Consider the following 107,345-nt stretch of genomic DNA (forward strand, 5'->3'; position numbering starts at 1 on the left):
ATGTCAGCGGCAGTTGAAGCTGGTGTAGAAGGTTTGCAAGCTATTGGCTTTTCGTTACTAGATTTTTCTTGGGATGCCGATTTCACCCAAGCTAAAGAATATATCCAAGCGATCGTTAAAAAAGTTCTTGACAATCCACTTCCAAAAGGAGTTGTGCTAAATGTCAACATTCCTAAACTTGCAAAAGAAGAAATAAAAGGTGTAAAGGTTTGTAAACAAGCGCATGCAAAATGGGAAGAAAGTTTTGATGAGCGCGTTAACCCGCACGGCAAAAAATATTATTGGTTATCTGGCTATTTTAACAACATGGACAAATCTGAAGATGCTGACGAAACGGCTTTGGCAGAGGGTTATATCTCAATTGTTCCTGTTAAGTTTGATCTAACCGCACATGAGTATCTTAAAGAACTTGATACTATCATGAAGTTTTAAAATAAAAAGGCGATTCAAAAATTTGAATCGCCTTTTTCTATCTTGCTAAAGCCTTACTCAAAGCTTCAGATGCTCGTTTAACTTCAGTTGTCCAATCATCAACGGCATTGCCATCGGCGCCATCAGAAATATATTTTAAAGCCAAAAAAGGAATATTTTCCAAGTTTGCGACTTTAGCTAAAGCATAAGCTTCCATTTCTATAACATTGTATTCGTGGTTGTTATGTTCCATTTCGAATTGGTCTCCAGTACCACAAATGCCTATCGGAAAATTTGGAAGTTCGATCCCGTTATTCAAAATAATCGCTGAGTTTTCGAAAGGAGTTTCAAATTTTGCAAAACCTAAAGCCGACACTTCCATATCACGTTGGATAAACGCTGTACAACACACAACACTTCCACGATCAAAAACAGTACTTCCTGCTGTACCAAGATTAATGATGATATCTGGTTGATATTTCGCAATTGCTTTTGTCAAATGATAGGTTGCATTAACTTTCCCTACACCAACAAAAACTTTATTATCCTTATCAAAATGACTACCAGCCTCGCTTTCTAATGCAAAAACAAAAAGCGGGTTTTGATAGGTTTTAGTATTAATTGTAATCAAAACTTAATAGAATTTGGTCAAATATAGTTTTTTTTAGATAAAATATTTTTCAAATTAAATATTTATGGATTTAAAAATTATTGCAAATAACTTTTATGAATTAAATTGATATTACAAACGATTATTTTTCTATGATTATATCTTTTTAGTTATTAAATATAGTACAAATCCCTAATTTTATACTGGTTATTACATAACAAAAACCACTTTCTTAAATGATGAATTATAGAGACTATTTAACCTCATTCGGGATTGAAATGACAGACAAAGATTGGGAAATATATGAACCTAGAATTTTTGTCCAAGCCTACAAAAAAAATGATGTTATAATAGAAAAAGGCGAAGTTGAAAATCATCTTTCATTAATAACAACAGGTATTGGACGATGCTTTTTAGATAAAAAAGAAAAAGAAATCACTGTTAATTTTCTTTTCGAAAATGATTATTTAACATCATACGAATCTTTTCTCACGCGAGAACCTAGCCAGTACTCGATACAAGCAATGACCGACATGGTCTTGTGGCGCGCCACCCACGACAGTTTTTTACATTTTTTTGAACATTCATCAATCGGGAATTTTCTTGGTAGGATTTCGGCGGAAGCACTTTATCTTTCAAAAGCTGGACGAGAGCTTTCTCTATTAACCGAATCGGCCGAGGAGCGCTATCTAAAACTTTTGAAAACAGACAAAAACTTGTTGCAAAAAGTTCCGCTCAAATATATTGCGTCATATATCGGCGTTACGCCACAAGCTTTAAGTCGTATTCGGAAGCGAATTAATTAACCCAAGTTCATTTCATATTAAAACTAATAAAAGTACATTTGTGTTAGTATTTTAAATGATACTTCTAAAAACACAAATGATAAAAGGGTTTTGAGACTATTTTCAAAACCTTTTTTTTAAAACAAAACACGGGTATCTTTTCTCAATTCTTCAAGACGTTTTTGTTTGTCGTCACGGTAAAAAAGATTCATGGTCTCGAAAGGAATTAGCTTTAAATCTTTATTTACAATATGTACACAAGATTTTTTAACAGCTCGAACATCAAAATCGTGAGCATCCATAAAATTCATGATGATAATTCTGAACAAATTGTCATAACCCAAATCTGGCGCAACAACTTCTGGAAGACAACATAATAATTGATTGACTTTTGGCTGAACTTTATCCACAGAAATTCCAGTGCTGAAAATATCAATAAGCTGCATTTTCAAACCTTCGTCCTGTTCGTAAACAATGGTGTTTTTCGATTCATTATTCAGTAAATCAGCAGGATTGATGTATCGAGTTAAAGGAATAATTTCATCATTCAATTTTAAAATATATCCCATCGCTAAAGCATCTGGATTACACGGAACTGGAATTAAATCATCAGAATTTAAAGCAGGAAATTGATTCAATATTTCTTGACGAACTTCCGTTAAAGTAATTTTTTCTGAAGCAGAATCGTCGCGATTTCGTCCCGCAATTTCTACGGGTTGGAAAGTAATTCCTCGAACGCATTGTTGTTTTAAAGCAAAATCGATGATTTTTCCAATTTCATCAATATTTTTACCTTGTTGCAAAACCACAACAAGCGTTGTAGAAAGATTTAACTCATTCAATTTTGCTAAAGCTTTCATACGAACATCCGTCAAATCTTTTCCTCTGAAATCTTCCAAAACCTCAGGTTTAAAAGAATCAAATTGAAGATAAATCTCAAATTCTGGTGCGTAAGTCGCTAGTTTTTCTGCAAAACCTGGATCATTTGCAATCCGAATTCCGTTGGTATTGAGCATTAAATGTTTTATCGGCTTCGATTTCGCAATATCCATAATTTTAAAAAACTCTGGATGAATAGTCGGTTCACCACCGCTTATTTGGACAACATCGGGCTCACCTTCATTTCTTACAATCGTATCGAACATCGCTTCAATTTCTTCCAAACTTCGGTGACTTCCGTAATGCGGCGAAGACATTGCGTAACAAGTCGGACAAGTGAGATTGCAACGATCCGTAACTTCCACAATCGATAGACAGCTGTGTTGCTCATGATCTACGCACAATCCGCAATCATAAGGACAACCGTAAGCTACATCTGTCCCAAAATGCAAAGGCATTTCTGAAGCTTTGTTGTAATTTCTGATATTTTTATAATATTCTACATCGGTTGCTATTTTAGTTTTGAAAAAACCATGATCAGGACAACGTTTTGTCATGAAAACCAAGTCGTCTTCAATAATAATTTTTGCGCCAACACGCTGCAAACATTCTGGACAAAGGCTTAGTGTATAATCGTAATAAGTATAGTTTCTTACTGGCATAATTGTAAATTATAAATTAAAACCGCAAATAAATCCGCCTGCTGTAAAAATCAAAAGGCCAAAGAGAATGCCGTATAAAGCTGGTTTAAAATTATACTTTTTATCTCTGTTCGAGGCTGAAATCATTGCTAAAATAAGAGCGTACAACACCGAAGCACAAAATGCAACCAAGCCTACACCGAGAAACAACATCCCGACTACAGCAAGATCGCCACCAAAACTACCTACTTCAAGAAATTTCATAACTTAATTTTTTAATCGGTTTATGTTTTTTGATTAAATAAATATAGTAAATGATCACCAATAAACAGACAATCTGAATCGTGCTTATATTTAATAATACATCATATTTCGGTTTTAAAAAGTCTAGCAAAAAGCGAAAAGAAAAATAACTTAACATAAAAACTTGAAACAGAAATCCTGATTTATAAGAATAATTTCGCTCCAAATATTTAATGAAAATAAATAAAAGTAGCAGAAAAAACATTTCATACAAAGCAACTGGATGACGCAAATAGTCATCTCCTAAATGCATTCCGAAAATCGATTGTGTCGGAAGTCCATAAGTTTCTTCATAAACGCCTGTAAAAAAGCAACCAATCCTTCCGATAAACATCGCAACAATTAATGGGTAAACCATTCGATCGCCTGTACTTTCTTTTTTACCAATGATTTTTTTCATTAATTCAACACCGATTAATCCACCAGCTAAACCGCCAACAATAGTGTTATTTAACCAAATATAAGCTAAAGTATTTGGGGCTTTCATTAAGTTCAATGGTCTTTCTAAAGAGCCAATAACGTGCGAACCAACTAAGGCTCCAAAAGTTGCAGCAATGACAATTAAAAGCGAATTAACACTACTGAATTTTTCGGTGTCTTTACGTTTTAGCCAAGTATAATAGCGCATCGCAACAAAAATCCCTAGCGACTCTGTAATGGGATGCAGCAAAATATCTTTTCCGAAAAGATGAAGCGTAACGGGAAAATCTATCATAAAATGAAGATAAAAAAAGCAGCCCGAAAGCTGCTAAATATTGTAAAAAATCTTGACTAAGTCAACATTCCGCCATCAACGTTAATCACTTGTCCAGTGATATAACCTGACATATCACTTCCCAAGAATACGCAAGCATTTGCCACATCTTCTGGCTGTCCGCCACGCTTCAAAGGGATTGCTTCTCTCCAGCCCTTAACCGTATTTTCGTCAAGAACAGCAGTCATTTCAGTTTCAATGAAACCTGGCGCAATCACGTTGCAACGGATGTTACGAGAACCTAACTCCAAAGCCACAGATTTAGAAAAACCGATAACGCCAGCTTTAGAAGCTGCGTAGTTTGCTTGACCAGCATTTCCTTTAACACCAACCACCGAAGACATATTGATGATAGAACCCGACTTAGCTTTCATCATCGGTTTGATCACCGCTTTTGTAAGGTTAAATACAGAATCCAAATTCACTTTGATAATCGTATCCCAATCGTCTTTTGACATTCTCAACATCAAATTATCTTTGGTAATTCCTGCGTTATTAATCAAGATATCAATTTGTCCAAACTCTGCCATAACATCGTCTACCAACTTTTGTGCAGCATCAAAATCAGATGCATCAGATTGGTAAGATTTAACTGTTGTAATTTTAGAAAGCTCCTCTTCCAAAGCTTTTGCCTTGTCAACAGATCCTGCATAAGTGAAAGCCACCTTTGCGCCTTGCGCTGCAAAAACTTCGGCAATTCCTTTTCCGATTCCTCTTGTTGCACCTGTAATTAAGGCAACTTTTCCTTCTAATAGTTTCATATATAGTTTATTCTTTTTCTATTTTCAAATGTAGCGAATAATATTTTTATTGAATTTGAATCAATTTAAAAACACCAAATTTTAGACAACATTATTCACAATCAATACAATTTCTCCTTTTAAAGTTTTGCTTTTGGAGAATTCAATTAACTCGTTGATTGTACCACGTTTAGTTTCTTCAAACTTTTTGGAAATCTCGCGACTAAGACTTGCCTTAGTTTCTTCACCGAAAAATTCTTTTATCTGCTCCAAAGTTGTATTAATCTTATGCGGACTTTCATAAAGAATGATGGTTTTCTTCTCTTCAGCAAGTTGTTTTAATTTGGTTTGACGACCTTTTTTCTGTGGTAAAAATCCCGCAAAATAAAAATCATGATTCGGTAAACCAGAAACAACCAAAGCCGGAACAAAGGCTGTTGCACCTGGCAAACAAATCATTTCGATATCGTTATCTGCGCCCGCTTTTGCCAACAAATAACCAGGATCCGAAATTCCTGGCGTTCCCGCGTCGGTAATAATTGCAATATTTTGTCCATTTTGCAAATCCTGAATAACCTTTTCCGTAGCTTGATGCTCGTTGTGCAAATGATAAGATTTCAAAGGTTTAGCTATTTCATAATGCTTGAGTAAAACGCCAGAAGTTCTGGTATCTTCACACAAAATATAATCGACTTCTTTTAGAACTTTAATCGATCGAAAAGTTATGTCCTCCAAATTCCCAACAGGCGTCGGAACAAAGTATAAAATGCCTGACATTACAAAAATCTATTTTCTACCAAAGTCCAAAGACGTTGTGCGTAACTATCAGCTTTTTCCCAATTTCTGTGGTAATACAAATCGCTCAAAAATTCTTTAGCATCGTCAATATTATCAAATTCATTCAACTTATGAACAACTTGATTCAACTCAACTTGACTATTTTTAAACAAGTGTTGTGTAAAGGCAATTTTATCATTTAAATCCAAACGGAATTCTGGTTTTGGTTTTGGCGCCTCCATATAATCGGTCGGCATATTGCTCTTACCAAGACTTCCAATTTCCTTCGGCTCAGAAATAGGTTCGGAAGTTTGAACTCTTTCTAAAGGATCATCATCAAACAAAGTTTTGTGAATACCTTTAATGTTAGATAATTTAATTTTTTTAGAATTTTGGTTGTCATCAGCATTTGATTTTTCAGTATCAAACAATGATTCTTTTTCTTCTTCTACATCAGAAATTTCATCTTTCGACGCTTCAATTTCTGCTGAAGATTTACTTAATAATTTCTCTGGTTCAGAAGTAGTTTCACTCAAGTTTTCTTTAACTTCATTAGCATCTTCAGACACAGAGATTTCTGAAACCAAACTTGGTTCTTCAACAGTTTCAACCTTAGAATCTGCAACAGAATCCATAGCAAAAGAGAAGGAACTTTCGTTATTTAAAAACGCTTCTTTTTCTCCAACAAGATTTTCTTCGTCTTTAGCAAGTTCTTCAACATCTTGTTCTGCATCATCATCTTTCAACATTTCGTTGTCTGACAAATCTAGGTGATCATTTTCAACTTCGTCATCATGATCCTCAGTTTTGATTTCTTCAGTTTTGTCAAAATCTTCGACGTTTTCAACCTCCACAAGTTCTTCTTGATGCGCTTCCGCAAGAATTTGGTTATCAATTAAATCCAAATCATCATCTTGAATATCATCTTCAGTAGATTCATTTTCAACGTTTTCAACTTGCGACGGCTCGCTAACTTTATCTTCTTCGATTACTTCGACAATTTCCTGTTCTTCTACAACAGCAACAACGGGAAGAACTTGAGGTTTATTTAAAATTTGATTTAAGCCGAAAGCTTCACTTAATTTTAGAAAATTGGTCTTTTCTGACAATTCTCGGATCAATTTTTCTTTCTGTAGTAAGTCGTTGATAGAAGAAATATCGTTTAATTCTTCAATAATATTTTGAATATCAAGAAACAACTCGTCTTGGATTTCTTGCAGCCCATTCATAACAATCTAATTATCTTTTTCGTAATTTTGAAACTTAATTATAAGTCCACTTCAACCTGTCAAAACTTCAAAAAAGCGAAGCAAAAATTTGTTGAAAAAAAATGGCTTATATGAATTGCTAAATTAAAGAATGTTTTTAGAAAATACAATAAATCATTCTAAACAGAGTGGTTGGATGGAAGTCATCTGTGGATCGATGTTTTCTGGTAAAACGGAAGAATTGATTCGCCGATTACGACGTGCCGAAATGGCCGGACAAAAGGTTGAAATTTTTAAACCGAAAATCGATACAAGATATTCGGATGAAGATGTTGTGTCGCATAATCATAACAAAATACCAAGTACAGCGGTAGATTCTTCTAACGAAATCTTGTTACTTGGATCAAATTGTGATGTAGTTGGTATCGATGAAGCGCAGTTTTTCGATGATGGTATTGTCGAAGTTGCTAATCAGCTTGCGAATGGTGGCACACGAGTGGTGATCGCTGGTCTTGACATGGACTTTCTTGGACGTCCTTTTGGACCAATGCCTAATCTTATGGCAACTGCCGAATATGTAACAAAAGTACATGCTATCTGCAAAAGAACAGGAAATCTTGCGAATTATTCGATGAGAATTTCTCATGGCAAAGATATTGTAGAACTTGGCGAGACCGAAAGCTACGAGGCTGTTAGCCGAAGAGTTTTCATGGACGAAGTTCTGTCAAAAAATAATCCGGAGTCAAAATAATGATTCCACAAAACAATGAAATATACAACTCAAGAGCTTGCTTTTTTTACCAATTCTGAATTGATTGGTAACCCAAAACTGATTGTCAAAAATTTGGCTTTTGACAGTCGCAGTATCTATTCTTCCAAAAACACTGCTTTTATCGCCATTAATTCTTCTAAAAATTCTGGAGAAAAGTACATCGAATCTACAATCGAAAAAGGTATCGAAGTTATTATTGCAGAGAAAAAAACATCGGACAACCCGCAGATTACTTGGATTATTGTAAAAAATAGTTTGCAATTCTTGAGGCAACTCGCCAAATATCATTTCGAAAATTCGTACATAAAAAGTATTGGAATTACAGGCAGTAATGGTAAAACGATTCTTAAAGAATGGCTTTACCAAAGTCTTTGGAACGAATATCAAACGGTGAAAAGTCCTAAAAGTTTTAATTCTCAAATTGGTCTTCCGCTCTCTTTGTTACAAATAAATGCAAAACATGAGCTTGGAATTTTTGAAGTAGGAATTTCTAAACCCAACGAAATGGAATTGCAGGAAGAAATCTTCCATCCCAACATTGGTGTTTTAACTTATATTGGTTCTGCACATTCATCGAATTTTGAAAATGAAGCGGAACTGATTGATGAAAAAATTAAACTCTTCAAGCATTCAAAAACTATAATTTATAACGGAGATAAAGAATTGGTTGTTAATAAAATAACTAACTTACATTCAAGTAAAAAATTAATTAGTTTTGGTTTTAAATCAAATAATGACATCCATATTACTAATGATTATAAAAACCGTCAAGAACTTGTAAAAGTTAAAATTTTCGATGATGAAATCGAATTTGAAGCAAGTACGCGGGATGAAGCAACATTGTCAAATGCTTTAGCTTTAATTTCTGTTTTAAAAGAGCTTGGTTTCTCCAATTCAAAAATTGTTGAAAAAATAAATGCTTTACGCGCCATCGAAATGCGTCTAGAAGCGGTAGAAGGCGTTCGTAATAATTTGATTATCAACGATTCGTATAACTTAGATCTAGATTCACTTAAAATCGCTTTTCAGTTTATACAAGAATATAACAAGCCAAAAAAAGCTTTGGTATTGACAGATTTTGTAGATTCAGATTCTCACAATCCTAGTTTCTACAAAGAAGTTATTGATCTTGTAAACGAACAAAATTTTAAACAAGTTTTCTTAATCGGAACTGAAATTTCAAATTTTGCAAAAGATATCAAAACAAATGTTTTTAGTTTTGATTCAACATCAAGTTTTATAGAAAGTAAATCATTTGAAGAGATTGATAATCAATTAATTCTATTAAAAGGCGCTCGCAAATTTGAAGTCGAACGCATCAAAGATATTCTAGAACTTCGTAAACACGAAACCCGACTAGAAGTTAATCTGAACGCGCTTTTACATAACATTAATGTTCATAAATCGCTTCTAAAACCAGAAACCAAAATGATGGCAATGGTTAAAGCCAATGCTTACGGATTAGGAAGTTTTGAAATTTCAGAATTTCTACAACATCATCATATTGATTATCTTGGTGTTGCAGTTGCTGATGAAGGTGCCGATTTAAGAAAAAAAGGAATCACCACTCCAATTATTGTGATGAATCCTGAGCAACATAGCTACAGAACGGTTATTGAATACAATCTAGAGCCAGAAATATACAGTTTCCGAGTTTTAGAATTGTTTTGTAACGAACTAAAAAAACTTGGTGTCACCGAAAAATATCCTATACATATCAAATTAGAAACAGGTATGCATCGTCTTGGTTTTAAAGATGATGAAATATCACAACTAGCTGATTTTGTAGCAAATAACAATATTAAAGTACAGAGTATTTTTAGTCATTTGGCAACAGCTGATATGCCCGATGAGAAATCTTATGTTGAATTTCAATTAGAAAATTTTGAAAAGACTTCAAATAAATTAATAAATTTACTTGGTTATCAACCTATTCGACATATTTTGAATTCGTCAGGTATATTAAATTACACTGATAATCAATACGATATGGTTAGAATAGGGATTGGTATGATGGGTATTGCGTATAATGATGAGATTCAGAAAAAGCTTCAAAATACTGTTAGTTTCAAAACTGTTATTTCTCAAATTTCTAATATAAATACCGGAGAAACAGTGGGTTACGGTAGACGTTTTAAAGCTGAAAAAGAATCCAAAATAGCTACAATCCCAGTCGGTTACGCTGATGGAATTCCGAGATTAATCGGTAATAAAATTGGGAAAGTTAATGTACAAAATCAATTAATATCAATTGTTGGTACTGTTTGTATGGATATGTTGATGGTCGATGTTTCGGATGTAACGGCTAAAGAAGGTGATGATGTCATTATTTTTTCTGAAAAACCAAGCTTAATAGATTTTGCTAATTACTGTAATACAATACCTTACGAAGTTTTAACCTCAATATCACCTCGAGTAAAAAGAGTTTATATAAAAGATTAAACATGAAGAATTTTTGGATATTAATAGTGTTTTTGTGTTTTAATTTGTTTCAATCACAAGTTAAAGAGCCACTAGTCATACCCAAAAATGCAAAAATTGGTCTTTCGTTAAGTGGTGGAGGCGCAAAAGGCTTCTCACATGTAGGCGTTTTGAAAGTTATCGATTCGTTAGGAATTAAAATTGATTACATCTCAGGAACTAGTATGGGCGCCATAATTGGAGGAATGTATGCGGCTGGTTATACAGGAAAGGACATCGAAAAAATTGTAATGGATACCGATTTTTATTCATTAATTACGGATCCTACTTCACGAAAAGATGCTACTTTTTTTAATAAATCTGTTGACAAATATCTTCTAAATATTCCATTGCAAAACGGTAAAGCCAGCTTTCCATCGTCTATTTCGACTGGTCAACGTAATGTTTATATGTTGAAAGAGCTCTTGAAAAACGTATCAACAGTAACAGATTTTTCGAAGCTTCCGATTCCGTTTTTATGCGTTGCAACCAACCTAGAAAGCGGAAATATGCAAATTTTTGAAAAGGGTGATTTGGTACAATCTATTATGGCAAGTTCCGCATTTCCATCCTTGTTAGAGCCTGTTAAGATTAATGATAGTTTGTATGTTGATGGCGCGATGACTGTCAATTATCCTTCAAAACCTTTAAAAGAAAAAGGAATGGATATTGTCATTGGTGTTGACCTTAATCAAGGTCTAGCAAAGCGTGATGATCTTAAAAGTATGATTTCGATTTTAAATCAAATTATAGATTTTGGAATTCAACGCGATACCAAAAGACAATATAAATACACAGATATCAACATAAAACCTGATTTAACAGGAATGACGGCTACAAGTTATGATAACAAAAAATCTATTCTTGATAGTGGCTATGTTGCTGCTCACCGTTACGAAACAGTCCTTGATCAGCTTCCTAAGCGCGAATACGAGCGGCTTAGAGTGCCAATTAATCCAATATATAGCAATGTCTATAAGATTGATAGTCTCGTGCTAGAAAATGGCAAAATCTACGGGAAAAACTATGTTTTAGGAAAAATGGGATTGCGTACGCCGTCCATGCAAACTTATGGAAGCGTTAACAAAATGATCGATAAGCTTTATGCAACCAACAATTATCGAATTATCAACTACGATATCGTTCAGAATGCTGAAACGAATTATTTAAAAATACAAGTAACAGAAGACGATACAAGACATTTTATCAAGTTTGGATTGCATTATGATGAGATTTTTAAAACTGGATTATTATTAAATTATTCTGCAAAACGACTGTTATTTAAAAACACAGATTTGTCTTTAGATTTAGTTGTTGGTGATAAACCGCGATATTATTTCAATTATTTTATTGACAATGGCTATATTCCTGGCTTTGGACTTTATGCTTCTGGGATGAGTTTTGAACTATTAAATAAGAGCAAAAACGTTATCGAAGACTGGAAATGGTTTCGAAATGAAGCCTATCTACAATCTATCTGGAAAGACAGGTATGCTTTGGGCGGTGGGATAAGTTTTGATTATTTCGACACTGAAGATGCGGCTGGACAAAATTACAATTCGGACAGATATCTCAACCTTTACGCATTTGTAAAAAGTGATACGCAAGATGACAAGGACTTCCCTACTCGAGGATTTTATCTAAATGGCGAAGTAAAGGTTCTTGACGTATTTTCTAACGAACTTGAGAAAAAACCTGTCCAAGCAAAGGCAGATATTAGAATGAGTTTTAGACTGTCAAAAAAGTTTACTTACAGACTTAATCTTTTTGGAGGATTTAGCTTTGGAGAAGTGATCCCACACTTCTATCAATACAGATTGGGGGGAATTTTCGAACAAAATTTTAATAATATAAAAGCCATGTCAGGTTATCAGTTTGGGCAAATTAATGATAATAACTTGATTTATGCTTCCAACGATCTACAGTTTAGGTTTAACAAAAACTATTACATCATCGGTAATTTTAGCATTGCAAATATGTTCAATGATTTTGGATTGGAAGATACAGCAAAAATTAGTTTTAGTTCTGTTGGTATAACTGTAGGATACAAATCGCCATTTGGTCAGATTAAACTCAATTTTAGTCAATCTATTAATAAACAAAAAGGAATTTTCAGTGTGATATTAGGACACTGGTTTTAAAATTATGATACAATTTTTCTTTGAAGATGTAGAGAATACAATTCAGCCGAACTATACAAATTGGCTTGAAAATTTAATATTAACTGAAGGTAAAAAACTTGGTGACATCAATTATATCCTTTGTGATGACGAATATCTTTTAAAAATAAATCAAGACTTTCTTCAACATGATTATTATACCGACATCATCACTTTTGACAAAGTAAAGGGCAAAACAATAAACGCTGACATTTTTGTATCTTTGCAGCGCGTAATAGATAATGCGGGACAAATAGGAAAATCTAACGACGAAGAATTGAGACGCGTCCTTGCACATGGCCTACTCCACCTCGTTGGATACAAAGATAAATCCGAAGCAGAACAAACCGAAATGCGTTCTAAAGAAGATTTTTATCTCGCATTATTTAACGAAAAGTATCTTTAAATTAAAAATGTTTCACGTGAAACATTTTGTTTTTTTATTATTAAACTGAATATAAAATGATATCAGAAATATATGACGTTATCGTCGTTGGTGCAGGTCATGCAGGTTGCGAAGCTGCTGCTGCTGCCGCCAATCTCGGTTCAAAAACATTAATGGTTACCATGAATATGCAAACCATTGGTCAAATGAGCTGTAATCCTGCAATGGGAGGTATTGCAAAAGGACAAATTGTTAGAGAAATTGACGCTATGGGCGGTTATTCAGGGGTAATTTCTGATAAATCTGCGATACAATTCAAGATGTTGAATCTCTCTAAAGGTCCAGCAATGTGGTCGCCAAGAACACAAAATGACCGAATGTTATTCGCACAAGAATGGCGTATAGCATTAGAAAACACACCTAACCTTGACTTCTTCCAAGATATGGTTAAAAACCTTATTATCGAAGATAATAAAGTCGTTGGTGTTATAACATCATTAGGTATAGAAATTCGTGGAAAATCGGTTGTATTAACTAATGGAACATTCTTAAATGGTTTAATCCACGTTGGTGACAAACAACTTGGTGGCGGTAGAATGGGCGAACCTAGAGCTTATGGAATAACAGAACAATTGGTTTCTTTAGGTTTTGAATCTGGTAGAATGAAAACTGGTACACCTCCACGTGTTGACGGTCGTAGCCTAGATTATTCGAAAATGGAAGAGCAATCTGGTGATGAAAATCCGCAAAAATTCTCTTATTTAGAAACACCAAAACTAAAAGAACAGAGAAGTTGTTATATTGTCTATACCAACGAAGAAGTACATGAAGTTTTACGTTCAGGATTCGATAGAAGTCCAATGTTTAACGGCACTATTCAAAGTTTAGGACCACGTTATTGTCCAAGTATTGAAGATAAAATCAATCGTTTTGCAGAACGTACAAGACATCAACTTTTTGTTGAACCAGAAGGTTGGAACACTGTAGAAATCTATGTTAACGGATTCAGTTCTTCACTTCCAGAAGATGTACAAATCAAAGCTATGAAGCTTATTCCTGGTTTTGAAAATGTAAAAGTTTTCCGTCCGGGTTACGCTATTGAATATGATTACTTCCCTCCTACTCAACTTTATCATACTTTAGAAACAAAATTAATTCAGAATCTATATTTTGCTGGTCAAATTAATGGTACAACAGGATACGAAGAAGCAGCTGGACAAGGTTTAATAGCGGGTATTAATGCTGCTCTTAAAGTTCAAGACATGCCTGAATTTACACTTAGTAGAGATGAAGCTTATATCGGCGTTCTTATCGATGATCTCATCACAAAAGGTACTGAAGAACCTTACAGAATGTTCACGTCAAGAGCTGAATATCGTCTACTTTTAAGACAAGATAATGCTGATATTAGATTAACTGAAAAGTCTTATAACCTAGGTTTAGCGACACAAGAAAGACTTGATCGTGTTACGGAAAAAATAGCTAAGAGTCAGCAACTTGAAGACTTCTTACGAGAAACTTCTTTAAAACCAGGTATTATAAATCCTATTCTTGAAAGTATAGAGTCAAGTCCTGTAGATCAAGCTTATAGAGCTGCTCAGATTCTTACTAGACCTAACATGACACTTGAAAAACTTGAAGAAATACCAGCCGTTAAAGAATTTGCTAGTCAATTCAATGATGAAGTTAGAGAACAAGCTGAGATTAATATTAAGTACAGAGGTTATATTGAAAAGGAAAAAGAGAATGTATCTAAACTTAATCGTTTAGAAAACATCAAAATTCCAGAAGATTTTGACTTTACTAAAATCTCTAGTTTATCATCTGAAGCTAAACAAAAACTTAGCAAAGTAATGCCAAAAACCATTGCTCAAGCTGGTAGAATTAGCGGTGTTTCTCCTGCAGATATTAATGTTTTATTGGTATTTCTTGGTAGATAAAATGTGGATAACTTGTTAAATGTTCCACGTGAAACATTTATATAAGCTTAAAACATAGCATAAGTATTAGATTGTGGAATTGTGGATAACTACAATTCCACTTTTAGAAAAGAATAAAAACTATTCATCAAATTTTAATGAAAATAAAAGATCATTTTCTTAGTCAAGAAATTTTTGAATTAAAAGAAACCGAAACTAAAGGCGTTTGGAAAACCTCCCCTATTCCATCGAATCTTTCTAAATATTACGAAAGCGAAGATTACATTTCGCACCATCAAGATAGCGGAAGTACAAAAGAAAAATTATATAAATTCTTACAAGGTTTCAATCTTTCTTACAAGAAAAGTATACTTTCAAAAAGCATAAATTCTGGTCAAAATAAAAAAGTTTTAGACTATGGTTGTGGCGCTGGAGAATTTGTAAAATACATAGAAAATGATTTTATAACTTTTGGTTTTGAACCAAATGATGATGCTAGAAATGCTGCAAAACAAAAAACTAGTAAGACCACTTTAGTATCAAATCTTGATGAAATTGAAGATCATTCTTTAGATGCGATTACGCTTTGGCATGTTTTCGAGCATGTGGAAAATCAGGAAGAAATGCTTTCAATCTTTTATAAAAAAATAAAAGCTGACGGAAAATTAATTATTGCTGTTCCGAATCCAACTTCGCATGATGCAATTTATTATAAAGAATTTTGGGCAGCCTACGACGTACCTCGACACGTTTATCATTTCTCAAGAAACGGAATGTTGAAACTTATGAACAACAATCCTTGGAAAGTTGAAAAAGTTAAACCTCTCCTACTCGACTCGTTTTATATTTCGATGTTGAGTGAAAAATATAAAAAATCAAGCCTTTTTTGGCTTAAAGCAAGTCTTCGCGGAGCGATTTCTAACATAAAAGCATCTTTTTCGGGCGAATTTTCGAGTTTGATATATATTATCGGAAAAAAGTAGAAAATCGATTTTTGACTATATTCTGAAAGCCAATTTTTGAACATTTTGTGACTTTTTTGTGGAAAACTTCAAAATTTTAGAAAAATAATTTGAATTTCAAAAATCTGACTACCAACTTGAGAATCGTTTAAAAAAAATAATCAAGACCTTGGTAAAATCTAAGCCATAAAAAAACCGACAAAAATTTGTCGGTTTTCTTTTTTTATAATTTAAAAAAAATTAATCTTTATTAATTGCAGCAACTCCTGGAAGTTCTAGACCTTCCAAACTTTCCAACATTGCCCCTCCTCCAGTTGAAACATAACTAACTTTGTCAGCATAACCGAATTGCTTAACGAAAGCAACACTATCGCCACCTCCAACTAACGAGAATGCTCCAAGTTTAGTTGCTTCTTCGATGCTATCACCTAAAGCAATTGTACCATCAGCAAATTTTGACATTTCGAAAACACCGATCGGTCCGTTCCAAAGAATTGTTTTAGAATTTAGGATCACATCATTAATTTTTGATCTCGATTGACGACCAGCATCCAATCCCATCCAACCTTCGGGAATTTCGTAAACGCTCACTTCTTCAGTATTCGCATCATTACTGAATTGATCAGCAATAATCACATCACTTGGCAAATACACTTCAACTTTATGTTGTTTCGCTTTTTCTAAAATTTCTAAAGCCAATTGCAACTTATCATCTTCTACTAAAGAATTTCCGATTTTTCCTCCTAAAGCTTTAATAAACGTAAATGCCATACCACCACCAATAATTAAATTATCAATTGCTGGTAAAATATTTTCAATAATAGTAATTTTAGTAGAAACTTTAGATCCACCAAGTATTGCAGTTACAGGTTTTTGACCAGATTTAAGAACTTTATCAATTGCTTCTAATTCTTTAGCCATCAACAAACCGAAAAATTTAGTTGAAGGGAAAAACTTAGCAATAACTGCTGTTGAAGCATGCGCTCTATGCGCTGTACCAAAGGCATCGTTAACGTAAGCATCACCTAACTTAGAAAGTTGCTCTGCAAATACTTCATCACCTTTCTCCTCTTCTGCATGGAATCTAAGATTCTCTAACAATAAAATTTCACCAGCTTGTAAAGCTGCAGCAGCTTCTTCTGCTTTTTCACCAATCGATTCTTCAACAAACTTAACTTCTTTTCCTAAAACTTTAGAAACTTCAGAAACAATGTTCTTAAGCGAATATTTATCATTAACTTCACCTTTTGGACGACCAAGATGCGTCATCAAGATTACCGAACCGCCATCAGCCAAAATCTTATCAACTGTAGGTTTAACAGCAACAATTCTTGTATTGTCACTTACGTTAAGATTGTCATCTTGCGGAACATTGAAGTCAACGCGTACCAAAGCTTTTTTGCCAGAAAAATTGAAATCCTTAATTGTTTTCATTCGTATTTATTAAATTTATTTCAGATTGGTTTGATATTTGAAATACTAGTTTCAACGATTACAAATGTAAGATTTCTCTTTATCAAAAGACGAACTTTTCACACAAAAGATTCCACACCGCTACAACAATCATTATCTAACAATTTTATTTATTTAAAAAAGAAAGAATATTGTTATTGTATATTGTAGTTGTGAGTTTTGTGGAAAAGTATTTTTGAAATTTTTGATAACATTTAATTTAAAGTCTATTCATATTCTATTAACATTTAAGACGTTTGATTTTCAATAATTTAACTGAGTTTTCCACAAATGCTGATAAATATTAATAAGTCTGTATTATGGATATTTTAAGTGGGGAAAATATTCGGATTGGCACACTAAAAGTTTTTCAAGTTTGGGAATTGTTTTTCCATTTAGAAAGTGCAATATGAATTTTAATTCAAACTAAAAAGAACAATCTCAACATAGTTTTCCACATTTGTTTTCGTAGTTTTCCACAGGTTTTGATAGGTAATATTAACAAAGTATTAATTATCGAGATTTTATTTAGTTATTCTTCTCTTCCAAAGATTATCAATCAACAGAATAATATTAAATTTGTAGAAAATCTATCTAATATTATATAAAAGTAAATTATGAAAAAAATAGCTATTGCCGCTGACCATGCAGGTTTTGAGTACAAAGAATATCTTAAAGAACAATTAAAAGATAAATACGAGATTCAGGATTTTGGGACACATTCTTTGGATTCTGTTGATTATCCAGATTTTGTACATCCTACGGCTTCTTCTGTGGAAAACGGTGATAACGAACTTGGGATTTTGATTTGTGGTAGTGGTCAAGGTGTACAGATTACAGCCAACAAACATCAACAGATCCGTTGTGCGCTAGCGTGGATGCCAGAGATTGCAACATTGTCTAGACAACATAATAATGCTAATATGGTCGCTCTTCCTGCAAGATTTATTGCAAAAGAGCTTGCCTTAGAAATCGTTGAGAAATTCCTCACTACAGATTTCGAAGGAGGCCGACATCAGAACAGAGTCAACAAGATTGCTTGTTCTTAATTGTAAAAACCTTAGTATTTCTTAAAATATTAAGGTTTATTAATTTTTAAACCTATGAAAAGAAATAGAAGTCTAAAAAACGATCAGAAACTCATCGAATTAGGGAGAATTATTCTGCGTTTTATGAACCAAAATACCAACAAAATCTATAATTATAAACAGATTGCGAATGGTATAGATTACAAAAATCCAAGACAACGAGAATTGGTTATACAAGCCTTACATCGTCTGCTTGCGAGTGAAAAAATTAAAGAAACTGAAAAAGGTAAATACATCATCAACTTAAAAATCGAAGGTACTTTAACAGGTATTATCGATTTTAACCAATCTGGTAACGCTTATGTAAGTGTCGAAGGTATGGAAGATGATATTTTTATCCATCAAAAAAATGTAAAAGATGCCTTGCAAGGTGATAAAGTCCTTATTGTGACTTATCATTTTAAAGGTAAAAAACTAGAAGGTTCTGTTGTTAACGTTCTCGAACGTGCAAAAGATACTTTTGTTGGGACTTTCCAAGATATACCACATAAGGATTTTGGATTCGTAGTTTTTGATAAAAAGAATATGCATTCGGATATGTTTATCCCGAAAGATAAAGTCCATGATGCGACAGATGGCGATAAAGTCATTGTTAAAATGATTAAATGGGATGCAGGAAGCAAAAATCCAGAAGGCGAAATTATTCAAGTTTTAGGAAAACCTGGCGAGCACGAAACCGAAATTCATGCAATTTTGGCTGAATATGGTTTGCCTTACAATTTCCCACCAGAAGTTGAAAAAGAAGCTGACGAAATCGATACTGAAATTCGTCCAGAGGAAGTTGCAAAACGTTGGGATATGCGAAATATTTGCACGTTTACCATCGATCCAAAAGATGCAAAAGACTTTGACGACGCACTTTCTATTCAAAAATTAGAAAACGGAAATTGGCAAATTGGTGTTCACATTGCGGACGTTTCACATTATGTTCGCCCTGGGACTTTGCTGGATGACGAAGCTTATGATCGCGCAACTTCAGTTTATTTGGTGGATCGCGTGGTGCCGATGTTACCTGAGGTTCTTAGTAACGGCGTTTGTTCGCTTCGTCCTAATGAAGATAAATACACGTTTTCAGCAGTTTTCGAAATGGATGAAGAAGCTAAAGTTAAAAAACAATGGTTTGGTCGCACAGTAACGCATTCTGACAGAAGATTTACTTACGAAGAAGCGCAAGAACGTATCGAAACTAAAGAAGGCGATTATCAAGAAGAAATTAATAAATTGGATGATCTTGCAAAGATTCTCCGCGATGAACGTATCAAAAACGGTGCGATTACTTTTGATAGAAGCGAAGTAAGATTTAATCTAGATGCAGACGGTAATCCGATTGGTGTTTATTTTAAAATTAGTAAAGATTCGAATCATTTGATTGAAGAATTTATGCTTTTGGCGAACAGAAAAGTGTCAGAATTTGTTTCATTAAATAAAAGAAATGAGCCTTCTCACAACACTTTTATTTATCGTGTTCACGAAGATCCAGATCCTACCAAATTAAATGCTCTACGCGATTTTGTTGGTAATTTTGGTTACAAAATGAATTTAGCCAATGCTAAAACCACAACCGAATCGATGAACAAACTTTTACAAGAAGTAAAAGGTAAAGCGGAAGAAAATATGATCGAAACGCTTGCTATGCGAAGCATGAGTAAAGCTAAATATACCACCGAAAGTCTTGGTCATTACGGCCTAGGATTCGAGTATTATTCGCACTTTACATCGCCTATTCGTCGTTATCCAGATGTTATTGCGCATCGATTATTACAACATTATTTAGATGGTGGCAAGTCGGTTGATGTGCACGAAGTTGAAGAAAAAGCTAAACATTGTAGCTCGATGGAGCGTCTTGCAGCCGATGCTGAAAGAGATTCTATCAAATACATGCAGGTCAAATTTATGGAGAAACATGTTGGCGAATATTTCAACGGTGTTATCTCTGGAGTTTCGGACTTTGGTTTCTGGGTAGAAATCCCTGAAAACGGCGCTGAAGGTATGATAAAACTTCGCGATTTAATAGACGATTCTTATAGTTTTGATGCTAAGAATTATGCGATCGTTGGTAGCAGAACTGGTAATACTTACCAATTGGGTGACCAAGTCAAGATAAAAGTTATGAAAGCTAATTTGTTGGCTAAACAATTGGATTTCAAGATTATCAATTAATTATAATCATTAAGAATTTTTAGTAAAGCTTAATTTAATCTAAGGTTTATTAAAAATTCTTTTTCTTTGCAAGATACTATAAGCTATGTTAGAACTTATTTTATATGCAATTGTACTAGGAATCATGCTGAGTTTGGTGTTCATCGGGCCCATCTTTTTCCTCCTTATAGAGACAAGTTTTTCGCGTGGTCCCAAGCATGCTTTAGCATTGGACTTTGGGGTGATAACTGCCGATATACTCTGTATTGTTGCATCGTATTACGCCAGTGCCGACCTCGTCGAACTTATTGACAAACATCCCTCCTTTTATCGGATTTCGGCGCTCCTCATTTTTATTTATGGCTGTATCATGATGGTTTCTAAAACCAAAATGCACATGAAGGGAGAAGAAAAACTTATCAGTCGTAATTATTTCAAAACCTTTGCTAACGGCTTTTTATTAAATTTATTAAATGTCGGGGTTATCTTATTTTGGTTGGTGACGGTGGTTTCCGTTCGTAATCAATATCCAGACACTAATGATTTTATACTTTACATTGGGATTGTAATTTGTACTTATTTAGTGATAGATTTAGCCAAGATTTTCCTTGCAAAACAATTCCATGATAAGTTAACTCAAAAGGTTGCAAATGCCATCAGAAATGGCGTTGGCATTATCTTGATTGTATTTAGTTTCTTTATATTTTTACAAAGTTTCAAAAAATTCAATCAGTTTGATAAAAAACTAGAAGAAGCCGAAAAAACTGAAGTTAAATACAAACGTTCGAAATAAAATGAAGTCTATTATTTTTCCTAAAAGTCTTAAAAAAGCTGATAAAATTGCGATTATTTCGCCAGCTGGTTCTGTTGAAGAAGCACAATTACAAAACACTTTAGATTTAATTATTTCTAAAGGTTACGAACCTATTTTGGGACAACATACTTTAGAGAAATTTCAAGATGGTTATAGTTACGCTGGTAACGAAGAACAACGTATTTCGGATATTAATTGGGCGCTCAACGATCCCGAAATTAAAGCAATTTGGGCAACTCGAGGCGGTTACGGATGTCAACATTTATTAGAGCATATAAAACTAACGGACTTTAATAAAAATCCAAAATGGTATATTGGTTATTCGGATAATACGGCTGTACAAAGTTTACTTTTAAAGAAAGGTTTTGCGAGTATCCATGGGCAAACTTTGAAGACTTCTTCTTTTGGCGTTAGCGAAGAAAGTTATGATTTGGTTTTTGATATTTTAAAAGGGAAAAAACTTAATTATACTTTTAAATCAAACGATTTTAATAAAAAAGGAAATACCGATGGACAAATTGTTGGCGGTAATTTAGCTTTGATTTATGCACTTTTAGGTACCAAATATTCTTTCGATTTTAAAGATAAAATTTTATTTATCGAAGATATAGGCGAGAATTTTTATGCCTTGGATAGAATGTTGATGAGCCTCGAATTGGCTGGTGTTTTCAGTAAAATTAATGGATTAATTGTTGGCGGAATGACCAATATGGGAAAAGAAGGCGAAAACAAAGCTTTTGAGGAGTCTTTTGATCCTTTCGCTTATCATTTGATAGAACATCGTCTAAAAGGCTATAATTTCCCTGTTTTGTACGAATTCCCGAACGGACATATTTTCGACAATCGACCAATTATTTTGGGTGCTGAAATTGAATTAAACATTGGTAAAAAATCGGAAGTTATTTTTAAATCTTAAAAATGTCAGAGCATTATGATTTCGGAAAACGCGCTGAAGATGCAGCTTGCGAATTTCTAGAGTCTAAAAAGTATCGGATTCTAGAACGCAATTTTCGATTTCTGAAAGCTGAAGTTGACATCATTGCAAAGCAAGATCAAAAACTAGTTATTATTGAAGTGAAAGCACGAAGCGATAATCACTTCATCAATCCCGAAGATGCTGTTAACAAAAAGAAAATGAAACTTCTCATAATGGCTGCTGATGCGTATTGTCAAGAATTAAATGAAGAATTGGAAGTAAGATTTGATATTATTTCTGTTCTGAAAACAAATACCAACGACTTAGAAATTCATCATATTGAAGACGCTTTCCAAAGTCATGAAATATAAAAAGCTCCGAAAATTTTCGGAGCTTTTTGTTATAATTGGCTAAATCTAGTAAGTTAAGAATTGTTTCAATTTAAAATGTTGTTATTAATTTTGGTGAAAACTTATATCGAGAAAAGAATGTTATCTTCAAAAACGCAAAATAAAAAAGGAAATTGGGTGGTAACAATTAATGTCAATGACCAGTCGAATACACCAACATTTATTTTAGAAGTTTTCAAAAACGGAAGCGCATTTTTATCCATCAACGCTAACGACAGACAACCAATTAGTTACGATGGATACATTTCGAATTTAAATGCAAAATAGAATTTAATTTGTTTTAAATCTTATTAAGACTTCAACAATTTATTAACAAACTCACGTGCTTCAGAACTTGGATTAGCCAACAATTCTGAAGCATTTTTTTTATGTTCATTAAAAGCGTCGTCCAACTGTTGATTCTTTTTTGTTTGTTCTAAAATATAAGCTTGCACCCAATATTGAAAACGTTTTTCCCCTTGTAATTGTCGAACTTCTTCAAAGCGTCCAGACTCTTTTTTTAAAGAAATAAAATCATCAATTTTTTCATAAACATTCTCTAAACCTTGATGATTAAGCGCTGAACCAAGCAAAACTGGGACTTTCCAATCCTTTTCTTTTGGAGGCATAAATTGAAGCGCACGCGTTAATTCCAGCTTTGTATTTTTGGCTTGTTGAAGATTATCTTCCGAAACTTTATTAATGAAAATAAGATCTACCATTTCCATAATGCCGCGTTTGATGCCTTGTAACTCATCACCACCACCGATAATTTTTAAAAACAAAAAAACATCAGAAATATCGGCAACCAAAACTTCGCTCTGCCCCACTCCAACGGTTTCTATCAAGATATAATCATATCCAGCAGCTTCACAAATTAACATGGTTTCAAAAGTTGCATTGGCAACGCCACCCAGAAATCCAGAACTCGGGCTTGGACGGATAAAAGCATTCGGATCTTTGGCAAGATCTTCCATTCTGGTTTTATCACCGAGAATACTCCCTTTGTTAATCGCCGAACTTGGGTCAATTGCAAGCACCGCAACTTTTTTTCCGTTCTTGATGGCGAGTTGTCCAAAACTCTCAATAAAGGTCGATTTTCCCGCTCCAGGAACGCCTGTAATCCCAACTCGAATTGATTTCCCAGTTAATGGCATAATCGCTTTAAGAAGTTGCTCGGCTTTTTCGCGATGCTCCAACTTCTTACTTTCAACCAAAGTTATCGCCTTAGCAATCAATCTTTTATCACCAGATTTTATACCTTCAACTAAAGTTTCTAAGGATATTTCAACGCTCATCTTGAGAATTTGGAATGTTTATAAATTGTTTTTAAATCTGAGTAGTTTCAGTTTTAATTTATAAATTTGAAATAACTCAAAGATCAAAAATAATGAAAAAATACCTATATACCGCTGTTTTTGCTTTGACTTTGGTTTATTCTTGTACCTCAAGAAATACTGCAAATAGCGAAGGAAGTTCTTATGGCATTACTAAAGGACAAATGGCAACGGCGAAAACTTTGTATGACGCAAGATGTGGAAAATGCCATGATTTGCCAGCAACAACAGATCATACTGCCAGCGAATGGAAACCGATTATCGAAAGAATGGCGCCTAAAGCAAAACTAAGCGCAGAAGAAGGAACTTGGTTATTGGCTTATGTAAGTGCCAACGCAAAAAACTAAACCCAATCACATTTTTATATTAAACAAGGCGCGCTTTTCGTTTCTGAAAAGCGCGTTTTTATCTTAAAACAATAAAGAAGTTTGTTTACGATGTTTATTTTTTAATAAATTTTGATATATAATCTTTACCAGATTTAGATTTTAAAATGAAATAATATATACCTGTACTAAGATTAATAGTGTCAAAATGTGATTCATTTGTTTTTTTAGTAACTAAGAGATTAGCGTTCATATCATAAATACTTAACTGAACAATATCTAAAGATGCAGCCCAATTAACAATAGAAGCACTAGGATTCGGAAATAATTCTAACTTAAATAATTTGTTTTGTACATTCTCAATGGTAGAAAGCTGAGAAGTATTAAAAAATATATGAACACTTGTTAAATAATCTTCATAAGTAGATACAATGTCTACCTTATTGTCATTATTAATATCTGCAATGTCTAATCTAAGAGGATATGTCTGTTTATATGCTTCATAAATTTCCTTTTTGTCATGAAATCCATTTCCGTTATTATTCAGATAGGTTAGTATTTTTTCTTTTTGATTTCTATTATCATCAACAATAACAACACTAGCAATAAGGTCTAAATAACCATCATTATTAATATCAGCAAGCTTTATCCTATCACAGGTGTAATAATCGATAATCTTTGGAGAATTGAAGCCTCCGTTAGTATTATTTAAAAAATAATAAAAAGGGTTATTTCCAACAGATCCGCTGTATTTATCTCCGACTATAATGTCGGGATATCCATCATTATTAATGTCTCCTATTACAAAAGGAAAATTATAGCTTCCTACTGGATTTGGAAATTTTCCTCCAGAGCTAAAATTGCCACTACCATCATTCTTCAACCAAACAAAATCTCCTCCAAATGTTCCAAAAAGATCATTACTGCCATCGTTGTCTATATCTGCCGTCAAAAAAACGCCAGAAAGACTTAAATTCGGCTTAGTCATCACAAAGCCCAAATTCTCAGTTTGCAAAAATAAATGAAAGGAAGGATTAGAATCTGTTAACTTTTTTGTCATAATCGCAAAATCTAATTTTCCATCATTATTAAAGTCGGCAATACTAGGTAGATCAAAAGGAGAATTTGACATTTTATTTAGATAAACAGAGGAAAAATTAAAATTTCCATCATTTTTTAATAACTCTATTTGATAAGCTGATATAATGAGTAAATCTAATAATCCATCATTATTAAAATCAAAAAGCCAAACACTACTATTAACAGTCACATTACTAATATCCTTAATGTAAATAGGAGCTGAATACTGATTGTTGCCCAAGTTTTTACTAATAGTAATCGCATAAGGGTATAGCACAATAATGTCATTTTTCCCGTCACTATCAAGATCGGCAGAGCGAACATCACTTATTGACAACGAACGATGGCTTAATGTTTTTTCTTGATAAAGCTTTGTAATATTATCATACTTATACGACGTTAATTTTCTCCCAAAGTCAGTATCAATTTTTACCGTTCCTATTACATCAAATTTGCCGTCTTTATCTAAGTCTTCTATTAAAATATTTTCGGGATACATTAAGCCATCCAAAACTGGTGCAAAATTAGAAAATGTTAGATTATTGTTATTCTTTATCCATCCAATAGTATTATTACCATTAACAGATTTTGACATTATAAAATCATTAATACCATCCTTATCAACATCATATAATGATAAACTTGTTATATCAATATCAGAAATAATCGCCTTTTGTATGAAAAAATCGAGCCCTTTATTATTTAATTTATAACTTAAACGCTTAGAAGAATTTTCACTATAAACGAGATCAAGGTAATTATCTCCATTAATATCAATAAACTCAAATTCGCCTCCACTACTTCCAGCAACTAATTTCGGTGTATCCCAATTATCTCCATTTTTATTATTTAAAAAATATATGTTTCCGTCTGCTTCACAGGTTACAATATCTAAATAACCATTATTATTTATGTCTACCAGTTTTATTTTTGTAATGTCACGAGCAGATAGTGCCAACACAACATCTTTTGCAAAATTCCCATTCCCGTTGTTTATAATCAATCTTAGAGAATTTGGATCATTAAATGTTCCTGAATTTGTTATTATATCTAAATTACCATCATTATTAATATCTCCAATAGCTATAGATGTAGGTTTTGTTAAGCTAGTTTCAATTACTTTACGTTCCGAAAACTTTAAACCACCAAGATTCTTATACCAATATATTTTACTTTCTTCTCGATTACATATAACAATATCTTTTAATCCATCATTATCAAGATCACCAGATTGCACAGCAAAAATAGCAGAATTAAAAGGAAAATTATCAATTACAATAGGTTGATGTGCTTGCAAATCACCTCCAATATTTGTATAGATAAGTAAAGATCGATTGTTGTCAGATGTTGTTAAAATCTCTTTAAAAGAATCGCCATCTAAATCAGCCGAAATAATAACATTTGGGTCATCGGAATAATATGTTTTATTGATAAATATACTGGGATTCGAAAATGAAACTTGTCCAAAATTTAAAATACAAGAAAACAATACTAAAAAACTGAATAAATTTCTCTTCATACACAAAAATATTATAATTAGTAAATCAAAAATATGTAATTAAATAAATAAACGTAATTATTTAACCAACATTTTTTCTAAAATTTCTACGGCACATTTTGGAAGATTAGTTCCGGGACCAAAAATATGGTCAGCGCCGTTGGCATACAAAAATTCGTAATCTTGCTGCGGAATAACACCGCCAACAACCACTGTAATATCTTCTGCGCCTAGCTTTTTTAATTCTTCAACAACTTGTGGCACAAGGGTTTTGTGCCCTGCTGCCAAAGATGAAACACCTAAAATATGAATATCATTTTCGATGGCTTGTTTTGCAACCTCTTCTGGCGTTTGGAACAATGGCGCAACATCCACGTCAAATCCCATATCAGCAAAGGCTGTCGCAACAACTTTGGCACCACGGTCGTGTCCGTCCTGCCCCATTTTTGCGACCATAATTCTTGGACGACGTCCTTCCTCTTCCTCGAATTTTTCGGTTAGTTTTACCGCTTTATCGAAGTATTCATTTTTACCAGCATTCATAGCATATACACCAGAAATAGTTTTGATATTGGCTTTATAACGACCAAAGCTTTCTTCCATCGCATCCGACATTTCACCCAAAGTAACACGACGCCGCGCCGCTTCGATACATAAAGCTAAAAGATTGCCTTCCGTGGTTTTTGCAGATTGACGAATTTGATTCAAGATATCTTCTACAGCAGCATTATCACGCGTTGCTTTGATGTTGTTAAGTCTTTCAATTTGCTTTTGACGAACCACAGAATTATCGATATCCAGAATCTCAATATCTTCTTGTTTTAACTGAGATTTAAACGAGTTAACACCAATGATAAATTCTTCTCCACTGTCGATTTTAGCTTGTTTAATGGCCGCAGCCTCCTCGATTCTCATCTTTGGAATACCTGCTTCAATCGCTTTTGTCATCCCACCTTCTTTCTCAACCTCATCGATGTACTTCATCGCTTCTTCAATCATCTGTTGCGTCAAAGCTTCCACCAAATCTGAGCCACCCATTGGGTCAACAACATTGCAAATGCCGCTTTCTTGCTGAAGAATAATCTGTGTATTTCTCGCAATTTTTGCCGAATAATCTGTAGGTAACGCAATTGCCTCATCCAAGGCGTTTGTGTGCAAAGATTGCGTTCCGCCCAAAGCCGATGACAAAGCTTCAATCGCAGTTCTTGTGATATTATTAAATGGCTCCTGCTCTGTCAAACTCCATCCAGAAGTCTGCGAGTGCGTTCTTAGCGCCAAAGATTTTTGATTTTGAGGATTGAACTGTGTTAAAAGATTTGCCCAAATATAACGAGCTGCACGCATTTTGGCGATTTCCATAAAGTGATTCATCCCGATTGCCCAGAAAAATGATAAACGTGGTGCAAAATCATCAACATTCATCCCAGCTTTTATCCCTGTTCTAACATATTCTAGACCATCAGCAAGTGTATAAGCCATCTCTAAAACTGGCGTTGCACCAGCTTCCTGCATGTGATAACCCGAAATTGAAATCGAATTAAACTTAGGGATATTTTTAGAAGTGTATTCAAAAATATCAGCGATAATCTTCATGGACGGCGTTGGTGGATAAATGTAAGTATTACGCACCATAAACTCCTTAAGAATATCATTTTGGATAGTCCCAGAAAGCAAATCTTGAGAAACGCCTTGCTCTTCCGCAGCAACAATATAGAATGATAAAATCGGCAAAACCGCACCATTCATTGTCATAGAAACCGAAATTTGATCCAAAGGAATTTCGTTAAACAAAATTTTCATGTCTTCCACAGAGTCAATTGCAACACCCGCTTTACCAACATCGCCAACCACTCTTGGATGGTCAGAATCATAACCTCTATGCGTCGCCAAATCAAATGCTACCGACAATCCTTTTTGTCCAGCTGCCAAGTTTCTTCTGTAGAACGCATTAGATTCTTCCGCTGTTGAGAAGCCTGCATATTGACGAATGGTCCAAGGTTTTTGAACATACATCGTGGAGTAAGGTCCACGCAAGTAAGGCGCAATCCCTGCAGAATATGATTTTTCGGTTAAATTTTGAGAATCAGCAGCTGTGTACGAAGACTTTAGTTGAAGTCCATCTTTCTCGAAATAGTAGATTTCTGGCTCGGTATATTGAATATTAAAATCAGGCTTTGTCGCCTTTATGGCTTGTCGCATAATGGGATTTTTATCTCTGTAAATTTACAACTTTTAGGGGACTTTATCTTAGAATAAAGCCTTAATATAGAATTTTGAACTAAAATTATTCGTTATTATCTTGCTTATAAAAACTTTCCAAAAGCTGTTTTGCAGTTTCTAGGTTTTCTTCTGCAACTTTCAGCTGAACACCGCCAGAAGTCAAATTGAAAACATTATAAGTATTTGCCAACACATTTCCGAACACAAAACATTCGACATCATTGGCTTCCAAAAAAGCCTTAATCATTTGGGCCTCAGGTTCTGTATTAAAAACTTTTAGCGTTACAAGTTCCATATTTTTTAAATTTAAATAAAAAACTCAATTAAGTTATCTTGGAAGACGACTTGCTCTTTTCAGAAGTTCAGCATTAATATCATTGATTAATTGTGGACCTTCGTAAATGAAACCAGTGTATAATTGTACCAAACTTGCTCCTGCATCCAATTTTTCCATCGCATCTTTTGCAGAATGAATCCCGCCTACACCAATAATTGGGAACGCTCGATTACTTTTATCCGCTAGATATTTAATCATTTTTGTACTACGCTCACGAATTGGTTTTCCACTTAAACCACCATTTCCGATTTCAGCTAAAATTTCGGGAGAAGTTTTTAAACCTTCGCGATTAACAGAGGTGTTAGAGACGATTACACCGTCAATTTTAGTTTCAGCAATCAAGTCGATAATTTCATCCAATTGATTGTTATTAAGATCTGGTGCTATCTTTAGTAAAATAGGTTTTGGGCTTGCTTTAGAAACATTGATTTTTTTCACTTCTGTGATCAACTCTCGAAGATATTCTACATCTTCCAATTTGGCGTGACTTCCCACATTGGGACAACTTACATTCAAAACAAAATAATCCACATGAGGATGAAGACCTTCGAAACAATCCAAATAATCTTGGGTATAATTTTCGGGCGTCGTGTTGGTGTTTTTTCCAATATTTCCGCCGATGATGATTTTCCCTTTGTTGCCTTTCAATTTTTCAATTGCAGCTTCTAAACCATCATTATTAAAGCCCATTCGGTTGATAATTCCACCGTCTTCAATCAATCGGAATAGGCGTTTTTTTGGATTTCCCGCTTGTGCTTTTGGCGTTACGGTTCCAATTTCAACAAAGCCAAAACCTAAATCCGCTAATTCATTAAAAAGAACTGCATTTTTATCAAATCCTGCTGCTAAGCCTACTGGATTTTTAAATTTCAAACCAAAAACTTCTCGTTCCAAACGCTTATCTACAATAGGTTTTGGAAGAAATAATTTGGTCAAAAAACCAAAATTCTTAAGCATTGAAAATGTAAAGTGATGGACTTCTTCAGGATCGAATTTGAAGAGAATTGGACGTATGATACTTTTGTACATCAAAGAAAAGTTTTACAAATTTAGTCAAATCTAAATTGATATTAACTTATTTGGTTAAAATTAACATATAATATCTTTCCTCAATTATGAAGTATTCATTTAAATAATCAACTATTGCATCCTTTCTAAAATCCCATATTTAAATAAAAAATCTTTGATTAAAAACAAATACAGGGTTAATTTTTAATCAAAAACATATTTTGCAATAATTTTTTTCTATATTGCGACCTCCAAAACAATAATTATTAATATGAAAAAAAGCCTACTAATTCTTGGAAGTATAACAATATTTGCAACAAATATGCTTTATGCTCAAGATTTTGTAAAGTCTAAGACAATTAATGAAAAGGGGAATATTAATCTTATTACCTTTTCTGAAGGGTCAAATTTATCGAAAAGTAATACTCAAAATATCCTAAAAGATGTTCTGAAGCTTTCCGATGAATCGAGTATGAAAAAAGTTAATGAAGTTAGATATAATTCTGATTTCGTGACTGAAAAATTTGCACATTATATTAACGGTATTCGTGTTGAAGGAAGCACATACAATGTTAATTATAAAGGTGATAAGCTTATAAGCATGAGTGGAGAGGTTTTTACAACAAATGATATTATATCGAAACCTCAAATTTCGGAAAGTAATGCTTTTGCAAGTGCATTAAAAAAAGTAAATGCTCAAAGATACATGTGGGAGAATGCTGCATATTCTGCAAAAACAGGCTACACAAAGCCAAAAGCAGAGCTAGTCTATCTTCCTGTCGAGACTCTAGGTCAAATGTCCAAGCTAATCTTAGCTTACAAATTTGACATCTATGCTGCTAAACCTATGAGTAGAGGTTACGTATACATTGACGCAACATCTGGCGACTTTGTATCATACAATGCGATCATGAAACATGCACACAGTAAAAGCGAGTCAAATGATCTAATTGCTACTAATAGAAATCAAGCAACAACGTCTAAAATTGAAATTCCAGAATCTTACAAAGCAACAAGCCTTGAACTAGGAAATGCTGCAACACGTTACAGTGGCGCTCGCCAAATTGAAACCAAACTAGTTAATGGGCAGTATATTTTAGCATCAGAAAGTCGTAAAGTTTATACAAAAAATTCTAATAAAACAGATGATATAGAATCTGCTACTGAGTTTGTTGATAACGATAACAACTGGACTGCGGCAGAATTTGACAATTCTAATTTTGATAATGCTGCGTTAGATGCACATTGGGGCGTTTCTAATACGTATGACTATTTCAAATCAACTTTTAATAGAGATAGTTTTGACAATGCAGGAGCAGAAATAAATAGTTATGTACATTTCTACGAAAAATTGGAAAATGCAGCTTGGTCAGGCGCAGAAATGGTATATGGCGATGGTGATGTTTATTTTAAACCTTTGACTGCTTTTGATGTTACAGCGCACGAACTAGGACACGCAGTATGTCAGTATACAGCAAATCTAGCTTACGAGAGAGAACATGGCGCTATTAATGAAGGACTTTCTGATATTTGGGCTGCTATTATTGAGCATAAGTATGCGCCAGAAAAACAGCCTTTTTTAATTGGTGAAGATATCACGAACGTGGCACCTGGATTCATCAGATCGATGAGTAACCCAAAATCTGCAACACTTTCTAAACAACCAGACACTTATAAAGGTCAATATTGGCAACCTGCAACTAAAGCTGAGGGTTGTACAATACCAAGCGAAGAAGCTAATGATTATTGTGGTGTACATACTAACAGTGGCGTTCTTAACCATTGGTTTTATATCCTAGTTTCAGGAAAAACAGGAACTAATGATGTCGGAAGTAGCTATAATGTTACAGGAATCGGATGGGAAAAAGCTGCCAATATTGTTTATAGATTAGAGTCTTCTTTCTTAACAGAGTTTTCGACTTATAAAAACACAAGAGACTTTGCAATACAAGCTGCTAAAGAGTTGTATGGTGACACTTCAGCAGAAGCAATAGCTGTACAAGATGCTTTTTATGCTGTTGGTGTTGGGACAAAACATTTAACAACTCCTGATACGCAAGCGCCTACAACACCTACTAATCTAGTAGCAAGTAATGTAAAAGCAACAACTGCGACGTTAACATGGGCAGGATCCACAGATAACGAAAAAGTCGAAGGTTATATCGTATACGGTAATAACGAAGAACTTGCGCGTACAACCGAATTAACAGTTGATCTTTTTGGGTTAACAGTTAATACCGATTATAATATGACGGTAAAAGCATACGACGATGCAAATAATCTGTCAGCAGCTAGTAATATTGTAAGTTTCAAAACAGCAGCTTCATTGCAATATTGTACTGCTAAATCACTTAATGCAACAGAAGAAAACATCGGTCGTGTCGTTCTTAATACCTTGGATAAATCGAGTACAGGGACTGCTGGATACGAAGATTTTTCAAACTTATCTACCGATCTAGTTGTTGGCGAGACCTATCAGCTAGAAATCCATCCTTTATTCCCACAAGGAGGAAGTTCTGCTGAGACTTATGGCGCTTATATCGACTGGAACAACGATGGTAGCTTCTCTGGAGCTAATGAAATGATTGGAGGTTCTGGCTTGCCAACATTTAACAAACCATTCAAAATACCATTTACTGTACCAAGCAGTGCTATTAAAAACCAAAAATTAAGAATGAGATTGGTTTTACAGTATGCTGGTTTCGGGACAGATCCTTGTAGAACTTTTGACTATGGACAAGTGGAAGATTACTCTGTGAAAGTTACTAGTAATTTAGGAACAATCGATACCACAGCTTCTACAACCACAATCTATCCAAACCCTACGAAAGATAGTATTAACATCCAAACAGGACAAAGTACAACTTACGATCAATTCGAAATCGTAAATGCTGCTGGTCAAATCATTAAAACTGGAAAACTTTCTGGTTCTATTATCGATGTTAAAGCTTTACCTGTCGGCCAATACATTTTGAAACTTACTGGTAAAGATGCATCTTCTGTACACAAGTTTATTAAAAACTAATAGGCAGTTACATAAATCGTAAAAGTGAAAGGAAATGCGGGCAATTTTGTCCGCATTTTTATTTTTTAAAACCTAATTTCAACACCAATGTTTGTAGTTTTTGGACTAAAATTATTGACTTGTTGATAAGTTAAACTTGGTTTAAGTTGAATACTTTTCCCTTTGTGATGGCTTGCAATAATGTAAAATGGCACCGATCCAATCATCGACATTCCTCCCAATGTCAAAAACAGATAACCAAAAGTTTCCCCAGTGGTAAAAAATGAATTTGCACTCCCAGAGCCATCATCTATCAATAACAAAATACCACCCAAAGCACTTGCAGTAGCTCCTGCAATCAACATTATTTTTGCTGTCTTTTTATTTGCTAAATAGCGTTCAAAATGGTAATTTGAAGCTATTGTACTGTCCACTTTTTTAACTTGAGTTTTTCCAAATCCACAAATTAAAACCGAAACAATAAAGAATAAATTTTTCATTTCTCTGTTTTTAAAATTGAATTAAAACCCCAGCTTGTGCAAAATTTTCTTGAACTAAAATCGGTTTCTGAAAAGAAATACTCGGACTAATTTTTAAAGATTTTCTTTTGTTAATGTACGAAATAATATAAAATGGGATAGAGGCGATAGCGGCTAAAGCTCCTCCCGTAATCATATTGATTCCAATTATTTGCGATTCCGAAAAAAATAATCCTGAAGGATGTCCCGAAACCAACAAAAATGTCCCTACAGTCGCCAATCCAGCTCCAGAAAGCGCAATAATATTGGCCATTTTCTTTTTTCTTATCGATTTTGTTAGATAAGTATTTGAGGCTTGCGAAAGAGAATCTTGTTTCCCCTCTTGCGCTTGAAAATTAGTGTTACATAAAAACAATAAAAGACATAAAATAAAAGTTTTCATAATCAATTTTTATTCGAAATAAGTCAATTATTCCGCCTAAAAAAATGATTGAAATCAAGAGTTTGATTTTTTCTTACATCGCGAAAAGGTCTCAGGTGTTATTTGTAAATAAGTTGCAATCACTTTATCTGTGAGTCTTTGTGATAATGCTGTTTGTTCTTTTAAAAAAATATCAACCTTTTCTTGTGGCGAATATGAGGTCAAAAATTCGATTCTTTTGATCTGAAAATTCTGAAATTTTTCCAATATCTGTAAATAGACTTTCTCAAATTTTGAATTTTCAGAAATCAACTTTCGAAAGTTTTCGTTAAAAATTCTCAATAAACTTCCGTGTTCCAAAGCTTGGATAAAAGCTGGCGAAGCCACTTTTTCCTGAAAACTGATCAAAATTGTACAAAACTCGCCTTCCGAAACGATTAATCGTGTAAACTCTGAAGCGTTGGCATTAAGGTGAAACGTCCGCAAAATACCTTTGTTAACGAAGTATAAATAGTGACAAACTTCATCGGAATTGAGCAAAAATTCATTCTTTTTAAAACTTTGAATTTCAAAATGAGCTTGTATTTCGTTAAGTTCTTCTTGCGAAAAATTAGAAATTTCTTGAAGTTTTGTCTTTAATAAATCAAATTCGGACATATAAATTCTTATAGAACTAATTTAAATTTTTTTCTAAAACTAAATAAACTTACTAACATCAAAACTCAAAATTTTTGCAATTTCTAAAAATTCTGGATTGACGTCTAGGCTTGCATTTATAGAAATATTTTCCTTCGTTATTGGATGCATAAAATTGAGCTGATGCGAATGCAGAGGCATCGCCGTAATATTGAAAGTTTGCAGCCACAACTTATTTTGCTTGTTGCAACCATGTTTTCGGCAACCCAAAATGGGATGCAAAATATGTTTAAAATGCTTCCTCAGTTGATGAAATCTTCCCGTTTCAGGAATCGCTTCAACTAATGAATATCGAGAAGTTTGATGTTTTCTAAAAGGTAAATCGATTTCTGAGGTTTGCAAACGACGATAATACGTAATTGCATTTTGGATCACTTCATTTTCGTTTGCCAAGTCATAATCGATGGTTTCCTCTTCTTTTGTCCATCCTCGTAAAATCGCAATATATTTTTTTTCAACATCTCGACTCATGAACTGGTCGCTGATGAGTTTTAAGGTTTCTTTATCTAATGCAAATAATAAAACGCCCGAAGTTTTTCTGTCTAATCGATGGACGAGATGCACTTTCTGACCAATTTGGTTTGTTAGTTTTTCTACCGCATATTCATCTGCGGGTCCTGCGTAATAGGATTTGTGCACCAACAATCCGCTTGGTTTATTGATGGCGATAAGATATTCGTCGCGATACAGAATTTCTAACATTTTGCAAAAATAGAGATTTCTTGTAGAAATTTTTAATGCGTGTTTAAACAAAAAATTTATAAAATGATGAAAAACAAAAGTCCAATTTTTACATACTTTTGTTATAAAATCAATTTGATGAGTTTATTCAACATTATAAACCTGTTTCGGCTTTCCAAGGAAGAAGAAGAAAAAGACACCTACAACGAGATTGAAGAAGGCATTCATTTTCGGGGTCACAATCTTTGGTTATTGGTTTGTGCGATGGCGATTGCATGCATTGGTTTGAATGTTAACAGTCAAGCTGCGGTGATTGGAGCGATGCTGATTTCACCTTTGATGGGACCTGTTGTTGGGCTTTCGTTTGGACTTTCGATTCATGATAAAAATTTGATTCGCCTTTCGGTTTGGAATTGGCTTATCATGATTGTTACTAGTCTTTTGGCGTCCACAATTTATTTTATGATTACGCCTTTTCATTCGGAAACGAGTCAGTTGGAGGCTTTTAAAGAAGCCACAGTTTTCGATTGTATGATTGCGCTTTTCGGAGGTTTGGCTTGGTTTATTGGGATTACTCGAAAAGAAGCAATTAAAACTATTGCGGGAGTTGCGGTTGCGACGGCGTGTATTCCACCGCTTTGTACGGCTGGTTTTGGTTTAGCGAACGGAAATTGGGACTATTTTTTCGGTGGTTTGTATTATTATTTGGTGAATTGTGTGTTTATCGGGATTGGAACGTGGATTTTGAGTATTGTTTTGGGTTATCAACGTTATTATTTATTAAATTCTCAAGGGAAAAGTAAGCAGACCACTTTGATTATTACTGTTCTTTCGATTTTGGTTTTAACGCCAAGTATTTTTTTAACCGTTAAAAAATGGAATAAGGAGAATTTTAAAATCGAAGCCGATCAATACATCAATAAAATTGAAGACAGGACACCCGAAATAGCAATTGTAAATTATAAAGCCTTCAAAAAAGGTGATAAAAAATATTTGGATATTACAGTTCTGAACGACTCCACTTTTTTATCGAAAAACGAATTGTACGAACACGATATGTTGAATAAAGACATTGAGTTGGTTTGGCATTATTCTAAGCAAACAACATCTACAAGCAGCGAAATAAAATTTCTACAATCACAAATCAACGATTTGAAGCAAAAATTAAAAGAAACGGAACAGAAATAAAAAAGAGAATCGGTTACAATTCTCTTTTGAAAGTGTACATGCTTGAAAGGGATGTTCCCATTGAGCTAATTACTTTTACAGCTACAAGCTCCCAACCGTCTTGACCTAACTGGTTTAGTACTTCGTCGATTTCTTTTGTGGGAACTTCTGTACTCCAAACACTTTTAGATTTAACTTCAACAGTTTTGTATTCGAAACGTTTTCTCATATCAAGTAAATTTTTCTAAAGATATTTAATTATTCTTTGTGTTGGGTTAATCGCAAGGAGAAACAAAGTTTTATGAAAGTGTAGCGCTTTATTTAAGGAAAACAAAGGCACTTCGTTTACTGAAGTAAAACAAAGAGTTCACTAAAAAAATCTCTTTTAAAAAATAGTATTGACAGAAGCCTTTCAGGGTTTCAAACCCTGAAAGGCTTTTTTATTCGATGAGACAAATCCAGATTTTTGAGGATTTGGGTGGTTCTTTATTGGACGACTTTCTCAACTGCGACCAATTGCGGCCGCGATAGAAGCGGCATCCTTTTGTCTGAGTGAGGCGGCGGAGCGCAGCGGAGCCGACCGACCGAAGACAAAAGATATAGCGGATAGCACGAATTGTCCGCCCAAATAATTTTGCAGTTCGACCGTTGACTAGGACAAAAGAAAAGCCTATTTTTGCATAATAACTCATTGGAACTATGGCAAAACAGGAAGACGTTTTTAAGAAAGTCGTGTCACACGCAAAAGAATATGGTTTTATTTTCCCTTCTAGCGAGGTGTACGACGGGCTTTCGGCAATATACGATTATGGACAAAATGGTGCTGAACTAAAGAATAACATCAAGCAATATTGGTGGAAAGCAATGGTGCAGTTGAACGAAAATATCGTGGGAATTGATTCGGCGATTTTTATGCATCCTACGATTTGGAAGGCTTCGGGACACGTTGATGCTTTCAATGATCCGTTAATTGATAATAAAGATTCTAAAAAACGTTTCCGCGCCGATGTTTTGGTTGAAGATTGGGCGGCGAAGCAGGAAGATAAAGCTGAAAAAGAAATAGAAAAAGCAGCGAAAAGATTCGGCGATGCTTTTAATAAAGCGGAATTTGAATCGACCAATCCAAGAGTTTTGGAATACCGTGCAAAGCAAGATGCAGCGCTGAAAAGATTGGCTCGTTCATTAGAAAATAATGATTTGGCTGATGTGAAAGCTCTAATCGAAGAGTTGGAAATTGCTGATCCTGACACCGGTTCTAAAAACTGGACGGAAGTAAGACAATTCAACTTGATGTTCGGGACGAAATTGGGAGCTTCGGCGGATTCTGCAATGGATTTGTATCTGCGTCCAGAAACGGCCCAAGGGATTTTCGTAAACTATCTAAACGTACAAAAAACGTCAAGACATAAATTGCCTTTCGGGATTGCACAAATCGGAAAAGCTTTTAGAAATGAGATTGTTGCGAGACAATTTATTTTCAGAATGCGTGAATTCGAGCAAATGGAAATGCAATTTTTCGTTCCACCAGGAACAGAATTGGAATTCTACGAGCAATGGAAAACAAAGCGTCTTAACTGGCATTTGGCTTTAGGTTTGGGACAAGAAAATTATAAATTCCACGACCACGAAAAGTTGGCGCATTACGCGAATGCTGCCGCTGATATTGAGTTTAAATTCCCTTTCGGATTTAAAGAATTGGAAGGTATCCACTCGAGAACGGATTTTGACCTTACAGCTCACGAAAAACATTCGGGTAAGAAATTACAATATTTCGATCCAGAAAGAAACGAAAGTTATGTTCCTTATGTTGTTGAAACATCTGTTGGTCTTGACAGATTGTTCTTAGCTATCTTCTCACATTGTCTAAAAGACGAAGTTTTGGAAGATGGATCTGAAAGAACAGTTCTATCTCTGCCACCAGCTTTGGCTCCAGTAAAAGCTGCGATTCTTCCGCTAATGAAGAAAGATGGTTTAGGCGAATACGCAGAAAAAATATTCAATGATTTGAAATATGATTTCAATTTGATTTATGAAGAAAAAGATAGCATCGGTAAGCGTTACAGAAGAAATGATGCTTTGGGTACGCCTTTCTGTATTACGGTTGACCACGATTCGTTAACAGACAACACGGTTACATTACGTGATCGTGACACGATGCAACAAGAGCGTGTTCCGGTTTCTGAACTGAGAAGAATTATCGACGAAAAAGTGAATTTCAGAACGCTTTTGAGTAAAATTTAAGAGATAAAAATATTTAAAAACAAAAACCTTTCTTCGGAGAGGTTTTTTGCTTTTTTAAAACTAAAAATGATTAGAATACGTTTTAAATAAAAACCTTATACTTTTTAAAATAATATATTTGTCAAAAATTTAAAAATGAAAAAAATAATTAGCGCTTTTATAATTTCTGGATTTATTTTATCATGTTCTAGCAGCAATGATGACAATCCGAATAATGAAAATGTAACTCCGATTTTACCAACCAAAATTGTTACAGATAATAACACAACTGAAAATTTTACTTATAAAAACACCACAGAAATTTCTGAAATTAATTTTCTAACTGGTAAAAAAATCTACACTTATGATGGTGAAAATATCTCGAAAGTCAGTATATACGATAAAGATAAATTAGTCCAAACTATCGATTACAAATATGCTGGTTCGCGAGTATCTACGATGACTACAACATTGGCTGACAATAGTAAAATTATCCTGCTTTTGGATTGGATAGACGATACGCATCTAAAATATACTAAAGTAGATGTTGCAAACCCAGTTCCGGTATCTGGCGAATGTTTTTATACAAATGGTAACCTGTCAAAAACCGTTAACATTATTAAAGATGGCGATGTGACGTCAACATTTGAAAATACCTACGAGTATGATAATAAACAAAATCCATATTATAACGTCAAAGGTTTTTACCAAATCAATGTTCTAACACCAGAATTTGGAAAAAATAATGTTACAAAATCTACGATGAAAACGACCTTTACAAGCAGTGCAGGTACGACATCTAGTACAGCAACCAGTACATCAACTTATACTTTTAGTTCAAAAAATGTGCCTGATCAACAGACAACAAAGGGATTAAGCGCTAACGGACAAGCGACGACAAGCATTAAAAACTATTTTTACAACAGATAATAGTCTCAAACAATATTTTAGACAAAAACCTTTCTTCGGAGAGGTTTTTTGTTATTTTAGCGAAAATTTTTAAGCATATTATGAAGAAAATATATCCATTACTATTTCTAGGTTTTTCGAGTTTTTATTTTGGGCAATCTCAAGATTTAGAGAACCTTGCAAATGGCGAAAATGTCCGCTTTAATGCAATTTACGATAAAGCAGGCGAACAAATTGAAGGTTACTTTACACTTTATGATCAAGGAAAAACCGATGACGATAAAAAGAAATTCGAATACTTTTTTTTGGATAAAAATCTAAATGTTGTCGCTAACAAGCAATTTGTTGCGGACAAAACTATTTCGTCTTATGTAGCCTACACCAACGTTAGAGGTAAGTTAACGCTGTCGCCCCGATTGGTTTACAATTATCTAGCGATGAGTGGCGGTGCAAAAGCCTTTGTCCCACCAAGTGATAAAGAAGTCGACCTTGCAACCAACGAAATGAAGGACCGCAACGAAAAATGTTTTGAACAAGGAAAACTTGTAGATTGCCCTTCTGATAAGACTTTGAAAGAATCTCGAAAGGAAGTAAAAGAAGAACGCAAAAAGAATGGTTTTGTAGAGCGCTCCGAGGTTTGGGAAACTAAATACGACAACTATCTTGTCATGAAGCTTGATGATTACGAATCTTATTCTAAAAATGATAAGCTTATCTTATACACGCCCGATGCTAAAGAAATCTGGAGCTTCGAGTACAATAAAGATGGTGCTAAAAAAGTAGACGAAGCGCTTAGAATATTGGCATTAGATGAAGACAAAATTATCTCGATCCTTTCTAGAACCGAAAATAAGAAGAGTGTATTCAGTTTGTTAGTCTTAGACATAAAAACGGGAAATGTTCTTAAAAAAGAAAGTTTGGAGCCTCTAATGGACAAGTTACCAAGCAATGTTAATAAAGAAACAACATTAAAATATTTGTCGGTTATGTACACCCAAACTGGCGATATTGCGAACAGTAAAAATTTTGATGATAAATTGATGCTAGTTGGTCGCGCGTACGAAGACGCTAGTATTACCTATTACAACCTCAATGGCAACGGTTATGTGCGTATGTTGTTGGACAAAAAAACACTGGATGTTTCTTTTGACATGTTCGATTATACCAACGATTTAATAAAATATATTCCAAGCGTTAAAGATGGCGGGAAACTACAAGGTAGCTACTATTTGGCACCGCGAGCAATCTACATGATGAAAGATGGTGGCGTTGGGATTTTAACGGAAATGTACAAAGATGAAGGCTATTATAGTGCTAGCAAAAACAAGGACTTTTACTACATCTATACCGATGAAAAATTCAAAGTTATTGGAGCAAAAATGATCCCGAAAGAAGTTTCAAAATTCTCGTCAACCGACTATCTTTTTGCACAAAACATCAAAGGTGGCGACGATGTAGTTTTCTTTTATAAAGATCTTGTAAAAAATGCGGACAATAAAAAAGTCGTTAATCTTTACATTAACACTTTGATCAAAAACCAGTTCAAACAAGAGATAATCCCGATTAGCACAGAAGAAAATACGATAGTGCCTTATGTTGCGAAAGAAGGTTATATTCTTCTAAATGAGTTTAACAAAAAGGCAAAATACAATCAGGTACGACTAGAAAAACTAAATTACTAAAAACGAAAAGCGAGAATTAATTCTCGCTTTTTTCATAATACTGTCCAATATTTTTTATTTCATCAACACCCAAATTCCACATAAAGGATAAGAATTGTTGATAACTTCGACTTTGTTTGGTCGGTTCGATTTTATCGAGATAACGGTTAAGCGTGTAGGTTTTTCGGGCATCATAAATTTTGTTAAACAACAAGCCTAGATAATATTTTGTAGCTTTATGATCCGGATTATCTTCAAGAATAGCCAAACAATTGTATATGCCTTGTCCGTATTTTTCCGATTCGATAAAGTTTGGAATCAAACGTTCTTTCGCGAGATTTGACAACAAACTAAACTGTGGCGAAGCTTGAGAATTAAGATTAGAAGTTGCCAATTCTGGATAATTTTTTTTCAATAAATTTATTCTAAACTCCAAGTCAGGATGGGTTTTTAAAGAATCCTGAGATACTTTTTCTTGATAATGTTTGTAATTGTATTTAGAAAAATCTTCCATCTTTAGCCAATCTTCTTTGAAGCTTTGCGTCGGAATATTAAAGACTTTTTTATAAATAGAAACATCGATGCTGTCTTCTTTTTTATCGTCAAAATCTTTTAAAAGTTGCAACGACTGCACATAATTAGCAATCGGCAAACCTGTCGTTTTATAATAACTAAAACCTAAAGAATCTGCAGAAATTTCGTTTTTTCGACGTTGTTTCATGTTAGAATATAACAAACTTTTATAAAGCTCAAAAGCTTTGTCATAACGGTTTCCAGAGCGTTTTAGGTTGCTGACTTCTAGTTTTTTGTCTTTATCATTATTAAGTTTAGCAATCAATTTTTTAATTGTGTGCTCCAAAGTCTGATGTGCCAACTCATGACTAATAATTGCATCGAATTCAAATTCATTATTTAAAAAAGCAAAAAGTCCCAGGTTGACAACCAAAGTTTTATCTCCAAAATTGTAAGCATTTGGCTCGTTATCTTTCGCAATTAAAATGCTAAAATCTGTCGGAATAGTCGGATTTTTGGAGGCAATATAATTAACACGATCTTTTGTATAACTCACAAAACGATCGTCAAAACTATACATTTTATCTTTGATGTCTTCGGTCACACTTTTCTGAAAATTAGTAAAAACATTAACCAATTCTCGCGCTTCTTGACCGCTATATTTCTTTTTTAAAGCTTTATTAAATTGCTCACCTCGTGTTTTATAAAGTTCCAAAAATGCTTTTCTTTTGGCATAATCGGCAGTATCAATTTTAAAATTTTGAGCGGAAAAAAGTTTTAATAAAAGTAAAAAAACAATGATGTAGAGTTTCTTCATTCGGTGTTTTAATTTTTACAAATATAATGTCAAATTATACAATTTAGAAAATATTATCTTCGTATTAATTTCAATCTAATGATGTCAAACGAAATCATCACTTTTTCTGCTAAAATTGTACAACACGAAGATATAAATGCCGCTTATGTTGCTTTTCCTTTTGATGTTCAAAAATTGTTTGGGACTAAAGGACAAGTCAAAATAAAAGTCATTTTTGATGATCGAGTAGAATACCGCGGAAGTCTTGCTAACATGGGTTTTGGACATTGTGTAGGCTTAACACAAGCCGTTAGAAAACAACTTGGAAAAAGCTTTGGAGATCAAGTTGATGTTAAACTTTGGAAAGATGAGGAAGAAAGAGTAGTGGTGGTTCCTGATGATATTAAAATTCTGCTGGATGAGAACCAAAAAGCCAAAGAACTTTACGAAAAAATGTCCTACACGCACCGTAAAGAATACATCCGTTGGATAGAGGAAGCCAAAAAAGAAGAGACACGCGAACGTCGAAAAATAAAAATGATCGAGATGATCTTGGACGGAAAAAAAGGGATTTGAAACTGCTTCAAATCCCTTTTTATTTAATCCTAGTTTTGGTAAGTTATTTAACTTTAACCAATGGTATTTCGGTGTCACCTTGCGAAATAATCAAAGAATCACCTTTGGTATTTGCAGAAACACCATTTCTTTCATAATGTTCGCCATCTGCAGTTTTGGATTTAAAATCCAACTGATATTTTTGACTATTTGCTGATTCGATGACAAGTGTTTTTCCACTTTTACCAGAAGAAAAAGTCGCCTTCGCACGTGTCCCATCTAATCCTTTGTAAGCAACCGAAGTCTCCATGGTTTGGTTATCATTGCTTGTTTGTTCGGTTGATGTTGTTAATGTATCAACTGTTCCGTTATTATCGACAACGGTCGTTTCTGATGATGAAGATTCAGAAATAACGCCTTTGTTTCCGCCTTCATTTTTTTTGCAAGAAACACTTATTAAACTTAGCAAAATTGTTGCTAAAAGAAGATTTGTTTTCATAGAATTTGGTTGATTTTTAAGTTGTTAAAAGCATGCAAATAACTTTCCAAAAGCAAAATTCCCCGACAAAAATTATCGAGGAATTTTATTTAATAATTTATTTTTTTAAAGATTTAATACCCATTTCAAAAAGTGCAAATGATAACAAATCACCATTTTCACCAATGACTTGGTCTGTAGAACGACCTGCGCCGTGACCTGCATTTTTTTCAATTCTTAATAAAATTGGATTTTTACAAGATTGTTTTTCCTGTAATTCTGCGCCAAATTTAAACGAATGTGCTGGCACAACTCTGTCGTCATGATCACTTGTAATGATCATCGTAGAAGGGTAGCACACGCCTTTTTTAACATTGTGAACCGGCGAATAAGATTTTAGATAATCGAACATTTCTTTAGAATCTTCAGCCGTTCCGTAATCGTAAGACCAACCGGCTCCCGCAGTGAATTTGTTATAACGCAACATATCCAAAACACCAACACCAGGGAAGGCTACTTTTGCAAGATCTGGACGCATTGTCATCGTTGCACCAACTAACAAACCACCGTTAGATCGCCCAGAAAGCGCCATATAATCCTTTGATGTATAAGCTTTGGATTGTAGATATTCTCCTGCTGCGATAAAATCTTCAAACACGTTTTTCTTTTGTTGTTTGGTTCCTGCATCATGCCATTTTTTACCATATTCGCCGCCGCCACGGATATTTGGTACTGCATAAATACCGCCGTTTTCCATCCAGATGGCATTAACCACAGAAAATGCTGGTTGCAAACTAATATTAAATCCACCATAAGAATAAAGGATTGTAGGATTTTTGCCATCCATTTTCAAACCTTTTTTATAGTTGATCATCATCGGGATTTTGGTTCCATCTTTTGATGTGAAGAAAACCTGCTCTGACACAAAATTCTCTGACTGAAAATCCACAATTGGACGTTGCGTTTGACGAGAAGTCCCCGCAGCGATGTTATAACGATACACGCTAGATGGCGTTACATAATTTGTAAACGTGAAATAAACATCTTGATCACTAGATTTTCCGCCAAAACCAGCAATATTTCCTTTACCTGGAAGTTCGATATTTCTAACTAATTTCCCAGTTTTATCATATTGTTTAACCTGATCAATCGCATCAATCATGTAGGTTGCAAAGAAGTAACCACCGCCAGAAGTTATTCCTAAAACATTTTCGGTTTCTGGGATAACATTAGTCCATTTATCAGGTGTTGGATTTGCCATATTTGCCTTTACCAAACGACCATTAGGCGCATCTTTATCTGTGTATATAAATAGATTTTCGCCATCGTTATCAATAACACTTGCATTGATGTCAAAACCTTTTACAAGTTGTACAAAATCACCAGTTTTCTGTAGATCTTTTACGTACAACTCATTGCCGTTGGTAGCATTAGCAGCTGTAATAACTAAGAATCTTTCATCTTCTGTTAGGCTAGCTCCTAGATATCTTCTTGGCATTTTTTCGCCACCAAAAATCAATTTGTCTTCAGATTGTTTTGTTCCTAATTTGTGGAAATAAACCTTGTGTTTATCAGTCATACCAGAAAGTACAGTGCCTTCTTTTGGCTTGTCATAACTAGAGTAGTAGAAGCCTTCATCACCTTGCCATGCAATACCGCTGAACTTAACATCGACCAAAGTATCATCGATTTGTTTTTTGGTTTCTGTGTCGATAATGATAATTTTGTTCCAGTCGCTACCACCTTCGGAGATAGAATATGCCGCTAAATTTCCTTTTTTATTAAAAGAAATATTTGACATTGACGTCGTTCCTTTCTCTGAAAATTTATTAGGGTCAAGAAAAACTTCTGCCGTTTTTAATCTTCTGCTATTGCGATAAAGAACAGACTGCGCTTGTAATCCATCATTCTTATAAAAATAAGTATAAGCTCCTTCTTTGAAGGGCGCAGAGATTTTTTCGTAGTTCCAAAGCTTCTTTAATTGATCTTTAATCTCTTGTCTATAAGGGATTTTCGAAAGATAATCTTGAGAATAAGCAACCTCTTCGTCAACCCATTTTTTAGTCGCTGGAGAATCATTTTCTAGATCGCGATAAGGATCAGCTACTTGCGTCCCAAAATAATTATCAACTTGGCTTCCTTTTTCTGCTTTTGGGTAAGAACCTGATTTCATTTTCTGAGCATAAGTATTGGTAAAAAACATCAAACTGATACTAAGTACAGTATATCTTAACTTCATATAATATTTATTTCTATCAAAAATACAGAAAGTTTCAAAATAAAAAAATCTTTCAGCTTAACCGAAAGATTTAGTTTTAGAAATATTTAATATTTTTTATTTAGCAGATTGACTTAAAAAATATTCAGCTTCCATTTTTCCCCAGTTAGGATCTAGAGGTGTTTTGATTTTGTAAGTCCCGAATTGTGAAATTGCTTGTTTGAAAAGTTCAATTCCTTTCGTTTTACTACCTCCAAATTGCTCAGGTGTGAAGTAAGTATCTTCTGCCTCTAGCACGGTAATTCTTGGGTTATTAGCATCCAACTCTTTAGCTTTTGCCAAATGTTGTTGCGCTTCTTGTCCATAAGTCATAAATCTTGACATAGGATCAACCATCATTTTTAAACTTGCAGACATTTTTTTAAGAACATAAATTTCAGAATTATTTGGGCTAAGTTCGTCCGCTTTCGCAATATATTTATCAGCTTCCGCAGCAACTGCATCCAACTCTGACAATTTGTTTGCGCGCATTAATAATCTACCTTTTTGGATGGTCGAAAATGCTGCGTAGTAATAAGGTAGCCATTGTTTTGATTCTTTAGTTCCGATTCTGTCAAAGTCGTTAGCCAAAGCTGTGAAATCGTCAGGATTCATTGTTGTTTCAACTTTAGATATTTTGTCTGTCATTATTTTATCATAAGCTGATTGCGCAAAAGATTTAACTCCGATAAAAATAAATGCTGCGATTAAGATTAAGTTTTTCATAATATAAATTGTTTGTTGTTTTAATTTCTTGGATCAAATTTAAGTTCAAAAAGTATTTGATTTAAAATAAATTCTACCGAAAGGTCAATTTCTGATGCCGAACCGTTATAGGTTATTGTTAATAGCATCATTGGTTTTGTCAACACCAAAACTTATAAATGCCCCAATAAAAACAAAAGTGTCATAAGCTGGCAAAACTGGACTACGACGCATTCCGTCTTGTGAATAATTATAACCAAACACATTTTTCGTTCCTAAAATATTATTAACACCCAATACAATAACGGTATTTGCTTTGTTGTCGGTACGCCCGATGCTTGGCACATAATTAACACTAAAATTAAGTGCATTGTAATCTTTAAGATAACCTTGATGTCTTATACTACTGTTAAAATCCTGCGTCAAATCATAATAAGGTCGACCAGAAGCGTATGTGTAAGAAAGGTTAAATCCTGTTTTCCAGTTTAAGACAAATTTTTTAGCGACTGCCGAAAGTGTATGTTTTGCAGCAAAAGTTGGTGTTAAACTCGTTGGAAAATTCATGAAATTACGTTCAGTATCTAGATAAGAATAAGTCAACCAATAGTCAATACCTTTGATGGATTTACGATCTCTCCAGAATATCTCCATTCCTTTTGCAAAGCCATTTCCTGAGTTGTCAATCGCTGTTTGGAAATTTGTACTTCCCGCAGTTTTTATCAAATAAGAATAATCTTTGTAGAAAGCTTCCAATCGAAGACTTCGCCCATCTGTATTATGTTGAAGTTGGAAAATGTAGTGATCGGCTTTTTGAAAACCTAATCGCGCATTTGAGTTTATAAATTTACTTTCTGGATTTTGATAATATATACCATAAGCCAACGACGATACCCAAGTATCAGAGATTTTATAAGCCATAGAAACTCTTGGTGCGAGGTTCCATCTATCAAGATAGCTAGAATGTTCAGCTCTTGCGCCAAGGCTCAACGAAAAATTTCGGTTAAAGGCTAAATTGGTTTCTGCAAAGCCAGAAGAAATAAGATCGGTAATATGTTTTTTGTAACTCCCAAACTGAGAATCTTCTATTGAATTATTAAATTCTATACCTGTTCTTAAAACACTTATTTTGCTAATTTTTCGTTCTACAACGGCTTTTGCGTTAACATAATTTCCTTTTGTATAGATTGCAAATGGATCCGAAGCAATGCCATTTTCAACATTTGTAAAATCTAAATTATTTTGATTAAAACTGTAAGAAGCGCTTAAATTAAGTTTATACTTTCCAAATTTTTCTTTGTAGGAAAGAGTTTGGAAGGTGTAATTAGATTTTAGATCAACTTCACTTTTATCAATATTTGGTTCTAAACTAAGATTATTAACGCCCATACTTCCTGTCTGAAAATTGCCATAATATTTGATAAAACCACCTTTTTTAGTTTTAATTCTAAAATTAGCATCCGATCCAAAACCATTAGGACTTTTACTAAAATCTGTGTTGGTATTAAACACGCCATTTATTAATGCAAGGTTGCTGTAATTGGCAGAAACACCCCAAGAAGCGGTTTTAGCTTCATTTAATTTTTGATAATTTGCGCCAGCAAACAAAGGCGACAACGAGAAATCATAAGAAGTTGTGCTCGGCAAATCCACACTTTCTAACAACAAAACCGAAGATAAAGCTTGTCCATATTGCGCAGAATAACCACCGCTAGAAAAAATATTCCCTTTGAATAATGACGTGTTAAAGCGGTCTCGCCCCGATAATCCTGGCGTCGATTGCGAGAAATAATTATTCACCAAAGTCCCATCTATAAAGATTTTAGTTTCGCCAGATGTACCACCGCGAACAAAAAGTCCTTCGGATTCACCGACTTTTTGCACACCTGGTAGATAGCCCAAAGCTGCAGTAACTTGTCCATCGGCTCCTGCAGTTGTATAGATGTCAAGCGGCGTCAGTAGAGCAGTAGCACGCTTTTTATCACTCGCTTCGATGCTTCCTGCAGTAATCACCACCGCATCTATTTCGCTAAGACTTTCTTTTAGATTTGTATTAATTGTAATATCATTTGATTCTACATTAATACTTTGTTCAGAATTTTCATATTTCGGATGTGTAAAAACCAAAATTTTAGCACCTTTTTCATCGGTCTGAAATTTGTAATTACCTTCGGAATCAGTTGTTGCGCCATCATAAGAATCTTTTAAGCTAACATTAACATCTTTAACGGGTTTGTTTTTGTAAAGCACTTTTCCAGATATGTTAACCTGAGCAAACGAAAACGCTGCAACGCTTGTACAAGCTAAAATCATTGTTCTTAATGCAAAATTGGAAGTCATAGTTTGTTGTTTATTTCTGGCTCAAAATTAAATACCAAAATCGTTTATTAAAATTAATTTTTTCTGAACGGTAAAATAACAAGAGTGAATGGTAAATTGTAGTAATTTTGTTGTTATCACAAGCCTTAATCGTAAACAAACTGATTGGCTTATATTTTGTAAAATCAAAAAATAATATAAATCTTAAGATTATGAAACCTATATTTTTACTCGGTGTTTTGGGCGCTGCTGTTGCAGTAACGTCTTGTTCTACGCAAAATAAACACTACACAATCTATCCAAAAAGTGGTACTAATACGCAAGGATATGTAGACTTTTCACAAAAAGGGAAGGAAGTCACCATGAAGCTTAATGTCTATAATTTAAAACCTGGAGAACACGCTATCCATCTTCACGAGAAGGCTGATTGCTCTGCGACTGATGGGACTTCGACTGGTGGACACTGGAATCCTGCTGGCGCACAACATGGAAAATGGGAAACTGAACACTTCCACATGGGTGATATCGGAAACCTAAAAGCTGATGCCAACGGAACGGCACAATTGGAGTTTAAAACTGATAAATGGTGTATAGGATGTAGCGATGAAAGTAAAAATATCATCGGTAAAGCGATCATTATTCATGCTGATAAAGATGATTTCCATACGCAACCAACAGGCAATGCAGGCGGAAGAGTGGCTTGTGTTGAGATAAAATAGATTTGGTCAAAGTAATAATGTTGATTGACCTTACTTATTCTATTAAAATTCTGTATCAAAAAATATTATTAAATAATTTTTGATACAGAATTTTATTTCTAGTTGATTTGATTAGAACTTATTTTGTATTTAAATTAGAAATGTATCCATCGTAACTAATTGGTTGTCTGTCGTTAGCGTTGATGGATAAAAATGCGCTTCCGTTTTTGAATACTTCTAAAATAAATGTTGGTGTATTCGATTGGTCGTTGACATTAATTGTTACCACCCAATTTCCTTTTTTATTTTGCGTTTTTGAAACTCGGAAATCTTTAGATTCGAATCTGAAAGAATTCTTATTAAGATCGCCATAACTTGCGTTGTATAATCTTCCAAAATAGGGAAGTGTCACTTCTAGTTTGTCCGATTTTAAATCAAATCCATAACCACTGTCCAAATTTGTAACTCTTGATGAAGTCGCGCCAGGAATAGAATTCATAACATTAATGACATCCAAATTGGTAGGCAAAGCTGATTTAGCATTAAATGTAAATTCTGCTTTTTCGACGGCTGAATTTACCGCTGTGGTTTCCATATAGTTTTGCGTAGAACACGAACTTAATGATAATAAAGCGAGACAAAATATAATTAAATTAAACTTTTTCATAATTAACTTTTGTTGAGAATACAGCAAAATTAATGCTAATTAGGATTTGATTTCAGATATTTGGAATAATAATTGTTAATTGGAAAATATTTATAAAATCCTAAACTATGAAAGTAACAAAAATATTAGGACTAGGCGCAATATCAATGTCATTGATGGCCTGTGTAACGAATCCCGTAACAGGACGTTCTTCGTTACAAATAGCAAACAATTCTGAGATCGCTACAATGGCCTCTCAAGAATACAAAACGACTTTGTCAAAAGCAAAAGTTATTACTGGTACAGCGGATGCTAACCGTGTAAAAAATGTAGGAAACCGTATAAAACAAGCAGCAGAAAAATACTATACAAGCATTGGTCGACAATCTGACTTGGCAAATTATAATTGGGAGTTTAACCTTTTGCAAGATTCTCAACTTAATGCTTGGTGTATGCCAGGTGGTAAAGTTGCAGTCTATACTGGGATTCTTCCTGTTACTAAGGATGATAATGGTTTAGCTGTTGTTATGGGACACGAAATCTCTCATGCTTTGGCTGGACATGGTAACGAACGTATTTCTCAAGCTATGCTAGCACAATATGGTGGTTCTATTTTGGGAAGTTCTATCAACAACGCACAGTGGGCGAGTATTTTCCAGCAAGTTTATCCAATTGGGGCACAAGTAGGATTATTAGCTTATGGTAGAAAACAAGAGCTAGAAGCTGATAAAATGGGATTATATCTTATGGGGATGGCTGGTTACGATCCAAGAACAGCACCAGCTTTCTGGGAAAGAATGGAAGCTTCTTCTAAAGGAAGTGCAGTACCTCAATTCTTGTCAACTCACCCAAATCCATCGAGTAGAATTGCGGATATTAATGAAGCAATGCCTCAAGCTTTAGAATATTACAAAGCTGCAGGCGGAAAATAAATTTTAAAATTTAAAATAAAAAACGGGCACTCAAATTTGAGTGCCCGTTTTCATTTGATATGAAATAATATTATTCAGCGCTTTCTTTTTTACGCTCCTTTTTTGGTGCTTCACTTTCCAATGCATCTTTAGCATCATTAAGTTTAAGCGTTACCAATTGTCCTTCTTTCATTTGTTTGTTAACTAACATTTCAGCTAAAAGATCTTCGATGTACTTTTGGATTGCACGTTTTAATGGACGTGCTCCAAAGTCTTTATCCCAACCTTTTTCGGCAATAAAGTCACGCGCTTCATCTGTTAATTGTACTTTGTAACCTAATTTTTCGATTCTAGAATACAATTTGTTAAGTTCAAGATCGATAATTTTCTTGATGTCATCTTTCTCAAGCGAGTTGAAGATAATAATGTCATCAATACGGTTCAAGAATTCTGGTGCAAAGGCTTTCTTCAAAGCATTTTCGATGGTTCCTCTTGCACGAGCATCGCTGGTTGTTTTCTTTGCAGAAGTACCAAATCCTACACCATCACCAAAGTCTTTAAGATCTCTAGTACCAATGTTAGATGTTAAAATGATAATCGTGTTTCGGAAATCAATTTTTCTGCCCAAACTATCGGTAACATGACCTTCATCCAAGATTTGTAATAAAATATTGAACACATCAGGATGCGCTTTTTCGATTTCATCTAAAAGAACGACTGCATAAGGCTTACGTCTAACAGCTTCCGTCAATTGTCCACCTTCTTCGTAACCAACATATCCTGGAGGCGCACCAACCAATCTAGAGACCGCGAATTTCTCCATATATTCACTCATATCGATGCGGATCAAAGCATCATCAGAGTCGAATAATTCGCGCGCCATAACTTTGGCCAATTCGGTTTTACCAACACCTGTTGTTCCTAAGAAAATAAAGGTTCCGATTGGTCTATTAGGATCTTTAAGTCCAGCTCTGTTACGTTGGATGGCTTTAACCACTTTTTTAACAGCTTCTTCTTGACCGATAACTTTACCATTAAGTTTGTCATCCATCGCAGAAAGTTTGTCCAGTTCGTTTTTGCCAACTTTGGTAACAGGAACGCCGCTCATCATCGATACAACTTCGGCAACATTTTCCTCAGTAACTTCTTCTTTTTTCTCTTTTACATCTTTGTCCCAGCTTTCTTGAGCAAGATTAAGTTCGATTTGTAAACGTTCTTCTTCATCTTTCAGTTTTCGAGCTTCAAGATAGTCTTGCTTTTTAACCGCTTGTTGCTTGTGCTCTTTAACTTCCTCAATTTTATTTTCGAAATCGATTATCTCAGTCGGAACTTTCATGTTTTTAATATAAACACGAGATCCTGCTTCGTCCATCGCGTCAATCGCTTTATCTGGTAAAAAACGGTCTGTAATATAACGCGCCGTCAAATTAACACAAGCATTAATCGCTTCGTCACTATAATGTACATTGTGATGCTCTTCGTATTTATCTTTAATTTGATGCAAAATTTGGATTGTTTCCTCGATAGAAGTTGGCTCTACCATAACTTTTTGGAAACGTCTTTCTAAAGCACCATCTTTCTCGATATATTGTCGATATTCGTCCAAAGTCGTCGCCCCAATTACTTGGATTTCGCCACGCGCCAATGCTGGTTTGAACATATTAGAAGCATCCAAACTTCCTGTAGAACTTCCCGCACCAACAATAGTATGCAATTCGTCGATGAATAAGATAACGTCGCGGTTTTTCTCCAGCTCTGTCATTATCGCTTTCATACGTTCTTCGAACTGTCCACGATATTTAGTCCCAGCAACCAAACTCGCCAAATCTAAAGTAATAACACGTTTTCCAAAAAGGACACGCGATACTTTTTTCTGATGAATTCTAAGTGCTAGACCTTCTGCAATTGCAGATTTACCAACACCAGGCTCACCGATAAGAAGTGGGTTGTTTTTCTTTCTACGAGAAAGAATTTGCGATACTCTTTCGATTTCTTTTTCTCTACCGATAACAGGATCAAGCTTATCATCTTTAGCCAAAGCCGTCAAATCTCTACCAAAATTGTCTAATGTTGGCGTTTTGCTTTTGCCAGTTCCTAGATTACCAGTTGGTTTTTTCATTTGAGAAAAATCTTCTCTCTCGTCATCGTCGTCGTAAGCACTATTTTGAGGTAACTGATCTGTGTTTTTCAACATTTTTTGATACTCAGATTGCACACGCTCATAGTCAATATCGTAAGCCTGCAAAATATGTGAAGTCGGATCTTCTTGTTTATAAAGAATACCCAATAACAAATGCACCGTATTAATTTCCGAAGACTGATATTGTCTACACTCAAGCTCAGAGCGCTTCACCGATTGATCAGCCATTTTGGTCAGCGAGATACTTCCCATATTGCTAACAAACGGATTGCTATTTGCTGTGCTCAGTGTTTCGATTTTTCTTCGGATTTGTGTTAGGTCTGCGTTAAGACCTTCAAGGATTTCTTTAGCAGAGTTTTCTGTTTTAATAATACCTAACAAAAAATGTTCGGTGTTTAGAAACTCGCTTTGGAGACGCCTTGCTTCGTTTTTACTCTGTTTGAACACGCGGTTCAAACCATCTGAAAATTTATAATCCATTTTTTATCTCCGTGTTAATAGTTATAATAAAATTACAACAAAAAATATTGAATTTTACACTTTTTGTTTTGCAAATTTGCTACCATTCTAAAAAAATGGACTTTCTGACATTATTTTTTCTAGAATTTTTAAATTTCAGTAAGTTTGTTGAAACTAAAAATCATGAACAATAATTGGGTAGAATACGTTGGCTATTTAGCTTCTGTATTTATCATTGGGAGCTTTTTGACGAGCAAAGTAAGAAGCATCAGGATCATTAATTTTTTCGGTTGCGTTTGTTTCGTTATTTATGGGATTTACAATGGACTTTTGTGGCCAGTTATCATTCCAAATGGGATTTTGGCTTTGGTCCAAGTCTATCATATTTTTATTAAAAAATCAAATTAATGCGAATTATAATAAGTGTTTTCAGTAATCTTTACACCGACCAACGTGTCGAAAAAACTTGTCAAACACTTATTGATCATGGTTACGATGTTGAGCTAATAGGCAACGATTGGGGAGGCGCGCCAGATATGCAACGTAGTTATCCTGTAATGCGCATTCCGTTGAAATCCAAGACTTTGAAGTTGGCTTATCCGGAATTTATGTTCAAACTTTATAAAGAGCTAAAGAAAAGAACTGACAAAAATTCCGTTTTATACTCCAATGATTTGGAAACGATTCTTCCAAATTTTAAACTTTCAAGAAAATTAAATATTCCTTTGATTTTTGATAGCCACGAAATGTTTAGTGAAATGCCTTCTGTACAAGGTAAAGCATCGCAGAAATTTTGGAAATGGATCGAAAAAAATTATTTTCACAAACTGGAAAATATGATAACAGCTAGCGATTCTTATGCAGATTGGTTTGTAAAAGAATATCGCATCAAACGACCAACAGTTGTTAGGAATCTTCCACGAAAACAAGATGTTCAGCAAGTTGATTCTGAGCTAAAAAAGATGATTCTTTATCAAGGTTGGCTTAATTATTCGAGGGGAATTGACAAAGCGATTATGGCCATGCAATATGTTGATAACGCCGTTTTAAAAATTGCTGGTGGCGGACCAATGGAAGCCGAATTTCGTGCTATTGCAGAAGAATATAAAGTCCTAGATAAAGTGGAATTTCTAGGGAAACTTTATCCTGCGGATTTGCGAAAAATAACACCAACTGCTGATGTAGGACTTAGTATCGAAGAAAATAAAGGACTCAGTTATTATTACTCTTTACCCAACAAAATTTCAGATTATGTCCAAGCAAAAGTGCCTGTTGTTGTTTCGGATTTCCCTGAATTAAAAAGGATTGCAACAGGATTTGGAGTCGGGGAGACCATTACTTCACATGATCCAAAACATCTTGCTGAAAAAATTAATATTGTCCTCAACAACGGAAAAGTTTTCTACAAAGACAATCTTGATAAAGCTGCCGAAGAACTTTGTTGGGAAAATGAAGAATTAAAAATAATTGACGTTGTAAAAAACGCCATCGAAAAACATAAAAAAGACCTCAATTGAGATCTTTTTGCTTTTTTATATTTCAAATTTTCGAGAAGAAAACTACTCTTTATTCAGGAAAGCATCCCAACCTTGCGCTGTAAGCGGAATCATTTGGTTAGAACCTCGTGCGATAAGGTGATTGCCATCATTTAATTCAGTAGCGTGACCGATAATGCTAAAATCTGGATGTCCAACAATTTTATCAAAATCTTCTGGTGCGATCGTGAATAACAATTCGTAATCTTCACCACCGTTAAGCGCTGCCATTGCAGGATTTAAATTCAATTCTTCGGCTGTGCTCATCGTTAAATTATCCAAAGGAATCTTCTCTTCATAAACGCGGAAACCAACTTTGGACTGGTCCGAAAGATGAAGAACTTCTGACGCCAAACCGTCCGAAATATCAATCATAGACGTAGGTTTGATGCCTAACTCCTTCAAAGTGTTTTTAACATCAGTTCTTGCTTCAGGTTTTAGTTGACGTTCGAGGATGTAGTCGTAACCTTCCATTTCTGGTTGCATATTTGGGTTTGACAAGAAAACCGAATGCTCTCTTTCCAAGATCTGAAGTCCCAAATAAGCGCCACCCAAATCACCAGAAACTACCAAAAGATCATTGGGTTTTGCACCGCTTCTTTTAACAATTTCGTCTTCATTTTCGAGTCCAATTGCCGTGATGCTCATCACCAAACCAGCGTTGGAACTCGTTGTGTCTCCGCCAATTAAGTCTACTTTGTAATGCTTGCAAGCCAACTGAATTCCGGCATACAATTCTTCCAAAGCTTCCACAGGAAAACGGTTAGAAACTGCCAACGAAACTAAAATCTGTGTTGGTACAGCATTCATCGCAGCAACGTCGCTAAGGTTAACCACAACCGCTTTATAACCCAAATGTTTTAGCGGAACATAGCCCAAGTTGAAATGCACACCTTCTGCCAAAACATCCGTTGTAACCACCACTTTTTTTCCATCAGGATTTATGATGGCAGCATCGTCGCCAACACCCAATTCCGACGTCGAATTCTCTAACGGAAAATGCTCCGTAAGATGCTTTATCAAACCAAATTCTCCAAGTTTGGAGATGGGTGTCAATTCTTGTGATTTATCTTCAAACATAATCTTAAATGCTAAAAATTTCGGGATCGATATTCGCTGGACGGAAAGGCAGATTCTTAATGTCTTCTCTCGTCATAATCTTTGTGTCAGGCGTTTTATATTTATCCAAAGCCAAAATAATATCATCTGGAGGCGTTGTCGTTTTTCTCAACATCATATCTATCCAAACGCCCGTTGCTTCGGCAATCGCGCAATGCGTACCATCTGGCAAATAGAAGTTATGTACAAATTGATAGATCGACGCATCCTCCGAGTTTCCAGCAATTTCAACACTAACATATACCACTTGATCGGCATAGATTTCTTTAAAAAACGAAAATCTTTCGTGCAAAATTACAGGACCAATTCCCCAACGATTAAGCTGCGCCAATCCCATTTTTTCCTTATTCATAAAAGCCATTCTCGCTTGCGCACAATACGCCATGTACGACGAGTTGGCAAGGTGACGGTTCGCATCGATGTCGCTCCATCTTACATCGAATTTATAAAAATATTTTTCCATGTTTTGTTTATTATTTTGGGCAATACCCTCGCCAAAGCTTTTGGCAGCCGCTCGGGTCGGGCTGTTCGCTATATCTTTTCCCTCCGCTCGGTTGGCTCCGCTACGCTCCGCCACCTCACTCCGGAAAAAGGATGCCGCTTCCATCCCTATTGCAAAAATTCAAAGATTCAAAATTAGTCAATAAAGATGGTTTATAAAAATCGTACTTTTGAAACTAAAATCTATAGCATAAGGTTGATGAAGCAAGTTGTAATCATCGGAGGCGGCGCTGCAGGCTTTTTCTGCGCTGCCAATCTGGACGAAAATAAATATCAAATCAAAATTTTAGAACAAAACAAAGACGTTCTCCAAAAAGTAAAAATTTCTGGAGGAGGACGTTGTAACGTGACGCACGCTTGTTTTGATCCGCAAGATTTGGTGAAGTTCTATCCACGCGGCGAAAAAGAATTGCGCAGTGTTTTTAGCAAATTTCAGCCAGGCGACACAATGGAGTGGTTTGAGAGCCGAGGCGTATCTTTAAAAATCGAAAATGACAATCGTATTTTTCCCGAGAGCAACCAATCGCAAAGCATCATCAATGCTTTACAAACCGAAACCAAAAACAAAAATGTTGAGGTCATTACCCAAGCAACAGTAAGCCAAATTTCTAAAACCGAAGACCAGTTTTTAATCGAAACAAAGTCTGGGAATTTCATGGCAGATTATGTTGTTTTCACAACCGGAAGTGCACCAAAATCTCTAAAGTTGGCCGAAAGTCTAGGTCACAAAATCGTGAGTTTGGTGCCATCCTTATTTACGTTTAATATTAAAAATCCTTTGCTGGCCGAACATCCAGGCACCAGCTTCGAATGGGCAGAAGTCAGCATCCCAAAATTAAAACTAGAAGAAAGCGGTCCTTTGTTAATAACACATTGGGGACTTAGTGGACCTGCGGTTCTCAAATTGTCAGCTTGGGGAGCAAGATTGTTGGCGGGCGAAAATTATAAATTTGAGATTTTGGTTAATTTTATTTCTAAATCGATACAAGAAGCGGAGGAGGATTTTATTAATTTTAAAGAAAATAATCCGAAAAAGACCATTGGACAAAGTAAAATCTATAATGTTACCAATCGATTTTGGAACAGCCTGTTAGCTTATTCAAAAATAGATTCTGAAAAGCAGATTTCGAATATCAGCAAAAAAGAAATGCAAATTTTAGCTGGAAATCTTTGCGAAATGAAATTGCAGGTGGACGGCAAAAGTACCTTCAAAGATGAGTTTGTAACCGCTGGTGGCGTTGACCTCAAAGAAATTAATTTCAAAACCATGGCAAGCAAAGTGGTCCCGAATTTATTTTTGGCTGGCGAAGTTCTGAATATCGATGCGATAACAGGCGGATTTAACTTCCAAGCTTGTTGGAGCGAAGCTTGGCTCATCGCGCAAGAACTTAATATGAGATAATATGTTAATCAAGCAAAACATTCAGCACAAGATTTTTAAGGCCGCAATTTTGCTCGGTTTTATCTATTTTTTTGTGTTGATGTTGCGGATAACATTATTGTACATTCCTTACAATTCGATGGCTAATTTTTTAGCAATTAAACAAACCGAAGTTGAGACGCGACCAGAATATTTAACGATTTTTCATACCCATGTCTACACTAGTATTTTTGTGTTGATTGCTGGATTTGTGGCTTTATTTTTTAATAAAAGTTTAAAAATACTGCATCGTTTTTCGGGCAGAATCTATGTGATTTTAACTTTGGTATTTTCATCAACATCAGGTATCTACATGGGCTTTTTTGCGAATGGTGGAATCTTCTCGAAAATTTCGTTTATCATCCTCGGAATTCTTTGGTTTTATACAACTTACAAAGCTTATCAAGAAATAAGAAATCGAAATATCCAAGCGCACCGACATTGGATGTGGCGAAGTTATGCCTTGTGTTTTTCGGCAGTAACTTTACGATTGTGGAAAGTAATTTTAGTATATTTATTCCATCCCAATCCAATGGACGTTTACCAAATCATTGCTTGGTTAGGATGGATTCCTAATGTCTTATTGGTAGAATATTTAATAAAAAGAAAGAAAAAAATAAAACTATGAAAACTAATTTAATTATCGGTTTAGCTGTGCTTTCCTTTGGATTAAGTTCTTGTAAAAAAGACACTGAAGTTAAAAAAGACGAAGCCAAAAAAGATTCTGTTGTTGCTGTTGTAGAACCGGAGTTTCATAAAGAGTTGTATGGGGTTTACACAGGAGATTTCGAGACTGTATATAATCCTAATGCTGATAATGTGGAGGACAATTACATGATCAAAAAACTATCGGTTAAGATTAACAGAATTACAAAAGATAGCGTATATGGTTACAGTGTTGTTAATGGCAACCAACGTCCTTTTCGTGGAATTTATAATGAAAATACGCAAAAATTTATCCTAGACGAACCTGGTGATGATAAAACAGATGGACGTTTTACAATAGGTCTCAGAAAAGATAGTTTGGTTGGCGATTGGAAAGTTTTTAATAGAGAAAAAGTTAAGTTCCCTGAAAAAATTGTTCGATTGTTGAAAAAGGATTTTGCTTATAATCCTAATTTTATGTTGGATCGTGACCACTCGGATATTGTGGATTGGACAACAACTAAAAAAGGAAAAGGCAGCTATGAAGACGAAAATGGAAAAACACAAACTTATGATGTTGAACAACAACGTTATGCGTCTGATGCGATTTTCAAAATAAATGCGTCTAAGCAAAAACTAGAAGAAAAAGATCTTAAAAACATGAAAAAACTTGACATGGAAATTATCAAAAATGCAGTGTTTGCACGTCATGGTTATTCATTTAAAAAAGAAACGTATAGACAATTTTTCGATTATCAAGATTGGTATATTCCTGTTTCTAATAACGTGGATAACGATCTATCGCCGATGGAGAAAGAAAATGTTGCGCTTCTTAGTCGCATGATAAAATATGCGGAAGATAATTATGACAGCTTTGGTCGATAAGTAAGACTATTTTATTATTTTTGAAAAAAATTTAAAATGAAGTTATTCTCAAAATATTTAGGAATCCTTGGGATTTTCTCTTTGCTATTGTTAGCATCGTGTCAAACGAGAGTTGTAGATGTGCAAAAACCATTGCATGACAACACTTTGGAATTGTATAAAAAATACACGATTAGAACTAACGATGCACAAACGATAAAAATGGAAGTTCTAAAAGTTGATGCCGATAAAATCTACGGAAAACTTAATAACGGCGAACAAAAAGAAGTCTTAAGAAGCGAAGTTAGAGAAATCAAAAAGACAGATTATTTGATGAGCGTGATTATCGCAGTTGCAGCGGTTGCAGCGGTAATTTTTATTCCGATTTAATAGTTGCTATATCTTTTTAAAAATATTAAAACTCCCGAAATTTTGGGAGTTTTTTGTTTTATATATCAAGTTCTTTTTTGTTGGTGATGAGTTTGTATTTTCGTTGGAGAAATAAGATTATTTTGTGTGAAGCTTTGTACATCAAAAATCCGATAAACCACCCAAATCCAATCCCACAAAGGATTCCTGCGACAATAGAGATGTCTTTTTGTCCCCATTTGTAAACCATATTAATGAACAAAAATGCAATTACTGAAACGATTGTACTGCCGAATATGGATGAAACTATGAAAAATGTTTTAAATCCTTTGCTGACAGATCGTTGCTGAAATCCCACCAAAACCGATGTCGAAATAATACCAGCGCTCACCAAACCAATGACAATGACGATAAACAAAAGTCCAATAACAACACCTAAAATTAACAATAGTAAAAACACAAATGCGCCGAATAAAATAAGTGTAATTATAAAATCTTCTTCATTGCGCCAAGAGTCGTTGACTAAAGGTTTTAAACCAAAAATAATGTCAGAAAAAGTATGTAAAATATCAATCGTCATTGGTAGTTAATTTTGAAGTTTCCATATTTTTAAATCGTTTTCTAAAAATAATAAAGCTTATAAAAGTCAAAACAAATTGCGTTGCAAGCATGATTAAATAAGGTTTTGTCGCTTTAATAAAGTCACTTATATTAGAAAAAGCATCACTAAGATTGTCACAAAAAAGATAGACTAAATAGCCTAAGGAAATTCCGCAAAAACTTACAAAAGATAATATCCAATTTTTTCGAACCGCAGGAATTAAATTTAGAAAAATACTTATACTCGAAAGACTCAAAAAGATACTTGCGTGCATTGATAAAACGGCAACAATAAACATTAAAAATTGCACGAATTTTCCTTCCGAATTGTCTGCGTCGTCCATGTATAAACGTATTAATACCTGTGAGATTAGCAAGCTAAGAATAACAAGCACAAAAAAATTGGACAATAGATAAAGATAAAGTCGTTTCAAAATTTTATTCTTTAAGTTTTATTTATATGCTTCTCCATTATATTTTAATACCACATTTTCTTTAGTGTCAACAATTTTTGTTTTGCAATCGCCTTTTATCAAAGTGCTGATTTCTTTTTTAATGCTAGTTTTCACTTTTAGATTATTCAAACCATTACTTTTATTTTTGTTGTCAATTTCGATACTCGTAACTTCTGTCGAAAATTCGCCGTTACATTTCGTATCCCAATCGCCAGAATTTCGATAGACTGTAATGTTGTCTGTTATTCTGTTAAGTTTTTTATTATCAACGAGATATAGTTTTAGTTCTTCTAACGCAAAAGGATTGGGTCCGCTCGTATTATGTGTACTAACACGAACACCAAAAGCTCTTTTTTGATCCGCAAGAATATACAATCCAGTGTCGATAACGAGGCCTTCCATAATCATCGCATCAGAAACCCAAGCTTCTGGTTCTATGTTTCGATAAAGAATTTTTCCAGAGGCGTTGTCAACAACCAGGACGATGGCATCCATCACTAAAAAATAATTTCCGTATTCGTCTTGCTCGTTGGTTTTATATTTTGGAATCAGAAGAACACTTTGCGCTTTATTGTTGGGCAAAACTTTTTCGGTGAAAAGATTCAGGTTAATTTGAGATTCTTTTAGATTAAGTTGCTGCAAAGCTTTTGTTAGCAAAACAGATTTTTTTTCTTGCCCAAAAACAGTTTGAGTTAAGGTAAATAAAACAAAAAGTAAGATTAATTTTTTCATCATTTTTAAATTTTAAAATAGCGTATCTCCGATTTTAATAATACTTGTACAAAAGCAATTTCGGCTTGTGATTTGACAAATGAGATACGCGATTGGTGTTGATAAAATCAAAAGAAAAACGGCATCAATTTTTACAATTTTATAGTTTTTGATTCGGATTTTTTTAATGATATCAACAAGAAAGACCAGAAACAAAACCAGCAAAAGTCCAGTCGCAAGAAATGCAATTCCGAGTCCAGCATCGGTACGATGTTCGCGACGGCTATTAGCTTCAAAATCCATCTGTGCATAGAAATATAAAGCAACCATCGGGAAGACAATTAGCAATAATCGTTTCAGGAAAGATTTTAATAATGGACTCATCGGTATTGTTTAGAAATTTTTTGTTCAGGTTTCGTTTCCAAAAGATATAAAGAAATTAGGAATATAAGTTCCAAAGGTTTCATCAAAATATAAGTAAGGTTAGAACCCAATTCGGAGTTGATTTTTTGGGATAAATTATAACCATATTTGTCATAATTTCCTCGGATAAATCGAAGAGTTTTTGGCGAGAAATCCTGCAACATTTCTTCGAAAGCATTAGCAATTTGCAACTGACGATTGACAATAATTGGTCGAGAATGACGCTTGCCGATGTATAAAGGTTTCACCAGATTTGGATTTCCTTTTGCCGCAACCGTGCACAGATAATGTCCTGTGTGATCCAAAATTGGAGGATGCGTTTGTTGCGAAAACGTCCAAGTTGTGGTGTCTGTAAAAACTTTAATTAGCGAGTTATAATCTTGTCCAAACAACATCAAAATTAATGTAAGTACGATAAATACTGGAAGCAGGAAAATCCAAGCCCAAATTGTAACGTCATATTTTTGAGATAAAAACCGATTGCAATTGTTGAGAAATTTGTTTTTGTAAGTTCGGTTTTGCGATATGTTTTTTTCTTCATTTAGAATTTTAATCCATAAATAAATCGCTATAAACAAGCTAAATAATGGCGTCCAAAGGAAAAAAAAGTTAGCATTATCTCCTTTATAAGAACCAAGGCTTTCCGTATTGTGTGATCCGATTTGTATTAAAACAGCAAAGCTAATCATCGCACCAATTATTAAAATTATTAAGCTTAAAACTAAAGTTAAAGGTGGAAGATTTCGTCCCTTTTTCCAAATAAGAAATGCGGAAATATTAAAAATGATAAAGTAAAAAAGCATACTAAAAATATGTTTTCCTCCGAACGGAATGTAGCAAGAATCAATAGGATCAATCGCAATATTATAATCTTCAGCATGCGTCATCAAACCAAAAGCGAAGACAACTAACGACAGAAAGTAGCCCGATAAAAATGTGATGCTGCCAACCGAAATTCTTTTCCCTTTTATTTCAATTGTTGAAAAAAAGAAAATAACAACGGCCAGAATAATTATTGCTAAAACTAAAATTCCTGCCATACTAACGGGATTTTGATTTTGCTAAAACTTCAATTAAATACAGAATTAACCCACCAGCCAAATAACACAGAATATCGATCCAACTAAAGGAGTTGCCGAGGACAATCATCGCTATTTTATTGTCTTTAAAACCGATAACTTCTGCAAAATGAAAGTATTGCAAAAACTCAATAACGCAAGAAAAAATTACCAACGCAATAATCAATTTGGTATTTTCAACTTCTACAAAAGCTTTCACAAAATAATACATCAACATCACGACAAGAACATCGCCTAGATAAGATCTTACGAAGACGATATCTTTAAAAGTGGTGGCAATTAAAAACTCGATAACGAAAATAATAGCCGCAATAATGAGGTTTTTAAAATTGAATGTTAATTTCATACTAGTTTTTCTTCATTTTTAATTTTCTCAGTTTCATGTTTTCATCATTTGGATCAACTTGCAAACTGTAAATAATTCCAATGATACATAGACTTGTTACTTAGCTGATAGAGCTTAATGTCTTTATTTTCAGAAATATATGAAGTTAATTTGTAGTTTAATGTGTCAACATTTTGTTTGAAGTTATCGTATTTTTTTATCTCGCCAGTTGTGATGGCTTTTTCCAAAATAGAAGTGAAAATTTGTAGCGCTTTTTTTTCTTCCTTATCGTTGTTACTATAATTTTTTTTACTGTGTTCATAATTTAAAAGGCTCGAAATCAAAGATGATTCTAAGTCTTTCTGACCAAAAATCGATATTGGAATTACACACAAGAAAAATAGAATCCGCATTTTTTTCATCATCAAAAATATTGGTGTTTTGTAGAAAAGGAAATTACAAATTTTAGAATTATGATTAATAATTATTCGAATTCAAGAAAATTCTTAACTTTATTAAACGCCGAAACAACAATCAAATGAAAAATTTATTATTTCTTAGCCTTTTCATCGTTATAATTAGTTGTACATCAACAGCACAAAATATGGAAATAAAATCTATTTCTGTTAGTACTTACGGTGGTGATATGGGCTATGTCGACTCGATTAAAGTTACTAAAGACTCTATTTTTTTTGCGACAAATGTAGCGACAGATTCTTTAAGAAATACATCTTCTAAAATCTTAAATTCAAAAATTAAAATTTCGGATTTAATGAATGATTCTGATTTTCAAAAAGTTATAAGCCTTAAAAACGGGAAAAGCAATTTGCCTGTTGATGGGACAGATACGGCGTTAAAAATTGAAACTGCGGACAAGGTGTATAAAATTGTAAATGCAGATAATTTGATTTGGAAGAACATTGTTAATAAAATGTATTCGATCCAAGAATAAACCCAAACTCACATTTGTAATATTATTCAAAATGAATTTCATCCGCAAAAGCTTTTACTTTTTTCTTTTATCATTGATTTTAAGTTCGTGTATAAAAAGATTAGGTCGACCCGAAATTACAGGTCGACTCCTAGATTACAACGGAAAACCTATTGAAAATTGCATCGTTGGAGAAACCAAAACTGATGCAAATGGCCAATTTCATTTATCCACAAAAACATATAATGCTTTCTTTTTAACCGAAATTTTTGCGATGGAAGCGCCACCAATGATGGTTAGCTTTGAAATCAAAAAAAGTGGCTACGATGAGGATTGTTTTGAGGCTTTTCATAAATATGGAGGTGGATTGCAAAAAGATACAAAATGGAATTTGGGCGATATTTTTCTAAGAAAAAAAGGAGAAACAGTGGATGTCAACCAGATTTTTAAAGACAATTGGAAACTGAGTTTCACCAAATCAAAAGACACGATGTATTTGGTTAGCCAAAAGCTTGAAAATAGAAATTTGACAGTGAGAAGTAGTGAATTATACAGTTTGTATGACCAATTCACAAGCGATTATGCTAAAACAGATTCTTTAAAAAAAGTGTTTCCAAAAGATGTTGGTTCTCGAGAAATAAAACTGCAAATTCAGGATAAAAATCTAAAAATCGATGTTCTTACCAAATATATGATTCGAGACAAGGAAGACGATTCGTTGCGCTATTTCGGAACTTGGAATTTAGCAAAAGATTCGGTGATGACTTTCAACACGTCTTACAAAGATCTTAACGGAAATTTTAAAGTTCTAAAATCCGATTTGTTTTTTTTACAATTGAAAAAACTTTGATAAGATAAAATTTATGATAAAAACATTTTAAACAATTAGATGAAAAAAAGAATTCACAAGTTTTTAAATTATTTTTTACCATTATTCATTTGCAGTTTTATCCAGTTTTATTGGTCGATGCCAAGTTTGATTGACCGAATGTCTAGTGCTTGTATGACGTGTTCTTTTTTTGAAGATACACTTTTAATGTCGTTGGTGATTAGTCTTTTTTGCACAGTCTTGTTTCTTTTGATTTTTAAGCTGAATAATATTTATCTTAAAAATTGTATTGCTGGACTGTTTTTAATGGCGCTCTGGTATTATTTCGACTACACGATGTTTGTGGAGCGAGAATCCTCGTGGAGCACTTATCTCTTCCTTGAAGAAATTAATATTACCACAAGTTTGGCCTTTGTTCCGATTGTGATAATGACCTTTGTTTGTCTTTTAAGTATTCATTTTAGAAATAAAAAATCGATTAAAAAAGTTGAATGATGAAAACTTTCGTAAAAGTTATTTTAGTCTTTATCATTTCTTTATTCTTTTATTCTTGTGAAAAAAAGAAAGGTTTTCCCAGTATCATCGAAGAACAAACTTTTGATAAAAAAAATTATTATGAATATGAGTTTCCTTATTATTTACGAGATAATCAGCTCGCAAAACAAGATTCATTTAGGCCAATAATTTATACCAATGTTCCTCCGATGAAGCGAGAAGATTCATTAGTTGCGCCAATACCAATTTTTGGGTTTCGGTTTAGACATTCCGAAAGCAGAGAGGACTTTTATAAAAAACTTAATCAAAAATCAATCGTTTATTTTGAAAAGAATAAAGAAATTATTTATAGAAACTACTTTCAGAGTTTTTATGGTCCAAACTATTCCAAAAAAGACCTTAATAAACCACGAAATCTTCAGGATTTAGAAACTTATTTTAAAAGCAAAAATATCATTTATAAATATTTGGGATCATTTAGTTATTTAAAATCAAAACTTTTAACACAAGACGAAAAAGAGCTTGACAAGCTTTCGCCAAGGACATCTAAAACCTATCACTTTCTGATCAATAAAAATTTTTATAGAATAACTGTTGATTCTGCTTTTGTTGAAAGTCAATTGTTTTATCACCAAAAAGATACACTTTCCGATTTTAGAACCAGTTCTACGATGTTATTTAAATAAATAAAAATGAAAAAAATTATAACGTTTCTGCCTATAGCAGCCGTACTTTTTCCGATGCTTATTTACCTAAATCCTTTTATTTGGGGAATGAAACGTATGCCTATATACAGACCTTCGGTAAAAACAAGTAATCTAATTTCTGATCTGAATGCAAAATATTCATTAGAAATGCAAACAGGAAATGTCGTGGATACGCTTTGGTATTTTCGTGACTTAAAATCAGGAAAAATCACTAAAAAACAAAATTTCGACCTCGAATTATTTGCCGAAGATCATTCAAAAGATAGTTTAGAACTGATAAAAAAATATGTAGTGGATTTCGATAAAAACTTTGAGCATCGCCAATATTTCGACTCTTTGAAAGTGAAAACGTCTAATCGCGATTCTGTAATCTATAAAACAAAGATCCAATGAATCTAGCGAAAATATTTAAAATACAACTTTCGGTGTACGCATTTATTATTCTTTTTGCGATTCAACATTCTTTTTTCAAAAACTATTTTTATCTGTGGATGTATTATGAAAACATCATTTTAGGTGTTTTTATTGTTTCAGTAATTGCCGTTTTAGGATCAATAATTTTACTTATTTCCGAAAGTATTGTTTCCATAAACCGAGAAAAGCAAATATCAGCGGAAATTGCTTGGCTATTGGTTTCTATTTTGGCATATTATGGTGTTATAGCGTCTAGCTTGTACCTTTCCACACAATGTCGACTTTAATTTTTTCATCAAAATGAGTGCTATTTTATCCAACTTGCAAGATTTTACAGACAGAGAATTGGCGTTTTTCTACAAGTACAGATTAGTTCAATATACACCACAAACTAAGGAAGAAATAACAAGTTTTATTTTTGAAAAAAGACAGATTCCTTTGGGTAAAATCGAAACACTTCTAAAAACACCAACCCCCCAAAATGCTTTCTGTAAAAGATGTGGGTCAGACAAAATTTTCGATTATGATGTTGTGTATTCGAAGCCAGCATTCAAAAAATTATCCTATTATCAATGGGAAGATTTGAAGGCAAATTTTAACAAAAAGAATCAAATTGAATGTTTCGTGTGCGGGAATATTATCGAAAACCCAAACGAAACTTATCTTGACAAAATTTTAAAATTCATAAAAGGGAATTAATTTAAATTTTAGCCTTTATTTTTTAATAAATTTACAATATCACGATCCTCAAGAAGCCTCGCATAATCCAAAGCTGAACTCCCAAATCTATCCTTAAGAAGCGGATTTGCTTTATATTTTAGAAAAATATTAATAATCTCGACAAGGTATTTTTTAGATTTTAGTTTGGCTTTTAATATGACGTAATTTTTATCGTCTGCGGGCGTTCCTTCGATTCTCGGCATTATAGCAAGATGCAAAGGTAAGAGCCCATCGAAACCGAAATTTGGATCAGTGCCTTTTTTTAGCAAGAATTCTAAAACTTCAATATTATATTCTTCACTTGCAAGATTAAGTTGTGCTAGGTCATTTTGACAAGAGGTATTTTGAATTAAACCTAAATATTGTTCAAAATAATAATTCTCGATTGCAAAATTTACCCAATAACACGGATCGCCTCCAGTTGCTGTATTCGAAAGCATTAGGCTTTTGCTTTGGGCGACTTTTTTATTATTAAATTTATGTAAAGCATTAATCAGGGAGCCTCGTTCTACCATTGTGAGGTTTTTTGCTGACGAAATTTGCGCTTGTCCAAGTGCATAAAAACAGCAAAAAATAATTAAAATGTTTATTTTTTTCATATTTGTGTGTTGTTGAAAAGCATTTTATTTAAAAATAAAAGCGTTTAGTTTTCTTAAAATTTAAGAAATGAGTTTTGTGTTTTAGTAAATATACTCGAAATTATTGAGATGAAAAATATCCTACTGAATCTTGTCGTACTGTTACTTTGCAACGCCAATATTTTTGCGCAGATCAAATCATTCACAGCAGTTATCAACGATTCCGATCATTATACCAATGTTCGCGCTTCTGAAAAGGGAAAAATAATTGATAAGCTTGTTGATGGACAAATGTTTTATGTTTTGAACGAAAATTCTGATCCAGATTGGTATCAGATTTCGTATGCCGATCCAAAAGAACAAAAAAAGGATTTCGAACGTTTTTACAACAAAGTTAAAGAAGGCTACCTACACAAGAGTAAAGTCAAATTCTTGGATCAGCTAAAAAATCTATCGGTTAAAGAAATCAAAAATGGCTATATTTTCTTCGACGAAAATTTTAGTTTAGAAATGACTATAAAAGAATTTAATATTAAAAAACATAAAATAACGAAAAGCGATGGTCATTTTATTTCAAAAATTGACGACGCAAGACCTTGGGGAATCGACGGTGATATTCTTCCTGAAATGAATGAGTTAGACAAAGTGATTGTAACGTATAACAAAGTTAAAATTCCGTTTCCCAAAGAAGCCATCAAAAATATGTTTCAGTTTGCTATAAACACGAATTACATCGGCGTTTCGAAGCTGGACGATCGCACTTATTTCTTTTATTCACAAAACAGTGATGGCGCAGGCGCTTACGAAAGTGTTTGGAAAATAGTTGACGGAAAAGCCGTTCAGCAGTTGATTTCCACGTTTTAGATTAACCACCAATCATTTTTTTGATGGAATTTAATTTCATCAAAGCTTCAATTGGCGTTAATGTATTAATGTCGATTTTTGTCAACTCTTCGCGAATATTTTCTAAAACGGGATCGTCCAATTGGAAGAAAGATAATTGCATGTTTTCTTCGGTCACACGTTTTATTTTTTCTCCAGAATTCTCTGACGATGTTCTGTTGGATTCTAAAGTTTTTAAAATTTCGCCAGCTCTATTTACCACTTTTGAAGGCATTCCCGCCAATTTCGCAACATGAATACCAAAGCTGTGTTCGCTGCCGCCAGACACTAATTTTCTAAGAAAAATAATGTTGCCTTTATTCTCTTGGATTGACACGTGGAAGTTTTTGATACGCTCAAAATTCAAGGTCATTTCGTTGAGCTCGTGGTAGTGTGTTGCAAACAAAGTTTTGGCTTGCGATGCGTGTTGATGAAGATATTCTGCAATTGCCCAAGCGATAGAAACACCATCATAAGTGGAGGTTCCACGACCGATTTCGTCTAGCAGAATAAGGCTTCGCTCCGAAATATTATTTAGGATATTCGCGGCTTCATTCATTTCCACCATAAAGGTAGATTCCCCCGCAGAGATGTTATCTGTGGCACCAACTCTCGTAAATATCTTGTCCAAAGTCCCAATTTCTGCATGTTTAGCAGGAACAAAACTTCCAATCTGTGCTAACAAAGCGATAATTGCAGTTTGTCTCAGAATCGCCGATTTACCCGCCATGTTGGGACCGGTTACCATAATAATCTGCTGCGAATCTTTATCTAAAAAAATATCATTCGGTATATATTTTTCACCGAGTGGAAGAGATTTTTCGATAATTGGATGGCGTCCCTCTTTGATGTCAATTGCAAAACTATCATTAAGAATAGGCTTTGTATAATTGTCCTCAATGGCAAGATTTGATAACCCAACAGCGCAATCCAATTCGGCAACGAGACGCGAGTTTTCTTGGATTTGGTCGATGTAGATTAATACTTCTTCGCAAGAATTTCTATAGAGTTGAAGTTCCAGTTGCGATATTTTTTCTTCGGCACCGAGAATTTGACTTTCGTATTCTTTAAGTTCTTCGGTGATGTAACGCTCAGCATTTACCAAAGTTTGTTTTCTAATCCAATCCTCAGGAACTTTGTCTTTATGTGTGTTTCGGACTTCAATATAATAGCCAAAAACATTATTAAAATCTATTTTTAAACTTGAAATTCCTGTGCGTTCAATTTCTCGTGCGCACATATCATCCAAAAAGCCACGACCTTTACTTTGCAAACCGCGCAAGTGATCCAGCTCTTCAGAAATCCCTGTTTTAATGACATTTCCTTTGTTGATGTTAACAGGCAAATCTTCGTTAAGGTGCATTTGCAAATAACGGATGAGGTCTTCCATATTATTGAAAGGATTAATCCATGCCAATACATCGGGGAAATTGTGGAGTTTGGCTTTTATCTCCTGAATATTGATAATCGATTGACGAAGATAACCTAATTCTTTCGGTGAAATCTTCTCTGCGGCTAGTTTACCAACCAATCTATCCAAATCCGAAATGCCTTTTAGAAGTTCTTCTATTTCGTATTTTAAATGATCTTCTTTGTTTAAAAACTCAATCAGGCTAAGTCTTCTATTGATGTCGCTGATGTTTTTTAATGGTAAAATCAAACGTCTTCTCAACAAACGTCCGCCCATTGGCGTTTTCGATTTATCAATGATGTCGAGTAAAGATTTACCTTGATAATTTGATGAGTAAACGATTTCTAAATTTCTTAAAGTGAAATTATCCATCATCAAATAATCATCTTGAGGAATATTTTGGATTTTGGTGATGTGTTGCAAAAGTGCATGATGCGTATCTTCTACCAAATAAGCGAAAATAGCGCCAGCAGCTGTTACGCCTAATTTTTGATCTTCAATTCCGAAACCTTTTAACGAGTTGGTTTTGAAATGTGATGTTAGCTTTTCGTAAGCATAATTATATTGATAAGCCCAATCTTCTAGTTTAAAAGAGTTTTTATTTTTTAATTGACTTGGTAATTCCGAAGTTCGTTGATAAATAATTTCGCTTGGATCAAATGTATGTACAATGTGTAAAAGCTTTTCCAATGGACCTTCGCTTACCAAAAATTCTCCAGTCGAAACGTCAACCAAAGCCATTCCGAATTTTTCTTTTTCCTTGTGAAGTGAAAGTAGGAAGTTGTTTTTCTTCGATGTTAAAACTTGATCGTTAAAGGTAACTCCCGGCGTTACCAATTCTGTCACACCACGTTTAACAATACCTTTCACCATTTTTGGATCTTCCAATTGATCGCAAATAGCAACACGCATCCCAGCGCGTACCAACTTAGGAAGATAAGAATCTACAGAGTGGTGCGGAAAGCCTGCCAACTCGATGTGACCATCGCCGTTAGCACGTTTGGTTAAAACAATTCCTAAAATCTGTGAGGTTTTGATGGCATCTTGGCCAAAAGTTTCGTAGAAGTCGCCAACACGAAATAGCAACAAAGCGTCTGGATATTTAGCTTTTATCGTATTATATTGACCCATCAACGGAGTTTCTTTCTTTGCCTTTGCCATAATCAAAAATTGGATTTCAAAAGTACGAAATTCGTTTAGGCTTCAAAAGTTTCGACCAGAATTAACAGAAATTATCTTTTTGGAGAAGACAAAAAAAGATAGAATTTTTATCTTTGTCGTTACGATGCGTATATATAACACCAAAGACTTTCTAAAAACCGTTCTGAGTTTACACAAAACAGATACGCTGAAGTTATTGTTTCCGACAATGTTGTTAGTAGGTTTGTATTCTTACGGCATCGCTTATTTAGAAATCGAATATCTAGATTTGACGAGCAAATCGACGGTTACTAATGTCGGTTTGGTGCACAGTATGTTGGGGTTTGTACTTTCTTTGCTGTTGGTTTTTAGGACAAATACCGCCTACGACCGTTGGTGGGAAGGACGAAAGCTTTGGGGCAAATTGGTAAATGACACTCGGAATTTTGCGATCAAAATCAATGCAATTATACCAAAAGAAGAACAACATCACAAAGATCAAATTGCAAAATATCTACGATATTTTCCTTTATTTCTGGCGAAACATCTTTCTAAAGAATCCACTAGATTGGCTTTGGATGAAGAGTTTTCGAAACTGGAAGAAGGATTAAAACACCATGCGCCGATTGAGTTGGCTTCTATTTTAATGCAAAAAATAAAGCAACTTAACAGAGAAGGCATTATTACAGATGTTGATTATTTGTTTTTAGAGAATCAGTTATCGGGTTTTCTAGAGCTTACTGGTGGTTGCGAACGAATTAAAAATACACCAATTCCATATTCTTATTCATCGTTTATCAAAAAGTTTATTTTGCTTTTTGTGTTGGCATTGCCAGTGGCTTATGTAATTAATATTGGATATTTTATGGTGCCTTTGACCATGTTTATTTACTATGTTTTGATGAGTTTGGAGATTATCGCGGAAGAAATCGAAGATCCATTTAATAATGATGTTAACGATGTCCCGATGGAGACTTTGGCTCAGAATATTGGTAAAAACGTGGATTTAATATTTAAAAAATAGATTGTGGCTAGAAAATTAAAACTAGAAGAACTAGGAAGAATCGATGTCGAAACTTTTAAGGAAACAGAGAAAATTCCTTTAGTTGTTGTGTTGGATAATGTAAGAAGTATGCACAATGTTGGCGCAGCATTTCGTACGGCTGATGCTTTTTTAATTGAAAAAATTATCTTGTGTGGCATAACACCACAACCGCCACATCGCGAAATTCACAAAGCCGCTCTAGGCGCCACCGAAAGTGTAACTTGGGAATATGAGGAAGATGTGAAGTCGACGATCAAGAAATTGCAAGTCGACGATTTCGTAGTTTGTGGTATCGAACAGACCACCGACAGCGTGCTTCTAACAGATTTTGAAATAAATAAGGATAAAAAATACGCCTTAGTTCTCGGAAATGAAGTAGATGGCATCAGTGATGAGATTGTTTCGGATTGTGATGTTTTACTAGAAATTCCACAACTTGGGACGAAGCATTCACTTAATGTAAGTGTGTGTGGAGGCATTGTTATGTGGGAATTTGCGAAAGCGCTAGGTCTATAAAAACAAAAAACTGCATTAGCAATTGCCAGTGCAGTTCGAAATAAATCTAATAAAAAGTAAAAATGAAAGGCGACAAAGGTAAGCTTTTTATTTTTTAAAAACCAAATGTTTTAATAAAAAGTTATTCGAAGAATACTAAATTGTGGAATGTTTGATATTTCCTTCCAGAATTGCGAAAGGATTTAATATAAAAATTTCATCAAAAATTATAAACAGACTCTAAGAATTCGAATGCTTTTTTTAACTTAGCAATATGTATATAAAAGACTATTTGTCCAAAGATTTTCCTGCGTTCAGCATTTCCGACTCTATTGAAGAAGCTTCGGAGTTGGCAAAGGAATTTGGATACTCACATATTTTCATAAAAAAGAAGGGCATCTACATGGGTGCGCTTAGTCAATCTTTTTTGGAAGATAGTCCAGAAGGACAGTTGGGAAGTCTTGCGATGCACTTTGAGAAATTTGCGATTTCGGAAGATAGTAACATTTGGGATTCTATTAAGTTGTTTCATACTTTTAATACCAATGTTGTCCCAGTTATTAATAGTGACGAAAAATTTCTCGGCTATATCTGTTGTGATGATATCTTTAGCGAGTTTTCAAAATATCCAATATTTTCGGAAGCAGGCGCTATATTGACAGTGCAAACCAACAGTTTACATTATTCGATGGTGGAAGTGGCTAAGATTATCGAAAGTAACAATTCTAAACTTTATGGCTGTTTTATAACGGCTGTTAAAGAAGATCACATCGAATTAACTTTAAAAATAAGTCAGGACAATCTTAGCTCTATTGATGAGACTTTTGAGCGTTTTGGATATACCGTGATTAATAAATTTTATAACGATCAAAAAGAAGATCTGTTAAAAGATCGCTTTGGATTTTTCCAAAAATACTTGGAGTTTTAGGCTATGGTTGCAGCAATATATTCTCAAAAGAAAGATTTTGATAGCTTTTTGTATCTCAATAAGTTTATCTCGGAGTTGGAGTTAAGACACATCCCAATTGTGTTGCATGCAGACATGGCAAAAAACATGAAATTCTCTAGTAGTTACGACACATTTCGAACTAAAGAAGATCTAAAGGCTAAAGGCGTGGACTATGTTTTCAGTTTTGGAGGTGATGGGACAATCCTTAGTGCGATGTCTTTTATCCAAGAATTGGAAATTCCGATTGTTGGGATTAACATGGGAAGATTAGGCTTTTTGGCTAATTTTAAAAAAGAGGAAATCTTTAAAGAGATTGATGTTATCTTAAAAGGCGACTACACCATCAGCAAACGAAGTACTATAAAAGTAACGACTTCGAAACCTAATTCTATTGATTTTCCGTACGCGTTGAATGATGTGACCTTGTCGCGACAAGAAACAACATCCATGATCACGATTGATTCTTTTATTAATGATGATTTCCTGAATGTCTTTTGGGGCGATGGTTTGATTATTTCGACGCCGACAGGTTCTACAGCTTATTCTTTGAGCTGTGGTGGTCCGATTATTTCGCCGACCAATGATAATTTTGTTATCACGCCGATTGCGCCACACAATCTTAACGTTCGTCCTTTGATTGTTAATGATGATGCAAGAATCACATTAAATGTCGAAAGCCGATCAACACAGTTTACTTTGTCGTTGGATTCGCGATTGTATTATATGGACATCGGTAACGAAATCTATCTTGAAAAAGGGGATTTTTGTCTAAATCTTATTATTCCGAATAATTTTAGTTTCTACGAAACCATTCGTCAAAAACTGCTTTGGGGTATTGATAAAAGAAACTAATATTTCGCAATAGGGATGGAAGCGGCATCCTTTGACCGGAGTGAGGCGGCGGAGCGCAGCGGAGCCGACCGAGCGGAGGGAAAAGATACAGCGGACAGCCCGACCTTGGCATTACTAGGTGCTGCAAAAACCTAGGAAAATGACAAGGGATTGCCCTAGAAAAAATCATGATTCGGATTTGTGAATTATTCGTAAATTAGCAAACTAAAATAAATCTATTAAAAAACATTAATTATGAGTAGAAAGTTTCCGGCTGGTGTAGCCACAGGATCTTTGGTAACAGAAATTTTTGATTACGCAAAAGAGAATCAATTTGCACTTCCTGCAGTTAACGTTATTGGATCTAGCAATGTTAACGCAACTATGGAAACCGCTGCTAAGCTAAACGCGCCGGTAATCATTCAGTTTTCTAACGGAGGAGCAGCTTTTAATGCAGGTAAAGGACTTTCTAACGATGGACAAAAATCTGCAATTCTTGGCGCTATTGCTGGTGCTAAGCATATCCACACTTTGGCAGAAGCTTATGGTGCAACGGTTATCCTACATACGGACCACTGTGCAAAGAAATTGTTGCCTTGGATCGATGGATTGATGGATGCTAACGAAGCTTTCTATAAAGAAACTGGTAAGTCTTTGTACTCGTCTCACATGTTGGATCTTTCTGAAGAGCCTCTAGATGAGAACTTGAGCATCTCTGCGGAATATTTCCAAAGAATGGCAAAACTAGGTATGACACTAGAAGTTGAAATCGGGGTAACAGGTGGAGAAGAAGATGGTGTTGATAACTCTAGTGTTGATAATTCTTTGCTATACACTCAGCCAGAAGATGTTGCTTTGACTTATGAAAAACTAAAAGCTATCTCTGATAACTTTACTATTGCTGCGGCATTTGGTAATGTACACGGTGTTTACAAGCCAGGTAACGTAGTTCTTACACCGAAAATCTTGGATAACTCTCAGAAGTATGTACAAGAGAAATTCGGAACTGGAGCTAAGCCTGTTAACTTTGTATTCCACGGTGGATCAGGATCTACACTAGAAGAAATCCGTGAAGCGATTAGCTACGGTGTTGTAAAAATGAATATCGATACAGATCTTCAGTTTGCTTATACTGAAGGTGTGAGAGATTATATGACAGGAAAAATCGACTACTTAAGAACTCAGATTGGTAACCCAGACGGTGCAGATTCTCCTAACAAGAAATTCTACGACCCAAGAGTATGGTTGAGAAAAGGTGAAGATACTTTCTCTGCGCGTTTGGTACAAGCTTTCGAAGATCTTAACAACGTCAACACACTTTAATAAATTTGTAAAATGTAGAATGTACAAAGTATAAAGTAACTAAAATGCTTTTGATTTGTACATTTTACATAATACATTCTACATAAATATAGATAAAATGGCATTTGATTGGTTTAAACGAAAAGCGCAAAATATTACAACCTCTACTGAGGACAAAAAAGATCTTCCTAAAGGTCTATGGCACAAGACTCCCACAGGGAAAATTATCGAAGCTGAAGAGCTAAAAGCGAACAATTATGTCTCGCCAGAAGATGGTTTCCATGTAAGAATCGGAAGTAGAGAATATTTTGATATTTTATTTGATGATCAAAAGTTTGAAGAACTTGATGCTAATGTAGAAAGTGTTGATATTCTTAAATTTAAAGATACAAAAGCCTACACAGATCGTCTTAAAGAAGTAAAAGCTAAAACCAAACTTAACGATTCTGTACGTAACGGAACAGGGAAGGTTAATGGCGTAGAAATGGTAGTGTCTTGTATGGATTTCGCGTTTATTGGAGGATCTTTGGGTTCTGTAATGGGCGAAAAAATCAAACGAGCTATCGATTATGCTATGAAGCACAAACTGCCTTTCATGATTATTTGTCAATCGGGTGGTGCGCGTATGCAAGAGGCTGCTTATTCTCTAATGCAAATGGCGAAAGTACAAGCTAAATTGGCGCAATTGTCAAATGCTGGTCTTCCGTATATCGCTTATCTTACCGATCCAACTTTTGGTGGTGTAACGGCGTCTTTTGCAATGACAGCAGATATTATTATTGCGGAACCTGGCGCTTTGATCGGTTTTGCGGGACCTCGTGTTATCCGCGAAACAATTGGACGCGATTTGCCAGAAGGTTTCCAAACGGCAGAATTCTTACAAGAGAAAGGTTTTGTAGATTTTATTGTTAAACGAACAGAGGTTAAAGAAGTGCTCGCAAAAACGATAAAGTTGTTGATGCACGCTTAAAATATAACTCTCACGAAAGTGGGAGTTTTTTGTATGAGGAAGTTTATTACAATATTTTTTAATGCGCTGAGGTCGTTGTCTTTCAAAAAGATAATTGTGGTTTTAGGGATTGGCATTGGTCATCCATTGTTTTCGATTTTATATTTTTATGCAAGTTTTAGAGCTTTTAATATTGCTAAAAAATTGTATCCTAAAACAAGCTCAACTAATGGCGCAGGTAATGCATTTCGACATTCGTTTTGGGTTTGTCTCATTATGATGTATTTCTGTAAAGTGTCTTCTCCCGAAAAATCTTTGAAGTGGTGTCGAAAATTAACCGATTTGCACGAAGATCTTTTCCCGAACGAACCTCTCGAAACCATGATGGACAAACATAATAACGAAATAGGTTTACAATATTTTATGAGCTTATTATCTGGTGTACATCGACAGTTTTTCGAAACAACTTTCTTTATCGATGAGCTTCAAAAGAAAACTAAAGAAGCCGTTATCCTCGAAAATCTAGATCAAAAACTGGACGAACGTTTGGTTTATTTAAGAGAATAACAAGCAATTATTCAGTTTTCGCATCTTAGATTTAATAAAATCTTTTATTTTTACTAAAATTAAAATTAAATGGTACTTAGCCGCATCTGGTCTGCGTTTATCATTATTGCGATAATCGTTGCTGGGATTAAATATACGTCGTCCGACAACTACAAAGAGATTTTTAACGACATGGTTGTTGGGAAAGGTGGCGACACGATAAAAATTTCGAAGCAACCGATAACTGCATTTTCTTCGGAAATCCAAACTAATCTTCAGAAATCACCTGATTTTGAGGTTTCACATATCCATTACAAAAAAGATTCTCTTAATAATGTCAATGTTTATCGTATACAATCGACAGATGGCGTTATTGGCACCAGCGAAACTGCCGTTAATATTTGTTTAAAACTTATTGGGATTATGGCGCTTTTCATGGGTTTTATGAGTATTGCCGAACGTGCTGGAGGTATCAATTTGTTGAGTCGTTTGATACAACCTTTCTTTTCAAAGCTCTTTCCTGAAGTTCCAAAAAATCATCCATCATTTGGACACATGATGCTGAATTTCAGCGCCAATCTTTTAGGTTTAGATAACGCTGCAACACCTTTCGGACTCAAAGCGATGGAAAGTTTACAATCTTTAAATCCTGACAAAGATCGAGCGAGTAATGCACAAATTATGTTCTTGTGTTTACATGCCAGCGGATTGACTTTGATACCAGTTTCCATCATCGCTATTCGATCGTCGATGGGCTCAGAGACACCAACGGATATTTTCTTGCCATGTATGATTGCAACATTTTTTGCAACGATGGCGGCGATGATTATTGTTTCTATTAAACAAAAAATTAACCTTTTCCAGCCTATAGTTTTGGCTTATGTTGGCGGGATTTCGGCAATTATTGCCTTGTTGGTTGTCTATCTTGTGCAACTTAGCAAAGACGAACTGGATGTCTTTTCTAAAGTCTTAAGTAATGGACTTATCTTGTTGATTTTCTTTGCGATAGTGCTTGGTGCGATGTATAAGAAGATTAACATTTTTGATGCATTTATTGACGGTGCGAAAGAAGGTTTTACAACCTGTGTTAAGATTATACCTTATTTGGTTGGAATGCTTATCGCGATTTCGTTGTTAAGAACGAGCGGCGTTTTTGAAGTGATTATCGATGGTATGAAATGGCTTGCACAATCGGCTCACATGGACACAAGATTTGTAGATGGTTTGCCAACAGCTTTGATAAAACCGCTTTCTGGCTCTGGTGCTCGCGGTATGATGGTGGACACCATGACGACTTTTGGAGCAGATAGTTTTGCTGGTCGTTTGTCAGCGATTTTGCAAGGAAGTTCGGACACGACCTTTTATGTAATTGCTGTTTATTTTGGTTCTGTTGCTGTAAAGAATACGCGATACACCGTTGGTGCGATGTTGTTGGCGGATTTGGTTGGCGTTATTACAGCGATTACGTTGGCTTATTTATTTTTTGGTTAAAATATGATTCAGGATAAAGATTTTACACTGCGTTTGATTCGACAATTGACGCAAGCTTTAGAAAAGATTTTGTTGGGAAAACCTGACGAAAGTTTAATGCAAAAGGATTTGGATTTCGACTCGTTGATGAAGGATATTTTTAAATTTGATTTTAAAACTTTATCCGTAATGTCCACTTCTGAGATTATCGATTTGGTGAATGAACGTCAAGATCGTGATCATGTGGATTATTATGAAATGTTGGGGAATGTTTTTCAGTTTCATTTTAATCAAACCGAAAAACTTGACTTTGCCGAAAAAGCAAAAACTTTCTACGAGCTCTATTTGCAGAAAAGCGGTATTTTCGCATTGCCTATTATCAATAGAATTTCTGTTTTAAAATCTAAAATAGAAAACTAAGCATTCCAAAATTCGCGGTCGAGACTTCTGTATTGTATCGCTTCAGAAATATGATGACTTTGGATATTTTCGGATGCTTCAAGGTCGGCAATCGTTCTCGAAACTTTTAAAATTCTGTCAAAAGCTCTTGCTGAAAGGTTGAGTTTTGCCATCGCAAGTTTGATGAGGTTTTGAGAAGTTTCGTCCAACTGACAATGTTTTTCAATTAATTTCGGCGGCATTTGTGCATTGTAATTAATGTTTTCAGTTTCAAATCTTTTGGATTGAATTTCCCTAGCATTCATAACTCGAACACGAATATTTTCACTAAGTTCACCTTTTCGTTTGTCAGACAGTTGTTCAAACTCAACTTTAGGAATTTCTACATGAATGTCGATTCGGTCCAATAAAGGTCCTGAAAGTTTGTTCATATAACGTTGCATCTCAGCAACCGATGAGGTGTTGTTGGGATCGTCTGGAAAATAGCCCGATGGACTCGGATTCATGCTGGCGACCAACATAAAGCTTGCAGGATAGTTAACAGTAAATCGCGCCCTCGAAATAGTGACTTCGCGGTCTTCCAAAGGTTGACGCATCACTTCGAGAACACTTCGTTTGAATTCTGGCATTTCGTCCAAGAACAAAACGCCATTGTGTGCTAAAGATATTTCTCCAGGTTGAGGATTGGTTCCGCCTCCAACTAAAGCGACGTCGGAAATGGTGTGATGCGGAGACCGAAAAGGCCGAATGGTCATTAATGAAGTTTCTGCACCCATTTTTCCCGCCACCGAATGGATTTTCGTAGTTTCTAAAGCTTCTCGTAAAGTTAAAGGCGGAAGAATACTTGGAACACGCTTTGCAAGCATGGTTTTGCCACTTCCGGGCGGACCAATTAGGATAATGTTGTGCCCACCAGCAGCAGCAACTTCAATGGCGCGTTTTGCCATTTCTTGTCCTTTAACTTCAGAAAAGTCAAAAGGAAAATTTGTTATTTTTTCATTAAACTGTTTTCGAGTATCGACAATTGTGGGTTCAATCATTTTTTCTCCATTAAAGAAATCGATGACATCTTTTATATTTTCGACACCAAGAACATCTAGATTATCGACAATTGCTGCTTCTTGTGTATTTTGCATAGGAAGAATAATGCCTTTGAAACCTTCTTCACGCGCTTTGATCGCAATTGGAAGAACGCCTCGTAAAGGTTGTAGACCACCATCCAAAGACAATTCGCCCATGATGATGTAGTTGCTGACATTTTCGCCATTTATCATTCCAGATGCAGCAAGAATCCCAATCGCGATACTCAAATCATAAGCTGAGCCTTCTTTTCTAAGATCTGCTGGCGCCATGTTAATGGTGATTTTCTTTCCTGGAAGTTTGTAGCCAACATTTTTTAACGCCGCCGAAATTCGGTAACTACTTTCTTTAATAGCATTGTCGGGAAGGCCAACAAGATGATAGCCGACGCCTTGGTCAACATTAACTTCGATGGTAATTGTGATGGCAGAAACACCATGAATGGTGCTTCCGTAGATTTTTGTCAGCATTGGTGTTTGTTTTTAATAAAGTTAATAAATTATTTACTCCATAATTAAAATTCATAAAAAAATGCTTTAGAAGTTCTAAAGCATTTAATAATATTTGAAAAGAGTTTTACATAAAGCGTTCTCCTTTTTTTAGATTTTTAAGATCAAGAACATAATCTTTTATTAATTGATCATGATCGCGAGGGCATATTAGCAAAGCTTTGTCGGTATCAACAACAATATAGTTTTTGAGGTTGTCGATAACCACCGCTTTGTTCTGATTTTTCACTCGGATAACATTGCCTTTGGAGTTGTAAGTCAACACGTTTTTAGAATTGATGGCATTGTTATCGTCATTCTTTTGAGCATTAGTATAGACCGAAGTCCACGTCCCAAGATCGCTCCAACCAAGATTAGATGGGATGACATAGACGTTACTAGCTTTCTCTAAAATCCCGTTGTCTATTGATATTTTATTAATTTTAGGATAGATTAAGGCGATACAATCTTTTTCGTTTTTAGCATTGTAATCGCAACTGTCAAAAAGATGATTCATCTCGGGAAGATACTTTTCAAATGAAGAAATAATCGTCTTTGCGCTCCAAATAAATATCCCAGCATTCCAAAGGAAATCGCCAGATTCTAAAAATGTTTTAGCGATTTCTAAATTTGGTTTTTCAGTAAAAGTTTTAACCTTTGCAATTTCCTCCTTATCCTTTTTAATAAACTGAATATAACCATAACCTGTATCAGGACGTGTAGGTGTGATACCCAATGTTACCAGATAATCTTTTTCTTCAATTACACTAAAGGCGTATTCAACTTTTTTGAGAAATGTGATTTCATTTAAAATCAAATGATCTGCGGGTAGAACAATTATCTTAGCTTTTTCATTGATTGCTAAAATCTTTTTTGCCATGTAGATGTTACACGCTGCGGTGTTTTTCATGACAGGTTCACCAACAATATTCTCCTTCGAAATTTTTGGAAGTTGTTGTTCTACAAGCTCGGTATATTCGGCATTGGTGATAACAAAAATGTTTTCGTCAGGAATAATCTGACTTATGCGGTCATAGGTCTGTTGGATCATAGTTCTGCCAACGCCTAAGATATCTTGAAATTGTTTCGGAAATTTTTTTGTGCTCATTGGCCAAAAACGACTTCCGATGCCGCCTGCCATAATAACACAATAATGGTTGTTCATACTTTACACTTTTTGAACTTTTGCTAATGGTTTAAACAAGTATTTTTTAGCATTTGTGGAATTAATGCAAAGATATAGCTTTTTTCTTTTCTCTTCGACTTTGTATGCGTCTTCTCGATACATAAAACGATCGCCAATTTGTAAAGATTCCATGAAAACTTCATCATCTTTTAATTGATCAAAATGAAAATATCTAACCAAATCGGAGCTTGACATAAAGTTAGCCTTTGGACTTTTTGAAAACCTTTTTAAGATTAATTGTAAATCTTGTGGATAGATGTCTAAACTTTCTAAAATCATTTGTGCAAAAGTTGTTTTCCACTCGTTACCGTGAGCGGAAATTCGGCGCCCAAATTTTTCAAAAGCGATAAGATGTGCTAACTCATGTGTTAAAACAAAGAAAAACAAATCAGGCTCAAGCGTCGAATTAATCGTAATTTGATGCGACTGATCTGGCATTTTTCGATAATCACCAAGCTTAGAATTCCGATTGCGTGTAATTTTGATATGTATCGGATAATCCGCAAACCAGATTTTTAAAAAAGATAAAGCATTTTCGGGGAGATAAGATTTTAAAGTTTCAATCGACATAGGTAGATGCAACGGACATTTATCATTATAAAAGTAGACAGTAAAGATAAAAAGAATTTGTAATTTTAAAAATTAAACAAAACACCAATTGTCAGAGAGATTTTTACTTTTTTCACTTTTAATATTTATTCTAAATTCTTGTAATAAAACCGTTGCTGATCTTCCAAAACAACAACCAGATAATCATTTTTACAAAAAAGCTTGGAAGGTTTTTGCAGAAGGGAAGAAGGATAGTACGTTTTATTATCTTAATGCAGCAAAAGATTTGTCCATTCGTGAGAAAGATAGTTTTGCCGCGGCAAAAAGTCTTGTTAACATGGCGATTATCCAAGAAGAAGCGAGCGATAATTATGGAAGTCTAGAGACAAGTTTGGCAGCTCTCGAGTTTTTGAAAGATAAAGACACATCGCATCATGCCTTTCTGGCGAGCAATTATAACAATCTTGGCGTCGTATCTAATAACTTAAAAGATTATGATAATGCGATTAAGTTTTATAAAAAAGCAATTTTATATTCGAGTGATGATGACGAGATTTTAATGCTCAATAATAATTTGGCGAACACTTATTTTAATCAAAAAAAATACGATGACGCATCAAACATTTATCAAAAATTATTAGAAGAAAATAAAATTGAAGATGAAATCTACGCTCGAATTCTCATGAATTCTGCAAGAGCAAAATATTCTTCAGATGTCGATTTTAAACCTAGGAAATATTTTGATAAAGCTTTAAAAATATGCGAGCAAGAGAAGGATGATTGGGGATTAGATGCAGGTTACGCCTATCTTTCAGATTATTATTTAGAGAAGAATAAAGATTCTGCGTTTTATTTTTCGAAGCTAATGTACAATAAAGCAAAAGTCTTGAAGTCGCCGCAAGATCAAATGGAAGCTTTACAGAAAATGATTAAAGTTGGCAGTCCCTCTAATGCGAAATCTTACTTCGAAGAGTTTCACAAGATTGACGATAGTCTGCATGTTGTTAATACAATTGCTAAAAATCAGTTTGCTTTAATTCGTTACGAAAGCGAAAAAAGTAAGCTTGAAAACGAACAACTTAAAATTGAAAATCTAAGTCGGAAATATCAAATTCAACAACAGCAATATGTGGTGGTTGCCTTTATTATTGCATGTTTGGGGACGCTTGGTTTGTTTTATTATAGGTTTAAAAAACGACGATTAAAGCTAAAATTGGAAGCTGAAAATCTTGTGAAAACAAACAAGCTTGTCACTTCCAAAAAAGTTCATGATGTTGTTGCCAACGGACTTTATCGTGTTATGACAGAGATCGAAAACAAGGAAGATATCGATCGTAATAGTATTTTGTACAAGCTGGAAGAGATGTACGAAAGGTCTCGAAATATCTCTTATGACGAAGAAATTATAGATGATAAAAGCTTTCATCAAAAGTTGTCAGAAATGATTCGATCGTTTGATAATGAGAATATTCAGATTTTTATTGTTGGGAATTCAGATGAGATTTGGACTAAATTTAGTAAAGAGTCTCAAAGTCAGATATTTATCGTAATTCAAGAGCTTTTGGTCAACATGCGAAAACACAGTCGTGCGAGTCGTGTGGTTTTAAAATTTGAAAATCAAAACCAACAAGTTTTTATTTCGTACAAAGACAATGGCGTTGGTATGCAAGATAATCAACACAAAAACGGATTGAAAAATACGGTTAACCGTATTTTTGTAATGCAAGGAAAAATTATTTTTGAAAGCTCAAATGGTGACGGATTAAAAATTAATATCGAAATTCCACATCAATCCTAAATCCTATACATGCTAAAACGAGTTTTAATAGCTGAAGATTTTGAATCGACCAATTTTTCATTACAAAAAATGTTGGAAGAATTTGGTATACCTAATGTTGATTTTGTGTATTATTGCGATGATGCACTTTCTAAAATTAGAATAGCAATTGAAGAAAACCAAGCTTATGATCTCTTAATAACAGACCTTAATTTTGAAGAAGATCATTATGTTCAAACCTTAAAAGACGGTGAAGATTTGATAAAAGCCGCGAAAAAATTGCAACCAGAACTTAAGGTTTTAGTTTTTTCAGCTAATGATAAATCTGGCGTCGTGGATCGATTGGTGAAGAATTATAATATTAATGCGTTTGTTAGAAAAGCAAGATCCGACTCAAAAAACCTGAAACATGCTTTAGAAGCCATCCAAAATGATGAAAAATTCTTTTCGGAAGATGTGAAAAATTCTGTGAGAAAACTCAATACTTTTGAATTCAGCAACTATGACATCAGCGTGATTGATCTTTTAGCAAAAGGAATTAAAGTCAAAGAAATCCCAGTCTATTTGGAAGAAAAACAGCTAAAACCTTTTGGGTTAAGTAGCGTTGAAAAAAGAATTAGTCTTTTAAAAGATTCATTAAATCTTCCTAATAATGCGCAATTGGTTGCTTTTTGCAAAGATTTAGGAATTATTTAAAAATAAAACCTCATTTTACGGTTTACCGTATTTTTTATCACTTAAAGTCTTGTAGTTTTGCTTTCAAGAAACAGAGTAATTTGTTTCTGACCAAAAACACACATTAAAATACACACACACTTTACATTTTTTGCGAAGAGGCCTATTTCGAAAGAATTAGACCTCTTTTTTTATCGTTAAATACGATACATTTCTGTGTGCGGAAGATTGTCTTCTAGATATTTTTTATCAGTTGGGATAAAACCAAAATCACCATAAAATTTTATCAAATAATCTTGTGCCGATATTCTGATATTAGATGTTTTGTAACGTGTTTCGATGCAGCTAATCGCATAAGTTATTAATGTGCGACCAAGCTTTAGACCACGATATTCTGGATGTGTTAAGACGCGTCCAATGCTGGTTTCGTCATATTTTATTCCTTTATCAAACACGCGACAATAAGCAACGACTTTGCCGTCGAGTTCTGCCCAAACGTGCAAAGCTTTTTGGTCTGTATCGTCGGTGTCTAGATAATAAGTTTCTTGTTCGACAATAAAAACCTCTTGTCTAACTTTCAGGATTGCATAAAGCTCATCTCTTGTAATCTCATCAAATGCTTTAATTTTCCAAAGTATCATTAGTCGAAACGGATTTTATTTTTTTGTAAATATTGGTTGGTTTGCTCGATATATTTTAGGATTTCGTCGCCGCCTTGTTTTTTTTCAGCAGATGTAATATACATTTGTGGCGCTTCTTCCCAAGTTTTAAGAAGTTCGGTTTCGTAGGTGTCAACATTACGTTGTGCGCCTCCAGGCTTTAGTTTGTCTGCTTTTGTAAACACTATCGAAAACGGAATACCACTTTCGCCGCACCATTGCATAAATTCTAGATCGATCTTTTGTGGCGTGTGACGTACGTCTACCAGTACAAAAAGATTCACCAGATTTTTACGGTTAAGAATATAATTGGTAATAAGTTTTTCGAAATCTTTTCTCGTGCTTTTCGACACTCTTGCGTAACCATATCCCGGAAGATCGGTTAGATACCATTCTTCATTAATAAGAAAGTGGTTAATAAGTTGGGTTTTACCAGGCGTTTGAGATGTTTTTGCAAGATCTTTATGATTCATCATCGCATTAATAAGTGACGATTTTCCAACATTTGATCTTCCAATAAAAGCATATTCTGGAATTGTAGCATCTGGACACTCTTGCCATTTTCCGCTACTTTTTACAAATTCCGCTGTTTTGATTAGCATAATCTATTAATTAAAAACCATTAAGATTTAGCGTTCTTAATGGTTTGTTATTATTTGTTTTACATGACTTTTTGTAACCAAGCGTAAAGAATCTCGTTGAATTCTTTTGGCTTTTCCATCATGGCTGCGTGACCGCATTTCTCAATCCAATGTAACTCTGAGTTGGGGATAAATTTGTGCATATCTTCCGCAACATCTGGTGGCGTAACATTATCTTGTTTTCCCCAAATAAGACAAGTTGGACAAGTTATTTTTGGAAGGTCATTCAACATATTGTGTTTGATGGCGCTTCTTGCCAGCATCACAGTTTTGATGCCTTTCATACGATCGTTAACCACACCAAAAACTTCGTCAACCAATTCGTCAGTCGCAATATTAGGATCGTAAAAAACCTCTTCGGTTTTCTTTCTTATATAGTCTTTATCGCTTTTTCTAGGGAAACTATCACCGAATGTCCTTTCGTACAATCCAGAACTTCCTGTTAACACTAGGTTTTTCACCAAATCTGGTCTAGCCAATGTTAGGATAAGTCCAACATGACCGCCCATGGAGTTTCCTACGATAGTTACAGGTTCTTTTATTTCTTGATCTTCGATAAATTTAATAACAAATTTTGCGATGGTCGTAAGATTTGTGTTAAGAACGGGTAAGTCGTATATCGGTAATTCAGGTACAAAAACGTGGTAACCTCTATCTGAGAAGAAGTTAATCGTGTCCTCAAAATTGCTAAGACCACCCATTAATCCGTGTAAAAGAATCATTGGATGACCGCTACCAGCTTCGATGTAATTGAATTTTTTATTTTTCTTTTTGAATATCATAAAAGTGCTTCGCAAATAAGCTTTGCAAAAATACAAATAAAAGACAAAATTTTCTTTTAATACTGTCTTATTTCAAAAATATTAAAAAAGTTTAACGAAAAAAATCGATTAAGTCTATTTTTTATCAAATTATTAATGGATTTGTAAAAAAGCTTGGTTTTATCGTAGTTTGAAGATTGTTTTTGTTATAAAGTGTTTAAAATCAAACTTTTAAATAAGTGATAAAAGCTGTTAAAAGTTATAAACATTAAGTAAAATTGTGGAGCAAAGTGGGAGAAAGTGGAAAAAAATTATATAAATTTGTCCCAAATGAATCATTTCATCGGAACATACGAGTGTAAAATTGATGACAAAGGCCGCATCAAACTTCCTTCTTCGCTGGCGAAGCAGTTGGAAGTCTTTGGTGATCAGACGCTTATTGTTAAGCGCTCTGTGTTCAACGATTGTCTTGAAGTGTATCCTCAAAAAAACTGGGAACCTGTTATGAAACAAGTGAACAGTCTCAACAGATTTGTTAAGAAAAATGTTGAGTTTATCCGAATTTTCACAGCGGGTGTTAAAGTTGTCGAGCTTGACTCCAGCTCAAGGTTGCAAATTTCTAAAGATCTTGCGGTTTTTGCAAATCTTACGAAAGATATTGTGATTGCGAGTGCTGGCGAATTGTTCGAGGTTTGGGATAAGGAAGCTTATGAAGCAATCATTAATGCTGGCGCTGCAGATTTTGCAAACTTGGCAGAAGAAGTGATGGGAAATAATAATAATGACGATGTATCATAATCCTGTATTGTTAAAAGATAGTGTAGATGCTTTGGTGACTAATCCAGATGGTATCTATGTGGATTGCACTTTTGGTGGCGGTGGGCATTCTCGTGAGATTTTGTCAAGATTGTCTCCAGAAGGACGTTTGTTTTCTTTTGATCAAGATACGGATGCGTTAAAAAATGCTTTGGATGATTCTCGTTTTACATTAATTAATCAGAATTTCAGATTTCTAGAAAATTCGATGTTAATGTATGGCGTTCCTCAGGTTGACGGGATTTTAGCTGATTTGGGCGTTTCGTCACATCAGTTTGATGAGGCGGATCGTGGGTTTTCGATTCGTAGCAATGCGCCTTTGGATATGCGAATGAATGTGATGCAAGCTCTTGATGCTAAGAAAGTCATTAACGAATATGAAGAAGAGCAACTTGCTGATATTTTTTATTATTATGGAGAATTGCGTGAAGCGAGAAAGTTGGCGCGCCAAATTGTCCACCATCGTAAGAACAAATTAATTGAAACAACGCAGGATCTGAAAGATATTTTCAGTTATATCCCATCGCATAAGAGCAACAAATTTTTTGCACAAGTCTTCCAAGCGGTAAGAATTGAAGTGAATCAGGAGTTGGATGTGTTGAAGGAAATGTTGCTTCAATCGTATAAAATTCTAAAACCAGAAGGTCGTTTGGTGGTGATTTCTTACCATTCTTTAGAAGATCGTTTGGTGAAAAGATTTTTGAAAAACGGAATGTTCGAAGGAGAGCCAGAACGTGATATATATGGAAATTTTAAAAAGTCATTTGACTTGATAAAAACCAAAGCCATTATTCCTGATGATAAGGAGATTGAAGAAAATTCTCGTGCTAGAAGTGCGAAAATGAGAATAGGAAGTAAAATTTAATAAAGAGAAAATAAAAATTGGCTAGAAGAAACCTTAATCGTCCAAAGAAAAAATTAACCGTGATGGACATCATCAAGGGGAATTTTCTTAATCGTGATGAGGTTACAGTTCATTACAAATATTTTTTGATGGTGTTCGGATTGTTAATGGTGATGATCTACAGCAACCACTTAGTTGGTAAAAAAATCGAACGCGTTAACGAATTAAAAGAAGAAACGGAAGAATATAAATCTCGAAATGCCTACGCGCAAAGTAGATTGATCAAGATAAAATTAGAATCAGAATTAGGGAAAGAAATGTTGACCGACTCGCTAATGACCTTAGAAAGTCACCCGATGAAACTCCTTATAAAACTAGATAGCACAAATGTCAAAACAAAACAATGATTACGAAAAGAAGCGTTCCAAAGCGTTGAGATGGGGCTACCTTTTTGCATTGGTAGCTTTTGGTCTCTTTACGATATTTTTGGTTCGTATTCTTATTTTACAAAATACAAATGTTGAGGAGTTTCAGAATAACTATATCAACAAAAATTACCGCGAAGCAACACTGAAAGCAGCTCGTGGAAATCTTTATGCAGCCGATGGTTCTATCTTGGCAACAACGGTGATGCGTTACGATATCTATTTGGATTTCAAAACGATGCGCGATACGATTTATCAAAATAACATTGGCGAATTGACAGATTCTTTGAGCTTAATGTTTGATAAACCAAGAAGTTATTTCCGTGCAAAATTTGACGAGCAGAAGAAGAAGAAAAATCAATATTATTCTTTAGTAAAAGGCCTTGACTTTGATGAATACGATAGAATTCGCAATTTTCCAATTTTTAAAAAGGGGAAAAACAAAGGTGGTTTTATCGTTGACCGAAATTATAAAAGAGAACTTGCAACAACGCAAATCGGAGCTGGTACAATCGGTGCTGACAACGAAAATGGAAAGTCTGGACTAGAAGGTGCTTTTAGTAAATATTTGACTGGTACAGACGGAAAACGTTTGGAGCAAAGAATCAACGCATCACAGTGGAAACCAATTGATTATTGGAAAGTTCAAGAGCCAGTTGATGGCGAAGATGTGTACACAACTTTAGATTTAAGAATTCAAGATATTGCACACACAGCATTAGAAAATCAGTTGATTAATTTCGATGCGGATCATGGTTGTGTTGTCGTTATGGAAACCCAAACTGGTAAAGTTCGTGCGATGGTTAATCTTCGTAGAACAGAACCCGGGATTTATGTAGATGCCTATAATTTTGCTGTAAAAGATGCGCAAGAGCCCGGATCTATTATCAAAACAATGTCAATTTTGGCGGCGATGGATGACGGATTTGTGGATGAAAATACCAAAGTTAATATCGGAAGCGGTAGTTGGACTTACGCTGGACAGTTAATTACAGACGGTCACGGCGGTGGAACTTATGATGTTAGTGATGTTTTAGCAAAATCGAGTAACGTAGGTGCTGCTAAAATTATTACTTCGCATTACGCTGACAAACCAGAAGTATTTTTGGATCATTGGAGAAGATGGAAAATGTTTGATAAAATGGACATCGAACTTCCTGGTATTGCAAAACCTTCCATCCAAACACCTAAAAGTAAACGTTGGAACAAAGCGACTTTAGCGTCATTGTCTTATGGTTATTCATCAAGTTTTAGCTTGTTGCAATTGACAACTTTTTACAATGGTGTTGCGAATCATGGCAAAATGGTGAAACCGCTTTTCATTGATAAAGTAATGAAAGACGGAAAAGTGTTGTACGAAGCAAAACCTGAAGTTTTGGTCAACAAAATGGCATCTGATAAAGCTATTAAAATGATGACCGATGCGCTGACAAAAGCCGTAGAAAAAGGAACTGCGAAAAGTATCTATACACCGAATCTTAAAATTGCTGGTAAAACTGGTACGGCAAGATTCGAATATTGGAAGCCAGGACCTAGAAAGTATCAAGCATCATTTGCTGGGTTTTATCCATCGGACAATCCAAAATATACATGTATCGTCATGATTAATCAGCCAGATACATCGAAAGGATTTTATGGAGGTTCGGTTTCGGCGCCAGTTTTTAAAGAAATTGCTGGTAAAACATTTTTGAAAACGCCTCTTAACGTCGAAAAAGAATTGTTGGTAGAGCATCCAGTGAAACTTGACAAAATGATTGAGCCAAATCGTAAAGTCTCTGTAGAAAATCGTCAAATGCCGAATGTTGTTGGGATGATTGGGAAGAATGCAATTCCACAATTGGAGAATTTAGGCTATCGCGTTGACTTCAAAGGTGTTGGTAAAATCATGGAGCAATTTCCGTCTGCGGGAGCAACAATTGGTAAAAATCAAAGAATATATCTGACTTTACAGAAATAACGAATTGAAAATGAATTTAGAAAAATTATTAGCAAACATCACGGTTTTAGAAACTAAAGGAACTTTGGATAAAGAGGTTTCTGTGTTGGTTTTCGATAGTAGAAAAGCTGTTGAAAATGCTTTGTATGTTGCTATTAAAGGTGTGGTTGCAGATGGACATTCATTTATTAATTCAGCGATTGAGAAAGGTGCGACGATTGTTGTTTGCGAAGTTTTACCAGAAACGATTAATGAAGAAGCTACTTATATTTTAGTAAAAGATTCGTCAAAAGTTTTAGGTCATTTAGCTTCAAATTTTTATGATAATCCTTCAAAAAAAATAAACTTAGTCGGTGTTACTGGCACCAACGGAAAAACTTCTGTAACGACTTTGTTATTTGATATTTTTAAAAATTTAGGTTATCCATCAGCACTTATTTCGACGGTGGAATATCGTATTGCCGATGAGGTCATCCCAAGTACACATACAACGCCAGATGTTATTCGCCTTAACGAAATGTTGGCGAAAGCGGTTGACAAAGGCTGCGAATATGCTTTTATGGAAGTAAGTTCTCACGGCATTACGCAAGATCGCATTGAAGGTCTGCATTTTAAAATTGCAGGTTTCACGAATATCACGAGAGATCATTTAGATTATCATAAAACTTTCGAGAATTATATTCAAGCCAAAAAGAGATTTTTTGATGAGTTAGAAGTTGGCGCCATTGCAATTACCAATGCTGATGACAAAAACGGAAGCGTGATGTTGCAAAATACCAAAGCAACTAAAAAGTCTTTCGCCATGAAGACGATGGCAGATTTCCACGGAAAATTGTTGGAAGTGGATTTCAACGGGATGCTTTTAAATTTTAATGGAAAAGAATTTTGGACGACTTTGACAGGGAAGTTCAACGTTTATAATTTGCTTTTAGCTTTTGGGATTGCGACAGAATTAGGAATGCAAGAAGATGAAATTTTACAAGCAATTTCAAAACTTCATCGGGTTAATGGTCGTTTCGAAACGATGAAATCAGACGGCGGAATTTTCTTTGTTGTTGATTACGCGCACACGCCCGATGCTTTAGAAAAAATTTTGGACAGCATTAACGAAATCCGAACTAAAAACGAGAGACTGATTTGTGTTTTTGGTTGCGGTGGCGACAGAGATCATGGCAAACGTCCTCAAATGGGGAAAATTGCAACACAGAAAGCGACTTTAGCAATTATCACGTCGGACAATCCAAGAACGGAAGATCCGAGCTCGATTATCAAAGAAATTGAAGCTGGTGTTGAGCCTCAGAATTTTAATAAATATGTTTCAATACCTGATCGTAAAGAAGCCATTAAAATGGCTATCAAGTTCTCAGAGCCAAAAGACATTATTTTGGTGGCGGGTAAAGGTCACGAAACTTATCAAGAAATAAATGGTGTTAAACATCATTTCGATGACAAAGAAGTCATCACAGAACTTTATAAATTAATGAGTAAGTAGAATTAAAAGATTTAAGAATTTAATTATTTAAAAACTATCAGATGACAAAAAATTTTGAAGAGTTTCCAGTTTATCAAAAGAGCTTGGACTTAGTTCAAAAGATTTTTGAATATGTTAAAAACGATAGTTTTAAAAATGAATTTGAATTCGTAAATCAAATAAAAAGGGCTGGAATATCGGTAGCAAATAATATCGCTGAAGGTTCAGAATATAATAGCAATAGACAATTCATTCGCTTTCTGAAGATATCTAAAGGAAGTTGTGGAGAAGTAAGAAATATGATTTTTATAAGTAAAAAAGTGGGACTTGATGATGAGAATATTGGAGACGAAATCTTAGTATTATCAAAAGAAGTATCTTCTAATTTATCAAATTTTATAAAATATCTAAGTCAAAATATAGAAAAGAGAAATCTTTAAATTTTTAATTATTTAATCTTTAAATCAAGAAAATGTTATACTATCTAAACGAATATCTCATCAGCCATGGCATCCATATTCCGGGGATGAACTTGTTTCGATACATTTCGTTTCGAGCGGCGATGGCTGTGTTGTTTTCACTGATTATTGCTTTAGCATACGGTAAAAAAATTATCAATTATCTCCGTCAAAAACAAATGGGTGAGTTGGTGAGAGATTTGGGTTTAGCAGGTCAAAAACAAAAAGAAGGAACGCCAACAATGGGTGGTATCATCATTATTGTGGCGACGATTATTCCGGTGTTGTTGTTCACGAGGATTACAAATGTATACATCGTTTTGTTGATTGTATCGGTGTTTTGGATGGGCGCAATTGGATTTTTGGACGATTATTTAAAAAAGATTAAAAAAAATAAAGACGGATTAAAAGGAAAATTCAAAGTTATTGGACAAGTTGGTTTAGGCTTAATTGTCGGAGTAACAATGTATTTCCATCCAGATATCGAGGTTAAAAGAAAATATTCTGACGCTAAAGTTGTCAACCGTAACAATGTTGAGAAAAACTTTATGCCAGAAGAAAGAATTCCAGTTTCGACTGTTCCGTTTACAAAAAATAACGAATTCGACTACAGCGGAATTTTGTTTTGGATGAGTCCAGACGAGGCGCATGAGTGGTCTTGGATTGTGTTTATCCCGATTGTTATTTTCATCGTAACGGCGGTGTCTAACGGCGCTAACATCACCGACGGAATCGACGGGCTTGCGGCCGGAACCAGTGTCGTCATATTATTGACTTTGGCGTTTTTTGCGTACTTGTCGGGTAACATCATTTTTGCAGATTATCTCAACATTATGTTCCTCCCGAATATGGGTGAAACCACGATTTTTGCTCTCGCATTGGTCGGTGCAGTGATCGGATTTTTCTGGTACAATACTTATCCAGCACAAGTATTCATGGGAGATACAGGAAGTTTAATGTTGGGCGGTGTGATTGCAGTTTTAGCAATTATTTTAAGAAAAGAATTACTAATCCCTGTGCTTTGCGGAATTTTCTTGGTAGAAAACCTTTCAGTGATGTTGCAGGTTGTGGTATTTAAATATAGAAAAAGAAAATACGGTTTAGAATACGCTCAGAATAACCGTCTGTTTTTGATGTCGCCTTTGCACCATCATTATCAGAAAAAAGGTTACCACGAGAGCAAAATTGTAAACAGAGCAATTATTTTGGGAATGTTATTGGCGATTATTTGCTTAATAACACTCAAAACTAGATAACAAATCTTGAGTATGAAAGTAGTTATTTTAGGAGGTGGCGAAAGTGGCGTTGGTGCTGCATTTTTAGCAAAGAAGAAAGGATTCGATGTTTTTCTTTCGGATATGGGCGAGATTCGTGACAACTACAAAAACGAGTTAAAAGACTTAGGCGTTGACTTCGAAGAAGGTCAGCATACGGAAGAACGCATTCTTTCGGCGGATTGGGTAATCAAAAGTCCTGGAATTCCGAAAAAGGCGGACATCGTTTTTAAAATCAAAAACCAAGGCATTAGATTGTCTTCGGAGATAGAATTTGCTTCAGAATTTACTGATGCTAAAATCGTTGCGATTACTGGTAGTAATGGGAAAACTACGACGACTTCTTTAATTTATCATATTTTAAAAGAGGACGGTTTTAATGTAGGTTTGGGCGGTAACATCGGAAAAAGCTTTGCAAAACAAGTCGCGGAAGAAAGTTTCGATTATTATGTTTTGGAAGTTTCTAGTTTTCAGTTGGATGATATTCAAACATTTAGACCATATATTTCATTGTTATTGAATTTGTCAAAAGATCATCTTGACCAGTACAATTACGATTATGAAGAATATGCTTTAGCGAAATTCAGAATTACCGAAAACCAAGATCAGCAAAACTTTTTCATCTACAATAAAGATGACGAAATGAGCCAAAAGATTCTTGAAAAGCTTGATCTTAAAGTTAATAAAGTGCCTTTCTCGATGTCAGAAAAGTTAGATTATGGTGCTTATGCGACGGATTCTAATATTTTCGTGAATGTTGAAGAGCAGCATTTCGAAATGAAAATTGAAGAGCTTTCTTTGATGGGAAAACACAATGTTGCCAACAGTCTAGCTGCAAGTATCGCTGGTAAATTATTGAATATCAGTAATGAAAGTATTCGTAATTCGTTAATGACTTTCCAAGCGGTTGAGCATAGATTGGAGAATGTTGCTGAAGTTCATGGTGTCAGATACATTAACGATAGCAAGGCGACCAATGTTAATGCGACTTATTTCGCTTTAGAAAGTATGAAGCAGCCGACGATTTGGATTGTTGGCGGAAAAGATAAAGGCAACGATTACACCGAAATTGAAGAATTGGTGAAGAAAAAAGTGAAAGCTATTGTTTGTCTAGGTGTTGACAATCAGAAGATTATAGACTTTTTTAAAAATGATAAAGAACAAATCTACGACACATCGAGTATGGAAGATGCGGTTAAAATTTGTTCGCAATTAGCAGAAGAAGGTGATACGGTTTTGTTGTCTCCTTGTTGTGCAAGTTTTGATTTGTTCAATGGTTATGAAGATCGTGGGAACAAATTCAAAGCGGAAGTTTTGAAATTAATTAAGTAAAAGAAGCAGAAAAACGGAAGATGGAAAACCAAACGACAGAAAATAAATTCGAATTACTAAAGGGCGACAAAGTCCTTTGGATGGTTATCATTTTGATATCCTTTCTGTCGATATTTCCTGTTTATTCGGCAAGTTCTAACCTAGAATATATCGCGAATAACGGTACAACAACTTCACACGTTCTTAAGCACATGGTTTTCCTTGTGATAGGTTTAGGAATTATGCGTGGGATTGGCGCCATCAAATACGAATATATAGGTAAGCTAAGTTCGATCTTGTTGGCGATTACTGTCGGATTATTGGTGGTTACGATGTTTACGGGACAGACTATTGACGGGGCGAGTGCGTCGCGTTGGTTGAAGATTCCAGGGACACCGATTTCGTTCCAGCCGTCGTCTTTTGCATATTTAATGTTAATCATTTATCTGTGTAGATATTTAACAAAGAAAATAGCGAGAGAGCGTTTACCCATCGAAAATGTCATGTATATTTTCGGACCAATTTTATTGGTTTTTGGTTTGGTAGCGAAAGATAACGGATCTACGGGTTTAATGATTTTAATAGTGTCCATCGCAGTTTTGGTGTTTGGACAATTGCATTGGAAATACATTGCGGGCTTTATCTCGGTGTCAGTTATTGGCGTGATTATGTTTTTGTTGGTGGCATTAAATACCAATATCATCAACAACAACCGTGTACACACGTGGATGAGCCGTATCGAAACTTTTACAAATGCTAAAAAAAATGCAGATGTCGAAGATGAGTCTTTAAAGGCGAAAAACTACCAAGTCATGCAAGCGAAAGCGGCAATTGTTCATGGTGGATTTTATGGGATTGGTCCAGGAAAAAGTGCTTTGAAGCAAACACTCCCGCAATCGGTTTCGGATTTTATTTTCGCAATTATTGTTGAAGAATATGGTTGGATTGGGGCTTTTGTATTGATAAGTCTTTACATGATTATGATGATTAGGATTGTCATGATTGCGAGTAAAATGCCGGCATTTTTTGGTTCCTTATTGGTGCTCGCCATCGGATTGATGATTTTTGTGCAATTGGGTGTTAATATCGCAGTTGCAGTTAACCTAATTCCAGTTACAGGACAGCCTTTACCGCTGATAAGTTATGGTGGTACGTCGATGTTGGTGACTTACATTCAGTTGGGGATTATTTTAAGCATCAGTTCTCGAATCCAAGTTTATGACGAGGAAGGTATGGGCAAAAAACAAACGATAGAGGAGATTAACGATATCGCATAAAACAAAAAAGAGTCCCAAAGGGACGGCTTAATAGAGAATAGGACGGAGTCCTATTAAAAGAAATAATAATTTGTAAAGCAATAAAGTCCTGAAGGGACGACTTAATAAAGAATAGGACAAAGTCCTATAAAACGAATTAATAAAGAATAGGATGTAATTCTATTAAATTAAAAAAACAAATGAACAAATTAAAAGTTTTATTATCAGGCGGCGGAACAGGAGGACATATCTTCCCTGCAATCGCTATTGCTGATGAAATCAGAAAAAGATTTCCAGAAGCTGAGTTTTTGTTCATTGGTGCAAACAGCAAAATGGAAATGGAAAAAGTTCCCAATGCAGGTTACAAGATCGAAGGTCTTAACATTGCAGGAATTGACCGTGGTAATATTTTGTCAAATTTCAAATTGCCATTCAAGCTTTTGTCAAGTTTATCAAAAGCTAAAAAAATAATTAAAGAATTTCGTCCAGATGTTGCTATTGGGACGGGAGGATTTGCAAGTGGACCAGCTTTGTGGGCAGCGTCAAGATTGGGCGTTTCGACTTTTATTCAAGAGCAAAATGCCTATCCAGGAGTTACCAACAAGTTATTGAGTAAAAAAGCAAAAGCGGTTTTCACAGCTTATCCTAATATGGAAAAAGATTTTCCGAAGACGAAAGTTATCTTTTCTGGAAATCCGATTAGACAAAATATCGTAACAGATATGTTGGATTCTAAAACTGCTAAAGAACAACTTGGCTTGGATGCTGATAAATTGTGCATTTTGTCTGTTGGAGGTTCTTTAGGTTCTAGAACTTTGAATAATGGTTGGAAAGACAATCTTGTAGAATTCGGGAAAGAAAACATGCAATTGATCTGGCAAACCGGAAAGTTAGATTATAAAAATTTAGTTGAAGAATTGACTAACAACCAACAACCAACAACCAATAACCAGATTCAAATAAAAGAATTCGTTTACGAAATGCCATTAGCATATTCTGCGGCGGATGTTATTGTGTCGAGAGCTGGAGCGATTGCAATTTCTGAATTGTCGGTTGCTGGCAAACCAGTGTTATTGGTGCCTTTCCCTTTTGCAGCAGAAGATCATCAAACCAAAAACGCACTTAATTTGGTTGAAAAAAATGCAGCCAAAATGGTAAAAGATTCAGAGATGAAGGACTTGTTTTGGCCAACATTAATGGGTATTTGCAAGGATGAAAATCTAAGAGCAGAAATGTCCAAAAACATCAAAACTTTTGCAAAACCAAACGCAACGGTTGAGATTGTTGATGAGATTTTAAAAACGATTAAATATGTTTAAAAAGTTAGTTTACATATTGCCTCTTATTTTGCTAACAAGCTGCAGTTCGTGGGTTTATAAACCTACGCCTAAAGAGCATCTTAGCAAAGAAAGAATTGCCTTAGCAAAATCTTTTGTTGAAGAATTTATCCACAAATGCGAAAATAGAGATTATACTCCAATTGTTGGTTTTAATCTAGATATTAATCTTAATGCTAGCCTACAAAAAGAAGAAGAGTTTAAAAAGACTTGTGAAAAACATGTAGCAAAATACGGAAAGGTTGTCGTTGGAGATTATCATAGTGCAATAACTCCAAATACACCGAGAGATTATGCAGATTTTATTGTTTTCAATATGACATCAGAGAAGAAAGATTCTCTTAAGTATATGGCAGTTATGTTGTATAGAGATAAAGATTACATCGCAGGATTTACCTCACAAAAAATACCAGCTCCAAAACTTAAACTTAAATTAAAATGAACTATCTAAATACATTCAAGCATTTCTATTTCATCGGTATCGGCGGTATCGGGATGAGTGCTTTGGCGAGATATTTCCACGCTTCAGGTCGCGAGGTTTTGGGTTATGATAAAACCAATACCAAATTGACAACGCAACTAATGGCAGAGGGAATTGACATTACTTTCGAGGATAAAATTGATGACAAAATAAAAGCTTTGTCGCCACAAGATACGTTGGTGATTTATACGCCAGCGATTAAGACTTTAGGTATTTTAGATTATTTTGATGAGCAAGGTTTCACGATTCAGAAGCGTGCAAAAGTTCTTGGATTGGTAACCGAAGATACGCAATGTATTGCCGTTGCGGGTACACACGGGAAGACGACAACTTCGACACTTATTTCGCATTTGTGCAAAGAAGCCAATTTGCCATTTTCCGCTTTTTTAGGCGGAATTTCAGAGAATTTTAAATCAAATTTTCTTTACAACGGTAACGAACTTTCTGTGGTTGAAGCCGACGAATACGACAGAAGCTTCCTAAATCTTTCACCAGATTGGGCGGTTGTAACTTCGATGGATGCTGACCATTTAGACATCTATGGTGACAAAAACCATATCGAAGAAGGTTTCCGTGCATTTGCAGCTTTGGTGCCAGATGACAAACAACTTTTTGTGAGAAAGGGTTTGGAGATTGGTCGTCCACATGAGACTTATGCAGTTAATGAGGAAGCTGATTATTATTCGGATAATTTGAGAATGGATCATGACAAAATTTATTTTGACTTCCATACGCCGACAGAGACGATCAAAGATTTCGTTTGGGAAATTCCGGGTATTCACAATGTTGAAAATGCAACGGTTTCTTTAGCGATTCTTAATAAAATGGGCGTTGATTTTGACACGCTTAAAAAAGCAATTGCAAACTTTAAAGGAATTAAAAGACGTTACACCAAACATATTTTTGACAACGGAAAAATATACATCGACGATTATGCACACCATCCAACAGAGTTAAATGCTGTGATTGGTTCGATTAAAACCTTCTATCCAAATAAGAAATTATTGATTGCTTTCCAACCGCATTTATTTAGTAGAACGCGTGATTTTGCGGACGATTTTGCGAAAAGTATTGCAAAAGGAGATGATTTGTTATTGTTAGATATCTATCCAGCGCGAGAACTTCAAGAGAATTATCAAGGTGTGACATCTGCTTGGTTGTTGGACAAAGTGGAAGCCGAAAACAAAGAAGTGGTGACTTTAGCCGAAAGTTTAGAAAAGATTAAATCTAAAGATTTCGATATTTTGTTGACCGTTGGTGCTGGGAATATTGATACACTTTATGACCCAATTATGGAGTGGCTGCCAACGATTTAGTAGAATTAAATTTAAAAATAAATAGAGACGTACTTTTTGAATTGTACAGTAAATAATGAAGAATAAATACAGAATATTAAAAATTTTAGTAACCGTAGGAATATTGGTATTCTTGCTGAGTTTCTCTTTGAAACGCTTCAGCGAAAAGCCAGTTTCTGAACCTAAAGTTAAGCTTAACCAAACGGCGCCTTCTGTATATTTTATTTCAGAAAAAGAAGTTTCGGAATTAATTAAAAAAAATAATCCCGAAAACAAAATTGGGACTTTGGATATTCCGAAGTTAGAGAAGAAGCTCAATGACAACGACTTTGTAGATAGCGCCAATGTTTATTTAGATCTTAACGGAACTTTAAATATCGATGTTAAACAAAGGGTTCCTGTTTTTAGACTTCAGAAAGGAGGAAAAGATTTTTATGTTGATGCTAATGGTGTAGAATTTCCGATTTCTAGAAATTACTCGTTCCCATGTTTATTGGTTTCAGGCGATGTTAAAAAAGAAGAATATCAAGCTTTAGGAAATCTGGTTGACAAAATCAATAAGGATGATTTTAGTAAAAAGTACTTTATCGGAATTTCAAAATACAAAGACGATTATAGTTTGTTAACCAGCGAAGGCAATTACAAAGTTGAGATTGGTGATCTTAATAATATTGATTTTAAGGTTAAAGGTTTTAAAACTTTTGTTGAGAAATATATGATTTATCAAAATCCAGAAAAATATAAACGGATTTCTGTGAAGTACGAAAATCAAATTGTAACAACGCTTAATCCTTATTTTAAGGAAAATGATAGCGTCTTGAAAGCACAACAAAAAGCTTTAGAAAAACCTCTTGCAAAAGCAACGGGTAAAGAAGATGCTAACAAAACCGAAAAGAAACCTGCTGTAGCAACGCCAACCAAACCAAAGTTGGAAGAAAAGCCGAAAGCTGAACCTAAAAAACAAGAAAAACCAAAGGCAACGCCCAAGCAGGACAAACCAAAAACACAACAAAGCGCTTCTCCTAAAAAGGAAGCCGCAAAGAAAAAGACAAAAGTAGTAGTAGAATAAAAAAATCAAATCGAGCATAAAATGGAAAATCACGAGTATTCAGTAGGTCTGGACATTGGGACAACGAAGATTGTCGCAATTGTCGGTAGACGCAACGATCGAGGCAAGATCGAGGTCCTCGGCGTAGGAAAAGCAAAAAGTCTCGGCGTACACAAAGGGATTGTTAACAATATTGCGCAGACGATTAGCTCAATCAAAGCGGCAGTAGAACAAGCGGAATCTAGCGCTGGTGTTAACATTAGCAAAGTGACAGTTGGGATCGCGGGTAAGCATATCCGTTCATTACAGCATTCGGATTACATCATGAGAGAGCATCCGGATAAGTACATTACAGATGACGACATCGAAGCACTTAAAGATCAAGTGCGCAAGTTGGTGATGTTGCCAGGTGAAGAGATCATCCATGTTCTTCCTCAGGATTATAAAGTTGATTCGGAGGGCGAAATCCAAGAACCAATAGGTATGCATGGTAAACGTCTAGAGGCCAACTTCCACGTTGTTGTTGGGCAGATGGGTTCTATCCGTAACATCGTAAGATGCGTTCGCGAAGCGGGTCTGGATATGGAAGCTTTAACTTTGGAACCTTTGGCATCGTCAGAATCTGTTTTAACTAAAGAAGAAAAAGAAGCTGGTGTTGCAATTGTTGACATCGGTGGTGGTACAACAGATATCGCTATTTTTAAAGATAATATCATTCGTCATACTTGTGTTATTCCTTACGGTGGTGGGATTATTACAGATGACATCAAAGAAGGATGTTCTATTATCGAAAAACATGCAGAGCAACTGAAGGTTAAATTCGGTTCTGCTGTTCCAGAATTAGAAAAAGATAGTACCTATGTAACCATTCCTGGTTTGCATGGTCGTCCAGATAAAGAGATTTCATTAAAATCTTTGGCGCAAATAATCAATGCGCGTATCGAAGAAGTTTTAGAAATGGTGAATACCGAACTAAAAGCTTACGGTGCATTTGAGCAAAAGAAAAAATTGATTGCAGGTATCGTGTTAACTGGTGGTGGATCTAACCTAAAACACCTAAGACAACTTGCTAATTATATGACAGGGTTCGACTCAAGAATTGGTTTCTCTAACGAATATGTTAGCAATGACAAAAGCCAACAATTGAAAGGTCCAGAATATGCGACCTCTATCGGATTGTTGATGGAAAGTCTTAAGATTCGTGATAAGAGCGAAGTTAACTATACGCAAGAAGAGGTTGTAGAAGTTAAAAATACAGCAACAGAAGTTGACACGACCAATAATGTGACAGAGAAAGAAGCCGAAGCTCAAGTTGAAAAACAAATCGTTGAAGCAACTAAGCAAAAAGGTGGTCGATTAACTTTTGGACAATCGATTTTAGAAAAAGTAAAAAAATTCTTCGAAGAAGTAGAATAAATTTTGAAGCGAAAAAGCTATTTTTAAATAGTGGACAAGCGGAACATATTATAAAATTACAACAATGGAAAATACAAATAGCAATCAAGGATTTTCATTTGACCTACCAAAAGGCAACTCTGCGATCATCAAAGTTATTGGTGTTGGTGGCGGTGGAAACAATGCACTTAAGCACATGTACGAAAAAGGAATCTACGGTGTAGATTTCGTGATTTGCAATACAGACGCACAAACTTTAGATAACAACCCAGTGGCTAACAAAGTGCAGTTGGGACTTACAATGACCGAAGGTCTTGGCGCTGGCGCTGATCCTGAAGTTGGCGAGAAAGCTGCCATCGAAAGTATCGACGAGATCAAAGCGGCAATGGGACAAAATACCAAAATGGTCTTCATCACAGCTGGTATGGGCGGTGGTACTGGTACAGGAGCTGCGCCAGTTATCGCAAAAGTAGCTAAAGAGATGGGCATCTTAACTGTTGGTATCGTAACAGTACCTTTCAGTTTTGAAGGCAAAAGACGTCTTGATCAAGCAGAATTAGGTTTAGATAAACTTAGAAATAATGTTGACTCGCTTATCGTAATCAACAATGATAAATTAAGACAACAATTCGGAAATTTAGGATTCAAATCAGGATTCTCAAAAGCCGATGAAGTTTTGACAAACGCTGCTAAAGGTATGGCAGAAGTTATTACGGGTTATTTCGATGTTAACATTGACTTCCGTGATGCTAAATCTGTACTTCAAAATTCTGGTACAGCTTTGATGTCAACTGGTACAGCACAAGGCGAAAACAAAGCGGAAGAAGCGGTTAAAAAAGCTTTAGATTCTCCGTTATTAAACGATAACAAAATCACTGGTGCGAAAAACGTTCTACTTCTTATCCGTTCTGGTAACGAGGAAGCAACAATGGACGAAATCGGTATCATCAACGACTATATCCAAAGAGAAGCTGGTAACACGGCGGACATTATTTTTGGGGTTGGTTCGGACGAAGAATTGGGTGATGCAATCAGCGTATTGGTTATTGCAACAGGTTTTTCTAAAGATGATGTTAGACAAACTAATGTTAAAGAAACGATTCAGAAGATCGACTTGTTCGCAGATAGAGATCAATCTATGCCAAGACGTACAGATTCTCCTTTCAAGACTAGAGCTGAAAGAGATGCTGAAGGCGGCATAGAAAATGGTGGAAAAAATGTTTTCCGTCTAGAAGATGATGAGGATTTTTCAACTCCCAATTTTCCAACTAATACTTTCGCGGGAACTGCTGTAGAAGAGGTTCCACAAGAAGTTAAGTTTTTCGAAAAAGAAGAATCCGAAAGCTTCAATCAAAATTGGGAGCAAGACGAAGCACCTCAAGAATTCAACCTTTTTAATTATGAAGAAGAGGAAGAATTTAATCATAATGAAGACCTAGAAGCGGAAGCTTTTACGTTTGAGGTGGAACATAAAGTTAATGACCAACAAAACATCCAAATCTCTGATGAGGAAAAACCTGTTGAAATTAACTTCGTAATCAACGAGCCGATCAACGAAGAATCGATGTTTGTACACAAAGAGGAAGAAGTTGAGCCGATTATTAATAAAGTAGAAGAAGTTAAGGAAGATTTTAACCCAGTTTTCGAAACAGAAATTGAGGAAGAAATCCAAGTTCCAAAACCTGATATGCTTTACAATCGTCCAGCGGTTAATGAGCCAAAACCAGTAGAAAATTCAGTGAAAAAAATCATTGAAAAACCTGTGGTAGAGGAGAAAGTTGATGAGTCAGAATTTACGTTTATCAATAAATCGACGGAGTCTAACAAGATTCAAGAGAGAAGAAATAAACTTAAAGAATTCAATTCTCGTTATCAAAAATTTGATCATGTTGAAGAGTTTGAAAGCATCCCAGCATTCAAAAGAAAAAATATTGACATCGATAGCAATAGCGCATCAGATAGCAATATCAATAACTTTTTGAGTGACAACAATGGAAGAATTCAACTTCGCGAAAACAAGTTTTTGAATAAAGACGTAGACTAATCGCGTTAAGCCGTAAGCAATATGCAAAAAGCTTATAAACTTCGGTTTTAAAAATGCATATAGCTAAACGCTTAAAGCCTAAAGCAAAAAAAATGAGTTTAGAACAAAAAATAACAGACGCGATGAAAACCGCTATGAAAGAGAAAGACAGAGTTGCTCTAGATTCTCTTCGTGCCGTTAAAGCGCAGATTCTTTTGCTTAAAACAGAGCACAAAGGTGCCGAGGTTTCAGAAGAACAAGAGATTGCAATTTTGCAAAGAATGATCAAACAAAGAAAAGATTCTTACGATCAGTTTTCGGCGCAAAATCGTATGGATTTGGCAGAAGTAGAAGTTGCCCAATCCAAAGTTATCGAGCAGTTTTTGCCAGCTCAACTTTCAGAAGAAGAGTTGGAAGCGGCGATCAAAAACATTATTGCTCAAACAGGTGCCGAAGGCGCCAAAGATCTAGGAAAAGTAATGGGTGTTGCATCCAAAGAATTAGCTGGTAAATCGGACGGAAAGAGCATCTCGACGATGGCTAAGAAGTTACTTTCTTAGGAGGTTTCAGTTATCAGGATTGTGGTTGAAGTTTTTACTAAAACCTCCAACCTAGAACCCAAAACCTAAAAAAAGGATATCCAAACTTTGCATATCGATTTGATTAATGGAACCCAATTTCATCACGAAATTGGGTTTTTTTGTGTCAAAATGTCTCAATAGATTTTTGGCATTGTTTTGATAACATAACTCAATAAGAGAATTACAGATTAATCAATATCTTTGTTAAACTAAAAAAATAAATATTATGTATCCAGCAGATTTAGTACTGCCAATGAAGGCAGAACTTACCGATAAAGGTTTCCAAGATTTGACAACGCCAGAGCAAGTTGATCAAGCTTTAAAACAATCAGGGACAACATTGTTGATGATTAACTCAGTTTGTGGTTGTGCAGCAGGAGCAGCAAGACCAGGCGCAGTATATTCATTAACTGGTGACAAAAAGCCAGATCATTTGGTAACAGCTTTCGCAGGTTTCGATACAGAAGCCGTTGCAGAAGCTAGAAAATTGTTAGCACCATTCCCACCATCTTCGCCGTGCATCGCATTGTTCAAAGACGGAGAATTGGTACACATGCTAGAGCGTCACCACATCGAAGGTAACCCAGCAGGCGCAATCGCCGCTAACTTACAAGCCGCTTACAACGAATATTGCTAAGCCATTAGCCATTCAAAAATAGAAAGCTTCCAAATTTTGGAAGCTTTTTTTGTTTTTTCTAGGGCGGACAATTCGCGCTATCCGCTATATCTTTTGGCTTCGCTCGGTCGGCTCCGCTGCGCTCCGCCGCCTCACTCGCCAAAAGGATGCCGCTTCTATCGCGGCCGCAATTCGGGTTGGTTGAAAAATTAAGTTTTTTTGAAGTTTCTTTAATATTAAATTTGTCAGTTCGGGATAAAGCATTTTTATTTATACGAGGCGTCACTTCGATTTCTATGACATATGCAAACTAAAATTATACACAGATTCGTTTTTTATTAAAGCATATATTCTGTGTATAATTTTGTTTCTAATTGCGTTGAGTATAGACATTTTATTTTTTCCTTCCGCAACCTTTCTTTGAAAGTAAATTGCAAGGTCATTTTTTAATCTTATCGAGCTGAGCGCCGCCAAATGCAATACTTTTTTCAGCTCTTTATCCGCCATTGTAGAAACCCTCGGTTTTCGATAAATAGAACTACCCGAACTGTATTCAAATGGTGCAACTCCTGCGTAACAAGCCATTTTTCGGGCAGATTGTATATCTGAAAATCCTTTGGTTTTTATAATCATTAATGTTGCTAAAACCTTTCCAACATCTGGAATACTCTGTATGCGCTCGTATTGTGATTTCAATTGTTCATTGGAATTTATGAGTTCTAAAATTTTGTTTTCAATACTC

The 107,345-nt window shown here is 34.8% G+C and carries 108 protein-coding genes (1 of these 108 only partly in view); 65 read left to right on the forward strand and 43 right to left on the reverse strand.

What is annotated here, in order from left to right; all coding sequences use genetic code 11:
- A protein-coding gene (surE, locus tag B5X62_RS11235; RefSeq protein WP_079667521.1) for a 5'/3'-nucleotidase SurE crosses the window boundary here: on the forward strand, positions 1-432 show its 3' portion. 336 nt of this gene lie to the left of the window's left edge; the window shows 432 of its 768 coding nt (coding positions 337-768); the start codon falls outside the window, past its left edge; the stop codon is at positions 430-432.
- Positions 433-469: 37 nt separating this feature from the next.
- Here surE and B5X62_RS11240 read toward each other — a convergent pair whose 3' ends face one another.
- Positions 470-1,042, reverse strand: coding sequence for a 5'-methylthioadenosine/S-adenosylhomocysteine nucleosidase family protein (locus B5X62_RS11240; RefSeq protein WP_079667522.1), 573 nt, complete (start codon positions 1,040-1,042; stop codon positions 470-472).
- 215 nt (positions 1,043-1,257) lie between these two features.
- Here B5X62_RS11240 and B5X62_RS11245 point away from each other — a divergent pair, with 215 nt between their 5' ends.
- On the forward strand, positions 1,258-1,827 hold the full coding sequence (locus B5X62_RS11245) for a Crp/Fnr family transcriptional regulator (RefSeq protein WP_079667523.1): 570 nt from the start codon (positions 1,258-1,260) through the stop codon (positions 1,825-1,827).
- A gap of 116 nt (positions 1,828-1,943) precedes the next feature.
- On the opposite strand, the gene B5X62_RS11250 is transcribed toward B5X62_RS11245, so the two are convergent.
- The 6 genes from B5X62_RS11250 to B5X62_RS11275 all read right to left on the reverse strand — a co-directional run bounded on the left by B5X62_RS11250 (position 1,944) and on the right by B5X62_RS11275 (position 7,129).
- Entirely contained in the window at positions 1,944-3,347 is a 1,404-nt protein-coding gene (locus tag B5X62_RS11250) for a radical SAM protein (protein ID WP_079667524.1), read from the reverse strand.
- A 9-nt stretch (positions 3,348-3,356) separates the two neighbouring features.
- The gene (locus B5X62_RS11255) at positions 3,357-3,590 is read right to left on the reverse strand and encodes a hypothetical protein (RefSeq protein ID WP_079667525.1); all 234 of its coding nucleotides are present in this window, start codon (positions 3,588-3,590) and stop codon (positions 3,357-3,359) included.
- Positions 3,577-4,344 (reverse strand): prolipoprotein diacylglyceryl transferase, encoded by a 768-nt coding sequence (locus B5X62_RS11260; RefSeq protein WP_079667526.1) that lies wholly within the window; start codon positions 4,342-4,344, stop codon positions 3,577-3,579. Before B5X62_RS11260 ends, B5X62_RS11255 begins: the two co-directional genes overlap by 14 nt.
- Before the next feature lie 56 nt (positions 4,345-4,400).
- Complete coding sequence (fabG, locus tag B5X62_RS11265) at positions 4,401-5,144, reverse strand: 3-oxoacyl-[acyl-carrier-protein] reductase (protein ID WP_079667527.1); 744 nt, start codon at positions 5,142-5,144, stop codon at positions 4,401-4,403.
- Positions 5,145-5,225: 81 nt separating this feature from the next.
- A complete protein-coding gene (gene rsmI, locus B5X62_RS11270) occupies positions 5,226-5,900 on the reverse strand; it encodes a 16S rRNA (cytidine(1402)-2'-O)-methyltransferase (protein WP_079667528.1) in 675 nt (224 codons plus the stop codon).
- Positions 5,900-7,129, reverse strand: coding sequence for a hypothetical protein (locus B5X62_RS11275; RefSeq protein WP_079667529.1), 1,230 nt, complete (start codon positions 7,127-7,129; stop codon positions 5,900-5,902). Before B5X62_RS11275 ends, rsmI begins: the two co-directional genes overlap by 1 nt.
- 130 nt (positions 7,130-7,259) lie before the next feature.
- Between B5X62_RS11275 and B5X62_RS11280 the strand changes: the two genes are divergently transcribed.
- The 6 genes from B5X62_RS11280 to B5X62_RS11305 all read left to right on the forward strand — a co-directional run bounded on the left by B5X62_RS11280 (position 7,260) and on the right by B5X62_RS11305 (position 15,786).
- Positions 7,260-7,859: a thymidine kinase gene (locus tag B5X62_RS11280; protein ID WP_079667530.1), complete on the forward strand. Its 600-nt coding sequence runs from the start codon at positions 7,260-7,262 to the stop codon at positions 7,857-7,859.
- A 15-nt stretch (positions 7,860-7,874) separates the two neighbouring features.
- Positions 7,875-10,322 (forward strand): bifunctional UDP-N-acetylmuramoyl-tripeptide:D-alanyl-D-alanine ligase/alanine racemase, encoded by a 2,448-nt coding sequence (locus tag B5X62_RS11285; RefSeq protein ID WP_079667531.1) that lies wholly within the window; start codon positions 7,875-7,877, stop codon positions 10,320-10,322.
- Positions 10,323-10,324: 2 nt separating this feature from the next.
- Positions 10,325-12,481 carry a patatin-like phospholipase family protein gene (locus B5X62_RS11290; protein ID WP_079667532.1) on the forward strand — a complete coding sequence of 719 codons (2,157 nt, stop codon included), beginning with the start codon at positions 10,325-10,327 and terminating at the stop codon, positions 12,479-12,481.
- Positions 12,482-12,485: 4 nt separating this feature from the next.
- On the forward strand, positions 12,486-12,905 hold the full coding sequence (gene ybeY, locus B5X62_RS11295; protein WP_079667533.1) for an rRNA maturation RNase YbeY: 420 nt from the start codon (positions 12,486-12,488) through the stop codon (positions 12,903-12,905).
- A 56-nt stretch (positions 12,906-12,961) separates the two neighbouring features.
- Positions 12,962-14,824: a tRNA uridine-5-carboxymethylaminomethyl(34) synthesis enzyme MnmG gene (gene mnmG, locus B5X62_RS11300; RefSeq protein WP_079667534.1), complete on the forward strand. Its 1,863-nt coding sequence runs from the start codon at positions 12,962-12,964 to the stop codon at positions 14,822-14,824.
- Between the two features lie 137 nt (positions 14,825-14,961).
- Entirely contained in the window at positions 14,962-15,786 is an 825-nt protein-coding gene (locus B5X62_RS11305) for a class I SAM-dependent methyltransferase (RefSeq protein ID WP_079667535.1), read from the forward strand.
- Positions 15,787-16,005: 219 nt separating this feature from the next.
- On the opposite strand, the gene B5X62_RS11310 is transcribed toward B5X62_RS11305, so the two are convergent.
- On the reverse strand, positions 16,006-17,199 hold the full coding sequence (locus tag B5X62_RS11310; protein WP_079667536.1) for a phosphoglycerate kinase: 1,194 nt from the start codon (positions 17,197-17,199) through the stop codon (positions 16,006-16,008).
- Positions 17,200-17,834: 635 nt separating this feature from the next.
- Between B5X62_RS11310 and rpiB the strand changes: the two genes are divergently transcribed.
- From rpiB to B5X62_RS11340, 6 genes are all read left to right on the forward strand, one after another.
- Positions 17,835-18,266, forward strand: a complete 432-nt coding sequence (gene rpiB, locus B5X62_RS11315) for a ribose 5-phosphate isomerase B (protein WP_079667537.1) — start codon at positions 17,835-17,837, stop codon at positions 18,264-18,266.
- A 54-nt stretch (positions 18,267-18,320) separates the two neighbouring features.
- Positions 18,321-20,465 carry a ribonuclease R gene (rnr, locus tag B5X62_RS11320; RefSeq protein WP_079667538.1) on the forward strand — a complete coding sequence of 715 codons (2,145 nt, stop codon included), beginning with the start codon at positions 18,321-18,323 and terminating at the stop codon, positions 20,463-20,465.
- Between the two features lie 85 nt (positions 20,466-20,550).
- Complete coding sequence (locus tag B5X62_RS11325) at positions 20,551-21,237, forward strand: LysE family translocator (RefSeq protein ID WP_079667539.1); 687 nt, start codon at positions 20,551-20,553, stop codon at positions 21,235-21,237.
- Position 21,238: 1 nt separating this feature from the next.
- Positions 21,239-22,174 (forward strand): S66 peptidase family protein, encoded by a 936-nt coding sequence (locus B5X62_RS11330; RefSeq protein ID WP_079667540.1) that lies wholly within the window; start codon positions 21,239-21,241, stop codon positions 22,172-22,174.
- Between the two features lie 2 nt (positions 22,175-22,176).
- Positions 22,177-22,545: a YraN family protein gene (locus tag B5X62_RS11335; RefSeq protein WP_079667541.1), complete on the forward strand. Its 369-nt coding sequence runs from the start codon at positions 22,177-22,179 to the stop codon at positions 22,543-22,545.
- A gap of 75 nt (positions 22,546-22,620) precedes the next feature.
- Positions 22,621-22,851: a DUF4251 domain-containing protein gene (locus tag B5X62_RS11340; protein ID WP_079667624.1), complete on the forward strand. Its 231-nt coding sequence runs from the start codon at positions 22,621-22,623 to the stop codon at positions 22,849-22,851.
- Between the two features lie 23 nt (positions 22,852-22,874).
- Here B5X62_RS11340 and meaB read toward each other — a convergent pair whose 3' ends face one another.
- Positions 22,875-23,861, reverse strand: coding sequence for a methylmalonyl Co-A mutase-associated GTPase MeaB (gene meaB, locus B5X62_RS11345; protein ID WP_079667542.1), 987 nt, complete (start codon positions 23,859-23,861; stop codon positions 22,875-22,877).
- Between the two features lie 92 nt (positions 23,862-23,953).
- Here meaB and B5X62_RS11350 point away from each other — a divergent pair, with 92 nt between their 5' ends.
- Positions 23,954-24,247 carry a hypothetical protein gene (locus tag B5X62_RS11350; protein ID WP_079667543.1) on the forward strand — a complete coding sequence of 98 codons (294 nt, stop codon included), beginning with the start codon at positions 23,954-23,956 and terminating at the stop codon, positions 24,245-24,247.
- 94 nt (positions 24,248-24,341) lie between these two features.
- On the opposite strand, the gene B5X62_RS11355 is transcribed toward B5X62_RS11350, so the two are convergent.
- The 4 genes from B5X62_RS11355 to B5X62_RS11370 form a co-directional block, all read right to left on the reverse strand.
- Complete coding sequence (locus B5X62_RS11355) at positions 24,342-26,825, reverse strand: T9SS type A sorting domain-containing protein (protein WP_079667544.1); 2,484 nt, start codon at positions 26,823-26,825, stop codon at positions 24,342-24,344.
- Between the two features lie 57 nt (positions 26,826-26,882).
- Positions 26,883-29,003, reverse strand: a complete 2,121-nt coding sequence (gene scpA, locus B5X62_RS11360) for a methylmalonyl-CoA mutase (protein ID WP_079667545.1) — start codon at positions 29,001-29,003, stop codon at positions 26,883-26,885.
- An 85-nt stretch (positions 29,004-29,088) separates the two neighbouring features.
- Positions 29,089-29,319, reverse strand: a complete 231-nt coding sequence (locus B5X62_RS11365; protein WP_079667546.1) for a putative signal transducing protein — start codon at positions 29,317-29,319, stop codon at positions 29,089-29,091.
- A gap of 33 nt (positions 29,320-29,352) precedes the next feature.
- A complete protein-coding gene (locus B5X62_RS11370) occupies positions 29,353-30,390 on the reverse strand; it encodes a quinone-dependent dihydroorotate dehydrogenase (RefSeq protein ID WP_079667547.1) in 1,038 nt (345 codons plus the stop codon).
- A gap of 250 nt (positions 30,391-30,640) precedes the next feature.
- On the opposite strand from B5X62_RS11370, the gene B5X62_RS11375 reads away from it, so the two are divergent.
- Positions 30,641-33,394, forward strand: a complete 2,754-nt coding sequence (locus B5X62_RS11375) for a M4 family metallopeptidase (protein ID WP_079667548.1) — start codon at positions 30,641-30,643, stop codon at positions 33,392-33,394.
- A gap of 65 nt (positions 33,395-33,459) precedes the next feature.
- Here B5X62_RS11375 and B5X62_RS11380 read toward each other — a convergent pair whose 3' ends face one another.
- From B5X62_RS11380 to B5X62_RS11395, 4 genes are read right to left on the reverse strand one after another with little or no spacing between them, the layout of a single operon-like run.
- A complete protein-coding gene (locus B5X62_RS11380) occupies positions 33,460-33,873 on the reverse strand; it encodes a hypothetical protein (RefSeq protein ID WP_079667549.1) in 414 nt (137 codons plus the stop codon).
- A 10-nt stretch (positions 33,874-33,883) separates the two neighbouring features.
- A complete protein-coding gene (locus B5X62_RS11385) occupies positions 33,884-34,294 on the reverse strand; it encodes a hypothetical protein (RefSeq protein WP_079667550.1) in 411 nt (136 codons plus the stop codon).
- A 54-nt stretch (positions 34,295-34,348) separates the two neighbouring features.
- Positions 34,349-34,930: a Crp/Fnr family transcriptional regulator gene (locus B5X62_RS11390; protein WP_079667551.1), complete on the reverse strand. Its 582-nt coding sequence runs from the start codon at positions 34,928-34,930 to the stop codon at positions 34,349-34,351.
- Between the two features lie 39 nt (positions 34,931-34,969).
- Complete coding sequence (locus tag B5X62_RS11395) at positions 34,970-35,671, reverse strand: pseudouridine synthase (protein WP_079667552.1); 702 nt, start codon at positions 35,669-35,671, stop codon at positions 34,970-34,972.
- A 117-nt stretch (positions 35,672-35,788) separates the two neighbouring features.
- Here B5X62_RS11395 and B5X62_RS11400 point away from each other — a divergent pair, with 117 nt between their 5' ends.
- On the forward strand, positions 35,789-36,838 hold the full coding sequence (locus B5X62_RS11400; protein ID WP_159447651.1) for a DUF389 domain-containing protein: 1,050 nt from the start codon (positions 35,789-35,791) through the stop codon (positions 36,836-36,838).
- Positions 36,839-36,851: 13 nt separating this feature from the next.
- Here the strand turns inward: B5X62_RS11400 and B5X62_RS11405 are convergent, their stop codons facing one another.
- Entirely contained in the window at positions 36,852-37,046 is a 195-nt protein-coding gene (locus tag B5X62_RS11405) for a DUF4177 domain-containing protein (RefSeq protein WP_079667554.1), read from the reverse strand.
- A 470-nt stretch (positions 37,047-37,516) separates the two neighbouring features.
- On the opposite strand from B5X62_RS11405, the gene B5X62_RS11410 reads away from it, so the two are divergent.
- From B5X62_RS11410 to B5X62_RS11420, 3 genes are all read left to right on the forward strand, one after another.
- On the forward strand, positions 37,517-39,058 hold the full coding sequence (locus B5X62_RS11410) for a glycine--tRNA ligase (protein WP_079667555.1): 1,542 nt from the start codon (positions 37,517-37,519) through the stop codon (positions 39,056-39,058).
- A gap of 135 nt (positions 39,059-39,193) precedes the next feature.
- Complete coding sequence (locus B5X62_RS11415; protein WP_079667556.1) at positions 39,194-39,967, forward strand: hypothetical protein; 774 nt, start codon at positions 39,194-39,196, stop codon at positions 39,965-39,967.
- Positions 39,968-40,047: 80 nt separating this feature from the next.
- The gene (locus B5X62_RS11420; protein ID WP_079667557.1) at positions 40,048-41,628 is read left to right on the forward strand and encodes a hypothetical protein; all 1,581 of its coding nucleotides are present in this window, start codon (positions 40,048-40,050) and stop codon (positions 41,626-41,628) included.
- A gap of 16 nt (positions 41,629-41,644) precedes the next feature.
- Here B5X62_RS11420 and B5X62_RS11425 read toward each other — a convergent pair whose 3' ends face one another.
- A complete protein-coding gene (locus tag B5X62_RS11425; RefSeq protein WP_079667558.1) occupies positions 41,645-42,937 on the reverse strand; it encodes a M48 family metalloprotease in 1,293 nt (430 codons plus the stop codon).
- A 78-nt stretch (positions 42,938-43,015) separates the two neighbouring features.
- Here B5X62_RS11425 and B5X62_RS11430 point away from each other — a divergent pair, with 78 nt between their 5' ends.
- Positions 43,016-43,492: a YdeI/OmpD-associated family protein gene (locus B5X62_RS11430; protein WP_317041905.1), complete on the forward strand. Its 477-nt coding sequence runs from the start codon at positions 43,016-43,018 to the stop codon at positions 43,490-43,492.
- Positions 43,493-43,535: 43 nt separating this feature from the next.
- Here the strand turns inward: B5X62_RS11430 and B5X62_RS11435 are convergent, their stop codons facing one another.
- The 4 genes from B5X62_RS11435 to B5X62_RS11450 form a co-directional block, all read right to left on the reverse strand.
- A complete protein-coding gene (locus B5X62_RS11435; protein WP_079667560.1) occupies positions 43,536-43,970 on the reverse strand; it encodes a hypothetical protein in 435 nt (144 codons plus the stop codon).
- Between the two features lie 97 nt (positions 43,971-44,067).
- A complete protein-coding gene (locus B5X62_RS11440; RefSeq protein ID WP_079667561.1) occupies positions 44,068-46,188 on the reverse strand; it encodes a prolyl oligopeptidase family serine peptidase in 2,121 nt (706 codons plus the stop codon).
- Positions 46,189-46,284: 96 nt separating this feature from the next.
- Positions 46,285-46,932, reverse strand: a complete 648-nt coding sequence (locus B5X62_RS11445; protein WP_079667562.1) for a hypothetical protein — start codon at positions 46,930-46,932, stop codon at positions 46,285-46,287.
- A gap of 105 nt (positions 46,933-47,037) precedes the next feature.
- Positions 47,038-49,248, reverse strand: a complete 2,211-nt coding sequence (locus tag B5X62_RS11450; RefSeq protein WP_245797187.1) for a TonB-dependent receptor — start codon at positions 49,246-49,248, stop codon at positions 47,038-47,040.
- 191 nt (positions 49,249-49,439) lie between these two features.
- Here B5X62_RS11450 and B5X62_RS11455 point away from each other — a divergent pair, with 191 nt between their 5' ends.
- Positions 49,440-49,946 carry a superoxide dismutase family protein gene (locus tag B5X62_RS11455; protein WP_079667563.1) on the forward strand — a complete coding sequence of 169 codons (507 nt, stop codon included), beginning with the start codon at positions 49,440-49,442 and terminating at the stop codon, positions 49,944-49,946.
- Positions 49,947-50,064: 118 nt separating this feature from the next.
- Here B5X62_RS11455 and B5X62_RS11460 read toward each other — a convergent pair whose 3' ends face one another.
- Positions 50,065-50,592 carry a DUF4251 domain-containing protein gene (locus B5X62_RS11460; RefSeq protein ID WP_079667564.1) on the reverse strand — a complete coding sequence of 176 codons (528 nt, stop codon included), beginning with the start codon at positions 50,590-50,592 and terminating at the stop codon, positions 50,065-50,067.
- A 107-nt stretch (positions 50,593-50,699) separates the two neighbouring features.
- Here B5X62_RS11460 and B5X62_RS11465 point away from each other — a divergent pair, with 107 nt between their 5' ends.
- Positions 50,700-51,503: a M48 family metallopeptidase gene (locus B5X62_RS11465; RefSeq protein WP_079667565.1), complete on the forward strand. Its 804-nt coding sequence runs from the start codon at positions 50,700-50,702 to the stop codon at positions 51,501-51,503.
- A 70-nt stretch (positions 51,504-51,573) separates the two neighbouring features.
- On the opposite strand, the gene B5X62_RS11470 is transcribed toward B5X62_RS11465, so the two are convergent.
- Positions 51,574-54,102: an ATP-dependent Clp protease ATP-binding subunit gene (locus B5X62_RS11470; protein WP_079667566.1), complete on the reverse strand. Its 2,529-nt coding sequence runs from the start codon at positions 54,100-54,102 to the stop codon at positions 51,574-51,576.
- A gap of 162 nt (positions 54,103-54,264) precedes the next feature.
- Here B5X62_RS11470 and B5X62_RS11475 point away from each other — a divergent pair, with 162 nt between their 5' ends.
- Positions 54,265-54,489 carry a uroporphyrinogen decarboxylase gene (locus B5X62_RS11475; RefSeq protein WP_079667567.1) on the forward strand — a complete coding sequence of 75 codons (225 nt, stop codon included), beginning with the start codon at positions 54,265-54,267 and terminating at the stop codon, positions 54,487-54,489.
- Entirely contained in the window at positions 54,489-55,598 is a 1,110-nt protein-coding gene (locus tag B5X62_RS11480) for a glycosyltransferase (RefSeq protein WP_079667568.1), read from the forward strand. Before B5X62_RS11475 ends, B5X62_RS11480 begins: the two co-directional genes overlap by 1 nt.
- Before the next feature lie 42 nt (positions 55,599-55,640).
- Here B5X62_RS11480 and thiL read toward each other — a convergent pair whose 3' ends face one another.
- The gene (thiL, locus tag B5X62_RS11485) at positions 55,641-56,696 is read right to left on the reverse strand and encodes a thiamine-phosphate kinase (protein ID WP_079667569.1); all 1,056 of its coding nucleotides are present in this window, start codon (positions 56,694-56,696) and stop codon (positions 55,641-55,643) included.
- A 4-nt stretch (positions 56,697-56,700) separates the two neighbouring features.
- On the reverse strand, positions 56,701-57,198 hold the full coding sequence (locus B5X62_RS11490) for an acyl-CoA thioesterase (protein ID WP_079667626.1): 498 nt from the start codon (positions 57,196-57,198) through the stop codon (positions 56,701-56,703).
- A 186-nt stretch (positions 57,199-57,384) separates the two neighbouring features.
- Here B5X62_RS11490 and B5X62_RS11495 point away from each other — a divergent pair, with 186 nt between their 5' ends.
- From B5X62_RS11495 to B5X62_RS11510, 4 genes are read left to right on the forward strand one after another with little or no spacing between them, the layout of a single operon-like run.
- Positions 57,385-58,638, forward strand: coding sequence for a BaiN/RdsA family NAD(P)/FAD-dependent oxidoreductase (locus B5X62_RS11495; protein ID WP_245797188.1), 1,254 nt, complete (start codon positions 57,385-57,387; stop codon positions 58,636-58,638).
- Position 58,639: 1 nt separating this feature from the next.
- On the forward strand, positions 58,640-59,284 hold the full coding sequence (locus B5X62_RS11500; RefSeq protein WP_079667571.1) for a DUF2306 domain-containing protein: 645 nt from the start codon (positions 58,640-58,642) through the stop codon (positions 59,282-59,284).
- Positions 59,281-60,186 (forward strand): YARHG domain-containing protein, encoded by a 906-nt coding sequence (locus B5X62_RS11505; RefSeq protein WP_079667572.1) that lies wholly within the window; start codon positions 59,281-59,283, stop codon positions 60,184-60,186. Before B5X62_RS11500 ends, B5X62_RS11505 begins: the two co-directional genes overlap by 4 nt.
- 36 nt (positions 60,187-60,222) lie before the next feature.
- On the forward strand, positions 60,223-60,555 hold the full coding sequence (locus tag B5X62_RS11510; protein WP_079667573.1) for a bacteriophage spanin2 family protein: 333 nt from the start codon (positions 60,223-60,225) through the stop codon (positions 60,553-60,555).
- A gap of 58 nt (positions 60,556-60,613) precedes the next feature.
- Here B5X62_RS11510 and B5X62_RS11515 read toward each other — a convergent pair whose 3' ends face one another.
- From B5X62_RS11515 to B5X62_RS11545, 7 genes are all read right to left on the reverse strand, one after another.
- Positions 60,614-61,114, reverse strand: coding sequence for a hypothetical protein (locus B5X62_RS11515; RefSeq protein ID WP_079667574.1), 501 nt, complete (start codon positions 61,112-61,114; stop codon positions 60,614-60,616).
- Entirely contained in the window at positions 61,104-61,478 is a 375-nt protein-coding gene (locus B5X62_RS11520) for a hypothetical protein (protein ID WP_079667575.1), read from the reverse strand. Before B5X62_RS11520 ends, B5X62_RS11515 begins: the two co-directional genes overlap by 11 nt.
- Positions 61,479-61,586: 108 nt before the next feature.
- Positions 61,587-62,324, reverse strand: coding sequence for a PA3715 family protein (locus B5X62_RS11525; RefSeq protein ID WP_144038366.1), 738 nt, complete (start codon positions 62,322-62,324; stop codon positions 61,587-61,589).
- Between the two features lie 9 nt (positions 62,325-62,333).
- Complete coding sequence (locus B5X62_RS11530; RefSeq protein ID WP_144038367.1) at positions 62,334-62,684, reverse strand: hypothetical protein; 351 nt, start codon at positions 62,682-62,684, stop codon at positions 62,334-62,336.
- On the reverse strand, positions 62,681-63,763 hold the full coding sequence (locus B5X62_RS11535) for a DUF6688 domain-containing protein (RefSeq protein WP_079667578.1): 1,083 nt from the start codon (positions 63,761-63,763) through the stop codon (positions 62,681-62,683). The genes B5X62_RS11530 and B5X62_RS11535 overlap by 4 nt, the downstream gene beginning before the upstream one ends.
- Position 63,764: 1 nt before the next feature.
- On the reverse strand, positions 63,765-64,148 hold the full coding sequence (locus tag B5X62_RS11540; RefSeq protein WP_079667579.1) for a ribosomal maturation YjgA family protein: 384 nt from the start codon (positions 64,146-64,148) through the stop codon (positions 63,765-63,767).
- 53 nt (positions 64,149-64,201) lie between these two features.
- On the reverse strand, positions 64,202-64,540 hold the full coding sequence (locus B5X62_RS11545; RefSeq protein ID WP_144038368.1) for a hypothetical protein: 339 nt from the start codon (positions 64,538-64,540) through the stop codon (positions 64,202-64,204).
- A 125-nt stretch (positions 64,541-64,665) separates the two neighbouring features.
- On the opposite strand from B5X62_RS11545, the gene B5X62_RS11550 reads away from it, so the two are divergent.
- Genes B5X62_RS11550 through B5X62_RS11580 form a run of 7 tightly spaced genes read left to right on the forward strand, consistent with a single transcriptional unit; the run spans position 64,666 to position 68,202 of the window.
- The gene (locus B5X62_RS11550; protein WP_144038369.1) at positions 64,666-65,079 is read left to right on the forward strand and encodes a hypothetical protein; all 414 of its coding nucleotides are present in this window, start codon (positions 64,666-64,668) and stop codon (positions 65,077-65,079) included.
- Positions 65,080-65,110: 31 nt separating this feature from the next.
- Positions 65,111-65,908, forward strand: coding sequence for a hypothetical protein (locus B5X62_RS11555; RefSeq protein WP_079667582.1), 798 nt, complete (start codon positions 65,111-65,113; stop codon positions 65,906-65,908).
- 39 nt (positions 65,909-65,947) lie between these two features.
- A complete protein-coding gene (locus B5X62_RS11560; protein ID WP_144038370.1) occupies positions 65,948-66,382 on the forward strand; it encodes a hypothetical protein in 435 nt (144 codons plus the stop codon).
- Positions 66,379-67,068, forward strand: a complete 690-nt coding sequence (locus tag B5X62_RS11565) for a hypothetical protein (protein WP_144038371.1) — start codon at positions 66,379-66,381, stop codon at positions 67,066-67,068. Before B5X62_RS11560 ends, B5X62_RS11565 begins: the two co-directional genes overlap by 4 nt.
- Positions 67,069-67,074: 6 nt before the next feature.
- Positions 67,075-67,482, forward strand: coding sequence for a hypothetical protein (locus tag B5X62_RS11570; protein ID WP_079667585.1), 408 nt, complete (start codon positions 67,075-67,077; stop codon positions 67,480-67,482).
- Positions 67,479-67,790, forward strand: coding sequence for a hypothetical protein (locus B5X62_RS11575; protein WP_079667586.1), 312 nt, complete (start codon positions 67,479-67,481; stop codon positions 67,788-67,790). Before B5X62_RS11570 ends, B5X62_RS11575 begins: the two co-directional genes overlap by 4 nt.
- A 13-nt stretch (positions 67,791-67,803) precedes the next feature.
- Entirely contained in the window at positions 67,804-68,202 is a 399-nt protein-coding gene (locus B5X62_RS11580; RefSeq protein WP_079667587.1) for a hypothetical protein, read from the forward strand.
- 8 nt (positions 68,203-68,210) lie between these two features.
- Here B5X62_RS11580 and B5X62_RS11585 read toward each other — a convergent pair whose 3' ends face one another.
- Positions 68,211-68,822 carry an ankyrin repeat domain-containing protein gene (locus B5X62_RS11585; RefSeq protein WP_079667588.1) on the reverse strand — a complete coding sequence of 204 codons (612 nt, stop codon included), beginning with the start codon at positions 68,820-68,822 and terminating at the stop codon, positions 68,211-68,213.
- Between the two features lie 108 nt (positions 68,823-68,930).
- Between B5X62_RS11585 and B5X62_RS11590 the strand changes: the two genes are divergently transcribed.
- Positions 68,931-69,665: an SH3 domain-containing protein gene (locus B5X62_RS11590; RefSeq protein WP_079667589.1), complete on the forward strand. Its 735-nt coding sequence runs from the start codon at positions 68,931-68,933 to the stop codon at positions 69,663-69,665.
- 1 nt (position 69,666) lies between these two features.
- Here B5X62_RS11590 and mutS read toward each other — a convergent pair whose 3' ends face one another.
- Positions 69,667-72,255, reverse strand: a complete 2,589-nt coding sequence (gene mutS / locus B5X62_RS11595) for a DNA mismatch repair protein MutS (RefSeq protein ID WP_079667590.1) — start codon at positions 72,253-72,255, stop codon at positions 69,667-69,669.
- A 79-nt stretch (positions 72,256-72,334) separates the two neighbouring features.
- Between mutS and B5X62_RS11600 the strand changes: the two genes are divergently transcribed.
- The 9 genes from B5X62_RS11600 to B5X62_RS11640 all read left to right on the forward strand — a co-directional run bounded on the left by B5X62_RS11600 (position 72,335) and on the right by B5X62_RS11640 (position 80,241).
- On the forward strand, positions 72,335-73,258 hold the full coding sequence (locus B5X62_RS11600; RefSeq protein WP_245797189.1) for a bestrophin family protein: 924 nt from the start codon (positions 72,335-72,337) through the stop codon (positions 73,256-73,258).
- A gap of 3 nt (positions 73,259-73,261) precedes the next feature.
- Positions 73,262-73,795, forward strand: coding sequence for an RNA methyltransferase (locus B5X62_RS11605; RefSeq protein WP_079667592.1), 534 nt, complete (start codon positions 73,262-73,264; stop codon positions 73,793-73,795).
- A 253-nt stretch (positions 73,796-74,048) separates the two neighbouring features.
- Positions 74,049-74,702, forward strand: a complete 654-nt coding sequence (locus B5X62_RS11610; protein ID WP_079667593.1) for a CBS domain-containing protein — start codon at positions 74,049-74,051, stop codon at positions 74,700-74,702.
- 3 nt (positions 74,703-74,705) lie between these two features.
- Entirely contained in the window at positions 74,706-75,575 is an 870-nt protein-coding gene (locus tag B5X62_RS11615; protein WP_079667594.1) for an NAD kinase, read from the forward strand.
- Between the two features lie 234 nt (positions 75,576-75,809).
- Entirely contained in the window at positions 75,810-76,877 is a 1,068-nt protein-coding gene (fbaA, locus tag B5X62_RS11620; RefSeq protein WP_079667595.1) for a class II fructose-bisphosphate aldolase, read from the forward strand.
- A gap of 97 nt (positions 76,878-76,974) precedes the next feature.
- Positions 76,975-77,826 (forward strand): acetyl-CoA carboxylase, carboxyltransferase subunit beta, encoded by an 852-nt coding sequence (accD, locus tag B5X62_RS11625; RefSeq protein WP_079667596.1) that lies wholly within the window; start codon positions 76,975-76,977, stop codon positions 77,824-77,826.
- Between the two features lie 33 nt (positions 77,827-77,859).
- On the forward strand, positions 77,860-78,372 hold the full coding sequence (locus B5X62_RS11630) for a DUF6973 domain-containing protein (protein WP_079667597.1): 513 nt from the start codon (positions 77,860-77,862) through the stop codon (positions 78,370-78,372).
- 69 nt (positions 78,373-78,441) lie between these two features.
- Entirely contained in the window at positions 78,442-79,842 is a 1,401-nt protein-coding gene (locus B5X62_RS11635) for a nucleoside recognition domain-containing protein (protein ID WP_079667598.1), read from the forward strand.
- 3 nt (positions 79,843-79,845) lie between these two features.
- The gene (locus B5X62_RS11640) at positions 79,846-80,241 is read left to right on the forward strand and encodes a hypothetical protein (RefSeq protein WP_079667599.1); all 396 of its coding nucleotides are present in this window, start codon (positions 79,846-79,848) and stop codon (positions 80,239-80,241) included.
- Here the strand turns inward: B5X62_RS11640 and B5X62_RS11645 are convergent.
- From B5X62_RS11645 to B5X62_RS11655, 3 genes are all read right to left on the reverse strand, one after another.
- Complete coding sequence (locus B5X62_RS11645) at positions 80,238-81,770, reverse strand: YifB family Mg chelatase-like AAA ATPase (protein WP_079667600.1); 1,533 nt, start codon at positions 81,768-81,770, stop codon at positions 80,238-80,240. The genes B5X62_RS11640 and B5X62_RS11645 overlap by 4 nt on opposite strands.
- A gap of 106 nt (positions 81,771-81,876) precedes the next feature.
- Positions 81,877-82,953: a mannose-1-phosphate guanylyltransferase gene (locus B5X62_RS11650; RefSeq protein ID WP_245797190.1), complete on the reverse strand. Its 1,077-nt coding sequence runs from the start codon at positions 82,951-82,953 to the stop codon at positions 81,877-81,879.
- Between the two features lie 3 nt (positions 82,954-82,956).
- On the reverse strand, positions 82,957-83,544 hold the full coding sequence (locus tag B5X62_RS11655) for a SprT-like domain-containing protein (RefSeq protein ID WP_185116718.1): 588 nt from the start codon (positions 83,542-83,544) through the stop codon (positions 82,957-82,959).
- A gap of 88 nt (positions 83,545-83,632) precedes the next feature.
- Between B5X62_RS11655 and B5X62_RS11660 the strand changes: the two genes are divergently transcribed.
- Positions 83,633-85,321 (forward strand): ATP-binding protein, encoded by a 1,689-nt coding sequence (locus tag B5X62_RS11660; RefSeq protein WP_079667601.1) that lies wholly within the window; start codon positions 83,633-83,635, stop codon positions 85,319-85,321.
- Between the two features lie 9 nt (positions 85,322-85,330).
- On the forward strand, positions 85,331-85,996 hold the full coding sequence (locus B5X62_RS11665; protein WP_079667602.1) for a response regulator: 666 nt from the start codon (positions 85,331-85,333) through the stop codon (positions 85,994-85,996).
- 176 nt (positions 85,997-86,172) lie between these two features.
- On the opposite strand, the gene B5X62_RS11670 is transcribed toward B5X62_RS11665, so the two are convergent.
- The 3 genes from B5X62_RS11670 to B5X62_RS11680 are packed head-to-tail and all read right to left on the reverse strand — an operon-like array spanning position 86,173 to position 88,057.
- Positions 86,173-86,616 (reverse strand): GNAT family N-acetyltransferase, encoded by a 444-nt coding sequence (locus B5X62_RS11670; RefSeq protein ID WP_079667603.1) that lies wholly within the window; start codon positions 86,614-86,616, stop codon positions 86,173-86,175.
- Positions 86,616-87,236, reverse strand: coding sequence for a ribosome biogenesis GTP-binding protein YihA/YsxC (gene yihA, locus B5X62_RS11675; RefSeq protein WP_079667604.1), 621 nt, complete (start codon positions 87,234-87,236; stop codon positions 86,616-86,618). The genes B5X62_RS11670 and yihA overlap by 1 nt, the downstream gene beginning before the upstream one ends.
- A 59-nt stretch (positions 87,237-87,295) precedes the next feature.
- Positions 87,296-88,057 carry an alpha/beta fold hydrolase gene (locus tag B5X62_RS11680; protein ID WP_079667605.1) on the reverse strand — a complete coding sequence of 254 codons (762 nt, stop codon included), beginning with the start codon at positions 88,055-88,057 and terminating at the stop codon, positions 87,296-87,298.
- A gap of 309 nt (positions 88,058-88,366) precedes the next feature.
- Here B5X62_RS11680 and B5X62_RS11685 point away from each other — a divergent pair, with 309 nt between their 5' ends.
- The 17 genes from B5X62_RS11685 (at position 88,367) to B5X62_RS11765 (ending at position 106,624) form a co-directional block, all read left to right on the forward strand.
- Complete coding sequence (locus B5X62_RS11685) at positions 88,367-88,834, forward strand: division/cell wall cluster transcriptional repressor MraZ (RefSeq protein ID WP_079667606.1); 468 nt, start codon at positions 88,367-88,369, stop codon at positions 88,832-88,834.
- Positions 88,824-89,717, forward strand: a complete 894-nt coding sequence (gene rsmH, locus B5X62_RS11690; protein ID WP_079667629.1) for a 16S rRNA (cytosine(1402)-N(4))-methyltransferase RsmH — start codon at positions 88,824-88,826, stop codon at positions 89,715-89,717. Before B5X62_RS11685 ends, rsmH begins: the two co-directional genes overlap by 11 nt.
- Positions 89,718-89,779: 62 nt before the next feature.
- Positions 89,780-90,103: an FtsL-like putative cell division protein gene (locus B5X62_RS11695; RefSeq protein ID WP_394333308.1), complete on the forward strand. Its 324-nt coding sequence runs from the start codon at positions 89,780-89,782 to the stop codon at positions 90,101-90,103.
- Positions 90,084-92,078: a penicillin-binding transpeptidase domain-containing protein gene (locus tag B5X62_RS11700; RefSeq protein ID WP_079667608.1), complete on the forward strand. Its 1,995-nt coding sequence runs from the start codon at positions 90,084-90,086 to the stop codon at positions 92,076-92,078. Before B5X62_RS11695 ends, B5X62_RS11700 begins: the two co-directional genes overlap by 20 nt.
- Positions 92,079-92,088: 10 nt before the next feature.
- A complete protein-coding gene (locus tag B5X62_RS11705) occupies positions 92,089-93,549 on the forward strand; it encodes a UDP-N-acetylmuramoyl-L-alanyl-D-glutamate--2,6-diaminopimelate ligase (RefSeq protein WP_079667609.1) in 1,461 nt (486 codons plus the stop codon).
- 41 nt (positions 93,550-93,590) lie between these two features.
- Positions 93,591-93,968 (forward strand): four helix bundle protein, encoded by a 378-nt coding sequence (locus tag B5X62_RS11710; RefSeq protein ID WP_079667610.1) that lies wholly within the window; start codon positions 93,591-93,593, stop codon positions 93,966-93,968.
- A gap of 32 nt (positions 93,969-94,000) precedes the next feature.
- Positions 94,001-95,242, forward strand: a complete 1,242-nt coding sequence (mraY, locus tag B5X62_RS11715; protein WP_079667611.1) for a phospho-N-acetylmuramoyl-pentapeptide-transferase — start codon at positions 94,001-94,003, stop codon at positions 95,240-95,242.
- A 12-nt stretch (positions 95,243-95,254) separates the two neighbouring features.
- Positions 95,255-96,592 carry a UDP-N-acetylmuramoyl-L-alanine--D-glutamate ligase gene (gene murD / locus B5X62_RS11720; protein ID WP_079667630.1) on the forward strand — a complete coding sequence of 446 codons (1,338 nt, stop codon included), beginning with the start codon at positions 95,255-95,257 and terminating at the stop codon, positions 96,590-96,592.
- A 20-nt stretch (positions 96,593-96,612) separates the two neighbouring features.
- The gene (locus B5X62_RS11725) at positions 96,613-97,848 is read left to right on the forward strand and encodes an FtsW/RodA/SpoVE family cell cycle protein (protein ID WP_079667612.1); all 1,236 of its coding nucleotides are present in this window, start codon (positions 96,613-96,615) and stop codon (positions 97,846-97,848) included.
- Between the two features lie 179 nt (positions 97,849-98,027).
- Entirely contained in the window at positions 98,028-99,146 is a 1,119-nt protein-coding gene (gene murG, locus B5X62_RS11730; RefSeq protein WP_079667613.1) for an undecaprenyldiphospho-muramoylpentapeptide beta-N-acetylglucosaminyltransferase, read from the forward strand.
- Positions 99,139-99,606, forward strand: a complete 468-nt coding sequence (locus B5X62_RS11735) for a hypothetical protein (protein ID WP_079667614.1) — start codon at positions 99,139-99,141, stop codon at positions 99,604-99,606. The genes murG and B5X62_RS11735 overlap by 8 nt, the downstream gene beginning before the upstream one ends.
- Positions 99,603-100,961: a UDP-N-acetylmuramate--L-alanine ligase gene (gene murC / locus B5X62_RS11740; protein WP_079667615.1), complete on the forward strand. Its 1,359-nt coding sequence runs from the start codon at positions 99,603-99,605 to the stop codon at positions 100,959-100,961. The genes B5X62_RS11735 and murC overlap by 4 nt, the downstream gene beginning before the upstream one ends.
- A gap of 55 nt (positions 100,962-101,016) precedes the next feature.
- The gene (locus tag B5X62_RS11745) at positions 101,017-102,009 is read left to right on the forward strand and encodes a cell division protein FtsQ (RefSeq protein ID WP_144038372.1); all 993 of its coding nucleotides are present in this window, start codon (positions 101,017-101,019) and stop codon (positions 102,007-102,009) included.
- A 21-nt stretch (positions 102,010-102,030) separates the two neighbouring features.
- The gene (gene ftsA / locus B5X62_RS11750) at positions 102,031-103,404 is read left to right on the forward strand and encodes a cell division protein FtsA (RefSeq protein ID WP_079667616.1); all 1,374 of its coding nucleotides are present in this window, start codon (positions 102,031-102,033) and stop codon (positions 103,402-103,404) included.
- A gap of 64 nt (positions 103,405-103,468) precedes the next feature.
- Positions 103,469-105,427, forward strand: a complete 1,959-nt coding sequence (gene ftsZ, locus B5X62_RS11755; protein ID WP_079667617.1) for a cell division protein FtsZ — start codon at positions 103,469-103,471, stop codon at positions 105,425-105,427.
- Between the two features lie 92 nt (positions 105,428-105,519).
- Positions 105,520-105,966 (forward strand): GatB/YqeY domain-containing protein, encoded by a 447-nt coding sequence (locus tag B5X62_RS11760; protein WP_079667632.1) that lies wholly within the window; start codon positions 105,520-105,522, stop codon positions 105,964-105,966.
- Positions 105,967-106,213: 247 nt separating this feature from the next.
- Positions 106,214-106,624, forward strand: coding sequence for a BrxA/BrxB family bacilliredoxin (locus tag B5X62_RS11765; RefSeq protein ID WP_079667618.1), 411 nt, complete (start codon positions 106,214-106,216; stop codon positions 106,622-106,624).
- A gap of 273 nt (positions 106,625-106,897) precedes the next feature.
- On the opposite strand, the gene B5X62_RS11775 is transcribed toward B5X62_RS11765, so the two are convergent.
- The coding region (locus tag B5X62_RS11775; RefSeq protein ID WP_144038373.1) for a transposase at positions 106,898-107,345 on the reverse strand (448 nt) is incomplete at its 5' end.

Origin of the sequence: Soonwooa buanensis (assembly GCF_900167905.1) — a bacterium.
GTDB lineage: Bacteria > Bacteroidota > Bacteroidia > Flavobacteriales > Weeksellaceae > Soonwooa > Soonwooa buanensis.

Bases quoted from the DNA above. Each gene is read 5' to 3' on its own strand.
- B5X62_RS11245 (WP_079667523.1), top strand. From the start codon at position 1,258: ATGATGAATTATAGAGACTATTTAACCTCATTCGGGATTGAAATGACA.
- B5X62_RS11250 (WP_079667524.1), bottom strand. From the start codon at position 3,347: ATGCCAGTAAGAAACTATACTTATTACGATTATACACTAAGCCTTTGT.
- B5X62_RS11255 (WP_079667525.1), bottom strand. From the start codon at position 3,590: ATGAAATTTCTTGAAGTAGGTAGTTTTGGTGGCGATCTTGCTGTAGTC.
- B5X62_RS11260 (WP_079667526.1), bottom strand. From the start codon at position 4,344: ATGATAGATTTTCCCGTTACGCTTCATCTTTTCGGAAAAGATATTTTG.
- fabG (WP_079667527.1), bottom strand. From the start codon at position 5,144: ATGAAACTATTAGAAGGAAAAGTTGCCTTAATTACAGGTGCAACAAGA.
- rsmI (WP_079667528.1), bottom strand. From the start codon at position 5,900: ATGTCAGGCATTTTATACTTTGTTCCGACGCCTGTTGGGAATTTGGAG.
- B5X62_RS11275 (WP_079667529.1), bottom strand. From the start codon at position 7,129: ATGAATGGGCTGCAAGAAATCCAAGACGAGTTGTTTCTTGATATTCAA.
- B5X62_RS11280 (WP_079667530.1), top strand. From the start codon at position 7,260: ATGTTTTTAGAAAATACAATAAATCATTCTAAACAGAGTGGTTGGATG.
- B5X62_RS11285 (WP_079667531.1), top strand. From the start codon at position 7,875: ATGAAATATACAACTCAAGAGCTTGCTTTTTTTACCAATTCTGAATTG.
- B5X62_RS11290 (WP_079667532.1), top strand. From the start codon at position 10,325: ATGAAGAATTTTTGGATATTAATAGTGTTTTTGTGTTTTAATTTGTTT.
- ybeY (WP_079667533.1), top strand. From the start codon at position 12,486: ATGATACAATTTTTCTTTGAAGATGTAGAGAATACAATTCAGCCGAAC.
- mnmG (WP_079667534.1), top strand. From the start codon at position 12,962: ATGATATCAGAAATATATGACGTTATCGTCGTTGGTGCAGGTCATGCA.
- B5X62_RS11305 (WP_079667535.1), top strand. From the start codon at position 14,962: ATGAAAATAAAAGATCATTTTCTTAGTCAAGAAATTTTTGAATTAAAA.
- B5X62_RS11310 (WP_079667536.1), bottom strand. From the start codon at position 17,199: ATGAAAACAATTAAGGATTTCAATTTTTCTGGCAAAAAAGCTTTGGTA.
- rpiB (WP_079667537.1), top strand. From the start codon at position 17,835: ATGAAAAAAATAGCTATTGCCGCTGACCATGCAGGTTTTGAGTACAAA.
- rnr (WP_079667538.1), top strand. From the start codon at position 18,321: ATGAAAAGAAATAGAAGTCTAAAAAACGATCAGAAACTCATCGAATTA.
- B5X62_RS11325 (WP_079667539.1), top strand. From the start codon at position 20,551: ATGTTAGAACTTATTTTATATGCAATTGTACTAGGAATCATGCTGAGT.
- B5X62_RS11330 (WP_079667540.1), top strand. From the start codon at position 21,239: ATGAAGTCTATTATTTTTCCTAAAAGTCTTAAAAAAGCTGATAAAATT.
- B5X62_RS11335 (WP_079667541.1), top strand. From the start codon at position 22,177: ATGTCAGAGCATTATGATTTCGGAAAACGCGCTGAAGATGCAGCTTGC.
- B5X62_RS11340 (WP_079667624.1), top strand. From the start codon at position 22,621: ATGTTGTTATTAATTTTGGTGAAAACTTATATCGAGAAAAGAATGTTA.
- meaB (WP_079667542.1), bottom strand. From the start codon at position 23,861: ATGAGCGTTGAAATATCCTTAGAAACTTTAGTTGAAGGTATAAAATCT.
- B5X62_RS11350 (WP_079667543.1), top strand. From the start codon at position 23,954: ATGAAAAAATACCTATATACCGCTGTTTTTGCTTTGACTTTGGTTTAT.
- B5X62_RS11355 (WP_079667544.1), bottom strand. From the start codon at position 26,825: ATGAAGAGAAATTTATTCAGTTTTTTAGTATTGTTTTCTTGTATTTTA.
- scpA (WP_079667545.1), bottom strand. From the start codon at position 29,003: ATGCGACAAGCCATAAAGGCGACAAAGCCTGATTTTAATATTCAATAT.
- B5X62_RS11365 (WP_079667546.1), bottom strand. From the start codon at position 29,319: ATGGAACTTGTAACGCTAAAAGTTTTTAATACAGAACCTGAGGCCCAA.
- B5X62_RS11370 (WP_079667547.1), bottom strand. From the start codon at position 30,390: ATGTACAAAAGTATCATACGTCCAATTCTCTTCAAATTCGATCCTGAA.
- B5X62_RS11375 (WP_079667548.1), top strand. From the start codon at position 30,641: ATGAAAAAAAGCCTACTAATTCTTGGAAGTATAACAATATTTGCAACA.
- B5X62_RS11380 (WP_079667549.1), bottom strand. From the start codon at position 33,873: ATGAAAAATTTATTCTTTATTGTTTCGGTTTTAATTTGTGGATTTGGA.
- B5X62_RS11385 (WP_079667550.1), bottom strand. From the start codon at position 34,294: ATGAAAACTTTTATTTTATGTCTTTTATTGTTTTTATGTAACACTAAT.
- B5X62_RS11390 (WP_079667551.1), bottom strand. From the start codon at position 34,930: ATGTCCGAATTTGATTTATTAAAGACAAAACTTCAAGAAATTTCTAAT.
- B5X62_RS11395 (WP_079667552.1), bottom strand. From the start codon at position 35,671: ATGTTAGAAATTCTGTATCGCGACGAATATCTTATCGCCATCAATAAA.
- B5X62_RS11400 (WP_159447651.1), top strand. From the start codon at position 35,789: ATGAGTTTATTCAACATTATAAACCTGTTTCGGCTTTCCAAGGAAGAA.
- B5X62_RS11405 (WP_079667554.1), bottom strand. From the start codon at position 37,046: ATGAGAAAACGTTTCGAATACAAAACTGTTGAAGTTAAATCTAAAAGT.
- B5X62_RS11410 (WP_079667555.1), top strand. From the start codon at position 37,517: ATGGCAAAACAGGAAGACGTTTTTAAGAAAGTCGTGTCACACGCAAAA.
- B5X62_RS11415 (WP_079667556.1), top strand. From the start codon at position 39,194: ATGAAAAAAATAATTAGCGCTTTTATAATTTCTGGATTTATTTTATCA.
- B5X62_RS11420 (WP_079667557.1), top strand. From the start codon at position 40,048: ATGAAGAAAATATATCCATTACTATTTCTAGGTTTTTCGAGTTTTTAT.
- B5X62_RS11425 (WP_079667558.1), bottom strand. From the start codon at position 42,937: ATGAAGAAACTCTACATCATTGTTTTTTTACTTTTATTAAAACTTTTT.
- B5X62_RS11430 (WP_317041905.1), top strand. From the start codon at position 43,016: ATGATGTCAAACGAAATCATCACTTTTTCTGCTAAAATTGTACAACAC.
- B5X62_RS11435 (WP_079667560.1), bottom strand. From the start codon at position 43,970: ATGAAAACAAATCTTCTTTTAGCAACAATTTTGCTAAGTTTAATAAGT.
- B5X62_RS11440 (WP_079667561.1), bottom strand. From the start codon at position 46,188: ATGAAGTTAAGATATACTGTACTTAGTATCAGTTTGATGTTTTTTACC.
- B5X62_RS11445 (WP_079667562.1), bottom strand. From the start codon at position 46,932: ATGAAAAACTTAATCTTAATCGCAGCATTTATTTTTATCGGAGTTAAA.
- B5X62_RS11450 (WP_245797187.1), bottom strand. From the start codon at position 49,248: ATGACTTCCAATTTTGCATTAAGAACAATGATTTTAGCTTGTACAAGC.
- B5X62_RS11455 (WP_079667563.1), top strand. From the start codon at position 49,440: ATGAAACCTATATTTTTACTCGGTGTTTTGGGCGCTGCTGTTGCAGTA.
- B5X62_RS11460 (WP_079667564.1), bottom strand. From the start codon at position 50,592: ATGAAAAAGTTTAATTTAATTATATTTTGTCTCGCTTTATTATCATTA.
- B5X62_RS11465 (WP_079667565.1), top strand. From the start codon at position 50,700: ATGAAAGTAACAAAAATATTAGGACTAGGCGCAATATCAATGTCATTG.
- B5X62_RS11470 (WP_079667566.1), bottom strand. From the start codon at position 54,102: ATGGATTATAAATTTTCAGATGGTTTGAACCGCGTGTTCAAACAGAGT.
- B5X62_RS11475 (WP_079667567.1), top strand. From the start codon at position 54,265: ATGAACAATAATTGGGTAGAATACGTTGGCTATTTAGCTTCTGTATTT.
- B5X62_RS11480 (WP_079667568.1), top strand. From the start codon at position 54,489: ATGCGAATTATAATAAGTGTTTTCAGTAATCTTTACACCGACCAACGT.
- thiL (WP_079667569.1), bottom strand. From the start codon at position 56,696: ATGTTTGAAGATAAATCACAAGAATTGACACCCATCTCCAAACTTGGA.
- B5X62_RS11490 (WP_079667626.1), bottom strand. From the start codon at position 57,198: ATGGAAAAATATTTTTATAAATTCGATGTAAGATGGAGCGACATCGAT.
- B5X62_RS11495 (WP_245797188.1), top strand. From the start codon at position 57,385: ATGGTTTATAAAAATCGTACTTTTGAAACTAAAATCTATAGCATAAGG.
- B5X62_RS11500 (WP_079667571.1), top strand. From the start codon at position 58,640: ATGTTAATCAAGCAAAACATTCAGCACAAGATTTTTAAGGCCGCAATT.
- B5X62_RS11505 (WP_079667572.1), top strand. From the start codon at position 59,281: ATGAAAACTAATTTAATTATCGGTTTAGCTGTGCTTTCCTTTGGATTA.
- B5X62_RS11510 (WP_079667573.1), top strand. From the start codon at position 60,223: ATGAAGTTATTCTCAAAATATTTAGGAATCCTTGGGATTTTCTCTTTG.
- B5X62_RS11515 (WP_079667574.1), bottom strand. From the start codon at position 61,114: ATGACGATTGATATTTTACATACTTTTTCTGACATTATTTTTGGTTTA.
- B5X62_RS11520 (WP_079667575.1), bottom strand. From the start codon at position 61,478: ATGGACGACGCAGACAATTCGGAAGGAAAATTCGTGCAATTTTTAATG.
- B5X62_RS11525 (WP_144038366.1), bottom strand. From the start codon at position 62,324: ATGATGAAAAAATTAATCTTACTTTTTGTTTTATTTACCTTAACTCAA.
- B5X62_RS11530 (WP_144038367.1), bottom strand. From the start codon at position 62,684: ATGAGTCCATTATTAAAATCTTTCCTGAAACGATTATTGCTAATTGTC.
- B5X62_RS11535 (WP_079667578.1), bottom strand. From the start codon at position 63,763: ATGGCAGGAATTTTAGTTTTAGCAATAATTATTCTGGCCGTTGTTATT.
- B5X62_RS11540 (WP_079667579.1), bottom strand. From the start codon at position 64,148: ATGAAATTAACATTCAATTTTAAAAACCTCATTATTGCGGCTATTATT.
- B5X62_RS11545 (WP_144038368.1), bottom strand. From the start codon at position 64,540: ATGCGGATTCTATTTTTCTTGTGTGTAATTCCAATATCGATTTTTGGT.
- B5X62_RS11550 (WP_144038369.1), top strand. From the start codon at position 64,666: ATGAAAAATTTATTATTTCTTAGCCTTTTCATCGTTATAATTAGTTGT.
- B5X62_RS11555 (WP_079667582.1), top strand. From the start codon at position 65,111: ATGAATTTCATCCGCAAAAGCTTTTACTTTTTTCTTTTATCATTGATT.
- B5X62_RS11560 (WP_144038370.1), top strand. From the start codon at position 65,948: ATGAAAAAAAGAATTCACAAGTTTTTAAATTATTTTTTACCATTATTC.
- B5X62_RS11565 (WP_144038371.1), top strand. From the start codon at position 66,379: ATGATGAAAACTTTCGTAAAAGTTATTTTAGTCTTTATCATTTCTTTA.
- B5X62_RS11570 (WP_079667585.1), top strand. From the start codon at position 67,075: ATGAAAAAAATTATAACGTTTCTGCCTATAGCAGCCGTACTTTTTCCG.
- B5X62_RS11575 (WP_079667586.1), top strand. From the start codon at position 67,479: ATGAATCTAGCGAAAATATTTAAAATACAACTTTCGGTGTACGCATTT.
- B5X62_RS11580 (WP_079667587.1), top strand. From the start codon at position 67,804: ATGAGTGCTATTTTATCCAACTTGCAAGATTTTACAGACAGAGAATTG.
- B5X62_RS11585 (WP_079667588.1), bottom strand. From the start codon at position 68,822: ATGAAAAAAATAAACATTTTAATTATTTTTTGCTGTTTTTATGCACTT.
- B5X62_RS11590 (WP_079667589.1), top strand. From the start codon at position 68,931: ATGAAAAATATCCTACTGAATCTTGTCGTACTGTTACTTTGCAACGCC.
- mutS (WP_079667590.1), bottom strand. From the start codon at position 72,255: ATGGCAAAGGCAAAGAAAGAAACTCCGTTGATGGGTCAATATAATACG.
- B5X62_RS11610 (WP_079667593.1), top strand. From the start codon at position 74,049: ATGTATATAAAAGACTATTTGTCCAAAGATTTTCCTGCGTTCAGCATT.
- B5X62_RS11615 (WP_079667594.1), top strand. From the start codon at position 74,706: ATGGTTGCAGCAATATATTCTCAAAAGAAAGATTTTGATAGCTTTTTG.
- fbaA (WP_079667595.1), top strand. From the start codon at position 75,810: ATGAGTAGAAAGTTTCCGGCTGGTGTAGCCACAGGATCTTTGGTAACA.
- accD (WP_079667596.1), top strand. From the start codon at position 76,975: ATGGCATTTGATTGGTTTAAACGAAAAGCGCAAAATATTACAACCTCT.
- B5X62_RS11630 (WP_079667597.1), top strand. From the start codon at position 77,860: ATGAGGAAGTTTATTACAATATTTTTTAATGCGCTGAGGTCGTTGTCT.
- B5X62_RS11635 (WP_079667598.1), top strand. From the start codon at position 78,442: ATGGTACTTAGCCGCATCTGGTCTGCGTTTATCATTATTGCGATAATC.
- B5X62_RS11640 (WP_079667599.1), top strand. From the start codon at position 79,846: ATGATTCAGGATAAAGATTTTACACTGCGTTTGATTCGACAATTGACG.
- B5X62_RS11645 (WP_079667600.1), bottom strand. From the start codon at position 81,770: ATGCTGACAAAAATCTACGGAAGCACCATTCATGGTGTTTCTGCCATC.
- B5X62_RS11650 (WP_245797190.1), bottom strand. From the start codon at position 82,953: ATGAACAACCATTATTGTGTTATTATGGCAGGCGGCATCGGAAGTCGT.
- B5X62_RS11655 (WP_185116718.1), bottom strand. From the start codon at position 83,544: ATGTCGATTGAAACTTTAAAATCTTATCTCCCCGAAAATGCTTTATCT.
- B5X62_RS11665 (WP_079667602.1), top strand. From the start codon at position 85,331: ATGCTAAAACGAGTTTTAATAGCTGAAGATTTTGAATCGACCAATTTT.
- B5X62_RS11670 (WP_079667603.1), bottom strand. From the start codon at position 86,616: ATGATACTTTGGAAAATTAAAGCATTTGATGAGATTACAAGAGATGAG.
- yihA (WP_079667604.1), bottom strand. From the start codon at position 87,236: ATGCTAATCAAAACAGCGGAATTTGTAAAAAGTAGCGGAAAATGGCAA.
- B5X62_RS11680 (WP_079667605.1), bottom strand. From the start codon at position 88,057: ATGATATTCAAAAAGAAAAATAAAAAATTCAATTACATCGAAGCTGGT.
- B5X62_RS11685 (WP_079667606.1), top strand. From the start codon at position 88,367: ATGAATCATTTCATCGGAACATACGAGTGTAAAATTGATGACAAAGGC.
- rsmH (WP_079667629.1), top strand. From the start codon at position 88,824: ATGTATCATAATCCTGTATTGTTAAAAGATAGTGTAGATGCTTTGGTG.
- B5X62_RS11695 (WP_394333308.1), top strand. From the start codon at position 89,780: ATGGACATCATCAAGGGGAATTTTCTTAATCGTGATGAGGTTACAGTT.
- B5X62_RS11700 (WP_079667608.1), top strand. From the start codon at position 90,084: ATGTCAAAACAAAACAATGATTACGAAAAGAAGCGTTCCAAAGCGTTG.
- B5X62_RS11705 (WP_079667609.1), top strand. From the start codon at position 92,089: ATGAATTTAGAAAAATTATTAGCAAACATCACGGTTTTAGAAACTAAA.
- B5X62_RS11710 (WP_079667610.1), top strand. From the start codon at position 93,591: ATGACAAAAAATTTTGAAGAGTTTCCAGTTTATCAAAAGAGCTTGGAC.
- mraY (WP_079667611.1), top strand. From the start codon at position 94,001: ATGTTATACTATCTAAACGAATATCTCATCAGCCATGGCATCCATATT.
- murD (WP_079667630.1), top strand. From the start codon at position 95,255: ATGAAAGTAGTTATTTTAGGAGGTGGCGAAAGTGGCGTTGGTGCTGCA.
- B5X62_RS11725 (WP_079667612.1), top strand. From the start codon at position 96,613: ATGGAAAACCAAACGACAGAAAATAAATTCGAATTACTAAAGGGCGAC.
- murG (WP_079667613.1), top strand. From the start codon at position 98,028: ATGAACAAATTAAAAGTTTTATTATCAGGCGGCGGAACAGGAGGACAT.
- B5X62_RS11735 (WP_079667614.1), top strand. From the start codon at position 99,139: ATGTTTAAAAAGTTAGTTTACATATTGCCTCTTATTTTGCTAACAAGC.
- murC (WP_079667615.1), top strand. From the start codon at position 99,603: ATGAACTATCTAAATACATTCAAGCATTTCTATTTCATCGGTATCGGC.
- B5X62_RS11745 (WP_144038372.1), top strand. From the start codon at position 101,017: ATGAAGAATAAATACAGAATATTAAAAATTTTAGTAACCGTAGGAATA.
- ftsA (WP_079667616.1), top strand. From the start codon at position 102,031: ATGGAAAATCACGAGTATTCAGTAGGTCTGGACATTGGGACAACGAAG.
- ftsZ (WP_079667617.1), top strand. From the start codon at position 103,469: ATGGAAAATACAAATAGCAATCAAGGATTTTCATTTGACCTACCAAAA.
- B5X62_RS11760 (WP_079667632.1), top strand. From the start codon at position 105,520: ATGAGTTTAGAACAAAAAATAACAGACGCGATGAAAACCGCTATGAAA.
- B5X62_RS11765 (WP_079667618.1), top strand. From the start codon at position 106,214: ATGTATCCAGCAGATTTAGTACTGCCAATGAAGGCAGAACTTACCGAT.